The organism is Pseudomonas sp. GW821-FHT01E10 (assembly GCF_059422365.1).
Genome location: NZ_JBWKWT010000006.1, coordinates 173,015 through 287,085, shown reverse-complemented (window position 1 = coordinate 287,085; position 114,071 = coordinate 173,015). Strand labels below are relative to the sequence as shown.

The 114,071-nt window shown below is 60.5% G+C and carries 96 protein-coding genes (1 of these 96 cut by a window edge); 48 read left to right on the top strand and 48 right to left on the bottom strand.

Features of this window, described 5'->3' with window-relative positions; genetic code table 11:
- The first annotated feature begins 233 nt into the window (after nt 1-233).
- The 7 genes from exaC to AC07V0_RS14505 all read left to right on the top strand — a co-directional run bounded on the left by exaC (nt 234) and on the right by AC07V0_RS14505 (nt 8,032).
- Complete coding sequence (gene exaC / locus AC07V0_RS14535; protein WP_495019685.1) at nt 234-1,754, top strand: acetaldehyde dehydrogenase ExaC; 1,521 nt, start codon at nt 234-236, stop codon at nt 1,752-1,754.
- A gap of 316 nt (nt 1,755-2,070) precedes the next feature.
- Complete coding sequence (gene pqqA / locus AC07V0_RS14530; protein WP_081499480.1) at nt 2,071-2,142, top strand: pyrroloquinoline quinone precursor peptide PqqA; 72 nt, start codon at nt 2,071-2,073, stop codon at nt 2,140-2,142.
- Nucleotides 2,143-2,195: 53 nt separating this feature from the next.
- Nucleotides 2,196-3,110 carry a pyrroloquinoline quinone biosynthesis protein PqqB gene (gene pqqB / locus AC07V0_RS14525; RefSeq protein WP_495019684.1) on the top strand — a complete coding sequence of 305 codons (915 nt, stop codon included), beginning with the start codon at nt 2,196-2,198 and terminating at the stop codon, nt 3,108-3,110.
- 48 nt (nt 3,111-3,158) lie between these two features.
- The gene (pqqC, locus tag AC07V0_RS14520; RefSeq protein WP_018929700.1) at nt 3,159-3,911 is read left to right on the top strand and encodes a pyrroloquinoline-quinone synthase PqqC; all 753 of its coding nucleotides are present in this window, start codon (nt 3,159-3,161) and stop codon (nt 3,909-3,911) included.
- On the top strand, nt 3,908-5,041 hold the full coding sequence (gene pqqE / locus AC07V0_RS14515; RefSeq protein WP_495019683.1) for a pyrroloquinoline quinone biosynthesis protein PqqE: 1,134 nt from the start codon (nt 3,908-3,910) through the stop codon (nt 5,039-5,041). Before pqqC ends, pqqE begins: the two co-directional genes overlap by 4 nt.
- A gap of 116 nt (nt 5,042-5,157) precedes the next feature.
- Nucleotides 5,158-6,321, top strand: a complete 1,164-nt coding sequence (gene ercA, locus AC07V0_RS14510) for an alcohol dehydrogenase-like regulatory protein ErcA (protein ID WP_436275441.1) — start codon at nt 5,158-5,160, stop codon at nt 6,319-6,321.
- Nucleotides 6,305-8,032 carry a hybrid sensor histidine kinase/response regulator gene (locus tag AC07V0_RS14505; RefSeq protein WP_495019682.1) on the top strand — a complete coding sequence of 576 codons (1,728 nt, stop codon included), beginning with the start codon at nt 6,305-6,307 and terminating at the stop codon, nt 8,030-8,032. Before ercA ends, AC07V0_RS14505 begins: the two co-directional genes overlap by 17 nt.
- 61 nt (nt 8,033-8,093) lie before the next feature.
- Here the strand turns inward: AC07V0_RS14505 and AC07V0_RS14500 are convergent, their stop codons facing one another.
- Complete coding sequence (locus tag AC07V0_RS14500) at nt 8,094-9,044, bottom strand: polysaccharide deacetylase family protein (protein ID WP_018929691.1); 951 nt, start codon at nt 9,042-9,044, stop codon at nt 8,094-8,096.
- 332 nt (nt 9,045-9,376) lie between these two features.
- On the opposite strand from AC07V0_RS14500, the gene AC07V0_RS14495 reads away from it, so the two are divergent.
- Both AC07V0_RS14495 and AC07V0_RS14490 read left to right on the top strand, forming a co-directional pair.
- Nucleotides 9,377-11,041, top strand: a complete 1,665-nt coding sequence (locus AC07V0_RS14495) for an MFS transporter (RefSeq protein WP_495019681.1) — start codon at nt 9,377-9,379, stop codon at nt 11,039-11,041.
- The gene (locus AC07V0_RS14490) at nt 11,038-12,177 is read left to right on the top strand and encodes an HlyD family secretion protein (protein ID WP_495019680.1); all 1,140 of its coding nucleotides are present in this window, start codon (nt 11,038-11,040) and stop codon (nt 12,175-12,177) included. Before AC07V0_RS14495 ends, AC07V0_RS14490 begins: the two co-directional genes overlap by 4 nt.
- Nucleotides 12,178-12,291: 114 nt before the next feature.
- On the opposite strand, the gene copD is transcribed toward AC07V0_RS14490, so the two are convergent.
- Nucleotides 12,292-13,152, bottom strand: a complete 861-nt coding sequence (gene copD / locus AC07V0_RS14485) for a copper homeostasis membrane protein CopD (protein WP_495019679.1) — start codon at nt 13,150-13,152, stop codon at nt 12,292-12,294.
- Nucleotides 13,153-13,155: 3 nt separating this feature from the next.
- Entirely contained in the window at nt 13,156-13,521 is a 366-nt protein-coding gene (gene copC / locus AC07V0_RS14480; RefSeq protein ID WP_495019678.1) for a copper homeostasis periplasmic binding protein CopC, read from the bottom strand.
- A gap of 139 nt (nt 13,522-13,660) precedes the next feature.
- Here copC and AC07V0_RS14475 point away from each other — a divergent pair, with 139 nt between their 5' ends.
- On the top strand, nt 13,661-14,281 hold the full coding sequence (locus AC07V0_RS14475; RefSeq protein WP_138867748.1) for a TetR/AcrR family transcriptional regulator: 621 nt from the start codon (nt 13,661-13,663) through the stop codon (nt 14,279-14,281).
- A 139-nt stretch (nt 14,282-14,420) separates the two neighbouring features.
- Here AC07V0_RS14475 and preA read toward each other — a convergent pair whose 3' ends face one another.
- The 3 genes from preA to hydA all read right to left on the bottom strand — a co-directional run bounded on the left by preA (nt 14,421) and on the right by hydA (nt 18,709).
- Nucleotides 14,421-15,695, bottom strand: a complete 1,275-nt coding sequence (gene preA, locus AC07V0_RS14470) for an NAD-dependent dihydropyrimidine dehydrogenase subunit PreA (RefSeq protein WP_018929686.1) — start codon at nt 15,693-15,695, stop codon at nt 14,421-14,423.
- Complete coding sequence (locus AC07V0_RS14465) at nt 15,696-17,063, bottom strand: NAD(P)-dependent oxidoreductase (RefSeq protein ID WP_495019677.1); 1,368 nt, start codon at nt 17,061-17,063, stop codon at nt 15,696-15,698.
- A gap of 206 nt (nt 17,064-17,269) precedes the next feature.
- Nucleotides 17,270-18,709: a dihydropyrimidinase gene (gene hydA, locus AC07V0_RS14460; RefSeq protein ID WP_018929684.1), complete on the bottom strand. Its 1,440-nt coding sequence runs from the start codon at nt 18,707-18,709 to the stop codon at nt 17,270-17,272.
- A gap of 621 nt (nt 18,710-19,330) precedes the next feature.
- Here hydA and AC07V0_RS14455 point away from each other — a divergent pair.
- Nucleotides 19,331-20,815: an NCS1 family nucleobase:cation symporter-1 gene (locus AC07V0_RS14455; protein ID WP_018929683.1), complete on the top strand. Its 1,485-nt coding sequence runs from the start codon at nt 19,331-19,333 to the stop codon at nt 20,813-20,815.
- Nucleotides 20,816-20,962: 147 nt separating this feature from the next.
- Nucleotides 20,963-22,246, top strand: coding sequence for a Zn-dependent hydrolase (locus tag AC07V0_RS14450; RefSeq protein WP_111453504.1), 1,284 nt, complete (start codon nt 20,963-20,965; stop codon nt 22,244-22,246).
- Between the two features lie 21 nt (nt 22,247-22,267).
- Here the strand turns inward: AC07V0_RS14450 and AC07V0_RS14445 are convergent, their stop codons facing one another.
- Both AC07V0_RS14445 and AC07V0_RS14440 read right to left on the bottom strand, forming a co-directional pair.
- Nucleotides 22,268-22,681 carry a DUF6691 family protein gene (locus AC07V0_RS14445; RefSeq protein ID WP_495019676.1) on the bottom strand — a complete coding sequence of 138 codons (414 nt, stop codon included), beginning with the start codon at nt 22,679-22,681 and terminating at the stop codon, nt 22,268-22,270.
- A 2-nt stretch (nt 22,682-22,683) separates the two neighbouring features.
- The gene (locus AC07V0_RS14440) at nt 22,684-23,118 is read right to left on the bottom strand and encodes a YeeE/YedE family protein (RefSeq protein ID WP_064618280.1); all 435 of its coding nucleotides are present in this window, start codon (nt 23,116-23,118) and stop codon (nt 22,684-22,686) included.
- Nucleotides 23,119-23,289: 171 nt separating this feature from the next.
- Here AC07V0_RS14440 and AC07V0_RS14435 point away from each other — a divergent pair, with 171 nt between their 5' ends.
- Both AC07V0_RS14435 and AC07V0_RS14430 read left to right on the top strand, forming a co-directional pair.
- Nucleotides 23,290-24,786, top strand: a complete 1,497-nt coding sequence (locus AC07V0_RS14435) for a helix-turn-helix transcriptional regulator (RefSeq protein ID WP_111453506.1) — start codon at nt 23,290-23,292, stop codon at nt 24,784-24,786.
- Between the two features lie 193 nt (nt 24,787-24,979).
- Nucleotides 24,980-25,228, top strand: a complete 249-nt coding sequence (locus AC07V0_RS14430) for a DUF1652 domain-containing protein (RefSeq protein ID WP_064618276.1) — start codon at nt 24,980-24,982, stop codon at nt 25,226-25,228.
- Between the two features lie 454 nt (nt 25,229-25,682).
- Here the strand turns inward: AC07V0_RS14430 and AC07V0_RS14425 are convergent, their stop codons facing one another.
- Nucleotides 25,683-26,798, bottom strand: a complete 1,116-nt coding sequence (locus AC07V0_RS14425; protein WP_495019675.1) for a Gfo/Idh/MocA family protein — start codon at nt 26,796-26,798, stop codon at nt 25,683-25,685.
- Between the two features lie 297 nt (nt 26,799-27,095).
- On the opposite strand from AC07V0_RS14425, the gene AC07V0_RS14420 reads away from it, so the two are divergent.
- Nucleotides 27,096-27,293, top strand: a complete 198-nt coding sequence (locus tag AC07V0_RS14420; RefSeq protein WP_495019674.1) for a hypothetical protein — start codon at nt 27,096-27,098, stop codon at nt 27,291-27,293.
- 259 nt (nt 27,294-27,552) lie between these two features.
- Here AC07V0_RS14420 and AC07V0_RS14415 read toward each other — a convergent pair whose 3' ends face one another.
- Both AC07V0_RS14415 and AC07V0_RS14410 read right to left on the bottom strand, forming a co-directional pair.
- Nucleotides 27,553-28,320, bottom strand: coding sequence for an SDR family oxidoreductase (locus AC07V0_RS14415; protein ID WP_018929676.1), 768 nt, complete (start codon nt 28,318-28,320; stop codon nt 27,553-27,555).
- 25 nt (nt 28,321-28,345) lie between these two features.
- Nucleotides 28,346-29,413 carry a phosphotransferase family protein gene (locus tag AC07V0_RS14410; protein WP_258612232.1) on the bottom strand — a complete coding sequence of 356 codons (1,068 nt, stop codon included), beginning with the start codon at nt 29,411-29,413 and terminating at the stop codon, nt 28,346-28,348.
- Nucleotides 29,414-29,601: 188 nt separating this feature from the next.
- Between AC07V0_RS14410 and AC07V0_RS14405 the strand changes: the two genes are divergently transcribed.
- On the top strand, nt 29,602-29,997 hold the full coding sequence (locus AC07V0_RS14405) for a DUF4280 domain-containing protein (protein WP_018929674.1): 396 nt from the start codon (nt 29,602-29,604) through the stop codon (nt 29,995-29,997).
- A 158-nt stretch (nt 29,998-30,155) separates the two neighbouring features.
- On the opposite strand, the gene AC07V0_RS14400 is transcribed toward AC07V0_RS14405, so the two are convergent.
- From AC07V0_RS14400 to tssB, 10 genes are all read right to left on the bottom strand, one after another.
- Nucleotides 30,156-30,698 carry a toxin-antitoxin system YwqK family antitoxin gene (locus tag AC07V0_RS14400; protein ID WP_495019673.1) on the bottom strand — a complete coding sequence of 181 codons (543 nt, stop codon included), beginning with the start codon at nt 30,696-30,698 and terminating at the stop codon, nt 30,156-30,158.
- A 12-nt stretch (nt 30,699-30,710) separates the two neighbouring features.
- Entirely contained in the window at nt 30,711-32,720 is a 2,010-nt protein-coding gene (locus AC07V0_RS14395) for a type VI secretion system Vgr family protein (RefSeq protein WP_495019672.1), read from the bottom strand.
- Nucleotides 32,721-32,781: 61 nt separating this feature from the next.
- Nucleotides 32,782-34,233, bottom strand: a complete 1,452-nt coding sequence (locus AC07V0_RS14390) for a hypothetical protein (protein WP_495019671.1) — start codon at nt 34,231-34,233, stop codon at nt 32,782-32,784.
- Nucleotides 34,234-34,373: 140 nt separating this feature from the next.
- Entirely contained in the window at nt 34,374-36,917 is a 2,544-nt protein-coding gene (gene tssH / locus AC07V0_RS14385) for a type VI secretion system ATPase TssH (protein ID WP_495019670.1), read from the bottom strand.
- Nucleotides 36,918-36,919: 2 nt separating this feature from the next.
- Nucleotides 36,920-37,945, bottom strand: coding sequence for a type VI secretion system baseplate subunit TssG (gene tssG / locus AC07V0_RS14380; RefSeq protein WP_495019669.1), 1,026 nt, complete (start codon nt 37,943-37,945; stop codon nt 36,920-36,922).
- Nucleotides 37,909-39,702, bottom strand: a complete 1,794-nt coding sequence (gene tssF / locus AC07V0_RS14375) for a type VI secretion system baseplate subunit TssF (RefSeq protein ID WP_495019668.1) — start codon at nt 39,700-39,702, stop codon at nt 37,909-37,911. Before tssF ends, tssG begins: the two co-directional genes overlap by 37 nt.
- The gene (gene tssE / locus AC07V0_RS14370) at nt 39,686-40,129 is read right to left on the bottom strand and encodes a type VI secretion system baseplate subunit TssE (RefSeq protein ID WP_111453518.1); all 444 of its coding nucleotides are present in this window, start codon (nt 40,127-40,129) and stop codon (nt 39,686-39,688) included. Before tssE ends, tssF begins: the two co-directional genes overlap by 17 nt.
- Before the next feature lie 15 nt (nt 40,130-40,144).
- Nucleotides 40,145-40,642, bottom strand: coding sequence for an Hcp family type VI secretion system effector (locus AC07V0_RS14365; protein ID WP_007937704.1), 498 nt, complete (start codon nt 40,640-40,642; stop codon nt 40,145-40,147).
- 75 nt (nt 40,643-40,717) lie between these two features.
- Nucleotides 40,718-42,205 (bottom strand): type VI secretion system contractile sheath large subunit, encoded by a 1,488-nt coding sequence (gene tssC / locus AC07V0_RS14360; RefSeq protein ID WP_019648924.1) that lies wholly within the window; start codon nt 42,203-42,205, stop codon nt 40,718-40,720.
- Between the two features lie 29 nt (nt 42,206-42,234).
- Entirely contained in the window at nt 42,235-42,783 is a 549-nt protein-coding gene (gene tssB / locus AC07V0_RS14355; RefSeq protein WP_026331704.1) for a type VI secretion system contractile sheath small subunit, read from the bottom strand.
- Between the two features lie 228 nt (nt 42,784-43,011).
- On the opposite strand from tssB, the gene AC07V0_RS14350 reads away from it, so the two are divergent.
- The 5 genes from AC07V0_RS14350 to tssA all read left to right on the top strand — a co-directional run bounded on the left by AC07V0_RS14350 (nt 43,012) and on the right by tssA (nt 50,573).
- Entirely contained in the window at nt 43,012-43,461 is a 450-nt protein-coding gene (locus AC07V0_RS14350) for a hypothetical protein (protein ID WP_007937709.1), read from the top strand.
- A gap of 85 nt (nt 43,462-43,546) precedes the next feature.
- Nucleotides 43,547-44,878 (top strand): type VI secretion system baseplate subunit TssK, encoded by a 1,332-nt coding sequence (tssK, locus tag AC07V0_RS14345; protein ID WP_026286685.1) that lies wholly within the window; start codon nt 43,547-43,549, stop codon nt 44,876-44,878.
- A gap of 18 nt (nt 44,879-44,896) precedes the next feature.
- Nucleotides 44,897-45,664 carry a DotU family type IV/VI secretion system protein gene (locus AC07V0_RS14340; protein ID WP_258612227.1) on the top strand — a complete coding sequence of 256 codons (768 nt, stop codon included), beginning with the start codon at nt 44,897-44,899 and terminating at the stop codon, nt 45,662-45,664.
- Nucleotides 45,661-49,479, top strand: a complete 3,819-nt coding sequence (locus AC07V0_RS14335; protein WP_495019667.1) for a type VI secretion system protein — start codon at nt 45,661-45,663, stop codon at nt 49,477-49,479. The genes AC07V0_RS14340 and AC07V0_RS14335 overlap by 4 nt, the downstream gene beginning before the upstream one ends.
- A complete protein-coding gene (gene tssA, locus AC07V0_RS14330; protein ID WP_064618248.1) occupies nt 49,476-50,573 on the top strand; it encodes a type VI secretion system protein TssA in 1,098 nt (365 codons plus the stop codon). The genes AC07V0_RS14335 and tssA overlap by 4 nt, the downstream gene beginning before the upstream one ends.
- Here the strand turns inward: tssA and AC07V0_RS14325 are convergent.
- Complete coding sequence (locus AC07V0_RS14325) at nt 50,570-51,541, bottom strand: 2-hydroxyacid dehydrogenase (RefSeq protein WP_018929656.1); 972 nt, start codon at nt 51,539-51,541, stop codon at nt 50,570-50,572. The two genes, tssA and AC07V0_RS14325, sit on opposite strands and share 4 nt — an antisense overlap.
- A 520-nt stretch (nt 51,542-52,061) precedes the next feature.
- On the opposite strand from AC07V0_RS14325, the gene AC07V0_RS14320 reads away from it, so the two are divergent.
- Complete coding sequence (locus tag AC07V0_RS14320; RefSeq protein ID WP_064618247.1) at nt 52,062-53,342, top strand: serine/threonine transporter; 1,281 nt, start codon at nt 52,062-52,064, stop codon at nt 53,340-53,342.
- Between the two features lie 12 nt (nt 53,343-53,354).
- On the opposite strand, the gene AC07V0_RS14315 is transcribed toward AC07V0_RS14320, so the two are convergent.
- Together AC07V0_RS14315 and acnB are read right to left on the bottom strand one after the other, a co-directional pair.
- Nucleotides 53,355-54,035 carry a glycosyltransferase gene (locus AC07V0_RS14315; protein WP_258612225.1) on the bottom strand — a complete coding sequence of 227 codons (681 nt, stop codon included), beginning with the start codon at nt 54,033-54,035 and terminating at the stop codon, nt 53,355-53,357.
- Between the two features lie 146 nt (nt 54,036-54,181).
- Nucleotides 54,182-56,791, bottom strand: coding sequence for a bifunctional aconitate hydratase 2/2-methylisocitrate dehydratase (gene acnB / locus AC07V0_RS14310; RefSeq protein ID WP_495019689.1), 2,610 nt, complete (start codon nt 56,789-56,791; stop codon nt 54,182-54,184).
- Between the two features lie 409 nt (nt 56,792-57,200).
- On the opposite strand from acnB, the gene AC07V0_RS14305 reads away from it, so the two are divergent.
- A complete protein-coding gene (locus AC07V0_RS14305) occupies nt 57,201-57,671 on the top strand; it encodes a DUF1289 domain-containing protein (RefSeq protein ID WP_007937731.1) in 471 nt (156 codons plus the stop codon).
- 169 nt (nt 57,672-57,840) lie between these two features.
- Here AC07V0_RS14305 and AC07V0_RS14300 read toward each other — a convergent pair whose 3' ends face one another.
- Nucleotides 57,841-58,704, bottom strand: coding sequence for a universal stress protein (locus tag AC07V0_RS14300; RefSeq protein ID WP_018929653.1), 864 nt, complete (start codon nt 58,702-58,704; stop codon nt 57,841-57,843).
- 159 nt (nt 58,705-58,863) lie between these two features.
- Here AC07V0_RS14300 and AC07V0_RS14295 point away from each other — a divergent pair, with 159 nt between their 5' ends.
- The 3 genes from AC07V0_RS14295 (at nt 58,864) to AC07V0_RS14285 (ending at nt 61,627) form a co-directional block, all read left to right on the top strand.
- Nucleotides 58,864-59,472 carry a MiaE family protein gene (locus AC07V0_RS14295; protein WP_018929651.1) on the top strand — a complete coding sequence of 203 codons (609 nt, stop codon included), beginning with the start codon at nt 58,864-58,866 and terminating at the stop codon, nt 59,470-59,472.
- Nucleotides 59,473-59,632: 160 nt separating this feature from the next.
- Nucleotides 59,633-60,340 (top strand): winged helix-turn-helix domain-containing protein, encoded by a 708-nt coding sequence (locus AC07V0_RS14290; protein WP_495019688.1) that lies wholly within the window; start codon nt 59,633-59,635, stop codon nt 60,338-60,340.
- A complete protein-coding gene (locus tag AC07V0_RS14285) occupies nt 60,341-61,627 on the top strand; it encodes an ATP-binding protein (protein WP_495019666.1) in 1,287 nt (428 codons plus the stop codon).
- On the opposite strand, the gene AC07V0_RS14280 is transcribed toward AC07V0_RS14285, so the two are convergent.
- The 4 genes from AC07V0_RS14280 to AC07V0_RS14265 form a co-directional block, all read right to left on the bottom strand.
- A complete protein-coding gene (locus tag AC07V0_RS14280) occupies nt 61,624-62,112 on the bottom strand; it encodes a GFA family protein (RefSeq protein WP_019648936.1) in 489 nt (162 codons plus the stop codon). The two genes, AC07V0_RS14285 and AC07V0_RS14280, sit on opposite strands and share 4 nt — an antisense overlap.
- 87 nt (nt 62,113-62,199) lie before the next feature.
- Nucleotides 62,200-62,817 (bottom strand): DNA-3-methyladenine glycosylase family protein, encoded by a 618-nt coding sequence (locus AC07V0_RS14275; RefSeq protein WP_028940442.1) that lies wholly within the window; start codon nt 62,815-62,817, stop codon nt 62,200-62,202.
- Nucleotides 62,818-62,890: 73 nt separating this feature from the next.
- Complete coding sequence (locus AC07V0_RS14270) at nt 62,891-63,703, bottom strand: isocitrate lyase/PEP mutase family protein (RefSeq protein WP_018929642.1); 813 nt, start codon at nt 63,701-63,703, stop codon at nt 62,891-62,893.
- A 45-nt stretch (nt 63,704-63,748) separates the two neighbouring features.
- Entirely contained in the window at nt 63,749-64,831 is a 1,083-nt protein-coding gene (locus AC07V0_RS14265; RefSeq protein ID WP_138867728.1) for a bifunctional transcriptional activator/DNA repair enzyme AdaA, read from the bottom strand.
- A gap of 126 nt (nt 64,832-64,957) precedes the next feature.
- Here AC07V0_RS14265 and AC07V0_RS14260 point away from each other — a divergent pair, with 126 nt between their 5' ends.
- Nucleotides 64,958-65,371 (top strand): VOC family protein, encoded by a 414-nt coding sequence (locus AC07V0_RS14260; RefSeq protein ID WP_018929640.1) that lies wholly within the window; start codon nt 64,958-64,960, stop codon nt 65,369-65,371.
- A 3-nt stretch (nt 65,372-65,374) separates the two neighbouring features.
- Here AC07V0_RS14260 and AC07V0_RS14255 read toward each other — a convergent pair whose 3' ends face one another.
- Entirely contained in the window at nt 65,375-65,995 is a 621-nt protein-coding gene (locus AC07V0_RS14255) for a LysE family translocator (protein WP_495019665.1), read from the bottom strand.
- 159 nt (nt 65,996-66,154) lie between these two features.
- On the bottom strand, nt 66,155-66,367 hold the full coding sequence (locus tag AC07V0_RS14250; RefSeq protein ID WP_007937743.1) for a DUF1059 domain-containing protein: 213 nt from the start codon (nt 66,365-66,367) through the stop codon (nt 66,155-66,157).
- A 241-nt stretch (nt 66,368-66,608) separates the two neighbouring features.
- Here AC07V0_RS14250 and AC07V0_RS14245 point away from each other — a divergent pair, with 241 nt between their 5' ends.
- Entirely contained in the window at nt 66,609-67,196 is a 588-nt protein-coding gene (locus tag AC07V0_RS14245; RefSeq protein WP_018929638.1) for a LysE family translocator, read from the top strand.
- Between the two features lie 24 nt (nt 67,197-67,220).
- Here AC07V0_RS14245 and AC07V0_RS14240 read toward each other — a convergent pair whose 3' ends face one another.
- The 3 genes from AC07V0_RS14240 to AC07V0_RS14230 all read right to left on the bottom strand — a co-directional run bounded on the left by AC07V0_RS14240 (nt 67,221) and on the right by AC07V0_RS14230 (nt 72,448).
- Complete coding sequence (locus tag AC07V0_RS14240) at nt 67,221-70,904, bottom strand: hypothetical protein (RefSeq protein WP_495019664.1); 3,684 nt, start codon at nt 70,902-70,904, stop codon at nt 67,221-67,223.
- Between the two features lie 172 nt (nt 70,905-71,076).
- A complete protein-coding gene (locus AC07V0_RS14235) occupies nt 71,077-71,910 on the bottom strand; it encodes an AraC family transcriptional regulator (protein WP_018929636.1) in 834 nt (277 codons plus the stop codon).
- A gap of 34 nt (nt 71,911-71,944) precedes the next feature.
- The gene (locus AC07V0_RS14230) at nt 71,945-72,448 is read right to left on the bottom strand and encodes a VOC family protein (protein ID WP_018929635.1); all 504 of its coding nucleotides are present in this window, start codon (nt 72,446-72,448) and stop codon (nt 71,945-71,947) included.
- A 265-nt stretch (nt 72,449-72,713) separates the two neighbouring features.
- On the opposite strand from AC07V0_RS14230, the gene AC07V0_RS14225 reads away from it, so the two are divergent.
- The 4 genes from AC07V0_RS14225 (at nt 72,714) to AC07V0_RS14210 (ending at nt 76,637) form a co-directional block, all read left to right on the top strand.
- A complete protein-coding gene (locus AC07V0_RS14225) occupies nt 72,714-73,169 on the top strand; it encodes a (2Fe-2S)-binding protein (RefSeq protein WP_007937751.1) in 456 nt (151 codons plus the stop codon).
- A 36-nt stretch (nt 73,170-73,205) separates the two neighbouring features.
- Nucleotides 73,206-75,374 carry a xanthine dehydrogenase family protein molybdopterin-binding subunit gene (locus tag AC07V0_RS14220; RefSeq protein ID WP_495019663.1) on the top strand — a complete coding sequence of 723 codons (2,169 nt, stop codon included), beginning with the start codon at nt 73,206-73,208 and terminating at the stop codon, nt 75,372-75,374.
- 1 nt (nt 75,375) lies between these two features.
- Complete coding sequence (locus AC07V0_RS14215) at nt 75,376-75,954, top strand: hypothetical protein (RefSeq protein ID WP_495019662.1); 579 nt, start codon at nt 75,376-75,378, stop codon at nt 75,952-75,954.
- 74 nt (nt 75,955-76,028) lie between these two features.
- A complete protein-coding gene (locus AC07V0_RS14210) occupies nt 76,029-76,637 on the top strand; it encodes a GGDEF domain-containing protein (protein WP_064618228.1) in 609 nt (202 codons plus the stop codon).
- On the opposite strand, the gene AC07V0_RS14205 is transcribed toward AC07V0_RS14210, so the two are convergent.
- Nucleotides 76,628-77,905, bottom strand: coding sequence for an amidase (locus tag AC07V0_RS14205; protein ID WP_495019661.1), 1,278 nt, complete (start codon nt 77,903-77,905; stop codon nt 76,628-76,630). The genes AC07V0_RS14210 and AC07V0_RS14205 overlap by 10 nt on opposite strands.
- The gene (locus AC07V0_RS14200; protein WP_019579332.1) at nt 77,902-78,327 is read right to left on the bottom strand and encodes a VOC family protein; all 426 of its coding nucleotides are present in this window, start codon (nt 78,325-78,327) and stop codon (nt 77,902-77,904) included. Before AC07V0_RS14200 ends, AC07V0_RS14205 begins: the two co-directional genes overlap by 4 nt.
- 113 nt (nt 78,328-78,440) lie before the next feature.
- Between AC07V0_RS14200 and AC07V0_RS14195 the strand changes: the two genes are divergently transcribed.
- The gene (locus tag AC07V0_RS14195; RefSeq protein WP_018929628.1) at nt 78,441-79,295 is read left to right on the top strand and encodes a LysR family transcriptional regulator; all 855 of its coding nucleotides are present in this window, start codon (nt 78,441-78,443) and stop codon (nt 79,293-79,295) included.
- A 69-nt stretch (nt 79,296-79,364) separates the two neighbouring features.
- On the opposite strand, the gene fabI is transcribed toward AC07V0_RS14195, so the two are convergent.
- The 8 genes from fabI to gloB all read right to left on the bottom strand — a co-directional run bounded on the left by fabI (nt 79,365) and on the right by gloB (nt 90,170).
- Nucleotides 79,365-80,159, bottom strand: coding sequence for an enoyl-ACP reductase FabI (fabI, locus tag AC07V0_RS14190; RefSeq protein ID WP_007937760.1), 795 nt, complete (start codon nt 80,157-80,159; stop codon nt 79,365-79,367).
- A 22-nt stretch (nt 80,160-80,181) separates the two neighbouring features.
- A complete protein-coding gene (locus AC07V0_RS14185; RefSeq protein ID WP_018929627.1) occupies nt 80,182-81,792 on the bottom strand; it encodes an ABC transporter ATP-binding protein in 1,611 nt (536 codons plus the stop codon).
- Nucleotide 81,793: 1 nt separating this feature from the next.
- Complete coding sequence (locus tag AC07V0_RS14180; RefSeq protein WP_007906755.1) at nt 81,794-82,813, bottom strand: ABC transporter permease; 1,020 nt, start codon at nt 82,811-82,813, stop codon at nt 81,794-81,796.
- Nucleotide 82,814: 1 nt separating this feature from the next.
- Nucleotides 82,815-83,888 (bottom strand): microcin C ABC transporter permease YejB, encoded by a 1,074-nt coding sequence (locus AC07V0_RS14175; protein WP_018929626.1) that lies wholly within the window; start codon nt 83,886-83,888, stop codon nt 82,815-82,817.
- A 4-nt stretch (nt 83,889-83,892) separates the two neighbouring features.
- Nucleotides 83,893-85,734 (bottom strand): extracellular solute-binding protein, encoded by a 1,842-nt coding sequence (locus AC07V0_RS14170; protein WP_495019660.1) that lies wholly within the window; start codon nt 85,732-85,734, stop codon nt 83,893-83,895.
- Nucleotides 85,731-87,563 carry an extracellular solute-binding protein gene (locus AC07V0_RS14165; protein ID WP_018929624.1) on the bottom strand — a complete coding sequence of 611 codons (1,833 nt, stop codon included), beginning with the start codon at nt 87,561-87,563 and terminating at the stop codon, nt 85,731-85,733. The genes AC07V0_RS14170 and AC07V0_RS14165 overlap by 4 nt, the downstream gene beginning before the upstream one ends.
- A gap of 285 nt (nt 87,564-87,848) precedes the next feature.
- Nucleotides 87,849-89,303, bottom strand: a complete 1,455-nt coding sequence (locus AC07V0_RS14160) for a transglycosylase SLT domain-containing protein (protein WP_018929623.1) — start codon at nt 89,301-89,303, stop codon at nt 87,849-87,851.
- Between the two features lie 99 nt (nt 89,304-89,402).
- Nucleotides 89,403-90,170 carry a hydroxyacylglutathione hydrolase gene (gene gloB / locus AC07V0_RS14155; protein WP_018929622.1) on the bottom strand — a complete coding sequence of 256 codons (768 nt, stop codon included), beginning with the start codon at nt 90,168-90,170 and terminating at the stop codon, nt 89,403-89,405.
- A gap of 65 nt (nt 90,171-90,235) precedes the next feature.
- On the opposite strand from gloB, the gene AC07V0_RS14150 reads away from it, so the two are divergent.
- From AC07V0_RS14150 to AC07V0_RS14130, 5 genes are all read left to right on the top strand, one after another.
- Nucleotides 90,236-90,994 (top strand): methyltransferase domain-containing protein, encoded by a 759-nt coding sequence (locus AC07V0_RS14150; RefSeq protein ID WP_018929621.1) that lies wholly within the window; start codon nt 90,236-90,238, stop codon nt 90,992-90,994.
- A gap of 93 nt (nt 90,995-91,087) precedes the next feature.
- Nucleotides 91,088-91,540 (top strand): ribonuclease HI, encoded by a 453-nt coding sequence (gene rnhA, locus AC07V0_RS14145; RefSeq protein WP_003180633.1) that lies wholly within the window; start codon nt 91,088-91,090, stop codon nt 91,538-91,540.
- 91 nt (nt 91,541-91,631) lie between these two features.
- Entirely contained in the window at nt 91,632-92,390 is a 759-nt protein-coding gene (gene dnaQ, locus AC07V0_RS14140) for a DNA polymerase III subunit epsilon (protein ID WP_007937771.1), read from the top strand.
- A 292-nt stretch (nt 92,391-92,682) separates the two neighbouring features.
- Nucleotides 92,683-94,938, top strand: coding sequence for an Orn/Lys/Arg family decarboxylase (locus AC07V0_RS14135; protein ID WP_064618221.1), 2,256 nt, complete (start codon nt 92,683-92,685; stop codon nt 94,936-94,938).
- 14 nt (nt 94,939-94,952) lie between these two features.
- Nucleotides 94,953-95,567 carry a GNAT family N-acetyltransferase gene (locus AC07V0_RS14130; RefSeq protein ID WP_007937773.1) on the top strand — a complete coding sequence of 205 codons (615 nt, stop codon included), beginning with the start codon at nt 94,953-94,955 and terminating at the stop codon, nt 95,565-95,567.
- On the opposite strand, the gene AC07V0_RS14125 is transcribed toward AC07V0_RS14130, so the two are convergent.
- Nucleotides 95,533-96,426: a LysR substrate-binding domain-containing protein gene (locus tag AC07V0_RS14125; RefSeq protein ID WP_019579322.1), complete on the bottom strand. Its 894-nt coding sequence runs from the start codon at nt 96,424-96,426 to the stop codon at nt 95,533-95,535. The genes AC07V0_RS14130 and AC07V0_RS14125 overlap by 35 nt on opposite strands.
- A gap of 88 nt (nt 96,427-96,514) precedes the next feature.
- Nucleotides 96,515-96,751 (bottom strand): hypothetical protein, encoded by a 237-nt coding sequence (locus tag AC07V0_RS14120; RefSeq protein WP_018929617.1) that lies wholly within the window; start codon nt 96,749-96,751, stop codon nt 96,515-96,517.
- Between the two features lie 184 nt (nt 96,752-96,935).
- Between AC07V0_RS14120 and AC07V0_RS14115 the strand changes: the two genes are divergently transcribed.
- Together AC07V0_RS14115 and AC07V0_RS14110 are read left to right on the top strand one after the other, a co-directional pair.
- Complete coding sequence (locus AC07V0_RS14115) at nt 96,936-97,496, top strand: NADPH-dependent FMN reductase (RefSeq protein ID WP_018929616.1); 561 nt, start codon at nt 96,936-96,938, stop codon at nt 97,494-97,496.
- A gap of 144 nt (nt 97,497-97,640) precedes the next feature.
- Nucleotides 97,641-98,924, top strand: a complete 1,284-nt coding sequence (locus AC07V0_RS14110; protein ID WP_258612141.1) for an arsenic transporter — start codon at nt 97,641-97,643, stop codon at nt 98,922-98,924.
- Between the two features lie 22 nt (nt 98,925-98,946).
- Here the strand turns inward: AC07V0_RS14110 and AC07V0_RS14105 are convergent, their stop codons facing one another.
- On the bottom strand, nt 98,947-99,897 hold the full coding sequence (locus AC07V0_RS14105) for a DUF1853 family protein (protein WP_495019659.1): 951 nt from the start codon (nt 99,895-99,897) through the stop codon (nt 98,947-98,949).
- A gap of 123 nt (nt 99,898-100,020) precedes the next feature.
- Here AC07V0_RS14105 and AC07V0_RS14100 point away from each other — a divergent pair, with 123 nt between their 5' ends.
- From AC07V0_RS14100 to AC07V0_RS14065, 8 genes are all read left to right on the top strand, one after another.
- Complete coding sequence (locus tag AC07V0_RS14100; protein ID WP_007906781.1) at nt 100,021-100,911, top strand: NAD(+) kinase; 891 nt, start codon at nt 100,021-100,023, stop codon at nt 100,909-100,911.
- A complete protein-coding gene (locus AC07V0_RS14095; RefSeq protein WP_495019687.1) occupies nt 100,908-101,882 on the top strand; it encodes a metallophosphoesterase in 975 nt (324 codons plus the stop codon). Before AC07V0_RS14100 ends, AC07V0_RS14095 begins: the two co-directional genes overlap by 4 nt.
- Nucleotides 101,879-102,748, top strand: coding sequence for a rhomboid family intramembrane serine protease (locus AC07V0_RS14090; protein ID WP_018929612.1), 870 nt, complete (start codon nt 101,879-101,881; stop codon nt 102,746-102,748). The genes AC07V0_RS14095 and AC07V0_RS14090 overlap by 4 nt, the downstream gene beginning before the upstream one ends.
- 31 nt (nt 102,749-102,779) lie before the next feature.
- The gene (locus AC07V0_RS14085; protein WP_007937782.1) at nt 102,780-103,040 is read left to right on the top strand and encodes a YeaC family protein; all 261 of its coding nucleotides are present in this window, start codon (nt 102,780-102,782) and stop codon (nt 103,038-103,040) included.
- The gene (locus AC07V0_RS14080; RefSeq protein ID WP_018929611.1) at nt 103,037-103,867 is read left to right on the top strand and encodes a DUF2797 domain-containing protein; all 831 of its coding nucleotides are present in this window, start codon (nt 103,037-103,039) and stop codon (nt 103,865-103,867) included. The genes AC07V0_RS14085 and AC07V0_RS14080 overlap by 4 nt, the downstream gene beginning before the upstream one ends.
- A gap of 10 nt (nt 103,868-103,877) precedes the next feature.
- Nucleotides 103,878-106,535: an aminopeptidase N gene (gene pepN, locus AC07V0_RS14075; protein WP_495019658.1), complete on the top strand. Its 2,658-nt coding sequence runs from the start codon at nt 103,878-103,880 to the stop codon at nt 106,533-106,535.
- Nucleotides 106,536-107,581: 1,046 nt separating this feature from the next.
- Nucleotides 107,582-108,649, top strand: coding sequence for a WD40/YVTN/BNR-like repeat-containing protein (locus AC07V0_RS14070; RefSeq protein ID WP_495019657.1), 1,068 nt, complete (start codon nt 107,582-107,584; stop codon nt 108,647-108,649).
- A 28-nt stretch (nt 108,650-108,677) separates the two neighbouring features.
- Nucleotides 108,678-111,062: an efflux RND transporter permease subunit gene (locus tag AC07V0_RS14065; RefSeq protein WP_018929607.1), complete on the top strand. Its 2,385-nt coding sequence runs from the start codon at nt 108,678-108,680 to the stop codon at nt 111,060-111,062.
- A gap of 64 nt (nt 111,063-111,126) precedes the next feature.
- Here the strand turns inward: AC07V0_RS14065 and AC07V0_RS14060 are convergent, their stop codons facing one another.
- Nucleotides 111,127-114,071: the 3' portion of a dermonecrotic toxin domain-containing protein gene (locus tag AC07V0_RS14060; RefSeq protein WP_495019656.1), read on the bottom strand. It continues 1,771 nt past the right edge of the window; 2,945 of the gene's 4,716 nt are visible here — the last part of the coding sequence; the start codon falls outside the window, past its right edge; its stop codon occupies nt 111,127-111,129.

Sequence of the window (114,071 nt, the reverse complement as noted above, 5' to 3'; positions counted from 1 at the left end):
GCTGCGCCTTTTTCCCGTATCCATTGGTTCCTCCTGAAGATAAGTCAGAAGGTGTAAACCTTATTCAGGACGAGACACCCTCGCCACAAAAGCCCGCTGACACAGCGGCGCCTTCTACTACCAAATAACGAGAGTCCCCCTGCCAACGGCGCATTCGTCTGACAGGCGGGGCTCTCTACTATCGGTTCATCGCCTGTTGGCCTGACAGGCATCGACCCAGACAGAGGCCCATCATGATCTACGCACAACCCGGAACACCTGGCGCCATCGTTTCCTTCAAACCGCGCTACGGCAATTTCATCGGCGGCGAGTTCGTCGCCCCGGTCAATGGCGAGTACTTCACCAATACCTCACCGGTCACCGGTGAAGTGATCGCCGAATTCCCGCGCTCCAGCGCCGCCGACATCGAAAAGGCTCTCGACGCCGCCCATGCCGCCGCTGATGCCTGGGGCAAAACCTCGGCGCAGGACCGCTCGCTGGTGCTGCTGAAAATCGCTGACCGCATCGAACAGAACCTGGAAATCCTCGCCGTCACCGAAACCTGGGACAACGGCAAGGCCGTGCGCGAAACCCTCAACGCTGACGTGCCGCTGGCCGCCGACCACTTCCGTTACTTCGCCGGTTGCATCCGCGCTCAAGAGGGCGGTGCCGCTGAAATCAACGAACTGACTACCGCCTATCATTTCCACGAACCACTGGGCGTGGTCGGGCAGATCATTCCGTGGAACTTCCCGCTGCTGATGGCCGCGTGGAAACTCGCCCCGGCCCTGGCTGCCGGCAACTGCGTCGTGCTCAAACCCGCCGAGCAAACACCGCTGTCGATCATGGTGTTCGCCGAGCTGATCGCCGATTTGCTGCCGGCCGGCGTGCTGAACATCGTCCAGGGCTTCGGTCGCGAAGCCGGTGAAGCGCTGGCCACCAGCAAGCGCATCGCCAAGATCGCCTTCACCGGTTCCACCCCGGTGGGCGCGCACATCATGCATTGCGCAGCCGAGAACATCATTCCAAGCACCGTTGAGCTGGGCGGCAAGTCGCCGAACATCTTCTTCGAAGACATCATGAACGCCGAACCGCAGTTCATCGAAAAAGCCGCCGAAGGCCTGGTGCTGGCGTTCTTCAACCAGGGCGAAGTCTGCACTTGTCCGTCGCGGGCACTGGTGCAGGAATCGATCTACGAGCCGTTCATGGCCGAGGTGATGAAGAAGATCGTCAAGATCAAGCGTGGCAACCCGCTGGACACCGAGACCATGGTCGGCGCCCAGGCGTCCGAGCAGCAATACGACAAGATCCTCTCGTACCTGAAAATCGCCCAGGAGGAGGGCGCCGAACTGCTCACTGGCGGCGCGGCCGAGCGGCTGGAAGGCGACTTGTCCAGCGGCTATTACATCCAGCCGACGCTGCTCAAGGGCCACAACAAAATGCGCGTGTTCCAGGAAGAAATCTTCGGCCCGGTGGTGGGTGTCACCACCTTCAAGGACGAAGCCGAAGCCCTGGCGATCGCCAACGACAGCGAGTTCGGCCTCGGTGCGGGCCTGTGGACCCGCGACATCAACCGCGCCTACCGCATGGGCCGGGCGATCAAGGCCGGGCGCGTCTGGACCAACTGCTACCACCTGTACCCGGCCCACGCCGCGTTCGGTGGCTACAAGAAGTCTGGTGTCGGCCGTGAGAACCACAAGATGATGCTCGACCATTACCAACAGACCAAAAACCTGCTGGTGAGCTACGACATCAATCCGCTGGGGTTCTTCTGATCCGACCTGAAACCGGGTGATGGCCTTCGCGGGTAAGCCTCGCTCCTACAGGTTATGTGTTGGCCGTGAGGTCCGCGCATCCCTGTAGGAGCGAGGCTTGCCCGCGAAGGCGTCGTCACATTCAACACATTCGTTGACTGACATTCCGCTATCGCGGGCAAACCCGCTCCCACAGGATTTTGTGTGGTGCTTAAGATCTGCGCGCCCCCCTACCAACGCACGCCGCCACCTCCTTCGAAAGTAGCATTCGGGCAGTCGGCGCCCCGTGCATTAATGGCTCCACCGGAATCGTCCGGCACAAGAAGAGGAATGACCCATGTGGCATAAACCCGCGTTTACCGATCTGCGCATTGGCTTCGAAGTGACGATGTATTTCGCCAACCGTTGATTGATCGCCCGGTCAGCCGTCGCGTTGGCCGGGCCTGCTTTCTGGAGCCTGCCATGCACATCCGCGTTCTCGGTTCCGCCGCCGGCGGCGGTTTTCCGCAATGGAACTGCAACTGCCGCCAGTGCGCGGCGATGCGCCACGGCACCCTGCGCGCGCAACGCCGCACGCAGTCGTCCATTGCCCTGAGCGACGACGGTGTGGAATGGATACTCTGCAATGCGTCACCAGACATCCGCGCCCAACTCGAAAGCTTCCCGACACTGCAACCGGCCAGGCGGCTGCGTGACACGGCGATTGCCGGCGTGGTCCTGCTGGACAGTCAGATCGACCATTGCACCGGCCTGTTGAGCCTGCGCGAAGGCTGCCCGCATTCGGTCTGGTGCACCGAGCGGGTGCATGAAGACCTGAGCAGCGGCTTCCCGTTGTTCACCATGCTCAAGCACTGGAACGGTGGTTTGCAGTGGCAACCGATCGAACTGGACCGTGAGCCGTTCAGCATCGCAGCCTGCCAACACCTGCAATTTCGCGCCATTCCATTGGTCAGCAACGCACCGCCGTATTCCCCCAACCGTGGCAACCCGCAGCCGGGGGACACCATCGGCCTGTTCATCGAAGACCTGCGCAACGGTGCATCGGTGTTCTATGCGCCGGGTCTGGGGCAGGTCGACGACGAGGTATTGAGCTGGATGCAGCGCGCCGATTGCCTGCTGCTGGATGGCACGCTGTGGCGCGACGATGAAATGCGCGTATGTGAAGTCGGCCAGAGCCTGGGCCGCGAAATGGGCCACCTGCCGCAAAGCGGTCCCGGCGGGATGCTCGAAGTGCTGGAGGGCTTCAATCGCCAGCGCAAGGTGCTGATCCACATCAACAACACCAACCCGATCCTCGACGAAGACTCGGCCGAGCGGGCGTTGCTGGAGCGGCGGGGGATTGAAGTGGCCTATGACGGCATGAGTATTGAGCTGTAGCGGACTGCCTCATCGCAGAACCCAACGGTTATTCCCCGGAGAACCGCAATGACTGACACCCCCATGACCCCCACCGAATTCGAAGCGGCCCTGCGCGCCAAAGGCGCCTATTACCACATCCATCATCCATTCCACCAAGCCATGTACGCCGGGCGCGCCACCCGCGAGCAGATCCAGGGCTGGGTCGCCAATCGCTTCTACTATCAGGTGAACATTCCACTGAAGGACGCGGCCATTCTCGCCAACTGCCCGGACCGCGACGTGCGGCGGGAATGGCTGCAACGGATTCTCGACCATGACGGTGTCCCCGGCAGCGAAGGCGGCATCGAAGCCTGGTTGCGTCTGGGCGAAGCGGTGGGGCTGGATCGCGAACAAATTCTCTCGCAAGAGTTGGTGCTGCCGGGTGTGCGATTTGCCGTGGACGCCTACGTCAATTTCGCCCGCCGTGCTTGTTGGCAGGAAGCGGCCAGCAGTTCGCTGACCGAACTGTTCGCGCCGCAGATCCATCAGTCTCGGCTCGACGCCTGGCCCAGCCATTACCCATGGATCGACCCGGCCGGTTACGACTATTTCCGTACGCGCCTGAGCCAGGCCCGGCGCGATGTCGAGCATGGCTTGCGCATCACCCTGGCGCATTACGTCACGGTCGAGGGCCAGCAGCGCATGCTGGAGATTCTGCAGTTCAAGCTTGATGTGCTGTGGAGCATGCTCGACGCGATGAGCATGGCCTATGAGCTGGACCGCCCGCCGTATCACACCGTCACCGCCGAGCGGGTCTGGCACCGGGGGATCGCCCTGTGAACGCGATCGAGCAGCTATCCGGCCCACCGTTGTGGCTGTTGGCGGAGCTGACCTATCGCTGCCCGCTGCAATGCCCGTATTGCTCCAATCCCTTGGATTTCGCCCAACAGGGTGAGGAGTTGAGCACGGAAGAGTGGATCCGGGTGTTCCGCGAGGCCCGGGAGATGGGCGCCGCGCAACTGGGGTTTTCCGGTGGCGAGCCGTTGGTGCGCCAGGACCTGGCCGAGCTGATCAAGGCCGCGCGGGACATGGGTTACTACACCAACCTGATCACCTCGGGTATCGGCCTGACCGAGCAGAAGGTCCGCGACTTCAAGGTCGCCGGGCTGGACCACATCCAGATCAGCTTTCAGGCCGCCGACGAAGCGGTCAACAACATGCTCGCCGGATCACGCAAGGCCTTCGCCCAGAAACTGGCCATGGCCCGGGCGGTGAAAGCCCAGGGCTACCCGATGGTGCTGAACTTCGTTACCCATCGGCACAACATCGACCAGATCGCGCAGATCATCGAGCTGTGCCTGGAGCTGGAGGCGGATTTCGTCGAGTTGGCGACCTGCCAGTTCTATGGCTGGGCCGAACTCAACCGCGTCGGCCTGTTGCCGACCCGCGAACAATTACAGCGCGCCGAGCGCATCACCAACGAGTATCGCCAGCGGCTTGAGGCCGAGGGCCACCCGTGCAAGCTGATTTTCGTCACCCCGGACTACTACGAAGAGCGCCCCAAGACCTGCATGAATGGCTGGGCCAACCTGTTTCTCGACATCACCCCGGACGGCACGGCGTTGCCTTGTCATAGCGCGCGTCAGCTGCCGGTGCAGTTCCCCAATGTGCGTGAGCACAGCGTCGAACATATCTGGAACGACTCCTTCGGTTTCAACCGGTTTCGTGGCGATGACTGGATGAAAGAGCCGTGCCGTTCCTGCGATGAAAAGCATAAGGACCTGGGCGGCTGCCGCTGCCAGGCGTTCATGCTCACGGGGGACGCGAGCAACGCCGACCCGGTGTGCAGCAAGTCGCCGCACCACAGCGTCATCCTCAAGGCCCGGGACGAAGCCGACGCGCCGGGGCAGGGCATGGAACACCTGACCTTGCGCAATGAAAAGGCTTCGCGGCTGATCTATCGCGGATAAATTGCGAACGCGAAGCCCCCACCCCCGGTAGTTGCTACCCATTGGTCTGATTGCATTCGCAGCCGGATGCTTTAGTGTTGGCTTTACCTTTCAAAACAATAAAAACAGGCTTTCCAATGAGCCAGAATCTCAGTCAACTGCGTAAATTCGTTTCACCTGAAATCATCTTCGGTGCCGGATGTCGGCATAACGTCGGCAATTACGCCAAGACCTTCGGCGCCCGCAAGGTGCTGGTGGTCAGCGACCCCGGTGTGATCGCCGCCGGTTGGGTCGCCGATGTCGAGGCCAGCCTGCAAGCCCAGGGCATCGATTACTTTGTGTACAGTGACGTTTCGCCCAACCCGCGGATCGAGGAAGTGATGCTCGGCGCCGAGCTGTACCGGGAGAATCACTGCGATGTGATCGTCGCGGTCGGCGGCGGCAGCCCGATGGATTGCGGCAAGGGCATCGGCATCGTCGTCGCCCACGGGCGCAACATTCTTGAATTCGAGGGTGTGGACACCCTGCGCATGCCCAGCCCGCCGCTGATCCTGATCCCGACCACCGCCGGCACGTCGGCCGATGTGTCGCAGTTCGTGATCATCTCCAATCAGCAAGAACGCATGAAATTCTCCATCGTCAGCAAGGCTGCGGTGCCGGACGTGTCGCTGATCGACCCGGAAACCACCCTGAGCATGGACCCGTTCCTGTCGGCCTGTACCGGCATCGACGCGTTGGTCCACGCCATCGAGGCCTTCGTTTCCACCGGCCACGGGCCGCTCACCGACCCGCATGCGCTGGAGGCGATGCGGCTGATCAACGGCAATCTGGTACAAATGATCGCCAACCCCGGCGATATCGCCCTGCGGGAAAAAATCATGCTCGGCAGCATGCAGGCCGGGCTGGCGTTCTCCAACGCGATCCTCGGCGCGGTGCACGCCATGTCCCACAGCCTCGGTGGATTCCTCGATCTGCCTCACGGCTTGTGCAACGCGGTGCTGGTGGAACACGTGGTGGCGTTCAACTACAGCTCGGCGCCGGAGCGCTTCAAGGTGATCGCCGAGACCTTCGGCATCGATTGTCGCGGCCTGAACCACCGGCAGATCTGCGGACGTTTGGTCGACCACTTGATCGCCCTCAAACACGCCATCGGTTTCCACGAAACCCTGGGCCTGCACGGGGTGAGTACGTCGGACATTCCGTTCCTGTCACAACATGCCATGGATGACCCGTGCATCCTTACCAACCCGCGCGAGTCCAGCCAGCGCGACGTCGAGGTCGTCTATGGCGAAGCCCTCTGACGAACAGCAACGGGCGCTGACCGGGTTACTCGGCCTGGGCAATCACTCGGCGCGCAAGAGTCATTACCCGGAACTGGCCGCGCGCCTGGATGAACTGGAAGCCGAGCGCAACCGCTACAAATGGCTGTTCGAAAACGCGGTGCACGGGATCTTCCAGGCCAGCCTGCAGGAAGGCATGCGCGCCGCCAACCCGGCGCTGGCGCGGATGCTTGGCTATCAGGACCCGCAGGAGGTGCTGTTTTCCCTGACGGACCTGGCGGGCACGCTGTTCGTCGGCGGCGCGCAAGAGCTGGAAGGCATCGGCGAAGTCCTCCAGCGTGAGCGCAGCCTGCTGGGCTATGAAACCCAGCTGCGGCGCAAGGACGGCACTGTCCTCGACGTGTTGATGAACCTGCTGCTCAAACCGGATCAGGAAGGCCTGGTGGAGGGGTTCGTCGCCGACATCACCGAACGAAAACAGGCCCAGGAGCGCTTGCAACAGCTCAATGATCAACTGGAGCAACGGGTCACCGCGCGCACCAATGAGTTGCTGGACGCCAACCGCAATCTGCAACAACAGATCACCGAGCGTAAACAGATCGCCGAAGCCTTGCGCGACGCCCGTGATGCCGCCGAAGCGGCCAATCGCAGCAAGGACAAATACCTCGCCGCCGCCAGTCACGACCTGCTGCAACCGCTCAACGCCGCGCGTTTGCTGATCTCGACCTTGCGCGAGCGCAAGCTGCCCGACGTCGAGCAGGTGTTGGTGGAACGCACGCATCAGGCGCTGGAAGGGGCCGAGGACTTGCTCACCGACCTGCTGGATATTTCCCGGCTCGATCAGGCCGCGGTAAAGCCGGACATCGCCCTGTACCGCCTCGATGAATTGTTCGCGCCACTGGTTTCGGAGTTTCAGTCGGTGGCCGCGGCGGCCGGGTTGAACCTGCGGGTGCACATGGGCGATTACGCCATTCATACCGACTTGCGCCTGATGACGCGGATTCTGCGCAACTTCCTCAGCAATGCCTGCCGCTACACCGACGACGGCAGCATCCTGCTGGGTGCCCGGCGCCGGGGCAACGCGCTGCGAATCGAAGTCTGGGACACCGGGCGCGGGATCCCGGCGGACCGTCTCGACTCGATCTTCCTCGAATTCAACCAACTGGACGTTGGCCGTGCCGCCGACCGCAAGGGCGTGGGCCTGGGACTGGCGATTGTCGAACGCATCGCCAAGATCCTCGATTACCGGATTCAGGTGCATTCGCGGCCAGGGCGCGGTTCGATGTTCAGCATCGAGGTGCCGATTTCCCGTGAGATTCCACTGCCGATCAGCCAGGCCGCGCCGCAGCCGAGCACCGGCAACCCGCTGCCGGGGCGGCGCCTGCTGGTGCTGGACAACGAAGTCAGCATCCTTGAAAGCATGAGCGCACTGCTCGGGCAGTGGGGCTGCGAGGTGGTCACCGCCACCGATGAGGCCACCGCGCTGGTGGCTTTGCAGGGGCAGGCGCCGGAACTGATTCTGGCGGATTACCACCTCGATCACGGGGTGGTGGGCTGTGAAGTGGTCCGGCATCTGCGCGAGCATTTCAGCCGGACGATACCGGCGGTGATCATCACCGCCGACCGCACCGATCAGTGTCGACGCTCGTTGCAGCGGCTCGACGCGCCATTGCTGAACAAACCGGTGAAACCCGGCAAGTTGCGTGCGGTGTTGAGTCAGTTGTTGGCGTAGCGAGCCGATGAAAAGATCGCAGTCTGCGATCTTTTCATTCCGGTTTTGGCAGTGATTTGGCTCAGTGGTTGTACGCCGCCTCGGTGTTATCGATCAGCGGGTTCTTTTCGGTCAGCACGATCTGGGCAATCTGATCCTTGCGCATGAAGCTGACCTTCGGATGGGACTTGGCGTAACGGATAAAACGCTCCACCGCCTCGACCATCGCCGGGGTGCCGCCGATGCGGTCATGCAGACTCACCGACATCATCCGCCGCTGGCTGGCACCTTCGGCGTACAGGCGGTCGAATTCCAACACCAATTGCCGGTAGAACTGTTGCGCCGAGAAGTGCCGGCCTTCGATCAGCACAATGTCGTTGTTGCGCAGGGTGTAAGGCACCACGGCGAATTTCCTGCCACGGACCAGTGTCACAAACGGCTCATCACGGCTGACGTCATCGATGTGATAGGTGAAGTTCAGATCCTGCAGCACTTTCAGGGTATTGGGGCTGCGCCGCAGCCAATTGGCGTTGTAGCCCACCGAGCGCTGGCCGGTGAGTTTCTGCACCGCCTCGACGCCGTCGCCGATGAAGGCCTTCTCTTGCTCGTAGCTCATGTTGTAGGAGTCGGCCCAGCGCATGCCATGGGCGGCGACTTCATGGCCGCGATCGGCGATCGCCCGCACCAGTTCAGGGTGTTTCAATGCCGCTTCGCCCACCACATGGGACGTGACCTTGATGCCGTTGCGGTCCCACAAGTCGAGCATCCGCCACAGGCCTTCCTTGTAGCCGTAGTCGAACCAGGTCTGTGCCGGCATGTCCGGGTAACCCTTGGGCAATGGAGTGCCGGAGAACGGACTTTCGGCACCGTCGGGCTGGCCGCCGGTTTCGAATTGCATGGAGAACGAAATCACCAGTTGCGAGCCATCCGGCCACGGGCGTTCCTGGGCGAACGCGAGGGACGGCAGCAGCAGGGCGGCGGCCAGCAGATTTTTCAGCCAGCGGGGGGAGCGTTGCCAATGGGCAGTGGTCATAAGGGGCACCTTTTGAGTTGAACAGTGCCGTGAGGGTGTCATTTGGATTGCCCCGGAAAAATCCGCTACGGGCGAGAAGACTTTTAAACAGAATTTACGAATCCCGCCGAACACACCGTCCAGTGCGGGAGAAGTCCTGTGGCGAGGGGGCTTGCCCCCGTTGGGGCGCGAAGCGGCCCCTATTTTTTCCTGCATGTCGAGTTGTCTGAATTGCGACTGCTTCGCAGCCGAACGGGGGCAAGCCCCCTCGCCACAGGCTCGTGTTTGCAAGGGTGTGTTCTCCCCGTGATTTTGCGGCAAACTGACAACACTCCTTGAACCAAGGCCACTGAATGAATCACTACACCCCGCGCGACTGGCAGCCCCACGAGCGGCCTAGCCTGCCCGGATCGCCCTCGACGCCGTTGCACTCCAACCCCAGGCGGCTGGCCTACGCGCTGGTGGGGGTGTTGGTGGCATTGACCGGTGGTCTCGGCAACTCGCTGGTGGTCGCCAACCTGCCGTATCTGCAAGGCGCGCTGGGCGCGACCACGGCCGAGATGGCCTGGCTGCCGGCGGCTTACGTCATGACCAACGTGTCGATGAACCTGCTGCTGGTGAAGTTTCGTCAGCAGTTCGGCCTGCGGGCTTTCACCGAAGTGTTCCTGATGCTTTATGCGCTGGTGACCTTCGGCCATTTGTTCGTCAACGACCTGAGTTCGGCGATCGCCGTGCGCGCGGCCCACGGCATGGTCGGCGCAGCGCTGAGTTCGTTGGGCCTGTATTACATGATCCAGGCCTTCCCGGCGAAATGGCGGATGAAGGCGCTGGTATTGGGCCTCGGCACCTCGCAACTGGCTTTGCCCATGGCGCGGTTGTTTTCCGAAGACCTGCTGCAGATCGCCGAATGGCGCGGGCTGTACCTGTTCGAACTGGGCATGGCGCTGTTGTCCCTGGGCTGCGTGTTTCTGCTGAAACTGCCGCCGGGTGACCGCTTCAAGACCTTCGAAAAACTCGACTTCCTGACCTTCGCCATCCTCGCCACCGGCGTGGCCTTGCTCTGCGCGGTGTTGTCTTTGGGGCGGATCGACTGGTGGCTGGAAGCGCAGTGGATCGGCGTGACGTCGGCGGCTTCGATCGTGTTGATCCTCACGGGCCTGGCCATCGAGCACAATCGCAGCAACCCGATGCTGATGACCCGCTGGCTCGGTAGCGGGGCGATGATTCGCCTGGCCCTGGCGGTGATCCTGATCCGCATGGTGACGTCGGAACAGTCCACCGGCGCGGTGGGGTTCATGCAGATGCTGAACATGAGCAGTCAACAGCTGCACAGCCTGTATGTGGTGATGTTGATCGGCAGTATCGCCGGCCTGGTCACCAGCGCCCTGACCATCGACCCCAAGCACCTGATCATGCCGCTGAACATTTCCCTGGCGCTGATGGCGGTCGGTTCGGTGATGGACAGTTATTCGAACAACCTGACCCGCCCGGAAAACCTGTATTTCAGCCAGTTTCTGCTGGCCTTCGGCGGGACGTTCTTCCTCGGGCCGACCATGGTCTTCGGCATGCGTAACGTGCTGTCCAGCCCGCGCAACCTGGTGAGTTTCTCGGTGCTGTTCGGTATCTGTCAGAACCTCGGCGGCTTGATCGGCGCGGCACTGCTGGGGACGTTCCAGATCGCGCGCGAGAAGTTTCATTCCAGTCACATCGTCGAGCAGCTGACATTGCTCGACCCGCGTGTGGCGGCGCGGGTCCAGAGCGGCGGCAACGCGGTCGGCTCGATAATTGCCGATCCGAGCCTGCGCAACCTGCAGGGCATCCGTAGCCTGGCCGCTGCCGCCACTCGCGAGGCTAATGTCCTGGCCTATAACGATGTGTTCATGCTGATTGCCGTGATCGCGGTGCTGACCATGATCTGGATTTCCATTCGCGCCCTGTGGCTGATGAGCACTACCCAAGCCGTTGCCCCGGCGCCTGCCACTCCAACCAAACAATCCAGCGGTGCCACTTCTTCATGACCGAACCGACCACCACGACCACCAACACTATTGCCGCCACTCCCGAAGGCGTGACGCCGCCATCCTCGCCGGGCTCTGAACCGCGCTCGCTGGGGGGGCGGATCATCTCGTCCCTGGGCTTTGCGGCGATTGCTCTCGTCGGTGTACTGATCGTGTTGTACGCCTGGCAACTGCCACCGTTCAGCAGCGCGGTCGAGACCACGGAAAATGCCCTGGTGCGCGGGCAGGTGACGATCATCGGCCCGCAACTCAGCGGTTACGTGTACGAAGTGCCGGTGCAGGATTTCCAGTTCGTGAAGGCCGGCGATTTACTGGTGCGCCTTGACGACCGCATCTACAAGCAGCGTCTCGATCAGTCCCTGGCGCAACTGGCGGTGCAGAAAGCCGCGCTGGCCAACGTGGTGCAGCAACGCAACAGCGCCGAAGCGACCATCAAGTTGCGTCAGGCCGCCGTCGCCGACGCCCAGGCACAGTTGCGCAAAAGTGAAGCGGATTTGCGCCGCAACAAAGAGCTGGTCGGTGATGGCTCGGTGTCGAAACGCGAGCTGGACGTGACCCTGGCCGCCAACGCCCAGACCGTTGCCGCCGAGGCGCAAGCCCAGGCCAATCTGGACATTGCCCGCCAGGATCTGCAAACGGTGATCGTCAATCGCGGCTCGCTGGAAGCGGCGGTGGCCAGTGCTGAGGCGGCGGTGCAACTGGCGCGGATCGACCTGTCGAACACCCGCGTGGTGGCGCCGCGCGACGGTCAACTCGGACAGATTGGCGTGCGCCTCGGCGCCTACGTCAACTCCGGGGCGCAGCTGATGGCGTTGGTGCCGAACCAGTTGTGGGTGATCGCCAACATGAAGGAAACCCAGATGGACAACGTGCGGGTCGGCCAGCCGGTGAGCTTCACCGTCGATGCGCTGAACCACCAGAAATTCCACGGGCGGGTGCAACGGATTTCACCGGCCACAGGCTCCGAGTTCAGCTTGTTGCAGGCTGACAATGCCACTGGCAACTTCGTCAAGATTGCCCAGCGAGTGCCGGTGCGGATCAGCGTCGATGCCGATCAGGAACAGAGCGAACGGCTGCGGCCGGGGATGTCGGTGGTGGTGAGTATTGATACCGCTGCGCCGATTACCCCTGACTGACACCGCCCTTGTAGGAGCGAGGCTTGCCCGCGAAAGCGGTCTGTCATTCAACATTGATGTCGGCTGACAGTCCCTCTTCGCGGGCAAGCCTCGCTCCTACAGGGGAGGTGTGTTTCAGTTGGCGATCATTGGGGGCAGGGTGCCCAGCAGTGAAACCGCCGCTACCGCGCCGATCCCCAGTATCCATTCCAGCATGACGCTGGTGCGCAACAGCCCCGGACGCTGCTGGCAATCCTTGACCCGCAGCCGATTGAACAGCGCCAACCCCAGCATCGCGATCACCAGCACAACCTTGATCAACAGAATCAGCGCAAACCCGGACAGCAACGGCGTCGGCCAGAACACGCCGGTCAGTACGCGCACGTTGATCAAACCGGTCATCACCAACCCCGCCACCAACGCGTAACCGATCCCGCTGAAGCGTTGCAGTATTGCGCTCAAGGGATGATCGTCCGGTTGGCGCAGGATCATCACCAGCAACATCAACCCACCGAGCCAGGCGCCGACGCACGTCAGGTGAACAATCTGGTTGAGGATTAACAGTTGGCCTTGCAGGCCATCGAGCATGGCGCCATGACCGACCGGGGCCAGGGTCGCCAGCAGCAGGCTGGAAAGGCCGATGCGCCAGGCCATGTTGGAACGCCAGGGCGTCAACAACAATGCCACGAGCAACAGATTGAGCAGCAGATGCCAGCGCCATACCTGACCGAAAAAGGTATTGCTCAGTACCAGGTTCAGCGTCGTCGGGTCGAATGCCGCCTCCGGGGAACTGGCCATGCTGGCGGTGATCAGCAGCAACCAGCCGACGCCGCTGAGCAACGCCACCACGCTGAGCCAGCGGGTCACTCGCGCCAGTGCCGGATCCAGCCATTTCGTTTCGCGGCCCAACAGCAAAGGCCTGAACACCCAGGCCCCAAACAGCATCAGCACCACGGTGAAATGCAGGAAGCGGCACAGCACCAGCGCCTCGGTCATGAATTACTGACCCACCTTGAAGCGGTAGGCGCCTTCACTTTTATGGGTGTCGACCGACACGGCATGCCATTCGACCTTGTAATCGCCAGCGGCCAACGGCGCTGCCGGGGTGACGACCAGGGTTTTCTTGTCGCTGCCTTCGGTGGCGAGGCTTTTTACCGGTACGTCGGCACCGTCCTTGCTGATGTTCACTTTGGTGAACGTTGCTTCAACCCCTTCGGAAAACACCAGGCGCAGTTCCATTGGCGCCTGCACGGTGCTGTCGGCCGCCGGGGTCTGGCTTTTCAGATGGGCGTGGGCAAACACCGATGAGGCGGCGAGCAGCGAGCCGAGCAGGGCAGCGGTGGTCAGGGCGTTCTTGAGCAGCATCGTGAAGACCTCAGCGGCAGGTTCAAAGTGGCGGGCAGTTTACCTGCCGCAGGGCCGCTGTACGAAGTTTCGTTTTCCCCTGTCGCCGCGACGTAGAGCGGATGCTAGTCTTGAGCAACGCTGTTGTCAGGGAGCCCTCATGGGCAATCACAAGATCGAGATTCGTCGCAGTAACGTCGAAAAAATCCTGTTGGCGGCCGAAAAGGTCTTCGCCGAAAAAGGTTTCGGCAGCACCGCCATGGCCGACATCGCCGCTGAAGTGCAACTGCCGCGCTCCAACCTGCATTACTACTTCAGCACCAAGAGCGATCTGTACAGCGCGGTGCTCCTGGGTTTGCTGGAGGTCTGGAAGCAGGACGCCCTGTGCTTCGAGATGTTCGACGACCCGCGCGTGGTGCTCAGTAGCTACATCCGCGCCAAGATGAACCATTCCCGCAGCCGGCCGTACGGTTCGAAAGTCTGGGCCAACGAAATCATCCACGGCGCTCCGACCCTCGGTGAGAAACTGGATGCGAGCCTGTACGACTGGGCCAAGATGAAGGAAGCGAAAATTCGCCAGTGGGTGGAAGACAAACGCATCCTGCCGGTGGAGCCTTCCAGCCTGTTGTACATGATCTGGGCCTCGACCCAGCACTACGCCGACTTCGATCATCAGGTGAACATCCTGAATGATCATCAGCCGTTGTCGGACATGCAGTTCGAACGGGCGGTGCAGACGGTCACCAGCGTGATCTTGCGCGGGATCGGGTTGGAGCCTTGAGGTTGGTGGTGCGGCTGCCGACCTCTTCGCGGGCAAGCCTCGCTCCTACAGATTTAGCGTCGATCATTTGATGTGGCTCGACATTAAACTGTAGGAGCGAGGCTTGCCCGCGAAGGCGTCAGTTCAGGCAACGCTGCGTTCAGACCGTGACATGGTAGGGATTGCGGGGATCATGGTTCCAATCCAGAAACGGCTTGCCCGTATCCACCGGGACCATCTCGATGCAATCCTGCACCGGGCAGGTGATCTGGCACAGGTTGCAGCCCACGCACTCCTCATCGATCACTTGATATTTATGCGTGCCATCGGCCTGTTTGAGGCTGGCAATCGCCTGGTGCGAGGTGTCTTCGCAAGCGATGTGGCAGCGACCGCAACCGATGCACGCCTCCTGATCGATTTTCGCAATCACCTGATAGTTGATGTCCAGGTACTTCCAGTCCGTGGTATTGCCCACTGCGCGCCCGGAAAAATCCGACACGCTGGCGTAGCCCTGACTGTCCATCCAGCGTGACAAACCGTCCTTCATCTCCTCGACAATCCGGAAGCCATGCAGCATCGCCGCCGTGCACACCTGCACCGAACCACTGCCCAGGGCAATGAATTCCGCCGCATCGCGCCAACTGCCGATGCCGCCAATGCCGCTGATCGGCAAGCCCTGGGTCTGCGGGTCGCGGGCGATCTCGGCGACCATGTTCAATGCAATCGGCTTCACCGCCGAGCCGCAATAACCGCCGTGGGTGCTTTGGCTGCCGACGGCGGGATTGGCGACCATGCGCTCCAGATTGACGCTGGTGATCGAATTGATGGTGTTGATCAACGACACCGCATCGGCGCCACCACGGTGGGCGGCGCGGGCGGCGACGCGGATGTCGGTGATGTTCGGCGTGAGCTTGACGATCACCGGCAACGAGCAATAGGTCTTGCACCAGCGAGTGACTTGTTCGACGTATTCCGGCACCTGACCGACCGCCGCGCCCATGCCCCGTTCCGGCATGCCGTGGGGGCAACCGAAATTCAGCTCGATGCCATCGGCGCCGGTGGCTTCCACCAGCGGCAGGATGTTTTTCCACGACTCTTCGACGCAGGGCACCATCAGCGACACGATCAGTGCGCGGTCCGGCCAGTCCTTTTTGACCTGGGTAATTTCCCGCAGGTTGATTTCCAGGGAGCGGTCGGTGATCAGCTCGATGTTGTTGAAGCCCATCACTTCACGGTTAGCCCCGAAGTGCGCCGAGTAGCGTGACGACACGTTGACCGCCGCCGGGTCTTCCCCCAGGGTTTTCCAGACCACGCCTCCCCAGCCGGCCTCGAACGCGCGGACCACGTTGTAGGCTTTGTCGGTCGGCGGCGCGGAAGCGAGCCAGAACGGGTTGGGGGCCTTGATGCCGGCGAAGACAATCGAGAGATCGGCCATTTACGCAGCCTCCACGTTGAGCATGAGTTGAGCGTTGATCGCCTCGGCGGCCAGCTTGCCGTGCTGCACGGCTTGCACGGTGAGGTCCTGATCGAGGCTGGTGCAGTCGCCACCGGCATACACGCCGGGAATGCTGGTGCGCAGCTGCTCGTCGACGAGGATGCGATCGCCCTGACGCTTGAGTTCACGGGCCAGCGGATCGGCGAGGGCGGAAGTGTCGAAGGCCTGGCCGATGGCTTTGAAGATCGCGTCGGCAGCCAGTTCAAAGGTTTCTCCGGTGGTTTGCAGGCGACCTTCCACCAATCGGGTACGGGCGAAGCGCATGCCGCGCACATTGCCCTGATCGTCGAGCAGCACCTCTTCGGGTTGCGCCCAGGTCAACAGCCGCACCTGATTGGCCTTGGCGATGTCCTGTTCGTGAGCGGTAGCGCCCATGTCCGCGACACCACGGCGGTACACCAGGTTCACGTCCCGGGCACCGAGGCGGGCCATTTGCACGGCCATGTCGATGGCGGTGTTGCCGGCACCGAGGACGATGCAGCGTTCGGCCAGCGGCAGTTGCGTCAGGTCATCGGCCTGGCGCAGTTCGCGGATGTAGTCGGTGGCGGGGAGCAGGCCGGGGGCATCCTCGTTGGGCAGGCCCAGTTGTTTGCTGGCGGCCAGGCCGAGGCCGAGGAACACCGCGTCGAATTGCTGATGCAGTTCGCTGAGGGTCAGGTTGTCGCCGAGTTTCTGTCCGTGGCGAATCTCGATCCCGCCAATCCCCATCAGGAATTCAAGTTCCTTCTGCGCGTAATCGTCCACCAGTTTGTACTTGGCAATCCCGTATTCGTTGAGGCCGCCAGCCTTTTCCCGGGCCTCGAAAATCACCACGTCATGGCCGTGCATGGCGCTGCGGTGCGCGCAGGACAAACCGGCCGGGCCTGCCCCCACCACGGCAATGCGCTTGCCGGTTGCGGCGGCGCGCTGGAACGGGTGTTCGCTGAAGTGTGCGTTGTCCACGGCATAGCGTTGCAACAGGCCGATCAGTACCGGCGCGCATTCCTGGGTGTTGTTGCGCACGCAGGCTTGCTCGCAGAGGATTTCCGTCGGACAGACCCGGGCACAACTGCCACCGAGGATGTTGGCCGAGAGGATTTTCTGCGCCGCACCCTGCACGTTTTCCTGATGGATATTGCGGATGAACGATGGAATGTCGATGTCGCTTGGGCACGCGTTCACGCACGGCGCGTCGTAGCAATACAGGCAGCGCGAGGCTTCCAGATGCGCCTGACGCTCGTTGAGCGGCGGCGCCAGGTCGGTGAAATGGCCGGCGAGGGCGGCCGCGTCCTCATGGGGATGCGGGAGGTGGTTCAAAGTCTTGATCACGGTGTTGGCCTCACGGTTAATTGAGGTACTGCCTCTGGTGGGCATTGGTTTTTTCGCATCATCCTGTGGCGAGGGAGCTTGCTCCCGTTGGGTGGCGAAGCCGCCCCACATCCTGCCAAATCGGTTGTCCTGCCCCCCCGAGTCGACTGGCTTTGGGCCTGCTACGCGGTCCAGCGGGAGCAAGCTCCCTCGCCACAGAGGGCAGATCAGCGTTTCACAGCGGTCGGCTTGTGCAACTCAGCCCGCTTGCTCAGCAAATCAAACACCGCCGGATACGCCGGCCGTTCGATATACCGGCCCGCGCCACGCTCGGCGCGCAAATCACCATCGGCCCACACCACACGGCCCTGGCTGACGGTGTGACTCGGTACGCCACGCACGGTCTTGCCTTCGAAGATGTTGAAGTCGACCTGCTGGTGGTGAGTCTTGGCTGAAATCGTCCGCGTGCCTTCCGGGTCCCACAGCACCAGATCGGCATCGGCACCGACACGGATCGCACCTTTGCGCGGGTAGAGGTTGAAGATCTTCGCGGTGTTGGTGGAGGTGAGCGCTACGAAGTGCTGCATCGACAAACGCCCGGTGTTCACCCCTTCATCCCAAAGCACTGCCATGCGGTCTTCGATACCGGCGGTGCCGTTGGGGATCTTGCTGAAGTCGTCACGGCCGGCGGCTTTTTGCTCGGCGCAGAAGCAGCAGTGGTCGGTGGCGGTGGTGTGCAGGTTGCCCGCTTGCAGGCCGTGCCAAAGGGCTTCTTGATGGCCTCGCGGGCGGAAGGGTGGGCTCATCACGTAACCGGCGGCGGTCTGCCAGTCCGGGTGTTGGTAAACGCTGTCGTCCAGCAGCAGATGCCCGGCCAGCACTTCGCCGTACACCGGTTGGCCCTTGGCGCGGGCGTAGGTGATTTCGTCGAGGGCTTCCTTGGTCGAGACGTGGACCAGGTACAGCGGCGTGCCCAACGTTTCGGCAATGCGGATCGCCCGGCTCGCGGCTTCACCTTCCACCTGCGAAGGTCGTGATAGCGGATGCGCTTCCGGCCCGGTGATGCCCTGGGCCATCAACTTGCGTTGCAGGTGATAGACCAGCTCGCCGTTTTCCGCGTGCACGGTCGGCACCGCGCCCAATTCCAGGCAGCGCTCGAAACTCGCCACCAGCGTATCGTCGGCGGCCATGATCGCGTTCTTGTAGGCCATGAAATGCTTGAAGCTGTTTACCCCGTGCTGGCTGACCAGCTCGGCCATTTCCTCGCGGACTTGCTCGCTCCACCAGGTGATGGCGACGTGAAAGCCGTAGTCAGACGCCGACTTCTCGGCCCAGCCACGCCATTGATGAAAGGCCTCCATCAATGATTGCTGTGGGTTGGGTATCACGAAGTCGATGATCGACGTGGTGCCACCGGCCAATCCCGCTGCGGTGCCGCTGAAAAAATCTTCGCTGGCCACCGTGCCCATGAAGGGCAGTTGCATGTGCGTGTGCGGATCGATGCCGCCTGGCATCAGGTATTGGCCGCTGCCGTCGAGCACTTGAGCATCGGCGGGAACATCGAGGTTTTCACCGATGGCTTTGATCACGCCGTCGGCGCAATACACGTCGGCGCGATAACTTTCATCATGGGTAATAACGGTGGCGCCACGGATCAACAGAGACATTCCGAGTTCCTCGCAGGCATGACCGACTATTGCCGGTTCTAGATGTTTTATATGAAGCAGACGCCAATCGGTGTATTCCTGTCAGCGCTGTCAAGAATAGACGCTAGCTGCAGTTTGTGGATTGAGCAAGAATATTTTTTATAAGCTTATTATTGTTTTAACTGTTTGATAAATAACGATAAAAAATGAAAATCACCAAAATGGTGAGACCGCTCACCATTTTGACGCACTTGACAGGTTGGAAATATGGTCAAGATTTTCTATGTGAAATCAGCCGGTTGAGGATGGTCTATGGTTGATGCGCAACCTTACAAAAAAGATCGACGCACCAGATTGAGTCCTGACTGTTCGGACAACTTGCCTGGCATTCGGCCTGAGTGACAGGGCAACTGACCGGGGACTCGCTAGTTGGATAAATAAAGCTGATTAACATCAGTTGGTTAGCAAAGTTTTATGGCACTGCCCGAGGCGCAAGCGGGGCACCCGGCACGTTTATTGATGCCGCCGCTGACACCGTGGCCGGTCCGTAAAAGTTGTCAGTTTCTCCGGCCATCGTCCGGCTCGCGCGCATTGCGCCAGCCTCTGATGAGCAAAAATAATCAAAAGAACAGTGGAGCGGCCATGCAACAGATCAGATCGCAAGTGACCGAGCGCGACGGCTTGTTTGAGCTCGAAGCCGGCAGCGATGTCCTCGACAGTCCCCGATACAACCACGACATGGCACCGACCAAGGTGCGCGAACGAACCTGGAACAAATGGCACATCACCGCGCTGTGGGTCGGCATGGCGATCTGCGTGCCGACTTACACCCTCGGCGGAGTGCTCACGGCCTACTTCGGCCTGACCGTGGGCGAAGCGCTGCTGGCGATTCTGTTCGCCAATATCATCGTGCTGATCCCGCTGACCCTGAATGCCTTCCCCGGCACCAAGTACGGCATTCCGTTTCCGGTATTGCTGCGCTCGTCCTTCGGCATTCTCGGTTCCAACATACCGTGCCTGATCCGCGCCCTGGTGGCGTGTGGCTGGTTCGGCATCCAGACCATGTTCGGTGGGCTGGCGATTCACCTGTTTCTCGGCTCGGTGTTCGATGGCTGGAAGGCCCTCGGCGGTACCGGCGAGGTGATCGGCTTCATGCTGTTCTGGGCCTTGAACCTGTGGGTGGTGATTCGCGGCGCGGACTCGATCAAATGGCTGGAAACCCTCTCGGCGCCGTTGTTGGTGCTGGTGGGCGTGGGCCTGCTGGTGTGGGCTATGCCAAACGTGTCGATGACCGAGTTGCTGGCGATCCCGGCCAAGCGTCCGGAAGGGGCCGGCGTGGCCAGTTATTTTGCCGCCGGGCTGACCGCCATGGTCGGCTTCTGGGCCACTTTGTCGCTGAATATTCCAGACTTCAGCCGCTACGCGAAAAGCCAGAAGGACCAGATCGTCGGGCAGATCATCGGTTTACCCCTGACCATGTTCCTGTTCGCCTCCCTCGGCGTGGTGATGACGGCCGCGTCGGTCAAACTGGTGGGTGTCACCGTCTCTGATCCGGTCACCCTGATCGGCCATATCCAGAGCCCGGTCTGGGTCGCACTGGCCATGGCGCTGATCATCATCGCCACCTTGTCCACCAACACTGCGGCCAACATCGTGTCGCCAACCAACGATTTCCAGAACGTCGCGCCCAAGTACATCAACCGCACCACGGCGGTGATGCTCACGGGGTTGGTCGGGTTGGCGCTGATGGCCCATGAACTGCTGAAAAAGCTCGGGCTGATTGTCTCGGATCTGAGCCTGGAGACGGTGTATTCCAACTGGTTGCTCGGCTATTCGAGCCTGCTGGGGCCGATCGCCGGGATCATGGTGGTGGACTATTTCCTGATCAAGAAACAGCAACTGGATCTGGCCGGCCTCTATCGTGATGACGTGTACCCGGCGTGGAACGGGTTTGGCTTCATCGCGTTCGGCGTGCCGGTGGTGTTGACGCTGCTGTCGCTGGGCAGCGATGCCTTCAGCTGGTTCTACAGCTACGGCTGGTTCACCGGCTCGGCCTTGGGAGGGCTGATTTATTACGGGTTGAGTTCGATGCGGCCGAGTCCGACTGTCGTGAAATCTCCGGTGTGATGAGTGATCGTTCCCACGCTCTGCGTGGGAACGCAGCCAGGGACGCTCCGCGTTCCAGGAGCGGACGCAGAGCGTCCAGGGATGAATTCCCATGCGGGGCGTGGGAACTAGCGAAGAAACCGATAACAACTGCCTGAGGAGATCACCATGAACGCTGCTGTAGACGTTCTGCAATCCACCCATCAGCACATCAATCGCGACCGTCTGTGGCAGTCGCTCATGGACCTGGCCAAGCTCGGCGCGACGGTCAAGGGCGGTGTCTGCCGGCTGGCCCTGACCGACCTCGACCGCCAGGCGCGCGATATCTTCGTGAAGTGGTGCGAGGAGGCCGGTTGCACGGTCAGCATCGACGCCGTCGGCAACATCTTCGCCCGTCGTCCGGGGCGCAATCCGAACCTGCCACCGGTAATGACCGGCAGCCACATCGACACTCAGCCCACCGGCGGCAAGTTCGACGGTTGCTTCGGCGTGCTGGCCGGGGTCGAAGTCTTACGTACCCTCAACGACCTCGGCGTGGAAACCGAAGCGCCGCTGGAAGTGGTGGTCTGGACCAACGAGGAAGGCTCACGCTTCGCCCCGTGCATGATGGGCTCCGGCGTGTTCGCGGAAAAATTCACCCTCGAGGAAACCCTGGCCAAGGTCGATGCCGAGGGCGTGACTGTCGGCGAAGCCTTGAACGCCATCGGTTACGCCGGGCCGCGCCAGGTCAGCGGTCATGCTGTGGGTGCGTACTTCGAGGCGCACATCGAGCAAGGGCCGATTCTTGAGGACGAACACAAAACCATCGGCGTGGTGATGGGCGCGCTGGGGCAGAAATGGTTCGACTTGAAACTGCGCGGCGTCGAAGCCCACGCCGGTCCGACGCCAATGCACCTGCGCAAGGACGCGCTGGTCGGCGCCGCGGTGATCGTCGGCGCGGTCAATCGCGCCGCGCTCGGTCATCAACCCCATGCCTGCGGCACCGTCGGCTGCCTGCAAGCCTATCCCGGCTCGCGCAACGTGATTCCCGGCGAAGTGCGCATGACCCTGGACTTCCGTCATCTGGAACCGGCGCGACTCGACTCAATGATCGCCGAAGTCCGCGAGGTCATCGAAACCACCTGCGAGCAACACGGCCTGACCTTCGAACTGACACCCACCGCCGACTTCCCGCCGCTGTATTTCGACAAGGGCTGCGTCGAAGCGGTACGCGGTGCGGCTCAAGGGCTCGGTTTGTCGCACATGGACATCGTCAGTGGAGCAGGGCACGACGCAATCTTCCTCGCCGAACTCGGCCCGGCCGGGATGATCTTCGTGCCTTGTGAAGGTGGCATCAGCCACAACGAAATCGAAAACGCCGCGCCGGATGATCTGGCCGCCGGGTGTGCCGTGTTGTTGCGGGCGATGCTGGCGGCGTCGCAGGCGATTGCCAGTGGTAAGCAGGCGGCTTGACCACTGGCTTGGCGGGGATGCTCAACGGCGGGTTTGCAGCGCTTTGAACATCAGCATCCCCGCCAGCATGGCGATGGCGAACACCCAGGCCTGCCAGTGCCCCGTCGGCAACAACACCAGTGCCGGGCCGGGGCAGATGCCGGCAATACCCCAACCGATGCCGAAGAGCAGGCTGCCACCGATCAGGCGTCGGTCCAGCTCACGGCTGACCGGCAATTGCACAGGCGCACCCAGCAAGGATGTCGGTTGTTTCATGGCCCAGTGAAACGGCCCCCAAGCCACGGCAATGGCGCCGATCATGACCAGCGCCAGTGACGGATCCCACAGGCCGGCAATGTCCAGAAAACCCAGCACTTTGGCCGGGTTCGCCATGCCGGCCAGCAACAGGCCGACGCCGAACAGCAGGCCGGCGAGGAAAGCGGTCAGTTTGCGCATGTTCAATACCCCAGCAGATGGCGCAGGACGAACACCGTCACGAAGCCTGTGAACATGAAGCTCAATGTCGCGGCAATGGAGCGCGGTGACAGGCGCGAGATACCGCACACGCCGTGACCACTGGTGCAGCCGGAGCCATAACGAGTGCCGATGCCGACGCACAATCCAGCGATGATCAGCCCCACCGTACCGGTTTTGAATTCGATGGTCGGCCACACATGAAACAGTGTCCAGACCAACGGTGCCGCCAACAGTCCGAGCAGGAACAGGGCTTTTTCACCTCGTCCTGAATCATTACGCTCAAGCAGGCTGCCCAACAGCCCGCTGATCCCGGCAACTCGCCCGTTGGCCACCACCATTACGCTCGCGGCGAGGCCAATCAGCGCTCCTCCCGTGAGGGCAGACCAGGGGGTGAAGTGAAGAGAATCAAACACCATGGCAACTCTCCGTATAGACAAAAAGCGGCACTAAACCACTCTTTCCCTATTGAGCATAGGGCTACTTTGGGAGGGCCACGGGTGCCGGGCTTTTTGCACTATCACAAACGTCTGCGGTCGTAATCTTCAATGGGCAGCGCGCAAAAGTGCCGCCGCAATTGTGGAGTTCCAATGAGCCAGGACGTCCTGAGCACTGAAACCAATCGCCGCCAGTTGCAGCAGATCATCGCCGGCCTGTCTGATGGGGTGATTCTGCTGGAGCTCGACCAGACCATTCTCTGGGCCAATGACGCCGCGCTGGCCATGCACGGTGTCAGCGAGATTGGCGAGTTGGGGGCCAATGCCGGGGAGTACGCCAAGCGTTTTGCCTTGCGTTATCGCAACAATCATCCGGTAGCGATCGAGAACTATCCGATCAGCCGCGTGGCCCATGGCGAGACGTTCAGCGATGTGATGGTGGAGGTGACGCAGCTGGAAAATGAAGAGCGCACCTGGGTTCACAGCGTGCGCAGCATGGTGCTGGCGGACCGTGCCGGTGAGCCGGAATCGTTGGTGCTGATCATGAACGATGTCACCGACTGGGCCAGCGCCGAGCAGCGTTTCGAAAGGACCTTCAACGCCAACCCGGCCCCGGCAGTGATCTGCCGCCTCAGCGATTTGCGCTACATCAAGGTCAACCAGGGCTTCGTGGACATGACCGGCTATGCCCGTGATCAGGTGATCGGCGCTTCGGCTTATGAGCTGGATGTGCTGGAGCGCGCCGAGAACAAGGACCTGGCCAAGCAGCGTCTGCGTGACGGCGCGACCATTCCGCAGATGCAGGCAGAACTGCAATTGGCCGACGGTGGCAGCAAGCAGGTGATCGTTGCCGGGCAACCGCTTGAGCTCAACGACGAAGCTTGCATGCTGTTTTCCTTCGTCGACATGGAGCTTCGGCACAAGGCCGAAATCGCCCTGCGCCAGAGCGAGGAACGGTTCGCCAAAGCCTTTCGCCTCACTCCGGTGCCGATCCTGGTGTGCCGCGCCGCCGACCAAGTGGTGATGGACGTCAACGAAGCCTTCCTCGAGTCCCTCGCATTTCCCAATGATGAAGTGCTCGGCAAGACCGTGGCGCAACTCGGCTTCATCGATGACGCGGGCGCTCGCACGCGACTGTTTGCAACCCTGGAGAAAAGCGGGCGGGTGGATCGTGTCGATGTCAGGGTGCGCCGGAAGGATGCCGGGCTGATTGATTGTGCGGTCTCGGCGGACACCGTGAACATTCAGGATGGCTCTTGTTACCTGCTGGTGTTGATGGACATCACCGAGCGCAAGCGCACCGAGTTGGAGTTGGTGTCGGCGATTGAAGAGGTGATGAAAGATGCGTCCTGGTTCAGCCGCACGCTGATCGAAAAACTGGCCAATGTGAAGAACGTCAATTCGCCACAGTTGCCCAGTGTGTCGTTCACCGACCTGACCACCCGGGAGCGCGATGTGCTCGGCCTGATCTGTGAAGGCCTGGCCGACAAGGAGATCGCCGCGCGCCTGAAACTCGCGCCCAATACAGTGCGCAATCATGTGTCGACGGTGTACTCCAAGCTCGATGTGCATAGCCGTAGCGAGGCGATTGTCTGGGCTCGAGAACGAGGTCTGTTCTCCGGCGTGAAGCGGACCAAGGGGCAACGTTAAGGTGCAAATGCACTAGTGCGGGTGGTGCAATTTCATGTATTGATCAGATGGGGCTTTTTCTAGGCTGTCGGGGTGCGAGACGTGGCTTGGGCCCGGTATCGCGTCCTCTTCGATGCAGCTGAAGGAACAACCTCATGGGTGCGAAAAGAACAGGCGGGCAGTCGACTTTACGCTGTCGCCAAGGTGAGTCGGGATGAGTTACCTGGTGCAATTGCGTATGCGGTTGGAGCGGAGCTTTTTGCCGTTGGCCTGTGAGTGTGCGCTTGCCGGGGATAATTCGTTGACGGTGAAGCTTTACCATCCGGCGACAGGGCAGGTGGATCTGGTGGTCAGCGGGTTGAACGTGGCGACGCTCCGGACGCCGGAGGCAGTGGCGGCGTTGATTGAAGAGCTGCGCTATGAGCTTGAAAGCAGTGGCTTGAATCGATCCTCCGCTCTTTAGGCGTCATATCCCGCAGGCCTGCGGTAATGGAATGGTCGCTGTCTTTCTGGCATTGGCGGGTAGCTAAGCTATAAGGAATGCGAGGGTATTTCTTTTCTGTGACAGGGCCGCGGGTTCGCGGGATGGTTTTCGAGTCGCGGAAAATGTCGATTACTTACCGCGGGTCAGCCTATGAACAATTTTGGGAAATGTGCTTTTTCACCACTGTCGCTCGCACTCTGCATGGCGATTCTGGGTGGTTGCGCCAGTCCGCCGCCTCCACCCCCGGCCGTACCGCCACCGACACCGGTTCGTACCTGTTCGACCACCGAAAGTACCGATGTACAGGGTGATATGAGGGCTGAAGGGCAGGTGACCCGAACCACGACCCTGACCCGTTGCGTCACTCAGTAAACCGGGTCCGGTGTACCGCCAGTAGCACGTGCAACTGGCGGTGTATGACCTGTGCGTCGGTTCAGACTTCCTCGATCCTGACCCACCGCGACTCCCGTGCCGCCAGACGAATCGCCGTCGCCAGGCGTTCGACTTCCCACGCCTGCTCGAAATCGGTCCCGTCCTGGCCGAGACCGGCCAGCGCCATCACCAACTCATGCACTTCAAGGGTCTTGAGTTCGTTATAACCCAGCTGGTGCCCCGGCGCCGGGCTGAAGGCGGCGTAACCCGGCAAATCCGGCCCCGCCAGCAGCCGTTGGAAACCGTCTTGCCCGGCACGATACAGCCGCAGTTCATTCAAGCGTTCCTGATCGAACGCCAGGGTGCCTTGGGTGCCGCTGATTTCAAAACTCAGGTGATTCTTGTAACCGTGTTTGAGCCAGCTGCTGCTGAACGTCCCTCGCGCGCCATTGGCGAACCGCAGCAACGCGTGGACCTGATCGTCGACCGCGACCTCGCGTCGTTCCTGACCACCCGCCATCACGGGGCGTTGCGCATGTACGGTCTGGGTATCCGCGCACACCGCCTCGACATCGCCCAGCAGATGACGGGCCATGGCCAGTAAATGACTGCCCAGGTCCGCCAGGGCGCCGCCGGCGTAATTGGCGTCGCAGCGCCAGGACCAGGGTGAAACGGGATCGGCCATGAAGTCTTCGCTGAACTCGCCCTGGAAACTGATGATCTGCCCCAGCGCGCCGTTTTGAATCAAATCCCGAGCCAGGCCGATGATCGGGTTGTGCTGATAGTTGTAACCCACCCGCGTCACCACGCCTGCGGCTTTGGCTGCAAGGCGCATGGTACTGGCCTGCTCGAGGCTCACCGCCAGCGGCTTTTCGCAGTACACCGGTTTACCGGCGGCGATGGCAGCCATGGCCATGGGGTAGTGCAGATGATTGGGGGTGGTGATGGCGATCAGGTTGACCTTGGGGTCATCGATCAGCTGTTGCCAGTCGTTGTGAGCAGCATCGAAGCCCCAGGCATCGGCGCAGTGGCGGGCGCGCTGCGGGTCGGCGTCGGCAAGGGCGGCGAGTTTGAGCTTCAGCGGCAATTCAAAAACAGCGCTGACATTGCGAAAGGCCAGGGCGTGGGCGCGGCCCATGAAACCTGTGCCGATGAGTCCGATACCGAGTTCGCGCATAGCCGGGGTCCTTTGGATTTTTATTTTCAGGAGGGCTATTTATGGAATAAAAATTCGTAACATGCAATAAAGTGGAATAAATATTCTTTTTCTTGGCGAGGTCAGGAAGCGCTGAGAATGGCTACACCGCCTTGCGTCATTGCCTGCAACAACGCCGGAATCTGCTGGCTTGTGCGTCTTGTTAGCGGCCTCTATCGTTTCCAGGTGTGCAGATCAGCCACAAATCGCGGGCTTTGATGACGGGAGAAGACATACGGACTTATCGCAGCAGCGGTTGCAAAGAGTGGATCAGGAGTAATGCTGGATATGGATAGCGAAGGACACAAAACATCGACTGAGACTGGCTGGGTCATGGTTGGTTCTAACGGTACCAGGCTATCAACCGCCACTTGTGCTTCGGTACGTATTGATGAATACGCTACTGAAATGCTCAAGGATCCGAACAAGGTTCGGGAGTTTTTCAAACGTGTGAATGGCGAATCCAAGGCTCGCTGATGTATTGCATTTCTCCTTTGTTTGTTCTTGGTTTCCATGGGGGCGAGGAGAAATTGGCGAGCACGTACTGGCTGGCGAAGCAACGCTCTTTGATAGCACTAATGACTATGATTGGCTTGGTCGCGGCGCCTGTTTTTGGGGAAACAACCCGCAGCTTGCGTTAAGTTTTTCGACCAATGCACGAGAGTCTTCCACGAGCCCTCCGATCAAACACCAAAGGCAGCCCTGAGGCTGCCTTCGGTTTATTCGCAAAACCGAATCAGGACAGGAACCCGCCATCCACATTCAGCGAAACCCCGGTCGTATAGCTGGAAGCATCACTCGCCAGGTACAACACCGCACCGGCCATTTCACTCGGATCCGCCACGCGCTTGAGTGGAATCTGCTGCAATGCGGTGTTCAAAATTGCCTCGTTCTTCACCAGCGCCGATGCAAACTTGGTGTCGGTCAAACCGGGCAGCAAGGCGTTGCAGCGAATGCCGAACTGCGCGCATTCCTTGGCGAATACTTTGGTCATGTTGATCACCGCTGCCTTGGTCACCGAGTAGATGCCCTGGAAGATCCCCGGCGAGATGCCGTTGATCGAGGCGACGTTGATGATGCTGCCGCCACCGTGTTCGCGCATCAGCTTGCCGGCTTCCACCGACATGAAGAAGTAGCCGCGAATGTTCACGTCGACGGTTTTCTGGAAGGCGCTGAGGTCGGTGTCCAGCACGTTGCAGAACTGCGGGTTGGTCGCGGCGTTGTTGACCAGGATGTCCAGACGCCCGAATTGTTCGCGGATGGCGGCGAAGACCTGGGTGATCTGTTCCATCTCACCGATGTGGCAGGCAATGGCGGTGGCCTTGCCGCCGGCGGCGATGATCGCGTCGGCGACGTGCTGGCAGCCGTCGAGCTTGCGGCTCGAAACGATCACGTGGGCACCTTGCTGCGCCAGCAGTTTGGCGATGGCTTCACCGATGCCGCGACTGGCACCTGAGACGAAAGCGATCTTGCCGTCGAGGTCGAACAACTGAGTCTTGGACATGATTTTTCCTTGTTATGGGGCCCGATCAGAGGCTGGATTTCTGAATGACCTGCAAGCTCATCTGCTCCAGCAGTTTGTTCATGTGAATGAACTGTGCGAAGCGTTTGTCCTGGGTCTGACCATGGAAGAAGCGGTAGTAGATCTGCTGCACGATGCCGGCCAGACGGAACAGGCCATAGGTGTAGTAGAAGTCGAAATTGTCGATCTGGATGCCGGCGCGCTCGGCGTAGTAATCGACGAATTCGCGGCGGGTTAGCATGCCGGGGGCGTGGCTTGGCTGGCGGCGCATCAGTTGCACCGGTGCCGGGTCGTCGGCTTCGATCCAGTAGGCGAGGGTGTTGCCCAGGTCCATCAGCGGGTCACCGAGGGTGGTCAGCTCCCAATCCAGCACACCGATGATCTGCATCGGGTTGTTCGGATCGAGGATCACGTTGTCGAAGCGGTAATCGTTGTGGACGATGCTCGACGTCGGGTGATCGGCTGGCATTTTGTCGTTGAGCCAGGCCTTTACTGCTTCCCACTTCGGCGCGTCCGGGGTCAGGGCTTTTTCGTAGCGCTCGCTCCAGCCTTTGATTTGCCGCGCGACATAACCTTCGGGTTTACCGAGGTCACCCAGGCCATAAGCCTTGTAGTCGACCCGGTGCAGTTCGACGAACTTGTCGATGAAGTTCTTGCACAGGGTTTCGGTCTTCGCCGAATCCAGGCCCAGTTCCGGTGGCAGTTCGGCGCGCAGGATGATCCCCTTGACCCGTTCCATCACATAGAACTCGGCGCCGATCACCGATTCGTCGGTGCAGTGCACATAGGCTTTGGGGCAATAGGGAAAACCGTCCCGCAGCTGATTGAGGATGCGAAATTCACGGCCCATGTCGTGGGCGGACTTGGCTTTGTGGCCGAACGGCGGCCGACGCAGGACGAATTCCTGTTCGGGGTATTCCAGCAGGTAAGTCAGGTTCGACGCACCGCCCGGAAACTGGCTGATCACAGGCAAACCACTCAGACCCGGAATGTGCGCCTTGAGGTATGGATCGATCAGGCTGGCATCGAGTTCTTCGCCAGAGCGGATACGGGTGGACTGGTCAGTAAGCGCCATGCTTATCCCTTCTGCTTATTTTGGAGGCCAGACATCATTGGCTAATCTAATGGCGCGCCGGGGTGGCCACAAGCGCGGCACGGTCTTATAGGTTAGCGTGTTGCCGGATAATCAGCGTTCCTGATGTGCGCGAACAGGCGCGGCGGACTATGGTTCAGGGAGCGTCGCTTCCAGGAAGGAGATTCAACATGGGCTGTCCGCAAGTTTGCGCCACCGCGACCCTGCAATGCAGTTTCGGCGCGGCGCCGGCGGTACTCAACGTGCTGCCAGTGAACCGCACAATGACCGGGGGCATGCCGGCGGCGAACATCATGGACCACATTCCGTTGGTGAACGTCATGCCGTTCGGCACGTGCATGAGCATGGCCAACCCGATGGTCGCGGCCGCCACCGCCGCGGCGCTTGGCGTGCTGACGCCGATGCCGTGCATCCCGGCCACCGCCACCCCATGGATCCCCGGCGGCGCGCCGACCCTGCTGCTGGGCGGCATGCCGGCCATCGATGCCAACAGCACCTTGATGTGCAACTGGGCCGGAGTGATCAAAATCGTGATGCCGGGGCAAATGCAGATGCTGATTCCCTGATCGCCACAACCTCTGTAGCAGCTGGCGAAGCCTGCGTTCGGCTGCAAAGCAGTCGTAAAACCTGAGACTGCGGTACATCAGGCAGACCGCATCAGCCGGACTTGCGACTGCTTCGCAGCCGAACGCAGCCTCGCGCTGCTCGGCAGCTGCTACAGAACTTAGGCTTGAGCAGGATCGCTCCAGCGTCTGAACCACCAGCGCACCCGTGAGATCGGCTTGCCGTCGGCGTCCAATGGTCGTCCGTCGCTGGCGAAGCCCTGTTCCGGTTCCAGCAATTGACCGTTGAGATATCGAGCCTCGACGGCCGGCTTGCCGTTCGGATGAAAGCGTTGATAGCGCCCGTCGCGCACGCCGTCGCGGTAAAACTCGACCTCCGCCAGTTGCCCATCGGGAAAGTAATTGAACGCCTCGCCATGCAACAGCCCTCGGCGATAAGTTGCCTTGCGCTGCAGACTGCCTTCGGGGGCATAGAAACTGGCAACCCCCTGCAGCTTGTCGCGCACAAACGGCAACTGCGCCGAGACCTTGCCATTGGGGTGGTAGAGCAGGGTGGTACCTTGCAGCTCGCCCCGGTTGTAGTGCAAATCAGCCTGCGAGCGCCCGTCATCCTCGATGTGCAGCGCACCGTCGAGCTGGCCATCGAGCAAGCGCCCTTTGAGCTGTTTATCGTTCTGTTGCAAATCCAGCGGCGTGATGGCCATGGGTTCTCCTTGTCAGTTGACCTGCACCAGACCCCCCTTGATGGTCAGCATGCCGCCGCCATCCACGGTCTGCGAAGCGGCGCCCTTATTGGTCAGGCTGATCCCGGCATCGTTGGTCATGGTCGTGCCGGCCTTGTTTTCCAGTGAGGTACCAGCCTGATTGCTCAGAGAGGTCCCGGCCTTCTGACTGATCGAAGTACTGGCCTCGGCCGCCAGATCGGCGCCGCTCTTGATCGAAAAACTGCCACCGCTTTGCAGGGTCAGGGTGCCAGTCACTTTAATGGTCAGGTTGCCGTCCACCGTCAGGCTGTAATCGCCGGTGACCTTGTGCGTGTAATTGCCACCGGTACTGTGGGTCTGGTCGGCGCCCACGGTCACCGTGCGGCTGTCCTTCACATCGAGCGTGTCGCTGCCAGTCTGGATGGTCACGCTGCGTTTGCCTTTCTCCAGGGTCACGGTCTCGTCGCCGTCCTTCACCGTGCGCGTGCGAGCGTTCTTCACGGTCAGGGTTTCATCGTGGCCGACCGTGGCGGTGGTGTCGTTGAGCACGTTGATCTTCAGGTCTTTCTGCGCCTGCAAAAACACCTCTTCGGCGTCTTTCTTGTCCTCGAAGCGCAACTCGTTGAAACCGCCGCCGCCCTTGGACGATTGGGTCTTGATTCCCGACTGGGTCTGATTCGCCGGCAGCGCATAGGGCAGCGCGTTGTCACCGTTGTAGACGCAGCCGGTTACCAGCGGTCGATCCGGATCGCCATCGATAAAGGTCACGATCACTTCCTGGCCGATGCGCGGCACGAACTGCATGCCGAAGCCCTTGCCGCTCCAGGGCAATACAACTCGCACCCAACAGGAACTGGTTTCGTCGTTCTTGCCGTCGCGGTCCCAAGGGAACTGCAACTTGATCCGGCCGTATTCGTCGGTCCAGATTTCTTCGCCCGACTTGCCGACGACAATTGCCGTTTGCGGGTGCATGCGCGGTTTGGGGGTGATGCGTTCCGGGCGGTACGGCGTGGCCTTGGGGATTGCCTCGAAGCGATTGCGATAGCTGTCGTGACTGGCGTCATGTGTCACCGCCGTCACCACCCAATCGATGTTCAATGTTGAATCATCGTGCCCGGCGAGGGTGAACCAGTGCCCCGGCACCAGCCAGCGGCAGTCGCTTTCACCGACAAAGCGTTTCTCCTGACTGCGCAAGCCGTCGACCCGCTGCTTGGTCAATGCATCGCCGCGCGCCTTGGCGTTGTAGCCGCCCGGATGCTCATACATCGAACGCGGCCCGGCCACCGCTTCGGCTTGGCCGTACAGCGATGTGGTCGGGGTGGTGAATTCATAATCCGTCGACCGATACACACCAGCCACGGCCTGAACGCAGACCTGCCCGGAGCGAATGCCGTGCAGTTCACGTTCGCCCAGTTGCTGGCCGAGATAGCTGACCTTGGGTCCATTGGGAATCGGCACAAACGCATCGTTACTGTCACCCAGCACCAGCGTGTGCTTGCCGTCCTCATGGGTGAAAAACCAGAAAATCCCTTCTTCCTCCAGCAACCGCGAGACGAACGCGAAATCGGTTTCGCCGTACTGCACGCAGTATTCGCGCGGGGTGTAGCTGCCGCTGAGTGAGAGCTTGAAGTCGGTGAAGGCGTGGGCCTTGAAAATCGTGGTGACGATGTCTGAAGTGCTGAGGTTCTGGAACACGCGGTTGTTGCTGGCAAGGGTCAGCCACCAGAGCCATGGCCGTAGTACAAGCTGATAGCGCTCGGCGGTGGCGTCGGCGGGGAGTTGTCGGATTTCGGCGACCAGCGCGTCCAGCGGGCGGGTGAGGGCGTCGTTGTGCAGGGTGGCGGTGACGTGGGTGGCGACGGCGGTGGTCAGGGTGAGCGAGGAGCCGTCGTTGAGGCCGTTGAGAATTTGCGAGCCGAGCTGGTTGAGGGCCTCTTCGCCGGAAAGGGATTCAGGGTAAAGCGCCGACAGCGAGGCGGCGGTGAGGGAAAGGCTGGTGGTGGCATCGACGGAGCGGGGCATCAAGTAGCCTCAGGTGGTCAATGAATCAGCTTCGCAGCGAACCATTCTTGGCGCGGCGGCATCAACTAAGCTTAAGTCCGGCCAATGAGCAGCGTTCATCTATTGAAGTGTCTGATATGAAACTAATTCTCGACTTGATAAGGTTGTAGAAGTCGCGTTTGCTGAGGCCGAATACCTCAGTGCTACCCTTGGTTTTTCTGCTGCGGGCCATGATGGTCCGAATCACAAGATCGTTGATCTGATTGGCCGATAACTCGTCAAACATTAAGGTGAACAATACGGCTAATTGGTTGGCGTCTGCCAGATTTATGTTGGTGTTGTTTTCAGTAATGGCATATTCCTGATAGGTGTTCTGATAGTTGAGTGTCAGACGCTGTTTGATGGGAATATAGTGGTTCAGGGCAGAAATACTGGCCACCACCACGGCGATACCATCGGGAACTTGAGCATTCCAGGGTAAATGGGCCACGGGTGCCGGTTTCTTTTTAGTGGGAACCGGTTTTCCTGAGGTAGGATTGACTGTCATGGCGGTGAAGTTGTAAGTGGCAGCACCGACAATCATCACTCCGTTGTCACTGGTGCCCAGTGCCAATACACTTTTGTATTGCGTGCCTAATGCACCACTGGCGTCGAGGATAGGAGAAAGGTCATCCCTGATGTCTGGGTCCATTACCTGATAGATATGATCCGTAACAGTAGGGTTGTCGTCCCCGCCTAATGAATAAATGAACTGATCGGCGATATAACAGAAATCTTCGTCTTTGACGTGTATATGCAACCGTTCACCAACATATTCGACCTCGGTAACCTCTTTTAATAACTGCAGGTTGTGAGTTTCGCAAAGCTTGATGATCTTTGCATTCCTGGCCCCAGGCAGTACTGCTCCCGTGAATTCGGAGCCGCCGGGGCGGGCAAGCCAGTTCATCTTTGGCGAGTGTTTGCTGGCAATATCGACCACCCAGGCGGCGGTGGCGCTACCGCCGTAGATAGCGCGGTCAATATTGGGAACTTGTTGCTCCTCGTCTTCAAGAAATTCGATACCTTCGATAACTTGTGAGTATTCAACACCGGGCGCAGGTGTTCCTGTTATTTTGGGCGGTTTACGTTGGGCGCCAATGCCGGTGGCAATCACTATTTTTTCAACGATTAAGGCATGCGAGGTATCAAACCAGGCGACGTAATTTCCTGGTTGGGTGAGTGACTTGGATATCCGCCGTACCTTGCGTGAAGGATTGTGACCGTAGCGACTACCTTTGACGATTTCACTGACGCCTTGCTGAAAAACACCTGAGGAGAGGAAGTTGTCCAGGCTCATTTCACCATTGGCAACCGTGAACGACGGTGGTGGAGAACCCGGTAAGTGCAGGAGGTGGGCGGGCTGGCCCATGGGGTGTTCTACGAGTTTTGCCCATAGTCCATCCTCACCGACAACTACAGTTTTATAGCCATCGGATGAGGTGTTCAGGAACACTGCAGCGGAAACGCCTGCGCCTATTATCAGTCGGGTCGGCATGATGACTTACCTCATATTGGCTGCACTACCTTCATCGAAAAATAACCAGCACAGCACATGGCAACTGCTTCCTCTGCTATGCGACATCTTCGGGTTTACACTTTGCTCCTGTTTACACAAGAGAGTCAGTCGTCCGGGACTTACTCCAACACCCACTCCGCCAACTTCCCCGTCACCTGCGTCATCAACACATTCTCGACATCCCTCGCACCCGCCGCACTGCACTTGGCCAACACCGCCTGCACAATCCCGGCATCGAACTCAAACTGCTTCCCGGTCGCGGCCTTGTAGCGCCCGCGCAATTTCTCCAGCTTCGCCAGCACAATCCCTTCCAGCGTCGCTTCATCCAGTGGCCGATACGCCACCACCGTCATGCGCGCCAGAAACGCCGGGCGAAAGGCTTTCAGCAGCACGTGATGCAGCGCTTCGTTGAAGGCATCGGTGCCCAGTTGCGCGGTCGGTGTGTCGAGCAGCAACTCAGCCCCGACGTTGCTGGTGGCGAGCATTACGGTGTTTTTGAAGTCCACCACCAGCCCGGTGCCGTCTTCCATCACGCCTTTGTCGAAGACGTTGTAGAAAGCTTCGAGCACGTCCGGGTGGGCCTTTTCGATTTCGTCGAGCAGCACCACCGAATAGGGTTTGCGCCGCACCGCTTCGGTGAGTACACCGCCGCTGCCGTAGCCGACGTAGCCGGGCGGAGCGCCTTTGAGTTGGCTGACGGTGTGGGCTTCCTGGTATTCGGAAAGGTTGATGCTGATCAGGTTGCGTTCGCCGCCGTACAGCGCGTCGGCCAGGGCGTAAGCGGTTTCGGTTTTGCCGACGCCGGTGGGGCCGACCAGCAGGAACACGCCGACCGGTTTTTGCGGGTCGGTGAGGCCGGCGCGGTAGGCTTGCAGGCGTTGGGCGATGGTGTTCAGCGCGGTGCTCTGGCCCATCACCCGCAGGCCCATGCGCTGGCCGAGGGTGCGCACGGCGTGGGCTTCGTCGGCGAGCATCTTGCCCACCGGGATGCCGGTCCAGCCGGCGATCACCGCAGCCACGGTTTTGCCGTCGACCTGCTCCGGCACCAGCGGATCGTCCTGGCGAATGGCGTCCAGACCGGCCTCCAGGCGCACCAGTTCGGCGGCCAGATGATCGATGCGGCTATCAGTCGCTTCGTCCGGTTTATCGTTGTCGGCGCGTTCGCTCAAGGTGAGTAATTCGCGACGGGTTTCCAGCAGTTCGCGCACGGCGATCCGTTCTTCGTTCCAGCGGGTTTCCAGTTCGCGAATGGCCTGCACGTTACCCACGGATTCGGTTTCCAGCAGGGTGATGCGTTCACGGTGATCAAGCCCGGTGGCCTGTTCGCGGCGCAGGCGTTCGACTTCCTCCTTGAGACTTTGCTGGCGGTGACGCAGGCTTTCCAGCGGTGGCGGCACGTCATGCTGGCCGAGGGCGACCCGGGCACACGCGGTGTCGAGCACGCTGATGGCCTTGTCCGGTAACTGGCGCCCGGAAATGTAGCGGTGGGACAGTTTCACCGCTTCGTGGATCGCCGCGTCGAGCACCTGCACACCGTGATGCTGTTCCAGTTTCGCAGCCACGCCACGGAGCATTTCCACAGCGGTGATTTCGTCCGGCTCCTCGACTTGCACCAACTGAAATCGCCGGGCGAGGGCGGGGTCTTTCTCGAAGTATTTTTTGTACTCAAGCCAGGTGGTCGCGGCGAGGGTGCGCAGCTCGCCACGGGCCAGCGCCGGTTTGAGCAGATTGGCCGCGTCGCTGCCGCCTTCCGCGCCGCCAGCGCCAATCAGGGTGTGGGCTTCGTCGATGAACAGAATGATCGGTTTGTCGGCGCTGCGCACCGCGTCGATCACGCCTTTGAGGCGCTGCTCGAACTCGCCCTTGACCCCGGCGCCAGCTTGCAACAGACCGAGGTCGAGTACCCGCAGGCTGACTTCCTGCAACGACGGCGGCACATCCCCGGCGGCAATGCGCAACGCCAGGCCTTCGACCACCGCCGTTTTGCCCACCCCCGGTGCGCCGACCAGGATCGGGTTGTTCTGCCGACGGCGCAGCAGGATGTCGATGCACTGACGAATCTCGCCGTCGCGGCCGACGATGGGGTCGATGCGCCCGGCGTGGGCATCGGCGGTCAGGTCCTGGGTGAACTGGTCGAGCACCGAATCCTGTTTCGGTTGCGGATGGCCGGCACTGACCGGCCGCGTGCCGCCAACGTGTTCGCGCGAGTTTTCGGTCCACTCCAGCAAATTACTGCGCAAGGCTTCCCGTGGAATTTTCAACAGCGACGAGGCGCTATTGAGCAGCAGGCTGCGACGTTCATCACGGTCGAGCAGGGCCAGTAGCAGCAAACCGGAGCGGATGCTCTCCAGGCCAAGCACACTGGCCTGAACCACCGCGTCTTCAAGCAGGCCGATGGTGTGCGCCGAGAGCGCCGGGGTGCGGGTGCTGCCGGATTTGAACAGTTCCAGGGCCTTGTTGATTTCCGCCGTCAGAGCATCGCGCTCCAGCCCGAAGCGCGGCAGCAGCCAGGCGAAGTCGCCGCCCTCGATGTCCAGCAACTCCAGCAGCAAGTGTTCGATTTCGACGTAATGATGACCCCGTTGCAGGCAGCGCTGCGCGGCCCGTTCGAGGGCGCGGCGGTTGTCTGGGTTGAGGCGTCCGATCAGGCTGGCCAGTTCCATGTTCAGGTGATCTCCAGCTGACGAAGGCGGGTTTCGATCCGTTGCACGGCAAGGCTGGTCTGGCGTTGCAGGCCGCCGTTCCAACTGAGCAGGGGCGGGGCCTGGCGACCGAGTTTCATCGGACTGGCACCGCGCACCAACAGCACCAGTGTGCAATCCAGGTCGGGGCCGAAATACAGCGCGCTGAGACTGGCCAGCGCCGGATGGGCTTCACCGTCCGGCAGAAACCGCGCCGCCTGCGCCGAGGTCAGCGGGCCGAGGGTCAGGCGGATGCCGGCGTGTTCATCCCAGACCCGAGTGCCGGCCACCGCGCTACGACCCAGTTGCAGGTTGCGCCCACCCGGTTGCAGGCGACTGCGACTGGCCGGCGGAATCTCCCGCCAGGCACCTTCATAGGCGCTGAGTTCTACCGGCAGTTCGAAGTGCTCGCGCACGATCGCGGCGAAACCGGCCAGGGAACGACGACCGTCGGCAAATAGCGCGCTGCACGCCAGTACCGCAGAGTCGGGTACGGCCTGGCGTTCCTGCAAGGCTTTGGGCAACAGCCCGGTCAGCGCCCGCAGTTGCGCCTGCACCGGCGATGCGCCGGGGGCTGTGAAGCCGACGGCGATCCGGTGTTTGCGCATCACCTTGTACAGCAGGCTGAGCAAGCGATGCTGGAACAGGTCGAGGAATTCGGCCGGGGCATAGTCCTTGGCCCGGGCCTGTTGTTGCAGCCATTCCTGATAGGCGTAGGGCAGGGGGCCGTCCGGCCCGCCGAGGCCAAACACTGGTGTCGTGAGCGTCGGTGGCTGGTCAGCTTCCTGAGTCAGACTTTCAATTTCACTGGCGGAAAACAGCGGCGTCAACGGCCCGCGCAGGCGCAAGGCTTCTGCTTGAGGGGCGGTGCCGCTGCCCAGGGACTCGGCTTGCGGGTGTTCGCGTTCCAGCAGCAACAACGCCTGCAACAACTCGAACGCCTGCGGATCGCGCCGCAGCTTATGACTCAGACTCAGAGGGACAGCGGCATGCCGGCTTGGGGTTGCCATGTCTTGACCTCCTTGTCTGACTGGACCAGAACCGTGCGCACGAAGCGATTGGCCGTGGCATAGAGTGAAAAGAACTGCGCCAGCACCGCTGAGAACAGCACGGCGCTGCTGCCGACGAAATGCTGTGGGTCGAGTTGCAGCCGGACCTCCAGCCCATTGCGCCAGCCGCGCCACGCGTCTTCACCAACATGGGCGATCACCCGTTCGCAGCCGAGGCTTAACAAACCGTCGATTTGCCGCAAGGCGCTGGCCTCGTCACGCAGGTTGTGCAACTGGAGGATTTCCTTGAGGGCATCCAGCGCTTGCGGCCCCTCGACCAGTGACAAATGATTGAGGGTCAGTTGTGACACCAGCCGCCAACGGGATTCGCCATCCAGTCGCGGCAAACTCTGCGGGCTCGGCGGGTTACGCAAACGGGCCCAGGCCACCGGCCCCGGTCGTTCGAAACCCAGGGGCGTGCCGGCCGGCAGGCTCTGGGCCAGATGCCGGTTGGTGCACAGCAGTTCCCCGGTGAGGCTGTATTCGCTGGCCTCGGTCAGCGGATCGAGCCGGGTGTCCACCAGACTCACCATCAGGTCGGTGCCCAGCCGATTCGGGGTCATGCCGCTGACCCGTCGCGCATGCCAATAGCATTGTTTGTCGCCGCCGATATGCTGGCTGCCGTAATACGCCGGTACCCGTTGCACGCCCTGGCTTGAGCTGGCGCGCATGGCGCGGATGCTGTGGATCTCGACGCTGTTTTCCCGGTGACTGTCGGCGACCAGGCGATACTCGCTGCGGGTGCCGTCCGGGCGCAGGGGCTCCGAGGTTCGTGGAAACAGGTTGATCACCGGTGCGCAGCCCAGGGCGAAGTCGCTGGCCTGAAGGTGCAGGCGGTTGGCCGGGGCACGGTCAAACACGATGTACAGGTACAGCGTCTGGCTGTCGCTGGCGGCGCCGGCCAATGGAATGTCGAAGAAGTTGAATTTGTCCGGGAATGCAAAGTACTCGGCGAGCAGGCGCATGCCCGGATGCACACCATCCTCGTCCGGCAACAGCACTTCGTCGCTGGCAAAACCGACGATTTGCGGTAACCCCGCCAGCATGACCGGCACGCTGCCGACCGGTCCGGCCAGCACCTTCACCGCGTGGGCGCCGAGCAGGTCATACAGGCAGGCGTTGATCACCGGTGAGGCGGCCAGGTGCACGCGCAATTGTTTGATGGCCAGCGTCGACCACTGGCTCTCACCCAGGCAACGCAGGCTCAGGCGCAAGGCCGAACGCGCCTGCGCCACACCGGTCAGGGCCTGTGCTTCATCGCTGCCCAGCAGCAGCGCTTCGTTGATTTCCACCGGCCACAATCGAACCGCAGCGCTGGTGCGAAAGTGGATGCTCTCGCCTTTGCTGGTGGTGACGAATAGCGGTGTGTCGCGGGGCAATGGATAACCATCGTTCAGGTTGCCCTTGCTCGGGTCCGGCTCGAACTGCACGATCGCGCAGGACGGCAGCGGCCGCATGGCCAACGGGTAAAGCTGTTCGAGCAAGGCGTCGCTGAACTCGGCGTAATCGTCATCGAGCCGCCGTTGCAAGCGTGCGGCGAGCAGGGCGAAACCTTCGAGCAGTCGTTCGACATGTGGGTCGGGGCATTCACCGGGGGACAGTTCCAGGCGTCTGGCGACCTTGGGATAACGCTCGGCAAAAATGCTCCCGGCGTGGCGCAGCCAGGTCAGTTCGCGTTGGTAGTAATCGAGCAGTTGCGGGTCAATCGAGTCGCTCATGACGCACCTCAAGACCATGGCTGGCCTTCTCGATGACAAAGGCCACGGGCCAGTGCTGCTGGCCGCTGCGTAACTCGCCCACCAGCCGAATGCTCAATTGCTGCGGATGGCCGGGGACCGGATTGACCTGGACCTCGCCCAGTTGCAGGCGCGGTTCGAAATGGGTGATCGCCTCGCGGACTTCCCGCGCCAACTGACGACGGTCATCGCTGCGCTGCTGTTGCAAGGCCGTCCAGTCAGCGATGCCGTAGTCGAGAATGCTCGGCGGGGAGGTCAGCGGACGTGAGCCGCGTCGGGTGTTGAACAGGCGCAGCAACTCCGTGTGCACCGAGTCGAGCAGCCCCTGGCGATCGAACACCTGCACGGTGTCGACCTCGCTGGCGGCGAGGCGCTCGAACAACGGTGGGAGCATGCCGGTGCCTGCCATGGCCGACGCGTCCGCTTACTTGACGAGCTTGTTGGCGGCCATGTCCCAGGTCGAGGCGGCCGTGCCTTCCTTGGTGCCGTCGTCTTTCTGGGCGGTGAGCTCCCACTTGATCTTGGTGAAGTTCAGGGAAATGGTTTCCACCGGTTTGCCACCCGTGCCGCCGCTGACGCTGACGTTGGACAGCACCACGTTGGTCAGCGTGTAGATGATGAACGGCATCAACTGACCGCTGCCTTCGGCGGCGTTACGGCCGATGGTGATCTTGGCTTCGGGGATCGGTTTGCCGGCGCAGCAATATTCGTTGAGGGAGGGCGTCGAGCTGTCGACGAATTTGGTCAGGGTGAATTCGCCGATGTGCGGCTTGCCGGAGGTGCGCTCCGAGTTGCTGACGTCGTTGGTCACCTGCATGGCCACGTTGTGGCTGTAGGACATGACTTCGATCTTGTCCTTGTAACCCTCGAGCAAGCTATCGCCTTTGATGTCGCCGCCGAGGTCGAGAATGATTGCATCCATCGCATGAAACTCCTGAAAGTAATCGTGCTAGATAAGCAGGGGAATCCCGCCGGGTTGACCCCGGCGGGAGGCAGGTCAGGCGGCTACCGGTGGCGGCAGGGTCGCGACCAGGCGGATCGACGCGGTCAGTTCCTCAAGCTGGAAGTGCGGCCGCAGGAACACCGTGGCCTTGTAGGCTCCCGGCTTGCCGGCGACCTCGGTCACATCCACCCGGGCTTCACGCAACGGGTACTGCGCCTTGATCTCTTGCGGCGCGTTGTCGTTGATCAGCACGTAGTCGGCGATCCAGTTGTTGAGGTAGGTCTGCACATTGTCGCGGGTCATGAAACTGCCGACTTTGTCGCGCATGATCACCTTCAGGTAGTGCGCGAAACGCGAGGCCGCGAGCACGTACGGCAGCATCGCCGAAATCCGCGCGTTGGCATTCGCCTCGTTGGTGTTGTAGACCTTGGATTTGTTGGTGGTCTGGCCGCCGAAGAACACCGCCACGTCGCTGTTTTTCTTGTGGCACAGGGCGATGAAGCCGAGGTCGTTGAGCTCTTTCTCGCGACGGTCGGTGATCGCCACTTCGGTCGGGCATTTGAGCGACAGGTCACCGGAGGTTGTACGGAAGGTATGGGCCGGCAAGCCTTCCACCGCACCACCGCCTTCGGCTCCGCGAATCGCCGCGCACCAGCCGTATTTGGCGAAGGCTTCGGTGATCCGTTGTGACAAGGCCCACGCGGCATTGCCCCACAGGTATTTGCCGTGGTCGCTGCCGTTGACGTCTTCGACGTAGTTGATGCCTTCCACCGGCGACGTGTCGGGACCGTAAGGCAGGCGCAGCAGGAAGTGCGGCAGCACCAGCGACACGTAGCGCGAATCTTCGCTTTCACGGAACGAGCGCCACTTGATCAGCTCCTGGCTCTCGAACACTTTCGACAGATCCCGTGGCACGGCCAGTTCGGTGAAGCTGTTCATGTCGAACAACCGAGGGCTGGCGGCGGCAATGAATGGCGCATGGGCGGCCGCCGCGACGTTCGACAGTTTCTCCAGCAGGCCGATGTCCTGCGGGTGCCGGCCGAAGGTGTAGTCACCCACCAACAGGCTGAACGGGTGGCCGCCGAAGGTGCCGTATTCCTCTTCGTAGATCTTCTTGAACAGCGCGCTCTGGTCGAACTCGACGGCTTTTTCCAGGTCGTTCTGCAGCTCTTTCTGGGTCACGTTGAGCAGGCGCAATTTCAGCCGGGAACTGGTCTCGGTGTTCTTAACCAACAAGTGCAGGCCGCGCCAGGAGGCTTCAAGTTTCTGCAGGTCCGGGTGGTGCAGCACTTCGTTCAGTTGAGCGCTGATCAGCTCGTCGATTTGGCTGATGCGGTCGTTGATCATCGCCACGGTGTCCTTGTCGACGGCCATGCCTTCATCGAGGACCTGGGTGGCGAATTCCGCGAGCATGTCGCGGGCGTAATCCTGTTGGCTGTCGTCATGGGCCATGCGGCCTTTGGCGATTATTTCATCGAGCAAGGACAAGGTCTCGCTTGCACTGTCACTGGCTTGGGTCTGGGCGGCGGATGAGGCGGGCATGGCAAAATTCTCCCTGGGTGGATGAGCGATCAGGCTTGCGGTTCAGCCGGTGCTTCGCTGTCGCCAGCAGGAGCGGGAGCGGCGGTGTCCGGACGAGCCGACTTGATCTCTTGCAGTCCCTCGGTGTTGGCAATGACGTCACGCAACAGCTTGTCCAGATCATCGTTGCCGTCGAGTTTGGTCAGCAGGTCGCGCAGACGTTGACGCGCTTCGAACAGGCGCCGCAGCGGAGTGACTTGCTCGACCACCTTGACCGGATCGAAGTCATCGATGTGTTTGAAGTTGAGCTCGATGTTGAGCTTGCTGTCGTCGCCGCTGAGGGTGTTGTTGACCTGCAAGGTGGCGCGCGGGCCGATCGAGGCGAGGACTTCATTGAAGTTGTCGCGGTCGATTTCGGTGAAACGCCGTTCATTCAATTTCGGGAGTGGTTCGAGAGGCTTGCCGGAGAGGTCGGCAAGAATACCGACAACCAATGGCAATTCTTTCTTCTCGATCGCGTTGCCGATTTCGACGTCGTAGGTGATTTGCACCCGGGGTGGGCGAACCCTGTCTAGCTTGTGCTGAGTACTTTCTGCCATGGTGGCTGACTCCGATGCATGAGGCGGGAGCAATGCATCGGGAGGCCCGTTTCATCGCATTCCCTTACTGGACCGTAGGTTAGAAAGGGAGGGCAGAGGACCTGTCATTCCTTTGACGAACCTTCCGAATTCGTCGTGCCGACCGAACTACCCAAGACGCTAGAACAGGTCTATAAAAAAGCAAACGAAAAACGTTTTTGGACCGTGTCGAGAAAAGGAAAATTCATTTTGTACGCACGTCTCTTTTCTTTGGTTCTGCTCCTCTCACTCGCCGGGTGTTCGTTGTTCGGGCCTCGCGTCGATCTCGATAACCTGACGCTGGACGTCGCGCCCCGCGCCAACGACGACACCCCGATTGCGGTGGACTTCATTGCGGTGAACGACGCAGATCTGCTCAAGCAATTGTCGGGTATCACCGCCCGCCAGTGGTTCGCCGAGCGTGAGCAGTATCAGCGCGACTACCGACAGCTGATGACAGTCTGGGGACTGGAGCTGGTGCCGGGTCAATTCATCGACAAACAACCCTTCCCGCTGGGGGGCAAGCGGGCGGCTGGACTTTTAGTCTTCGCCAGCTATACCACTCCCGGAGCACACCGGTTGCGGCTGGACGATCAAAGCAACGCCTGGCTCAAGTTCGACAGTCGCGAGATGACACTGGTCAGCGACCACCCGAACTGAACATCGGGGGATTAAGGCGCGTAAACAGACATGTAGGAGCCAGGCCGCCATTGGTGCGGCGTCACGAGAGGTCGAAGGGAATCGTATGAGTCTGCTTCCTGACGCGGTTTGCTGGCATGAGGGCATGCAGTTGCTGCCCCAGCATTTTCAGTTGCAAGGGCTGCGGGCCGAGGCGTTGGTAGCGCATTTCGCCCAAGCATGTAATCCGTGGTTCTGGGGCGTGACCCGCGTTGAATTCGATCCCTCGGCACTGAGCGCCGGGCTGGTGCGCCTGCTCAATTTGCAGGCGACGTTGCCGGACGGTTTGCCGGTCAATTTGCAGGCCGGTGTCGGGCCGATGCTGGAGCTCGACGTCAGTGAAGCGATCGACGCCACGGACAACGCCACTGTCACCGTTTACCTGGCGGTCAGTCCGCTGTGGCGTGCCGGTCAGTTACTGCCGCTCAAGGGGCGATTGCAGTCTGTCGTCGGCGATGCGCTGCCGGATCTCACCAGCGGCGAGTACCCCGAGTCGATCACGGTGTGGCGCCCGAATCCGCGTTTGTGCACGCAACTGAACAAGGCCGATTCGGTCTGCCTGCCGCTGCTGAGAATTCGCAAGGAAGGCGGCGGTTTTCTTGCGTTGCCTTACACACCGCCGACGCCGTGCCTGTTACCCGAATCGGTGGTGGGCCGGCGCGTGGCGGGACTGTGTGCCAGGGCGCGGGAGAAATGCATGTTCCTCGCCGGTCGCTTGCGCCAGGCGCAGCAGGCCGGCAATCAGGATGATTCGATGGAAATCCGGCGTCAGTTGACCGCGCTGTGGGCGCGGTTGCCGGAAGTCGAAGGTCTGCTGAACAGTCGCGTGGCCACGCCGCAGGCGCTGTATGGCTCGCTGCTCGGGCTGACCGGCGCCTGGTCGGCGCTCGATCCATTGGCGGGTGTTCCGGCGTTCGCCCCGCTGGATTTTCTGGAGTTGCAGCGCGGCTATGAAACGGTGCTCGACTGGCTGGAAAAGACCCTCGAACTGATCCGCGCCGGCTATCGCAGCCTGGCGTTCGAGCGCAACGAACAATCCTTCTCGATTCAATTGCCCGACGACCAACCGAACCAACGGCTGGTCATCGGTTTGCGCATGCCCAATGGCGCCAGCGAGCAGGCCGCCAGCGAATGGCTGAGCGGAGCGATCATCGCCTCGCAGCCGCACATCCCGTTGCTCAGCCGTCAGCGCATGAGCGGTTTGTCCCATCAGGCCATGAGTCGCAATGAGCAAGTGGCCTACGGCGTCGGCGACGATACGCGGTTGTTCGTGGTGACGGCCGAAGGCCAATGGTTCGACGGGCAGTTGCCGTTGCTGATTGCCGCACCGGCTTCCAGGCTGGCCAGCAGTCCATGGCAAGTGGTGTTGTTTGTGGCCCAGGCGAGTGAAAGTGCTTGATCGAGGAAGGAACGTCATATGTCTGAGGGGAATGCCGGGACAGGTACACGAGGCCTCAACGAAGCGCCGCTGAGCAGTGCTTTTCGCCAGGCCTGGCAGCAATGGTCCCAGGACTGGAGCCAGTTGCCCAAGGACAGCGAAGACGAAGCGCTGGTGGAAGCGGTGGTCGAACTCTCCACGCAAATCTCCCAGCGACTCTGGCGAACGGCTTTTGCCAAAGTCGGTGATGCCGCCACCGAACAAGTCAAAGCGCTGGTTTATGCCTTTGTCGCGCTGGTCGATGAAACCTTGCTGTTCACGCCGTGGCCGGGCCAGTCGGCCTGGCAGGATAAACCCCTGGAATCGCGGATGTACTCCAGTCGTCAGGCCGGCGAGCGGATACCGTTGGCGATCAAGGAACTGCTGGATGAGCAAATCCCTACCACTCGCGATCTGGCCAATGTCTATTTGCAGTGCCTGGTACTGGGCTTTCAGGGGCGTCTGCGGGGTGAACAGAATCAGGCCCAGCATGAAAAATGGCGCCTGGCGCTGTTCACCTTTGCCTGGCAGCACGAGGCGGATTATGCCGATGTCAGCGCCCGGCTCGAACAACCTTCGGCGGTGACGCCGCTGCAATTGCCGGTGCGTCTTTCGTTGCCCGATGGCTTTCGCCTGGGGTTGGGAATTCTTGCCGTGGTCCTGCTGCTGACCGGGTTGGGGCAGTTGTTCTGGCGTGACATTCGCCAGGAGCTCGAACCGGTCTTGCAACTGACCGATTCGGTGGCCACCTCGGAGCAAGACTCATGAGCACGCTGGGGATTATCGGCCTGATCATCGTCGTGCTGTTGGTGCTGGCGATTGTCGCCGTGGCAGTCTGGTGGTTGCGCACGCAAAGCGGCGCGGCGATCCGCAGTTTTTACCTGGCGGTGCGGCAGATGGAGCAGGAGCAGGGCACCCAGGATCGCTACCAGATTCCCTGGCTGCTGATGCTCGGCAACGAGACTCAGGGCACGCAGTTGTGCACCCAGTGGCGCTTGCAGCCCACCGACAAACCGGGCTGGTTCGGTCGCTGGTGGTCGGACCCCGAAGGTGCCGTATTGGTGGTGCCCCAGGCGCTGTTTTTGCCGGATGAAGGCATGCACCTGCAACGGGGTGGCTGGTGGCGCTTGCTGGGTTTGATCCTGCGCTTGCGCAGTCAGCGTCCGCTGGACGGCGTGATCTGGACGGTGCCGATCAGTCGGCTGGGCAATGCCGAGCAGGCGGCGGCCCTCGGCCTGGCGGCGCGTCGACGTTTTATCGATCTATTGCAGCGCTTCGGTTTGAGTCTGCCGGTGTGCGTGGTCGTTACCGGCATGGAAGAGTTGCCGGGTTTTCAGGAGTTGATTAGCGCGCTGCCGGTCGAGGCTCGCGAACGTACGCTCGGCTGGTCCTCGCCCCACGGGGCCGATGCGGTGTGGCAGGCGCAATGGAGCGATCAGGCGCTGGATCAGGTCAACCGGGCCCTGGCGGAATCGATCATCGAAATCGGCGCCTTGTCCGGGCAATTGAGCGTCGATCTGTACGGCTTGCCGGAACGCTTCGAAGCCTTGCGGCGCAATCTGCAATCCTTGCTGGAACCGGTTTTCCAGGGTAATGCGCAAGGCGAAGCACCGCGTTTTCGCGGGGTTTATTTCACCGCCAACCAGCCCTCGGATGACAGCGCCGACGGGTTTTCGGCCTACGACACCGGCTTGCAGCAGAGCGCTTTCGCCCGGCAACTGTGGCAGCGGCGGGTGGTCGCCGAGCGCGGTCTGGCTCAGGTGGTGCCGCGTCTGTTACGCCTGCGTCAGCGCTGGCAGCGCGTGACCGGTGGGGTGGCGCTGGTGGTCGCGCTGCTCTGGGGCGCTGGCATGCTGTGGGTGTGGCAGGACTCGGAAAAGGATGCCCATGAGTTGTCGCGCCTGATGCAAGGGGCGCAGAAAAATTACGTGGCGGTCACGGATGAATCTCATCGGCTGGAGGCGACCCGGCGCAACGTCCAGGGTTTCTGGCGGGTGCTGGAGAAGGCGCAGCGCTGGCGCTTCACCTCGGTGGTGTTTCCGACCTCCTGGTTCTCCTCGCTGGATGCGCAGTTGGAGAACGAATTGCGCCTGACCGCACAAAGTCACTTGTTGTTGCCGCTGCGCGATCTGTTGAGCGCGGATCTGGCGCAACTCAAGACCATTCGCAACACCGAACGACGGGGCAACGTCGAAAGCGAAGACCCGGCCCAATGGCAAAACTACGTCAAGGCCACGGAGCTGGTCGAGCGTGCGGTGAGTCTGGAGCAGCAGAACCAGTGGTTCAGTCAGGCGCTGAACAACACCAAGGCGCCGCTCGAAGACCTGGTGTTGCTGAGCAACAACGCCCTGTCGCTGAACCTCAACGCTGGCACGTTGCACCGCGCCGGTTTTTACAACCGGGTGCTGCTGGATGTCGACAACAGTGAGTTGAAACCACTTGACCTGAGCGTCGAGCGCGCGCAGATCGAGGAAAACTTCCTCGGGCTCATGGAGCGCTGGCTGGACCAGTATTTTCTCGCTGACAACTTTGTCCGTCAGGCCGGTTATCTACGTTTGCACCTGGAGCGGCTGGAGGTCGGCAGCGGCAATTCCCTCACCGAGCTGGAAGATCTGCGGGCGTTGATCGACGACCTGCAAGCGCTGGTCGGCTTGACCAACTCGGCGTGGAGCCGGGGCAAGGGACAGGATCTGGTGCCCGGTTACCGGGCGATGATGGACAAGGTGCGCCAAAGCACATTGCTTGGTCCGCAGGTCGAACAGCAACTGGATCAACAGGCGTCGAAGTTGCAGCAGAGCTTTCGTGACCAGTGGATCACCCAGACCGGGGCCAGGGACAATTTGCTGATTCAGCAAGGCAGCGGGCAACTGGTCTTGCAGGAGCATGTGGTGCAGTTGAACAACGCGGTGCAGGCACTGTTCAAGCGTGATTTCGTCGCCATCGCCTTGCAGGCGGATCAGTCCGACGTCCCGGATGGACAGGGGCGCGGTGTTGATGGCGACGACCTCGACAGTGCGCTGAACTACTTCGCCAGTTACAAGAGTTATGCCGCCGAAGAGCTGCCGCGCATCCCCCCGGCGTATCGCGGCGCGTTGCTGCAAGCGGCCGAAGGCGCGGTGGTCAAGGCCATGTTGTCGAGCCTGCGCGAGCACAATGCGCAGGTCCAAAGTGGTGTCTTCAATGTGCAGGCCTCTCAGGCGATTGCCTTGCAAAAGGCTTTTGTCGAAGTGCGCCGCAGCGATCTGGCCACGCGTTTGCAAACCGCTTTGAACCGCCGCGCCCTGGCCGACATCGTCAGTGGCCTCGATGAAATCGTCGCCCAGCCGCTGTTCAGCGGGCGCACCGAAATCAGCCAGTGGGACGGCTCGAAAAACTTCGGCCTGCAACTGTACGGCGCCAATGATGTTCAGGATCTGAAACTGAGCCTCAAGCAGCAGTTCAATACCATGCTCGGCATCACCGAGCGCCGCACTTCGGCGCTGGAATGGCTGAAAGTCCAGCAACAGAACCTCTCGGCGCTGGATTACGAACGGGTGACGCAGTTCAGTGCGCTCAACGATGAACTGCTCAAATACAAAGAACAGAACCCCGCCAGTTCGCCAGCGCAGATCGAGCAGTTGGTGAGCCGCGACTTCATCGAAATGGACGTCGCGTCCTGTGGCCAGATCCTGCAAACCGCCAACCTGTCCGGCGGGCGCGGAACGTTGGCATTGCGCGCCGTGGATCTGCAACAAACCGCCATGCAACGCTGCCAGTTCCTGCAACAGCAGCAGGCTGCGGCGGCCTGGAATGAGCTGGCCAATTATTTCAACCAGTACCTGGCAGAGCGCTTTCCGTTTGCCAATGGCTTGCAGGCCAGCGACGCCGACCCGGCCCGGGTCCAGCATTTGCTGGAGCTGATCGACAAGCGTTTGCCGGTGGCGCAGGCCGGATTGGCTCTGAGCCAGACCCCGGAACGCCTGGCCGCCGAGGACTTTCTCAATCGTCTGAAGCAAGCCAGCACCTGGCTGGGGCCGATGTTCGTGCGCGACAAGAGCGGCGTGCTGGGGGTGGAGATGGATGTGCGCTGGCGCACCGATCGGGAGGAAGAGCGCGGTGCCGACCAGGTGATTGCCTGGGGCTTGAATGCCGGGAATCAACAGATCAACTACCCCGGCGAGGCTCAGCAGAACCTGCGCTGGATGGTCGGCCAACCAGTCCGGCTGACCTTGCGTTGGGCCAGAAATGGCTATCAGCGTCCGGCCAACGATCCGTTACAGCCGAGCCTGGTGGTGCGTGATCTGGAAGCGGGTTGGGAGTACAGCGGTCCATGGTCGCTGTTGCGCTTGATGCGTTCGCACGTGTCGGTGCAGCGCCAGCCGAACCTGGACTACACGGATTTTCCGTTGACCTTGCGCCTGCCCGTGACCACGCAGGCCAGCGCAGCGGAGCAAACCCTGATGTTTGTGCGCCTGTCGTTGATGACCCAGGGCTCGAAATTGCCGTTGTCCATTCAGCCCTTGCCGACCCGGGCTCCGCGTTCACCGTTCCTGGTGACGCGCTCGACCGCGGCGATTGAATCCCATGAGGAGGAGGGCCTGTGAATCAACCATCAACACCGTTGCCGGAACTGATTACGCAACTGCTCGAACCGATCAGCAAGGAGGCGCCTTGTGGTCAGGATTTGCGTTATGAACCCGAGTTCGACCGGTTGCGCGAATTGCGCCGCGAGGATGACACCAGTTTGCCGACGGGGGTGTGGCAGTCGTCGATCAAGCGCGCCCAGTGGCCGGAACTGGAAAAACTGGCCACGAGCCTGCTGCTCGAGCGCAGCAAGGATTTGATGCTCAGCGCTTGGCTGGGGGAGGCCTGGCTGCATCAGGACGGGCTCGATGGGTTGCCGGGCAGCCTGGCGCTGGTGGCCGGGTTGTGCGAACGCTATCCCGAACACCTGCACCCACAGGCTGAGGATGGCGACCTGTCGTGGCGAGTGATACCGCTGGAATGGTTGGCTCGACGCTACGCTGAAGTGTTGCTGACCCGAGTGCCGTTGTTCGAACCGCACAACCACGAATTCGACGGCTTCTGTCTGGACGCCTGGCGCCGGTTGCAGTTGCAACAGGTGCAGGGCAGCGACAGTAAAGCGGCCAAGACCTCGGCCGAGAACGCGCGCAACGAACAGAAAAAAATCACCGAACAGATTCGTGCCACACCGTTGTCATTCTGGTTGCGCAGCCAGGGCAGTCTGCTGCTCAGTCAGCAGCACTTGCAGCGCCTGGAGGTGTGGAGCGACGCTTTTCTCGGGAATCAGGCCCCAGGCTTCAAGGCGCTGCAGGACGTGATCGACGCGTTGTTGACCCTGGTTCAGGAGTTTATCGCCATGCATCCACGAAAACCGACCCCGGCGCCTCCGGTCGAAACGCCAGTGGTGGCTGCATCGAGCCCCAGCCCGACCGCCGCGCCTGAAGTCCTTGCAGTGCCCCAGGTGTTCAGCGAACCGGCGAATCGTGAAGAGGCGTACCGGCAATTGCTGCTGATCGCCGAGTACCTGGCGCGCACCGAACCCCACAGCCCGGTGCCCTATCTGATCAAGCGGGGTGTGGAGTGGGGCAACAAGCCCCTGAGCGAGCTGCTGGGCGAGCTGATCAGCGCCGATGCCGAATCCCGACGACTCTGGACACTGTTGGGCGTTCTTTAGTGATTGAGCCGGGTGGTTGTCGACGGTGGCGGTAACGCAATGGGCGTCAGTACCGGTTGACCGGAAAAAAACGCCGTCAGGTTTTTGCCGGCCAGCTCGACGGTGCCTTGGGTGGCCTCCGGGGACAATCCGGCGACATGCGGAGTCAGAATCACGTTGGCCAACCCCTTGAGGGCGTCCGGTACCTGGGGTTCGTGGTCGAAGACATCCAGCGCGGCACCGGCGATCCGCCGCTGTTCGAGCGCGGTGATCAGGTCTGCCGTGACGACCACGCTGGCTCGGGCGATGTTGACGAGGAAACCGTTAGGCCCCAGGGCGTCGAGCACTTGCCGGTTGATCAGGTGTTGGGTGCCGATCCCGCCCGGGGTGGCAACTATCAGAAAGTCTGATTGGCGTGCCAGCTCGGTAGGCGTCGAGCAATAGCTGTACGGCACATCGCTGCGATGCTGGCGGTTGTGGTAACTCACTCTCATATCGAAGCCGTTGGCGGCACGTTTGGCGATAGCGAGGCCAACGGCACCGAGGCCGAGGATGCCTATGTGTTTGCCGGCCAGCGAAGGACGCATGATCTTCGGCCACTCGCCCCGACGGACGGCAGCATCTGCCCGAGGGATGTCACGAACCAGTGCCAGCAGCAACGCCATGGCGTGATCGGCAACGGAGGAGGCATTGACGCCGGCGCCGTTGGTGACAGTGATGCCCCGGTTGACGGCGGCCTGCAGGTCGACGTGTTCGTAACCGGCGCCGATCACGCAGATGATCTTGAGGTTGGGCAGGGCGGCGATTTCATTGGCATACAGGCCCAACGGGCCACGCGTCAGCACCGCATCGATCTGGCTGCCCTGCCGGGCAATGGCGGCAGCGCGCTCGGCCGGGGTTGGGGCCAGGATCAAATGAAACCCCTGATGTTCGAGAATCGGCAGGTATTCATTGATGGTTTCAACCAGTACCAGAACGGTTGCGGTCATGCTGGGCTCCTGTGGGCAGCGGAGTGTGGGGCTCGAACGTCGCGTCAGATTGCTGACTCCAGAGCAGATTGGCAATGGTCCGAGATCATAGGCTATTGGTTGGCAAGCACCTGTGCAGGCGTTGGCGATACCGGCGAGCGTCTTAGATACAACACTAGATCAGTGCGCGGCAGGTGGAGAGGATTTGTCCGCGATGAAATTGCCGCAGCAGTTGTCGAGCCTGCGTTCGGCTGCGCAGCAGTCGTAAAGTCAGGCGCTGCGGTTCGTCAGGCACACCGTACATTAGGGTTTACTAAAGCGTGTCAGAAAACGACACATCGCATACCCGCTGCCGACAATTATTTTTCTAAAAGCGACAGGCCTTTGATCTGCTCCGCACAACCATTGCTCAGCTAAGCCTTTGCTTCTGCTCGTTTATCGCGGAGAATCCCGCCCCTGTTTCGGCCGGAGCATGTCTGTCGGTTTTTTCCGACGCGTCCTGACCGAGTGGCAAGTGACCGGAAAGCGGAGATCCGACCGGATGAATGATCAGGCCAATAGCGTCGACGAACGCTATGTAGCGGCGACACCAGCGAGCCTCGAAAGCTGGAATCGCCATGACACCACCTGGATGCTGGGCCTGTTTGGCACGGCAATCGGGGCCGGTACCCTATTTTTACCCATCAACGCGGGGCTGGGCGGCTTTTGGCCGTTGCTGATCCTGGCATTGCTGGCGTTCCCCATGACGTTTTACGCGCACCGTGGCCTGACCCGCTTTGTGCTGTCCGGTCGTGAAGGTGCAGACATCACCGAAGTGGTGGAAGAACATTTCGGCATTAAGGCCGGTGCGCTGATCACCTTGTTGTATTTCTTCGCGATCTTCCCGATCCTGCTGATCTACAGCGTGGCCCTGACCAACACCGTGGGCAGTTTCCTCGAACATCAGCTGCACATCATGCCGCCACCGCGCGCCGTGCTGTCGTTCGTGCTGATTCTCGGCCTGCTGGCGGTGGTGCGTTGCGGTGAGCAGGTGATCGTCAAGGCCATGAGCCTGATGGTGTATCCGTTCATCGTCGCGCTGCTGTTCCTGGCGGTGTTCCTGATTCCTCACTGGAATGGCGGCATCCTCAGCACCGCGTCCACGCTGCCTGAGTCGTCGGCGCTGCTGCACACCCTGTGGCTGGCGATTCCGGTGATGGTGTTCTCGTTCAACCATTCGCCGATCATTTCGGCGTTCGCGGTGGACCAGAAACGTCGCTACGGCACGCATGCCCAAGAGCGCAGTTCGCAGATCCTGTCCCGCGCCCACCTCTTGATGGTGGTGATGGTGCTGTTCTTCGTCTTCAGCTGCGTGTTGACCCTGTCGCCGGCGCAACTGGCGGAAGCCAAGGCACAGAACCTGTCGATCCTGTCGTACCTGGCCAACCACTTCAGCAACCCGACCATCGCCTTCGCGGCGCCGTTGATTGCCTTCGTGGCCATTTCCAAGTCATTCCTGGGCCACTACATCGGCGCAAGCGAAGGCTTGAAGGGCTTGATCGTCAAGAGCGGCAAACGCCCGGCGCCGAAGACCCTGGACCGCATGACCGCAGCGTTCATGCTGGTGGTCTGCTGGGTCGTCGCGACCCTGAACCCGAGCATTCTCGGCATGATCGAAACCCTCGGTGGCCCGGTCATCGCGGCGATTCTGTTCCTGATGCCGATGTACGCGATCCGCAAAGTACCGGCGATGGCGCGTTACCGTGGCCAAGCCTCCAACGTCTTCGTGACGCTGGTGGGCCTGGTGGCCATTTCGGCGTTGATCTACTCGCTCAGCGCCTGAAACAGCGGGCGATCAATCGGAGCTGCCCCGGTTGATCGCCCCCTTCGAATGCCCGGCCAGACGACCTTTGGTTCGCTGGCGGCAATGCTCGATAGCCGCAACGGCTTTTTCGCAGGCCTTGCACAGCGTGGCCGGCGCAGAAGCTTGCTGCGGTGCGAACCACTCGGGGCAGAAGCTGATCACGCCGTCCGGCGAATGCATCCATTGGCTCATAACGTGTTGAACCGTCCCGCTCAGGCCCTTTCTGGCGCGCAAGGCGTTAAGTGATGGCGCACAGAGCTGGTCCAGCGCCAGCCGATGGACCTCGCGCAAGAACGGTGAAATCTGTACCGAAAGGTAGGCAATGCCGAACGTCTCCTGGGCCACACGTGCGCCCAACGCCCAAAACGAGCCCACCACCACGATATCCTCATGGCGCCGCGCTGCGATGTAGTCATAGGTCGGTTCGAGCAGGTGCGAGACTGCGTTCCACTGCTCTGCCAAAGCGCTTTTCGAGTCTCGCGGGCGGGGCGCGTCGTCGCAGGTTTGCTGGCCTAACGGCTCGAATTCCAGCCCGTACTGTTCGACGGTGGCTTTGAACGCCGGCAGGCTGCACAAGGTCGCGCGATGACCGCGCAGGTTCAGCGCATTGGCCAGGCCAATGAAGGGGAAAACGTCACCGGGCGAACCGATGGCGATCAGGATGACCCGCATGACTCCTCCTTGAGATAAGGCCCGTGGGGCCTCGTGGCACGCCGTCCTGGTGCCGACATCAGGCAAAGATAGCTGGGTAATCGGCGTCAGGCATAAAAAACGCCGCTCATCTCACGATGGGCGGCGTTTTTTATGGCTTTGTAGCGTTAGGCTTGAACGACCGGGATGTTGGCGTTCGCAGCAGCTTCACGGAACTCGGCGATCTGGTCGAAGGACAGGTAGCGGTAAACGTCGGCCGCCATGCTGTCGATCTTGCCTGCGTATTCCATGTACTCCTCGACGGTCGGCAGGCGACCCAGGATGGACGCAACGGACGCCAGCTCGGCCGAAGCCAGGTAGACGTTCGCGCCGTCACCCAGACGGTTCGGGAAGTTACGGGTCGACGTCGACACCACGGTGGAGTTCGGCTCTACACGTGCCTGGTTACCCATGCACAGCGAGCAGCCCGGCATTTCCATGCGTGCGCCGGCCTTGCCGTAGATGCCGTAGTAGCCTTCTTCGGTCAGCTGGTGAGCGTCCATTTTGGTCGGCGGCGACAGCCACAGACGGGTTGGCAGCTGACCTTTGACCTGTTCCAGCAACTTGCCGGCAGCGCGGAAGTGACCGATGTTGGTCATGCACGAACCGATGAACACTTCGTCGATCTTCTCGCCAGCAACGCTGGAGAGCAGACGGGCGTCGTCCGGATCGTTCGGTGCGCAGAGCACAGGCTCATTGATGTCCGCCAGATCGATTTCGATGACTTCGGCGTATTCGGCGTCGGCATCGGCTTCCATCAGTTGCGGGTTGGCGATCCAGGCTTCCATCGCTTGAGCGCGACGCTCCAGGGTACGTGCATCGCCGTAGCCTTCGCCGATCATCCAGCGCAGCAGGGTGATGTTGGATTGCAGGTACTCGGTGATCGACTCTTTCGACAGCTTGATGGTGCAACCGGCAGCCGAACGTTCGGCCGACGCGTCGGACAGCTCGAAAGCCTGTTCCAGCGTCAGGCCTTCCAGGCCTTCGATTTCCAGGATGCGGCCGGAGAAGGCGTTTTTCTTGCCTTTCTTCTCGACGGTCAGCAGACCGTTCTGGATGGCGAAGTAAGGAATGGCATGAACCAGGTCACGCAGGGTGATGCCAGGTTTCATTTTGCCTTTGAAGCGCACCAGGATCGATTCCGGCATGTCCAGCGGCATGACGCCGGTGGCTGCGGCGAACGCGACCAGACCGGAACCGGCCGGGAACGAGATGCCCATCGGGAAACGGGTGTGCGAGTCGCCACCGGTACCCACGGTGTCTGGCAGCAGCATGCGGTTCAGCCACGAGTGGATGATGCCGTCGCCCGGACGCAGGGAAACGCCGCCGCGGGTCATGATGAAGTCAGGCAGGGTGTGGTGGGTGGTCACGTCGATCGGCTTTGGATAAGCCGCGGTGTGGCAGAAGGACTGCATCACCAGATCAGCGGAGAAGCCCAGGCACGCCAGGTCCTTCAGTTCGTCACGGGTCATTGGACCGGTGGTGTCCTGGGAACCCACGGTGGTCATCTTCGGTTCGCAGTAGGTGCCAGGACGAACGCCTTTGCCTTCTGCCAGGCCGCAAGCCTTGCCGACCATTTTCTGCGCCAGGGTGAAGCCCTTGGTGCTTTCGGCCGGTGCTTCAGGCTTCTTGAACAGGTCGAACGGTGGCAGACCCAGTTCGGCGCGAGCCTTCTCGGTCAGGCCACGGCCGATGATCAGCGGAATACGGCCGCCGGCGCGGACTTCGTCCAGCAGAACCGGGGTCTTCATTTCGAAGGTGGTCAGGACTTCGTCGCTGTTGTGCTTGGTGACTTTGCCAGCATGCGGGTACAGGTCGATCACATCGCCCATGTTCATGTTGGAAACGTCGAACTCGATTGGCAGTGCGCCGGCATCTTCCATGGTGTTGTAGAAGATCGGAGCGATTTTGCTGCCGAAGCAGAAACCGCCAGCGCGCTTGTTCGGCACGTAAGGAATGTCGTCGCCGAAGAACCACAGTACCGAGTTGGTAGCGGATTTACGCGAGGAACCGGTACCGACCACGTCACCGACGTAGGCGATAGGGAAGCCCTGGCCGCGCATTTCTTCGATCTGCTTCATCGGGCCGGTCTTGCCTTGTTCGTCCGGAACGATGCCGTCACGGGCCATTTTCAGCATGGCCAGGGCGTGCAGCGGGATGTCTGGACGCGACCAGGCGTCTGGAGCAGGGGACAGGTCGTCGGTGTTGGTTTCGCCGGTCACCTTGAAGACGCGCAGGCTGATCTTGTCGGCCAGCACAGGGCGCTTCTTGAACCACTCGCCGTCAGCCCAGGACTGCAGCACGGCCTTGGCGTGAACGTTGCCGTTCTTGGCTTTTTCAGCCACGTCGTGGAAGGCATCGAACATCAGCAGGGTGTGCTTGAGTTCTTCGGCAGCCACTGGCGCCAGTTCGGCGTCGTCCAGCAGGTTTACCAGGGTCACGATGTTGTAGCCGCCCTGCATGGTGCCGAGCAGTTCAACAGCGCGCTTCTTGTCGATCAGAGGGGATTTGGCTTCGCCCTTGGCGAGGGCAGACAGGAAACCGGCCTTTACATAGGCGGCTTCGTCCACTCCTGGCGGAACGCGATTGGTGATCAGGTCAACGAGGAAAGCTTCTTCGCCAACCGGGGGATTCTTCAGCAGCTCGACCAGGCCTGCAGTTTGTTCGGCGTTAAGCGGCTGGGGAACGATACCCAGTGCTGCGCGCTCTTCGATATGTTTGCGGTAGGCTTCAAGCACAGTTATTACCCTCATCAGTGGTCCCAAATGGGTGTCCGGGACGCTCATCCCGAAATTACCGTACTCATGCGCTGCGTGGCGTTGTGGGCCGCTTAGCCAGAATTACCGGCAATTCCTTACAGAAGCTGCTTTCAAAGTTTTACGCCTGCAGAACGGGGAGCTGATGAGGGTTGGCGTTGGGCTTTTCCCCGCTGGAAAAACCCTTCGCCAACACCGCTCTGAAGGAACGACTGTGCTCGTGACGCTTTGAAAACAGCTTCTTAACGGACATTGGCGCCTTAAAAGGCTGGCTGATTCTACGGCAAAAAAATTTGAAAGGTAAGTTAGGTCCAAAACTTTGAGGGGTGATGAATGTTAGACAAAGGGCTAACATGCCGACCTGTTCTGCTTTCCCGTGTTTTGTCTACCTATGCCCAATCAGACCATCAAGACCCCCTGCGTCGGCCTCTGCTCCACTGTTTACGGTGATTTGGTGTGCCGTGGCTGCAAGCGTTTCCATCACGAAGTGATCCACTGGAACGGTTACAACGAGGAAGAAAAACGCGCGGTGTGGTTGCGGCTTGAGCAGCTGTTGTCGCAGGTGATGGCTGCCAAGGTAGAAATTTTCGATCCCGCGCTGCTGAGAATGCAGCTGGAACAGCGCAAGATCCGCTTTGTGCCGCATCAGTCGGAGTATTGCTGGGCTTATCAGTTGATCGCCCGGGGCGCGCGGGTCATCAATAATCTGGAAGCCTACGGAATGGTGCTGCTGCCGGAGTTCCGCGACTGGAACCTGCCGGAATTGCGCGATGCCATTGATCGGGAATTTTTCCTGCTCTCGGAAGCGCATTACCAGCGCTACATTGCGCCGGGGTTCCTAAAAGACGCCTTTGGCGGCTGATTGCTTAACCTGTGGCGAGGGAGCTTGTCGGAACGCCGCACCGTCCCGTTCGGCTGCGCAGCAGTCGTCAATCGGCCAATGATTTTTGTCTGACACACTGCGCTGACCGAATTGGGGTCGCTTCGCAACCCAACGGGAGCAAGCTCCCTCGCCACAAGTCTTCGTAGCCTCAATGCCGGGTCACGATCTCTTCCAGGTGATCCATGATGTCGTCCGGCTTGAGCACCAGCACATCGCTTTCCAGCGCATCGAGCACCACTTCCGCCGTATTGCCGATCAACGCCCCGGACAACCCGGTCCGCGCCACCGTGCCGATCACCGTCACGGAGGCCCCCAGCTTATGGGCCATGAATGGAATCAATACATCCGCCGGGCCTTCCTCGATGTGCAGGTGGTCGTCGTCGATGTCGAACTCGGCCTGAAACGCCTGGCACTGCTCGCGGTAACGGGCCTCGATGGTTTCCTTGAGCTGCATCGTCGGGTCGGCCGCCGACAGCATCGGCGACGGATGGGCGCTGATTACGTGCAGATGGGCTTTGGCCAAGCTGGCAATGTCGTAGCCATGATCGATGATGCTGGCATGCAGGGTGCGGTGTTCGCCGTCCATGTTGCCGACATCGATGGCTGCCAGGATCACGCCACCGGTCCAGGGTTTGGCGGTTTTCACCAGCAGCACCGGAGTCGGGCAGTAGCGCAGCAGTTTCCAGTCCGCCGGGGTCAGCAGGGCCTTTTTCAGTGGGCTGTCGGGATAATGCTGCTTGACCACCAGCCCGCAACCTTCAGCCTGCTGCACATCGATAATGGTGTCGTGCAGGCTTTCGTTCCAGGCTTGCTCGGTGGTGACGTTGTACCCGTCCGCCAGCAGGGCCGCCTTGAGCACGCCGAGCATCGCGCTGTGATCATGCTTTTTATCGCAGACCAGCAGGTGCAGATGAGCCTGGGTCACGCCAGCGATCAATTTGGCCCGTTTGAGCGCCAGGCTTTCCGAGTGTTCGGGTTCGATGACCACCAGAATGCTGCGAATGGCTTGCATGATCGGGATCTCCAGGAAGGTAAAAACACTGCGTTGGACAACTATAGTTGCTGGTCGGGCATTCGCGACTTGATGCATATCAACGGTGGCGACTGGTGGTCTGTCGGCAGGCCGGTATAATCGGCGCCCTTCGTTTTGAACCTTTTATCCGTGAGCCCCATGATCCTTCCCGAAATTCACGAGTTCCTCGGCTGCCGCACGCCCGACGGTTGGGTCCAGGCCGCGCTGGCCGATCAGGAAACGCTGCTGATCGACCACAAAAACTGCGAATTCAAGGCGGCCAGCACGGCGTTGAGCCTGATTGCCAAGTATCACTCCCACGTCGATCTGATCAACCTGATGTCGCGTCTGGCCCGGGAAGAGCTGGTGCACCACGAGCAGGTCATGCGCCTGATGAAAAGGCGCAAGATTGAACTGCGCCAGCTGTCCGCCGGGCGTTACGCCTCGGGGCTGCGCAAAGTGGTGCGCAGCCACGAGCCGGTGAAGCTGGTGGATACGCTGGTGGTCGGCGCGTTCATCGAAGCCCGCAGTTGCGAGCGTTTCGAGGCGTTGGTGCCGCATCTGGATGAGGAGCTGGGCAAGTTCTATTTCGGCCTGCTGAAAAGCGAGGCCCGGCATTTCCAGGGGTATCTGAAACTGGCCTATCAATACGGTGACGCCAAGGACATCGCCCAGGTGATCGACAAGGTGCGCGACGCCGAACAGGCGTTGATCGAGTCGCCGGATGTGGAGTTCAGGTTTCACAGTGGTGTGCCGGTCGCGGCGTGACAACGTGTCATCTTCAATAATTGTAAAAAACTCTTAAAAGAATGAAACATCGCCAAAAACCGGCTTCCATGGCCGGTTTTTGCTGTCTGCGATAACCGTCCCTTCACCGATTGGCGCCATAATGCCGGCCATTTCATTCAAGGGTTGGCAGACGGTCATCATGGAGAGTCTGGGTTTTGGCAAAGTATTGCTGGTGGAAGACGACGAGAAGCTCGCCGGGCTGATTGCGCATTTCCTGTCCCAACACGGTTTTGAAGTCCGCGAGGTACACCGCGGAGATCTCGCGGTAGCCGCTTTCCTTGAAATCAAGCCGAAAATCGTCGTACTCGACCTGATGTTGCCGGGCCAGAGCGGCCTGCACGTGTGCCGCGAAATCCGCAGCGTATCCGACACCCCCATCGTCATTCTCACCGCCAAGGAAGACGACCTCGATCACATACTCGGCCTGGAATCCGGTGCCGACGACTACGTGATCAAACCCATCAAGCCCCCCGTGCTGCTCGCTCGTCTGCGTGCCTTGCAACGCCGTCAGATGCCGGACAGCAGTGTGTGCAGCTCACTGGAATTCGGCCATCTGAGCATCGATCGCAATTGCCGCGAAGTGCGCCTGGCGGGCGAGGGCATCGAGCTCACCACCATGGAATTCGAACTGCTGTGGTTGCTGGCCAGCGCTGCCGGCAAGACGCTGTCCCGCGACGACATCCTCAACCGCATGCGCGGTATCGCCTTCGACGGCCTCAACCGCAGCGTCGACGTGTACATCAGCAAACTGCGCGGCAAGCTCAAGGACAACCCGCGCGAACCGGTGTGCATCAAGACCGTGTGGGGCAAGGGCTATCTGTTCAATCCGTTTGCGTGGGAGCTGTAGATGCTGCGGTTATTTTTGGGACTGTTTCTGGTGATGACGGTTGGCCTGGTACTGGGGCTGCAAACCGTCGAGCGCACGTTCGATGCGCTGCTCGATGGTCAGATGCGCAGCTACAACCAAGAGGCGGTGCGTGGTCAGGCCTGGTCGCTGGTCGAGCAATTGCGCGGCCTGGACAGTCCGGCCCGGGAGCGACAGTTGGAAGCCATACGCCCTCACTACGGTTTGGGCCTGGCTCTGGTCGAGACCGATCAATTGTCTCTGACCGATCAGGAACAAGCCGAGTTGGCCCAGGGCCTGCTGGTGATGCGCGACAAGTACACGCAGTTCATCTCGCGCATTGACGACGGTTCGCAGTTGCTCAGCATCAAGCTGCCGGCCGAGCCGAGTCTGATGCCGTTCTACATTGCCGCGGCCTATCTGATGATCGCGGTGATGATCGGTTTTGTGTTGTTTTTCTGGGTGCGCCCGCACTGGCGCGATCTGGAGACACTGCGCCTGGCCGCCGAACGCTTTGGCGATAACGACCTGTCGGCGCGTATCCAGCTGTCCAAGCGCTCGAATATTCGTGACCTGGCCGAACACTTCAACCTGATGGCCGCGCGCATCGAGGGGCTGATCGCCAACCAGCGCGAGCTGACCAACGCGGTGTCCCATGAGCTGCGCACACCCATCGCGCGGTTGTCGTTCGAACTCGACCAACTCAAGCAACAGCCCGACCCAACCCAGAGCCGCGAGTTGATCGCCGACATGTACGCCGACCTTGGCGAGCTGGAAGAAATGGTTTCCGAGTTGCTGACGTACGCCAGCCTTGAACGCGGCGCCACGGTGATTACCCGGGAGAACATTCAGGCCAGCCATTGGTTAGACAGCGTGGTGGGCAGCGTGACGCTGGAGGCTGAAGCCGCCGGGGTGCAACTGCTGATTGTCGAATGTCAGGTTGACGAAATTCGTATCGAACCGCGCTTCATGGCCCGGGCAGTGATCAATTTGCTGCGCAACGCCATTCGTTATGCCGACCAGCGGGTGGAAGTGTCGTTGGTGCGCACCGGTGATCACTACGAGGTGCAGGTCAACGATGATGGGCCGGGCGTGCCGCTGGACGGGCGGGAGAAAATCTTCGAACCGTTCTCGCGCCTCGATGCCAGCCGCGACCGCCGCACCGGTGGTTTCGGCCTGGGCCTGGCGCTGGTGCGGCGGGTGTCTCAATCCCATGGCGGGCAAGTGGAAGTGGCGGATTCGCCGTGGGGCGGGGCGTCGTTTCGCATGACCTGGGCGCATTTGGATTAGCGGCTCAAGCCCAGGCGTTCATGCCACTGGGCAATGGATTCTACCGGGTAGACCTCGAATTGCTGGTCCCCCGGATACACCTCGACTTCCACCCACGGCGCCTTGGAGCCGAGCATCAGGTGCGTGTGCTCGGGCGGCACCGGCAACGGGGTGTCGATGGCCGAGGCAAACGGGTGAATCAGCTCCGGCCATTCAGGGCTGAACAGCCATAATCCCGAGCCGCACAGGGAACAGAAATGCCGCTCGGCGGTGCTGCGCCGGGCGCGCTTATCGCCTTCGTCCTTGAGCCGCGCATGGTAAATCGAGATGTGCTTGCGACCACGCACCTTGAGGCTCTGGGCGTCGCCCGCCAGGTTGATCGCATAACCGCCACCGCCCTGGGTCTTGCGACAGATGGAGCAGTAGCAACGCTGATAAGGGTAGGGGTGGGCGCTGGTCAGGCTGAACGACACCGCGCCGCAATGGCAGGAGCCTTCGAGCTGCATGGGAGCCTCCGATGGGGTTGGGATGACTCAAGACAGACTAGACCGTAAGCGTTTCTGCACTTGAATTTATGCCTGCGTTGTCGCGGTCTACCGGTTAGGCACCCGCCACAAATACCACGACGCCACCGTCCTATAAGGGCTCCATGCCAACCCGATATCAATCATCTGCTTGCGACTCGGCTGTTGTTCCAGCCCCTTCAACCGGCGATAACCCTCTCGCACTCCAAAGTCATCGGCCGGCAAAACGTCCGGGCGCTCCAGGCTGTAGATCAGCAGCATCTCCACGGTCCAGCGGCCCACTCCGCGCAAGGTGATCAAACGCTCGATCAATGCTTCATCGTCCATCGCCAGCGCCGTGGCGTAGTCCGGCACCACGCCGTCCAGAGCCGCCTGGGCGATGCCCTGAATGGTTGCGATCTTGCTGGCGGAAAAGCCGCAACCGCGCATCTGCTCGAAGTCGGTCGCCAGGATCTGCTCGGGTCTGGGGAAGGTGCTCGCGGGAAACAACGCCAGCAGCCGGCCGACAATCGCATCGCCAGCCTTTGCATGCAGTTGCTGATAGGCAATCGCCCGCACCAGCGATTCATAAGGATCGCGCGCCGCATGGGGCTGATGCAGGCAGGGGCCGATGGCGCTGATGTGGCGCTGCCAGTCGGCATCGAGGGCCGAGAGGAATTGGCTGGCCAGTTGATAGTTGTCGGGCATGGAGCATCCTGGGGGCGGGTGGCAGCGGGAAGACTAGTCGTCTCCCCGCAGCGCCGCACTCCATTGCTTGCGGTCAAACTTTCCCGGTCGGGGCCAGCAGGGCGTTCACTTGGCTGTAGGTGAAGGCCTTGAGGTGACTGCTGTCGAGCGTGCCGGTTTGCAGAAAGCTTTTGGCCAGGCCGGCCATGGCGCCGTAGAGGAATTCGGCGATGCCCGAGCCGGCGCTCAAACGGCGCACGCCAAGGGCTTGCAGTTCTTCAGGCGAAGGCAGGCCCGGGAAGCCGAGCACGTTCAGCGGCAGCGTCGTGCCGTGGCACAGGGCGTCGATCTCGTACGCCGCCGTGACGCCAGCGGCGAACAGTCCGTCGGCACCGGCCGCCTGATACAACGCGGCGCGTTTGAGCGTCTCGGCGACGCGATCTTCGGCCGGCACCAGGCCCCTGAGGTACACGTCAGTGCGGGCATTGATGAACAGCTTCACATCCCGGCGATTGGCAACCTGGCGCGCGATTTCGATCTTGCGGGCCAGCAGGTCGGGCGAGGCAGCACCGTCCTCGATATTGATCCCCACGGCACCGGCGGCGATCACCGCGTCGACCACTTGCGCAACTCGCTCCAGGTCATCGGAATAACCCGCCTCAATGTCCACGCTCAACGGCACGCTTATGACCCGGGCGATGGATTCGACGGTGGAAACCAGCCGCTCAAGCGGCAAGGTGTTGCCATCCGGATAACCATGCACCCAGGCCACCGCTGCGCTGCTGGTGGCCACGGCTTTGCTGCCCAGCTGTTCCACCAGTCGCGCCCCGGTGGCGTCGGCGACGTTGGTCAGAATCAACAGCCCGCTCTGGTGCAGTTGATGGAATTGAGTGTCGAGTGTGTCCATTGAATGTCCCTCCTTATGACTTTTTATTGAAAAACAATGGAGTGATCAGAATGCCAGTTGTTGGGTGATTTGCACCGCGGCGCTTTCCAGCCTGAGCAGAAACGCTTTACGCGGTTGTCCACCACCATAGCCGGTCAACGAACCGTCTGCGCCGATCACCCGATGACAGGGCAGCACGATCGCCAGACGGTTTTGTCCGTTGGCCATGCCCACGGCGCGACTGGCGCCGGGCTTGCCCAGTTGCGCGGCAATCGCGCCATAGGTGCTGGTCTGGCCGTAGGGGATCTTCATCAATTCGCTCCACACCTGCTTGGCGAACGCGCTGCCGGGCAGGTGCAGGGGCACGTTGAATTCGCTCCGTTTGCCGGCGAAGTATTGCGCCAGTTCCTCTTCGATCTGCTGTAAATGCCCGTTGTGTCCGGGGGCCACGGCGTAGCCATAATGGTTCTGCAGTTCTTCGATTTCCTTGGTCAATGCCGGTCGGTCGAGAAACTCCAATAGCACCAGCCCACGCCGTTCGGCCATGGCGATCATCGGTCCCAGTGGCGTGGTCAATCGGGTGAACAGCAACGGCTCGCTGTGGGCGGCGCGACCGGGGGTGATGTGGAATGACTTTTGAAACGCATCGCGAAAACCGCTCAAGGATTCGTAGCCGGAATCGAACGCCGCGTTGTCGATGGATTCGCCCTGTTTGATGCCACCGAGGGCGATGCCCAGGCGTCGGCTGCGCAACCAGGCGTGAAAGGTCATGCCGAAATGCTGCTTGAACCAGCGCCGCAGTTTCAGCGGCTCGATGCCCTCGGCGAGCAATTGGGCATCGGTCCAGCGCTGGTCGGGGTCGGCGTCGACGGATTTCAGCAGTCGTTGCACCCAGTCCGGCGCAATGGCCGCGGCGTCCAGCGGCTTGCACCGCAGGCAGGCTCGATAACCCGCCGACATCGCCTCATCGGCATGGGCGAAGAACTCGACGTTTTCCGGCTTCGGTTTGCGCGCCGTGCAACTGGGGCGGCAGAAGATGCCGGTGGTTTTGACCGCGGTAAAGAACACCCCCTCGTAGGCGGTGTCGCGTTCGAGCATGGCGCGAACCATCTCGGCGTGGGGCGGAAGCACAGCGTTTTGTAGGTTCATGGGCTGAGCATAAGCCGCGTTGCCTGGCGCCTCCACCGGAAAATCGACAGAGAATTTCTGTACCCTGAGCTACAGTCATCGGGTCACCGGCAATGCTGTAAACGATATTTTCAGGAATCCATCCCAATGCAAGCATTCACGATTAAACACATCGATCACATCGTCCTGCGCGTCGAGGACCTCGAACGCAGCATCGCGTTTTACGGCGAGGTACTCGGCGCCGAACTGGTCAAGCGCCGCGACGATCTGGGCCTGGTGCATTTGCGTGCGGGCACCTCGATGATCGACCTCGTCGATATCCAGGGCGAACTCGGCCGCACGGGCGGGGCTGCCGCTGGTCGCGAACGGCGCAACGTCGACCACTTCTGCCTGCGCATCGAACCGTTTGACGAGGATGCGCTGGTCAGTCACTTGCAGTCCTTCGGCCTGAAACCCGAGAAAGCCGCCGTGCGTTTTGGTGCCGAAGGCAACGGGCTGTCGATCTATTGCTTCGATCCGGACGGCAACCAGGTCGAACTGAAAGGACCGTCCCAAGCGTAAAGGTCAGGCCCGTTTCGCCATCAACAGCACCGAAGCTGCCGCCGACAGCAACCCCGCGCAGCAACGGTTGAACAGCCGCTTGCCCCGTGGTTCTGCAAACCAGCGGCGCATGTGCAGGCCCATGTAGGCGTAGGCGCTGATGGCAATCCATTCCAGCAGCAGGAACAACGCGCCGAGCACCGCGAATTGTGGCGCCACCGCCTGGGTCGGGTCGACGAAATGCGGCAGGAAGGCGGTGAACAGCAAAATGGCCTTGGGATTACCCGCTGCCACCAGAAACTCCTGCCGCGCCAGGGCCAGGATCCCCACCGGCGTGCCGGTGATGTGCTGCTCGGCCTCGGGATTGGCACGCCACAGTTGCCACGCCAGGTACAACAGGTAAGCGGCACCGATGATCTTGATCGCGTAGAACAGCCATTCCGAGGTTTTCAGCACCACCGACAATCCGGCGGCGGCCAGGCCAATCATCCCGGCAAACGCCAGCAAACGCCCGACGCCGGCCACACAGGCGCGACGATAGCCATAACGGGTGGCGTTGCTGACCGACAACAGATTGTTTGGGCCGGGGGCCATGTTCAGGGCGAAGCAGGCCGGCAAAAACAGGAGGAGGGTGGCGAGGTCCATGAACGGGGCTCCAGGAACGAGAGCGGTATTTTTATCACGGGTGGTTGGTGATTTGGCCCATACAGCGGTGGATGCAAATAGCCGTACAGAGAAAAACACGGGACAGACCACGATTGTTCGGCATTTGCCTTGAATCGTGGTCTGTCCCTTTTTGCGTTCCTACGCCGGACGCGGTGCTTCTACGGGCGGGGTGCCGTCGTGGAACATTGTCTTCAGTTGAGCACGCAGTTCTGGTGAATCGGTGTGCTTGTGAACACTGACCGCATGCTGTGCCGCGGCCTCCAGCAGTTCGTTTTCAGAGTCTGCGGACAGGGCGACCGAGCATTTGGACGCGCTTGGGAACTCGCGGCAGTCGATGTATTTACGCGCCATGATCTTCTCCTCCCTACGATGAAGGCAGGCTGTGGCCTGCGTGAACGATCACTCGACGCGCCCCGCATCGAGTGTGCCGACTCTTGAAGTATAGGCCCGCCATAAGGTCCCTCGTGACAGTCTTGCAACCTACAGGAAGTGACATGCGTCGCGGGACAGGCAAGGGTTGTTTTCTTCAATACAGCATTCCCCTGGCTCTTTACCTTGAGCCCTGGTTCAACTGAATTGAAGAAGGTATGCAATGAGTCTGATTCTTTCCATGGCGGCGTTTGCCTTGGTCGCTTCCATTACACCGGGGCCGGTGAACATTGTGGCGTTGAGTTCGGGGGCGCAGTTCGGTTTTCGCGCCAGTCAGCGACATGTCGCCGGAGCAACGCTGGGTTTCGTTTTATTGCTGGTATTGATGGGATTGGGGTTGCATGAGGTATTGCGGTTGTGGCCGGCGCTGACGCAAGTGGTGCAACTGGCGGGTGTTGCGTTTCTGTTGTTCATGGCCTGGAAACTGGCGGCGGACGATGGTCGCATCGATGCGGATAAATCGCGCCGGGCGCCGTCGATGTTATATGGCGCGATGATGCAATGGCTCAATCCGAAAGCCTGGCTGGCCTGTGTAGCGGGCATGGGCGCGTTCGTCGCGGACGGTGAGGCGCGGCTGGTCTGGCAGTTTGCGGCGGTGTATCTGGTGATCTGCTATGTGTCAGTCGGCTGTTGGGCGTATGCCGGGACATGCCTGCAGGGTTATCTGAATAATCCTGTAGGCATGCGATGGTTCAACCGGCTCATGGCATTGTTGCTAGGGCTGAGTGCGGTGTATTTGTTGCTTTCCTAAGCAACATACCCTCAGTCATTCACCTTAATCGAGTCCGTGCAGCAAACTGAACTCTTGTTTTGTCAGCGGTGTGAACCGGTTGTTTCGAAGCTGGCTGATGGCATACAGGGCACGACCCGTACGGCCATTACCGTCGCCTAGACCGTGGAAACCTACGACGGTCGCCAGCAACTGTTTGTCGAAATGCTCATGACTGGAGTTCAGTGTTTTCAGATGTTGTTCCATCGCGGCGAATCCACTGATGTTGCTAGCGTATTTCTTGTCATTGACGCCCACGCGCACGACGTCCGAGGTGGCTGGCGCGATACGGGCATGCAGCTGTTTGATCACGGTCGGATCAGTCAGTGTTTTTTGATTGCCGGCGTACTCGCGCAGTACCGCAACGATGCTGTCGAGGTCGTTGCCAGGGGAGGTAGAACCATTGACGATCCAGGCGCCGGCCCTTTGCGAGTTATCGGTAAAGCCCATTGGATTGAAGGCTGATTCTGGCATGACCTGATTAAACGGTGCCTTGCCCAGGTCTTGCTGTAATACGTTTTGTTGGTAATTCTGCATGTAGGTGACGTTTTTCGCTTCGATCTGGGCAAAGGTTGCCAGTGTATCGGCGTAACCTTGAGCACCGGATGCGGAGCGGGCGCTGGTGTAGCTGTATTGAGCTTTTTCCAGGACTGCCTTGAAAAGATCTTCAACAGGCGTTCGACCGATCAATCCCTGCAGATCTTGCGCTTGCTTGAGTCCGAGCGCCGATTCAACAAGCGCATTGTTGAACAGATGCTCCAGTTCGGACGGCAGAGCGCCATCTGGCAGTCGACTGTTCTTGTTGCCCAGGCGGGTCACAATCTGTTCAACGGTTTGAATGCTGTCGTCCTTGAACAGCGCTCGACCATGGGCAAGCGTGTCCAGCGACATTCGAATCCGGGGGCCTGCGCCGGTATGGTTGATGGCCCGGAGCAGATCATAGCTGTTCGCGCCCGTCAGATAGCGCAACTGCCGCCGAGCCAGATACGGGGTGGAGAGCGCATGAGCGCCTAGTTTCTTCACGCCCCGAGCCAATAGTTTTCCGCCGCCCTTGAGCAGTTGAGGCACTCCGTCAATGGGGTTGAAAAGGCTGATGACAGTACTGCCAACAACTTTGGACGTGGAAAGGAGTTTGGAGACCAGGGTCGTGGCCTTGGCGCTGATAGCGGTAACTTTAATGCCGACGATGGCAAAGGAAACAGCGAGGGCCGCCGCGTCCATGACACAGCCGTGAATAGCGCGGTTTTGTCGGGCAGGAACCCCCGAGGAAAGCTCCTCGACGCACTCCTTGAACGGAATGATCAGGTTCAGAATGAATGTGAAGATGGCGTCGGTCTTTTCAATCGCTTTTTCCCGTCGTGTCTGATCGAGGCCCAGTTGCATCAGTTCATCTACAGTGAAATAGGGGTTCTCTTTTGCAATAAGGTCGCTGATTGCTTCTTTTCGCGTGGAACGAAAGTAACGGTTCGGCGAGGGGGGGCCTGCACTGGCCGACGATGGGTTGAATTCTCCGATCTTGCGGATAAAAAAGGCGGACCGGGAATAGCTGCGGGGGGCCGTGTTCGCTCGATAAGCCTGTATATCCAGACGGCCTTCCAAATGGTGTTTGTGGTTCACAAACGTCGCTACAGCGGACCCACTGGCCATGAAGAGAGGGCGAAACACTTCGCCAAGTTCCTCGCTGTATACGCATTCCGTCCTCATTGGAAACAGTTGATAACAACGAAGCTCTGAATCAAGTACCGCACAAATGAGAACGCCATAACGGCCCGTCTTCCCTGGAACGGGCGTCGCTGGTCTTGCTACGCCCGTCGGGTTGGGAATATTGGTAAATCGGGTGGTTGTGTATTCCTGAACACTATAGATACCCAGGTGGCCGTCCTCGATGAACGACCTGTCCGTCGGGCTTAGTTGCGAAAAGGTGACGTTGATAATGGCCGACAATGCTTCGGTCATTGAGTTGTGATGATTGTGGACCGCTTGCTGAAATAAATCCGCAACGGGGTACATGTCAGCCAGATCAGGGAAAGCCTCGTAAATGCTGGTGCCTTTGGCTCGATCCCAATCCTGGGCGTGAAGCTCGTCGCCCAGGTAAAGATCGACAACCGATACCCGCCTTCCTGCGCCGCCGCCCGTTCCGCGATGTTTGACCAACAGTTCCTCGGGGTCACAATCAGGCACCTGGGATTTCAGTTCTTTAAGCGCGAGCGCCTTGCGATGGGGCAGCGGTTTGCCCAGATCAATCAAGGCGCTCGTCATCATGTCCGCATGTTGCTTGTACTCATCCATCGCCACCGTAACGGCTTGCTGATTGAGGTTGCCCTCTGAATCCCGGGAGATCAGGTCGTTCATCAGCGCCCAAGTGATCACCGGGTCAGCCGAGTGTGCGGCAAACACTGCTTTGAGCTCGGGTGTCAATTGCGATGCGCGGGCGAACCCCAGCAGGTGTTGGTAGGCCATGCTCCGGGAAACACCGGGGGTGATCGCTTCGGCAAAGTGTACGGCCTGGGTGAAGACGACCCACGCCGGTGTGCCAACACGCAGATTGGACGGCAGTTCATCGGCAAGATATTCCGGCGCCATGCCACCCAGGACCAGTTCCGCGACGAGCGGGGCAATCATGGCGTCGAGCTTGAGTTGGCTGACCAGATGCTGTTCAAGTTGCGTGCGGACCGCTGAAGGGGAAAGCAGCAAATGACGTTTCGAGTAGAGGTCAAAACCTGCAAACGAGGTATTGGCGCTGTCCAGTTCCGGATCAAGGTCAAGCAGCATCACCGCAATCATCAGCTGTTCGATGAACTGCTCGGTGGGCTTGGGGCCGTTTTCATCAGCGAACCAGCCTAATGCCGTCATGAACGCATGCCCATTATTCGCGCTCGACACTGCAATATCGATCAGCCGTGTCAGACGGTAACCTTGGCTGGTGGGCAGTTTGTCGGCGGAAAAGCTTTCAAGTTTCAGCGCATGGCCATAAAGCGAAACCAAAGGAAGTTCGCCTCCGGTTTCTTCCTCGATCACATCGCGAATGAGGGCGCGATTTTTCTCCGTGAGTTCGAACGGTGAGTCTTTGGGAGGGCTCAGCAACTCCCAGTAGTTCCCATAGGGCGACGGTGCTGGAAGGGGGGTGACATTCAGTAAATCAATTAACTCTTTTGCACTTTCCACGCTGGCCGGAAGTGGCAAGCTGTGAAAACGCAACCACTGACTTATTGTGATTTTTTCGGTGGACGTCACCCATCCGCCAGTCAGCTTGGCACTGCCTGAAAGGAGGCGTAGTTGTTCATCGATATCGGCAACGCCAGTGAAGTGATGGGCGATATCGTTACGCTCGGAGAAGAAACTGACAGTGATCAGCTCACCGTTGGCTTCACGGGTACTGATGTTGTCATAGGAATAAAAGAGTTGGCCGTGTTCATTGACATGAAAGATGTTTGTTCGGGAGATGCCTTGTTCGACCGCGATTTTTTTGAAGTCGGGTTGCCGGCTGAGCCTCGCCAGGCAGGTAGTAGCTGGACGATGTAGTTGGGAGAAGTCGGAATTCGGGTCACAGGTAACTGATACACGATCCCACGACCATCCAACGGTTGCCATGACGTCTTCATCGCTGAGGAAGTTGGCGATGGCTTCAATGACTAATTGTTTTTCGCGTTGGTTGCTGGAATGAAATACGTTGTTGTTCGGCGTGTTCAAGTAAGAAGCTCCATCTTCTGATATTGGGTTGTAGCGTGGGAAGGGAGCTTAAATAAGAGTTTGGAGTGTTGTCATATTAGTTATATGACTTTGTATGAATTTTACCGGCATGGCTCGTGGGTTTATATTAACTAACCTGTTTTTGACAGGGGGCGCATGTCGACATATTAACTTACCCGCGATATTGCCCTGGTGTCGCCGCCAGATGTTGCTTGAACGCCCGCTGAAAATGCGCCTGATCAGCAAATCCGGCCTCCAATGCGACATCGGCGATCAGCCTGCCGCTACGCAGTCGATCCCGGGCGAACTGGATGCGCCGGTTGACCAGAAATGCATGGGGCGTCATGCCGTAATGCTGTTTGAAGGCGCGGATAAGGTAGGACGGCGACAGTTGCGCCGCTTCGCAAATGTCTTCGAGCTTGAGCTGATGCGTGCAGTTATCGCGGATGTAGTCGGCGGCCCGTTCGAGCTTGAAATTGGGTTCGCGCAGCGGTTGATCGACCGGGTTGAGCCGCTGTTGCACCTCGGTGAAAAACTCCACCGCCGCGCTGTGTTTGCGCAGCACGTCTTGCTGCTGATCGATCAACACCTCGTATACGCTCCTCAGGCCGGCGAACAGCTCGAGATCGCGATTGTGGGTGATGGAAAACCGGCGAAACGCCGAATCCTGGCTGAAGCCGAGCTGATGCTGCAAGTCAGTCAGCCAAGGCGTCTCGACGTACAGCATCAGGTACGACCAAGGCTGGTCATCGATCGGATTGCAGGCATGCACATCGCCGGGGTTCATCAACACCACGGTGCCGGCGCTGACCTGAAACTCCGATTGCTCATGGATGTAGGTGCTGCGCCCAGCGGTGATAGCACCGATGGAAAAGTGTTCGTGGGAATGCCGGGCGTAGCAGACCTCGCGGCCGTCGGCGATGGAGCGGGCTTCGATGAAGGGCAGGGCGTCGTCGCGCCAGAAACGCGGGGCTTTGTCTGCATCTTTGGCGACGGTGTGCTTCATCTCGATGTCCTTGGCGGGCCAGTGCCTGAGTGTATTAGCTCTGGCCGGCAAAGGCTCGTTCCAGTTCGGCGATGTCGAGCTTTTTCATTTGCAGCATCGCTTGCATCGCGCGCTGGGACTTGTGCGTATCGGGGTCTTGCATCATGTGCATCAGCGCGATCGGCACGATCTGCCATGACACGCCGAATTTATCCTTGAGCCAGCCACATTGCTGCGCCTGCACAGGCCCACCGGCGGACAGGTTGCCCCAGAAGTGGTCGACTTCCTCCTGATTCTGACAATTGACCTGGAACGACACCGCTTCGTTGAAGGTGAACACTGGCCCGCCATTGAGACCGGTGAAGGTCTGGCCATCAAGCTCGAAGCTGACCGTCATCACCGAACCTTCCGGGCGGCCGTGGATTTCCTGACCGGCCTTGCCGTAATGGGTGATGGCGGTGATTTTCGAGTGATCGAAGATCGAGCAATAGAATTTCGCCGCCGTTTCGGCCTGATCGTCAAACCACAGGCAGGGCGTGATTTTTGGAAAGCGTTGCATGGCGGTTGTCCTCGGCAGGTTGAACACACTGGATTATCAGATTAGCCAGTCCGCAGTAGACGGGTGGCGCCGTAGATCGACAAGTCCGTAGCAGCTGCCGAGCTGTGCGAGGCTGCTGCTACGGGACGGGAGCGACCGGTGGTCGATGAACATGGCTTGTGGGTCAAATTGCGCTTAGCTGTAGGGATGACCCAAGGCGCCGCGTAGGTATTTCGCTGCCACAACGGCGCCCCTTCAGAACACCGTGAGTCTGAGGAAATCAGCCATGCTGACCCTGAATATCAATGGCAAGGACCAGGAACTGGATGTCCCCGCGGACATGCCGTTGCTCTGGGTTCTGCGCGATGTCGCGCACCTGACGGGCACCAAATTCGGTTGCGGCATGGCCCAGTGTGGCGCCTGCACCGTCCACGTCGACGGTGCGCCGCTGCGCTCTTGCATCACGCCCGCCACGGCGGTGGCCCATGGGCAGAAAATTCTCACCATCGAAGGCCTGTCCAGTGACGGCTCGCACCCGGTGCAACAGGCCTGGGCCGAACTCGATGTGGTTCAGTGCGGTTATTGCCAGTCCGGGCAGATCATGTCGGCGGCCGCGTTGCTGGCGAAGATCCCCAAGCCTACCGACAGCGACATCGACCAGGCGCTGTCCGGCAACATTTGCCGCTGCGGCACCTACCCAAGAATCCGCGCCGCGGTCAAACGCGCCGCCGAGATCGGGTGAGGCGACGTTGAAGCCACGTTGAAGGGAGTCTGAGCAATGAACAGCATCAACCCTGTTTCGCGTCGCGGTTTTCTCAAGGGCAGTGCCGTGTTGGGAGGCGGTCTGGTGGTGGCGTTTGTCATTCCTGGCGGCCATCGCTTCGCCTTCGGTGCCGAGAATCAAGGAGAGGAATTCGCGCCCAATGCCTTTTTACGTATCGGCAACGACAACAGCGTCACTGTGCTGCTCGGCCATTCGGAAATGGGCCAGGGCATCTGGACCGGCCTGACCATGTTGATCGCCGAAGAACTGGACGCCGATTGGTCGAAAATACGCGTCGAACACGCGCCAGCCTCGGCCGCCGAGTATGGCCTGCCGGCGTTTGGCGGGATGCAAATCACCGGCGGTTCGACCTCGACCTGGATGGAGTTCGATCGCTATCGTCAGGCCGGCGCAGCGGCGCGCTTGATGCTGATCGACGCGGCGGCCAAGCGCTTCGACATGGCGCCTTCGCAGATCCACACCGAATCGGGCGTGGTCATTGCCGGCGACAAACGCGCCACTTACGGCGAACTGGCGGATGACGCCGGCAAGTTGCCGGTGCCGGATCCAGCCTCGATCAAGTTCAAGGAAGCCAAGGACTGGAAGGTCATCGGCAAACCCACCAAGCGCCTCGATACCCCGGAGAAAATCACCGGGCAGGCGAAGTTCGGCATGGACGTGCAATTCGACGGGCTCATGACTGCGGTGGTCGCTCGGCCGCCAGTGTTCGGTGGCAGCGTCAAATCCTTCGAAGGCGCCGAGGCGCTGGCGGTGCCTGGCGTGCACAAAGTGGTGCAGGTGCCCACGGGAGTCGCGGTGATTGCCGATCATTATTGGGCGGCGAAGCTGGGGCGCGATGCGCTGAAGGTTGTATGGGAACCGGGGCCGAACGCCGGGCTCGACAGCCAGCAACTGCTGGAAAGCTTCCGTAAACTCGCCGCCACCCCCGGGACCTCGGTCAGCCAGGCCGGGGACGCGACGGTCATGTTGGGCAGGGCGGCGAAGACTATCGAGGCCGAATACAGCGTGCCGTACCTGGCCCACGCGCCGATGGAGCCGCTCAATTGCACGGTGAAAATCACCAAGGACAAATGCGAAATCTGGACCGGCACGCAGTTCCAGACCCTGGATCAGATGATCGCGGGGAAGATCACCGGGCTCAAACCCGAACAGGTCGAGATCCACACCCAATTCCTCGGTGGCGGCTTCGGGCGTCGGGCCAACCCGACCTCGGATTTTGTCAGCGAGGCGGTGTACGTCGCCAAAGCGGCGGGCGAACCGGTGAAAACCGTCTGGTCCCGAGAGGATGACATTCGCGGCGGTTACTATCGCTCGGCATTCCTGCAACAGGCACGCATCGGGTTGGACGCCGACGGTATGCCGATCGCCTGGAAGCATATGCTGGTCGGGCAGTCGATCATGGCCGGCACGTCGTTCGAGGCGACCATGGTCAAGGACGGTGTCGACAAAACCTCCGTCGAAGGTGTGGCCGACAGTCCTTATTTTGAGGGGCTGGCCAATCACCTGATCGACCTGCATTCCCCGCAAACCGGCATCAGCGTGCTGTGGTTGCGGTCGGTGGGGCATACCCATACGGCATTCGTCATGGAGTCGTTGATCGATGAGTTGGCCGAGGCGGCCGGCAAGGATCCGGTGGAATACCGACGAACCTTGCTCAAGGCGCATCCACGGCATCTGGGGGTGCTGAATCTGGCAGTGGAGAAAGCCGACTGGAAAGCGCCGTTGCCGGACGGCCACGCATTGGGCGTGGCGGTGCATGAGTCTTTCGGCAGCTACGTCGCCCATGTGGCGGAGGTGTCGCAGGACAACCTGGCGATTCGCGTACACCGGGTGGTGTGTGCGGTGGATTGCGGCATTGCGGTCAACCCGCAGAGCATCGCCGCGCAGATGGAGTCAGGCATCACCTTCGGTCTCGGATTTACCTTGCACAGCAAACTGACGTTCAAGAACGGCCAGGTGCAGCAATCCAATTTTCACGACTATCAGGTGTTGCGCCTGAACGAAATGCCCGTGGTCGAAGTGCATATCGTCCCCAGCACCGACAAACCCGGCGGCATCGGCGAGGTTGGTGTACCGCCCGTGGCGCCGGCCGTGGCGAACGCGGTGTTTGCCCTGACCGGGCAGCGTCTGCGGGAACTGCCGCTGCAATTGTCGGGGGTGTGACATGAAACGACATCTGTTGCTGGGCGCGGTGGTGCTGATCGGGCTGACTGGCTATGCCTCGGACCTGTTCGCTGATGATAAAGAGGCGCTGAAGGCGTTTGACACAGTACAGAAGGTGTTCCAGAGCCCGCGCTGTCAGAACTGCCATATCCCCGGCGATTCGCCTTTACAGTTCGACGCCGGCAATCCTCACGCGATGAGGGTGGTTCGCGGGATGGATGGCAAAGGGGCGGCCGGTCTGCCGTGTGCCAGTTGCCATGCCGACAGCAATCCGCCCGCCAGTTATGGGACTCACACACCGCCCGGAGCGCCGCATTGGAGCCTGCCGCCAGCCGCGCACAAAATGGCCTGGATCGGCCTGCCGCCCGACAGGTTGTGCGCAATGATCAAGGATCGTTCCAGTAATGGCGATCGTGATTTTGCGGCACTGATCAAACATGTCAGCGAGGACAAACTGGTGCTCTGGGGCTGGCATCCAGGTGAGGGACGGACGCCGGTGCCGGTGCCCCACGACATTTTCGTCACCCAGTTCAAACTCTGGGCGGACGCTGGAGGGCCGTGTCCGGTGGCGGGTAGCTGACCAGCGGCGCGTTTATAGGGAGTCAAACCGGGTGTGAACGACTCTAACGTTTATATCCATCAAGGGAGTGAGTAATGCTAACCCCAGAAAAACCGCTCAAACCCGGCGTGGGCACGCCGAACGTCCTCGACGGCGCCGTGCAGGACCGCGATGTACTGCGCGACCTGGCGCGCAAGGCCGAGCAAGAACTGATGGGCGTGCAGATGGCGAGCATGGATGAGTTGACGCTGCTGTCCAATCGTCATGGCTTCGAGGCTCTGGCCCAATTGGCGCTGGAGGCCTGTCGGCAGTTGGGCCAACCTGCGACCCTGTTGTTTTTCGACCTTGACGACTTCAAGCGCATCAACCGGTTGTATGGGCGTGCCGAGGGCGACAACGCCCTGAAAACCTTTGCCGACGTGCTGCGCATCGCTTTTCGTGAAAGCGATGTGATCGGTCGGCTGGGCAGCGATGAGTTTGCTGCCTTGTTGACCGGCGCCAACACGGTGGAGATTGCCGCGATCAGGGCGCGCCTCGAAGAAATACTCGATGAGCGTAACGCCACGGTGCATCGTGGCTATGACATTCGCTTCAGTGTCGGGCAGATCGAGTTTGATGCTCAGCTAACCCAAACGGCGCAAGATCTGCTGGCTCTGGTCGATAAGGCGTTGCGTGCCCGACAGTTCGAAGCTCGTCATTCTTGAATGGCGCCTTGCAAAACCGCTGCAACGTGCTCGGCCGTTCGTAACAGCCGACCATCCTCTCTGAACCTTCCGATCATCTGTAGCCCGACAGGCAACATGGCTTGGCCGGGCCTCAGCGGTATGTTCAGTTGCGGCCAGCCAAACGCCCCCCAGAACTTGATGAAATCCGACGGTCCGGTGCTTTCCAGGCCGACCGGCGCGACCATCCCGCAAGAGGCGCCGAGCATGGCGTCGAAGGGGCGGCAAAGCTCGCTCAAGCGTGGGGCAAGATCAGCCAGGCGCGCCTTGGCAGCGGATTCCTGTTGCCAGGTTGTGGTCGCCGCCCGCTCGAACATGGCCAGGGTCGAAGGGCTCAATTGTGTTCGGTGTTGTTGAAACTCCTTTGCCAGCGAGCGGGCACCTTCGCAATCGTTAATCAACTGATGATCGTCGAACACGCCGGCAAACTCATCCGGCAGCCGTACGTCGCTCACGTGATGCCCGGCGCTGCGCAACTGATCCACCGCCTGTTCCAGGGCAAGGACCACGTCGGGGTCCACTTGATCCCAGCGTGATGTGCGGCAGAACCCCAAGTGCAGTGGACGCCGCTCGATGTCAGGCATCACAAACCCGGGAATCAACACGCGCGCTACCAGGTGCAGGTCGCGCACTGACTGGCCATACCAACCCACGGTGTCGAAGCTCGGCGCCAACGGTTTTACCCCTTCCAGCGACACCAGCCCCAGCGACGGTTTGAAAGCGAAGAGGCCGCAGTAGGATGCCGGCTTGAGCAACGAGCCAGCGGTCTGGGTGCCCAGCGCCAGGGCAAAGAACCCTGCAGCCATCCCGGCCGCCGAGCCAGCGCTGGAGCTGCCCGGCGTTCGCGTAAGGTCGTGGGGATTGCGGGTTGGACCGGTGTGCATGTACGCAAACTCGGTGGTATGGGTCTTGCCCATGATCAGCGCCCCGGCCTGGCGCAGCAGCGTCACGACGTGGGCGTCCCGGGAGGGTTGATGGTCGGTATAGATGGGTGAATAGAACTGCGTGGGGTGGGTCGCAGTGTCGAAAATGTCCTTGATACCCACGGGGACGCCGGCCAGCAGACCCTGGCCGTTGTGCTGCGCCGCATCGGCGCGGACCTGCCGGGCGTCGAACGAGACAAAAGCCCGGATATCCGGCTCTTGCGCCTGAATGCGTTGAAGAAAGGTTTCGACGACGATGGCAGCGGTGGTCTCGCCATTGACCACCGCTTCACTGAGGGTGGTGGCGTCAAGGGGCAGGCGGATCATTTGGCGAACAACTGATTGATATTTTTGAACGCCTTGAACTCCAGAGCATTGCCGCAGGGATCGAAAAGAAACATCGTGGCTTGTTCGCCCACCAATCCCTGAAACCGGATGCCCGGCTCGATCACGAAGTGTGTACCCAGGGCTTTCAGGCGTTCGGCCAGCGCCTCCCATTCTTCCATCGGCAATACCACACCGAAATGCGGCACCGGTACGTCGTGGCCGTCCACGGCGTTGGTATGGGCGGCTTCCTGAGAAGCGTTTTTCGGGGCCAGATGAATCACCAGTTGATGGCCGAAAAAGTTGAAATCGACCCAGTGATCGCTGGAGCGACCTTCTTCCAGGCCGAACACCTCACCATAGAAACGCCGGGTAGCGTCCAGATCGTAAACCGGGATGGCCAAATGAAAAGGGGACAGTTGCATCGGATGTGCCTCGACGGGTTGAGCGTTGAGGCTGAGTTTAGTCCTGTGCTTTTTGATTAAAAGACGATAATTTTTGCAGCGAGCTCAAATTATTTCGATCAATTGGGGGCAGTATGCTGCGGGAACTGAAAACCTTCATTGCTGTGACGCGCCATGGCACGTTCGCAGCGGCAGGCATGCACATTGGCCTGACTCAGTCGGCGGTCAGCGCGCAGATCCGCAATCTGGAGCAGGCGTTGGGCATCCGTCTGTTCGATCGCACCGGGCGTCAGGCACTCCTCAATGCCGCAGGGCAGCGAGCGTTGCCGATGGCTCAGGAAATGCTCGAGATCTTCAGTCGCATGGCCGTCAGTGATGACATCAGCGAGTTTCGTGGCGAATTGAAGATCGGCGCGGTGGCCACCGTCCAGACCGGTTTGTTGCCACGGGCGCTGTTGCGACTCAGGCAACAGGCGCCGTTGCTGGAGGCGAAACTGGTGCCGGGGGTATCCCTGAACCTGCTGAGCCAGGTGGACACTGGCGAAGTGGACCTGGCGATTCTGATCAAGCCGCCGTTTGAATTACCCAAGGAATTATCGGTGCAAGTCATTCGCCGGGAGCCGTTTGTGCTGATCGTGCCGGCCGACCTTGAGGGGGATGACCCGCTGCAGTTACTCGCCAGCCATCCCCACGTACGCTACGACCGCAATTCATTCGGTGGGCGATTGGTGACGCGTTTTTTGCGCGAGCAGCAGATTGATGTACAGGTGGCTCTGGAGCTGGATGAGCTGGAAGCCATTGTCAAGATGGTGGAATGCGGGCTGGGTGTTTCGCTATTGCCCGAGGCGGGGCTGTGGCTTGAGCATGGGGCGAAGGTCAGGATCATCCCGCTGGGAGAGCTGACGTTCTACCGGGAGATCGTGCTGTTGCAGCGTTATAGCCAGCGTACACAGCCGATCCAGCAGTTGTTTGCTCAGTGTTTGTTGTGAAGATCTTTTGAATTTGAGGGCACAAAAAACCCGCCTGAAGAGGCGGGTTTTTTAACGGCTAACCGAAGATCACTCTTCGATGTTGCCCATGGCGGTGGTGTTGAAGCCGCCGTCTACGTACATGATTTCGCCGCTGATGCCGGACGCCAGGTCCGAGCACAGGAAGGCGCCGGCATTGCCGACTTCTTCGATGGTGACGTTACGACGCAGCGGGGTTTGCGCTTCGTTGGCGGCCAGCATTTTGCGGAAGTTCTTGATGCCGGAAGCGGCGAGGGTGCGGATCGGGCCAGCCGATACGCAGTTGACGCGGGTGCCGTCCGGGCCCAGGGAGCCGGCCAGGTAACGTACGCCAGCTTCCAGGGAAGCCTTGGCCATGCCCATTACGTTGTAGTTCGGCATGGTGCGCTCGGCGCCCAGGTACGACAGGGTCAGCAGGCTGCCATTGCGGCCTTTCATCATTTCGCGACCAGCCTTGGCCAGGGCCACGAAGCTGTAGGCGCTGATGTCGTGAGCGATGCGGAAACCTTCACGGGTGGTGGCTTCGGTGAAGTCGCCGTCCAGTTGGTCGCCCGGGGCGAAGCCGACGGAGTGCACGATGCAGTCCAGGCCGTCCCACTTCTTGCTCAACTCTTCGAAGACCTTGGCGATTTCGGCATCGCTGGCCACGTCGCACGGGAAGCACAGCTCAGGGCTCGAACCCCAGCCCTGTGCGAATTCTTCGACACGACCCTTGAGTTTGTCGTTCTGATAAGTGAAGGCAAGCTCAGCGCCCTCGCGATGCATGGCGGCAGCGATGCCGGATGCGATGGACAGCTTGCTGGCGACACCGACGATCAGTACGCGCTTACCGGCGAGAAAACCCATGTGTTGCTCCTCTCTTTCAGGTTTATTGCGCAGTGGCTGGTGCCAGAAAAGCGGCTTCCAGCAACTGCTGTGTATACGGATGTTGGGGGGCGGCAAAGATACTTTGCGCGTCTCCCTGTTCGACCACTTGGCCATGCTTGACCACCATCAGCTGGTGGCTCAGCGCTTTGACGACAGCCAGGTCATGGCTGATAAACAAATACGTCAGGTTGTACTTGGTTTGCAGTGAACGTAGCAGCTCCACCACTTGGCGTTGCACGGTGCGGTCGAGGGCCGAAGTCGGCTCGTCCAGCAGAATCAACGCCGGTTTTAGCACTAAAGCCCGGGCAATGGCGATTCTCTGCCGCTGCCCACCGGAAAATTCATGGGGGTAGCGGTGCCGGGTTTCCGGGTCCAGGCCTACCTCCTTGAGTGCCGCAATAATCGCTTGTTCCTGCTCGGCCTCGGTGCCCATCTTGTGGATCCGCAGGCCTTCGCCGACGATCTGGCTCACGCACATCCGTGGGCTCAGGCTGCCGAAAGGGTCCTGGAACACCACCTGCATTTCCCGCCGCAGCGGCCGAACCTGTTGCTGCGTCAGGCAGTCTAGCTGCTTGCCTTCAAAACGGATTGCCCCTTTGCTGCCGATCAGCCGCAAAATCGCCAAACCGAGCGTCGACTTGCCGGAACCGCTTTCTCCCACAATCCCCAGAGTCTGTCCCTGGGGCAGGCTGAAATTGATGCCGTCCACCGCCTTGATGTGGTCGACGGTCTTTTTCAGAAAGCCTTTCTTGATCGGGAACCAGACTTTCAGGTCCTCGACCTGCAGCAATGGCGGGCCAATTACATTGGTCGCAGGCTTGCCGCTGGGCTCCGCTGCCAGCAGTTCCCGGGTGTACGGATGCTGCGGCGCGCGGAACAATTCTTCGCACGATGCCTGTTCGACGATGCAACCGCGCTGCATGACACATACGCGATGCGCAATTCTTCGTACAAGGTTCAAATCGTGACTGATCAGTAACAGCGCCATGCCCAGGCGGGCCTGCAATTCCTTGAGCAATTCGAGGATTTTCAGCTGAACAGTCACGTCCAGAGCGGTGGTCGGTTCGTCGGCGATCAGCAGTTCCGGCTCGTTGGCCAGGGCCATGGCGATCATGACCCGCTGGCGCTGGCCACCGGACAATTCGTGGGGCAGGGCCTTGAGACGCTTCTCGGGTTCCGGGATGCCGACCATCTCCAGCAGCTCCAGCGTGCGCCTGGTCGCGACTTTGCCGGTCAGGCCCTTGTGGATGCCCAATACCTCGTTGATCTGCTTCTCGATCGAGTGCAGTGGGTTGAGCGAGGTCATCGGCTCTTGAAAGATCATCGCGATCCGGTTGCCGCGGATGTGGCGGATGGTTTTCTCTTTCAGCTCCAACAAGTTCCGGTCGGAATAGGTGATGGTGCCGGACGGATGCCGGGCCAGCGGATAGGGCAGCAGCCGCAGGATCGAGTGGGCAGTCACCGATTTGCCGGAGCCGCTTTCACCCACCAGCGCCAGGGTTTCACCGCGCTTGATGTCGAAGCTGACGCCTTCGACCACCCGCTGAACGTGCTCGCCAACGACAAATTCGACGGCCAGGTCGCGCACTTCGATCAGATTGTCCTGATTCATTTCACTTCCTCGGGTCGAAGGCATCGCGAGCGGACTCGCCGATGAATACCAGCAGACTCAACATCAACGCCAGCACCGCAAACGCACTCATACCGAGCCACGGCGCTTGCAGGTTGGATTTGCCCTGGGCCACCAACTCACCCAGCGACGGGGCGCCCGGCGGCAAACCGAAGCCAAGGAAGTCGAGGGCGGTCAGCGTACCGATGGCGCCGGTCAGGATGAACGGCATGAACGTCATGGTCGAGACCATGGCGTTGGGCAAAATGTGGCGGAACATGATCGCACCATTCTGCATGCCCAGCGCCCGGGCCGCGCGCACGTATTCCAGATTCCGCCCGCGCAGGAACTCCGCGCGCACCACATCCACCAGGCTCATCCACGAAAACAGCAACATGATCCCCAGCAGCCACCAGAAGTTCGGCTGCACGAAACTGGCGAGGATGATCAGCAGGTACAGCACCGGCAGCCCGGACCAGATCTCCAGGAAACGCTGCCCGGCCAGGTCGACCCAGCCGCCATAAAAGCCCTGCAAGGCGCCGGCGATCACGCCAATGATCGAGCTGAGGATGGTCAGCGTCAAAGCGAACAGCACCGAAATCCGGAAACCGTAAATCACCCGGGCCAACACGTCGCGGCCCTGGTCATCGGTGCCCAGCAGGTTGTCGGCGGACGGCGGCGCGGGGGCCGGGACTTTCAGGTCGTAGTTGATGCTCTGGTAGCTGTAGGGGATCGGCGCCCACACCACCCAGGCGTCCTTGGCCTTGAGCAGTTCGCGGATGTACGGGCTCTTATAGTTGGCTTCCAGCGGGAATTCGCCGCCGAACGCGGTTTCCGGATAGCGCTTGAGCGCCGGGAAGTACCAGGCGTTGTCGTAATGCACCACCAGCGGTTTGTCGTTGGCGATCAGCTCGGCGCCGAGGCTTGCGCCGAACAGAATCAGAAACAGCCACAACGACCACCAGCCTCGCTTGTTGGCCTTGAACAGCTCGAAACGTCGGCGATTGAGAGGGGACAGGTTCATCTCAATGCTCCCGGCTTTCGAAGTCGATGCGCGGATCGACAAGGGTGTACGTGAGGTCGCCGATCAGCTTGAGCACCAGCCCCAGCAGCGTGAAGATGAACAGCGTGCCGAAGACGATCGGGTAGTCGCGGTTGATCGCTGCTTCGAAACTCATCAGGCCGAGGCCGTCGAGGGAGAAGATCACTTCCACCAGCAACGAGCCGGTGAAGAAGATCCCGATGAGCGCTGAAGGGAAACCAGCGATCACCAACAGCATCGCGTTGCGAAACACATGGCCGTAGAGCACGCGGTGACGGGTCAGGCCCTTGGCTTTGGCGGTGACCACGTATTGCTTGTTGATTTCGTCGAGGAAGCTGTTTTTGGTCAGCAGCGTCATGGTCGCGAAGTGGCCGATCACCAGTGCAGTGACCGGCAGAGCCAGGTGCCAGAAATAATCGAGGATCTTGCCGCCGGTGCTGAGCTCATCAAAGTTGTTCGAGGTCAGGCCCCGTAGCGGGAACCAGTCGAAATAGCTGCCGCCGGCGAACACCACAATCAGCAGGATGGCGAACAGGAACGCCGGGATCGCGTAACCGACGATGATCGCCGAACTGGTCCACACATCGAAGTGGCTGCCGTGTCGCGTCGCCTTGGCGATCCCCAGCGGGATCGACACCAGGTACATGATCAGCGTGCTCCACAGCCCGAGGGAGATCGACACCGGCATCTTTTCCTTGATCAGGTCGATGACCTTGGCGTCGCGGAAGAAGCTGTCGCCGAAATCCAGGGTGGCGTAGTTCTTGATCATGATCCACAAGCGTTCCGGCGCCGATTTGTCGAAGCCGTACATGTGCTCGATTTCCTTGACCAGCGCCGGGTCCAGGCCCTGGGCGCCGCGATAGGCGGAACCTGCCACCGACACTTCGGCTCCGCCGCCGGCAATGCGGCTGGTGGCGCCTTCGAAGCCTTCGAGTTTGGCGATCATCTGTTCCACCGGCCCACCGGGGGCGGCCTGGATGATCACGAAGTTGATCAGCAAAATGCCAAACAGGGTCGGGATGATCAGCAGCAGTCGCCGAAAAATATACGCCAGCATCTGATTACTCCGTGCCCGCAGGGTCGGCTTGCAGTTTTGTTTCGACTTCTATCGCAGGTGTCGCGTCGGGCGTGACCCACCAGGTATTGATGCCGATGTCATATTTGGGTGAAACCTTCGGGTGGCCGATGTGGTTCCAGTACGCCACACGCCAGGTCTTGATGTGCCAGTTGGGGATCACGTAATAGCCCCATTGCAGCACCCGGTCCAGCGCCCGGGCGTGGGCCACCAGGCTTTTGCGCGAATCGGCGTTGATCAGTTGCTCGACCAGTTGGTCCACTACTGGGTCTTTAAGGCCCATGGAGTTGCGGCTGCCGGGTTTGTCGGCGGCGGCAGTCATCCAGAACTCGCGCTGTTCGTTACCCGGTGAGTTGGATTGCGGGAAACTGCCGACGATCATGTCGAAGTCCCGGGAGCGTACGCGGTTGATGTATTGCGAGACGTCGACCCGACGGATCACCAGATCGATGCCCAAGTCGCTGAGGTTGCGCTTGAACGGCAGCAGCACCCGCTCGAACTCGGTCTGGGCCAGCAGGAACTCGATGGTCACCGGTTTGCCGGTGGCGTCGACCATCTTGTCGTCGACGATCCGCCAGCCGGCCTCTTGCAGCAGTTGATAGGCTTTGCGCTGCTGGGTGCGGATCATGCCGCTGGCGTCGGTCAGCGGGTTCTGGAACGCCTCGCTGAACACTTGCTCGGGAATCTTGCCGCGGAACGGGTCGAGAATCGCCAGTTGATCGGCGTCCGGCAGGCCAGTGGCGGCCATTTCCGAGTTTTCGAAGTAACTGCGGGTACGCACGTAGGCGCCGTTGAACAGTTGCTTGTTAGTCCACTCGAAGTCCAGCAACAGGGTCAGCGCCTGGCGCACGCGCACATCCTGGAACACCGGACGACGCAGGTTGAACACGAAGCCTTGCATGCCGGTGGGGTTGCCGTTGGGGATTTCTTCCTTGATCAGCCGCCCTTCGGTCACCGCCGGAATGTTGTAGGCCTTGGCCCAGTTTTTCGCGGATATTTCCAGCCAGTAGTCGAACTGACCGGCCTTGAGTGCTTCCAGTGCGACGGTGTTGTCGTGGTAATAGTCAGTGGTCATCACGTCGAAGTTGTAGAACCCGCGATTGACCGGCAGGTCCTTGCCCCAGTAATCCTTGACCCGTTCATATCGCACGGAGCGCCCGGCCTTCACTTCGGTGACTTTGTACGGGCCGCTGCCCAGCGGCAGTTCCAGGTTGCCCTTGTTGAAGTCGCGGGTGGCCCACCAATGCTTGGGCAATACCGGCAATTGGCCGAGGATCAGCGGCAGTTCGCGGTTGTTGGTGTGCTTGAACTTGAACAGCACGGTGAGCGGGTCTTCGGCGATCGCTTCTTCCACGTCGCTGTAATAGCCGCGGTAGAGCGGGGCGCCGTCCTTGATCAGGGTCTGGAAGCTGAACACCACGTCTTCGGCGCGCACCGGGTGGCCGTCGTGAAAACGAGCTTCGGGACGCAGGTAGAAGCGCACCCAGCTGTTGTCCGGGGCTTTTTCGATTTTGCCGGCGATCAGGCCGTATTCAGTGAAGGGTTCATCCAGACCCTGTTTGGCCAAGGTGTCGTAGATCATGCTGATGTCGTCGGCCGGCACGCCTTTGCTGATGAACGGATTGAGGCTGTCGAAGCCACCGAACCCGGCCTGACGGAAGATCCCGCCCTTCGGCGCGTCGGGGTTTACGTAATCGAAGTGCTTGAAGTCGGCCGGGTATTTCGGCGGCTCGTTGTACAGGGTCAAGGCGTGTTGCGGGGCGGCGCAGGCCAGCCCGGCGAACAACAGACCGCTGGCCTGCAAGAGCAGGGCGCGTAAGGGAGTCATTGATCTTTCTCCGAAGATTTCAGCCACCAAGCGCTCAGGCCCAGGGTGTAGGGCGGCGTGGTGACGAAGGCGAACCGGTTGCGGTAGGCCAAGCGGTGATAATTGAGGTACCAGTTGGGAATGATGTAGTGCTGCCATAGCAGCACCCGGTCGAGCGCCTTGCCGGCGGCGACTTGTTCATCCCGGGTCTGGGCGCCGAGCAGTTGTTCGAGCAAATGGTCGACCACCGGGTCGGCGATGCCTGCGTAGTTCTTGCTGCCCTTGATCCCGACCTGGCTGGAGTGGAAGTACTGCCATTGTTCCAGGCCCGGGCTGAGGGTCTGGTTGAGGGTCATCAGGATCATGTCGAAATCGAATTGATCGAGGCGCTGTTTGTACTGGGCGCGATCGACCGTGCGCAGCCGTGCGTCGATACCGATGCTGGCGAGGTTCTCGACGTAGGGCTGAAGGATCCGCTCCAGGTTCGGGTTGACCAGAAGGATCTCGAAGCGTAGCGGTTGGCCGATGCTGTTCTGCAGCCGCTGGCCATTGAGCTTCCAGCCGGCTTCGGCGAGCAGGCCCAAGGCCTTGCGCATGGTTTCGCGCGGAATGCCGCGGCCTTCGGTTTGCGGCAGGCTGAACGGCTCGGTGAGCAGCTTGGCGGGCAACTGATCGCGATAGGGCTTGAGCAACAGCCACTCGTGGCCGACCGGCAGTCCCGTGGCAGAGAACTCGCTGTTGGGGTAGTAACTCATGGCGCGTGTGTAGGCGCCGCTGAACAGCGTGCGGTTGGTCCACTCGAAATCGAACATCAGCCCCAGCGCTTCACGGACCTTGATCTGGGCGAAGGTCGACCGCCGAGTGTTCATGAACAGGCCCTGGCTCTGGGTCGGGATCTGGTGCGGGATCTGCGCCTTGATCACCTCGCCACGGCGCACGGCCGGGAAGTCGTAGCCGTTGTCCCAGTTTTTCGCCTGATGCTCGATGTAGATGTCGAACTCGCCGGCCTTGAACGCTTCGAAGGCCACGTCGCTGTCACGGTAGAACTCGACTTCCATGCGATCGACGTTGTATTTGCCGCGATTGACCGGCAGGTCCTTGCCCCAGTAATCCTTGACCCGTTCGAAGACGATCTGCCGCCCGGGGGTTACCGAAGTGATGCGATACGGCCCACTGCCCAATGGCGGCTCGAAGGTGGTGGCCTTGAAGTCGCGATCTTTCCAGTAATGCTGGGGCAACACCGGCAACTCGCCCAAGCGCAGGATCAGCAACGGATTACCGGAGCGCTTGAAGACGAAGCGAATGCGCTGCGGGTTGAGGATGTCGACCCGCGACACTTCCTGCAGGTTGGTGCGGTATTGCGGATGACCTTCCTTGAGCAGCAGACGGTAAGAAAACGCGACATCGTAAGCGGTGATCGGCGTGCCATCGTGGAAGCGCGCTTCGGGGCGCAGGTTGAACACCACCCAGCTGCGGTCTTCGCTGTATTCCACCGATTGGGCGATCAGGCCATAACTGGACGTCGGCTCATCGCCCGACGGCGCGTACTGGCCGGTGCCGACCATCAGCGGTTCGTTGAGTTCGTTGATGCCGTATTGCAGGAAGTTGGCCGTGGAAACCGGGCTCGAACCTTTGAAGGTGTAAGGGTTGAGCGTATCGAAGGTGCCAAACGCCATCACCCGCAACGTACCGCCCTTGGGCGCTTGCGGGTTGACCCAGTCGAAGTGGGTAAATCTGGCCGGGTACTTGAGCGTGCCGAACTGCGCATAACCGTGGCTTTCGCTGATCGTCGCGCTTGCGGGGGAGCTCAAGGCCAGGCTGATCAGGAGCAGGAGGAGGGGACGCTTCAAGTCAGAGATCCGATCCAGGCGGCTTGGGCTTTGTGGGCCGTACAGTAACAGCTTGTATCGACAGGAAAAAGACGGGGGCTTAATGCATTGTTAACCGCTGCCTCGATAGCCCTGCGGATCGCAGAACCTGTGGCGAGGGAGCTTGCTCCCGCTGGGTTGCGAAGCAGCCCCAAAACCTGAAATCCGGTAACTTCTGACACGCCGCGTACTTGGGTTTACGACTGCTTCGCAGCCGAGCGGGAGCAAGCTCCCTCGCCACAAAAGCCCCTAGGCAGGGCGTGCTGATTAATGCGGGGAAGAAACCGTCAGCATCTGACCCGGTTTCAGCGCCTGGCCTACCCGAGGGTTCCAGCGCTTGAGGTGTTGCATTTCGACATTGAAACGTTTGGCAACCATGTACAACGAGTCACCTTGCTGGACCTTGTACTGGGTCTGCGGCTTCTGTTTGTCTGACTTGCCGCTGGTTTTGCTGTTCGCCGCCACGACAGTGTTGATGCGACCGCCGCTGCGCTTGGTGGTGTCCTGCATCACAAGGGTCTGGCCGACCTTGAGGTTCTTGCCGTTCAGCTTGTTCCAGCGTTGCAGGTCCTTGACGTCAACCTTGTTGGCCCTGGCAATGGAGGCCAGATTTTCTCCGCGCTTGACCCGGTAGGCGCGCTTGATGCTGGCGATTTCGTTGTCGTCGGCACCTTCGAACACCGGCTTGAGCGGCCGCTGGCTGATCAGCTCTTCAGGACGCATGGTCGACAGGCTGGCAGTCAGCAGTTGCGCCTTGGACGTCGGCACCAGCAGATGCTGGGGACCGTCGATGGTAGTGCGTTGCTTGAAGGCCGGGTTGAGCTGGAACAGTTCGTCTTCGTCGATGTTGGCCACCGCGGCAACCTTGGACAGGTCCATGCGCTGGTTGATTTCGACGACCTGGAAGTACGGTTCGTTGGCGATCGACTTGAGGTTCACGCCATAGGCATCGGGCGCCAACACCACTTGCGACAGAGCCAGCAGCTTCGGCACATAGGCCTGGGTTTCCGCTGGCAGCGGCAGGTTCCAATAGTCGGTTGGAAGACCGAGTTTCTCGTTGCGCTCGATGGCCCGGCTGACCGTGCCTTCGCCGGCGTTGTAGGCCGCCAGGGCCAATAGCCAGTCACCGTTGAACATGTCGTGCAGGCGGGTCAGGTAATCCATGGCCGCGGTGGTCGAGGCGGTGATATCGCGACGGCCATCATAGAAACGGGTTTGACGCAGGTTGAAGTAACGCCCGGTGGAAGGAATGAATTGCCAAAGGCCCACCGCGTCGGCCCGGGAATAGGCCATCGGGTTGTAGGCGCTTTCAATCACTGGCAACAGCGCCAGTTCCAGCGGCATGTTGCGTTCTTCAAGGCGTTCGACGATGTAGTGAATGTAGAGGCTGCCGCGTTCGCCGGCGTTTTCGAGGAAGGACGGGTTGCTGGCGAACCACAGGCGCTGCTGCTCGATGCGCGGGTTGACGCCCAGGTTGTCCTGCAACTGGAAGCCCTGGCGCATGCGCTCCCAGACGTCCTGGGGAACTTGCGGTGTTGGTTTTTCGCTGAGCCAGATTGGTTTTTGCTTGGCTCGCGCTGCGATATTCGGTGTGTGTGTCGCTTCGGTCTGCGGCACATGGCTTGAACAGCCCGCCAAAGTGGCGGACACAGCCACCGCGATGGCTTGAGCCAAGCGGGTCAATGCGTCTGAATTGGTGGCTTTACGAATAGGTGACGACATTGGCTGGAAGTAAGTTCCGGGCGAAAATGTCGGGCGATTCTAGAAAGCACACCCCCTGCGGTCAACCATTCAGAATTTTTGTACCATTGCGCAGGCAGCTTAGAACGTATCTTTCCAAGCCCGCAATGCAGCAAAGACCGCACTCGGAGCCCGGTTTTCGGTTCCATTCCGTTCGTCCACTTTTTCTTTAACGGATGTTTCGCCGGTACGCAAAAACGGATTGGTGAGCTTTTCCAGCGCCAGGGTCGAAGGCAGCGTCATGATTCCGGCTTCCCGTTGGCGGGTGACTTTGGCCAGTCGTTCGAGGGTGTCGGGATTGCCCGGTTCGACCGCCACGGCAAACTTCAGATTGCTCAGGGTGTACTCGTGGGTGCAGTAGACCAGCGTGTCTTCGGGAAGCGCCGCGAGGCGGCTCAGCGAGTGATGCATTTGCTCGGGCGTGCCTTCGAACAAGCGTCCGCAACCGGCAGCGAACAGGGTGTCGCCGCAAAACAGATGACCACGGTGGTAATAGGCGATATGCCCGAGGGTATGGCCCGGTACTGTGATGACATCGAAATCCCAGCCCAGCACGTTGATCCGGTCGCTGTCCTTGAGGGCCACGTCCCGTGCCGGGATGGTCTCGCTGGCCGGGCCATGGACGGTTGCGTCTGTCGCTTTTTTCAGCCGCTCGACGCCGCCGACATGGTCATGATGGTGATGAGTGATCAGAATATCGCTTAGCACCCAACCCGGGTGCGCCGCGAGCCACGCCTCTACGGGCGCGGCATCGCCCGGATCGACTACGGCGCAGCGCTGGGTGCTGTGGTCTTGTAACAACCAGATGTAGTTGTCGGTGAAGGCGGGCAGGGCACTGATCTGTATCATCGTCGGATTCGCCAAGCGGAAAACATTGGCGCATCTTAGAGCTTCCTGGCGCGTTGGAGAATGCAATGACCGATAAAGCGTTCGCTCAGGCTGATCCTGACTGGCTGGCATTGATCAGCGCGGCCCGTGACTGGCTGTCCGGTCCCATCGGGCAATTTTTGCTGGACGAAGAACGACGCATGCTCGAAGACGAGTTGGGGCGCTTCTTCGGCGGCTATCTGGTGCATTACGGCCCCTCGGCACAGACGCCACCGGCGGCGCCGCAGGTGCAGCGCAATGTGCGACTTGGCGCGCCGTTGCCGGGGGTCGAGATCGTCTGCGAAGAGCAGGCCTGGCCCTTGAGCGAGCATGCCGCCGATGTGGTGGTGTTGCAGCATGGGCTGGATTTCTGCCTGTCGCCACACGGCTTGTTGCGCGAAGCGGCGAGCAGTGTGCGCCCTGGCGGGCATCTGCTGATTATCGGGATCAACCCCTGGAGCAGTTGGGGCCTGCGTCATGTGTTCGCCCATGACGCCTTGCGCAAGGCGCGCTGCATTTCGCCGTCGCGGGTCAGCGACTGGCTGAACCTGCTGGGCTTCGCGCTGGAGAAACGCCGCTTCGGGTGCTATCGTCCGCCGCTTGCGTCACCTGCCTGGCAAGCTCGTCTGGCCGGTTGGGAGCGCAAGGCCGGTGACTGGCAATTGTCGGGTGGCGGCTTCTATTTATTAGTCGCGCGCAAGATCGTGGTGGGGCTGCGGCCGGTGCGCCAGGTACGGCGCGAGCCGATGGGCAAGCTGATTCCGTTGCCGATGGCCAAGGTCAATCGTCGTCACATCGAACCGTAATACACTTTTTTATATTCCCGGCCGGGTATGCCCCGGCCTCGGGCATCGTCGGTCACCGATCGGCGAGCCAGCGCATTTTCTGGATAGATTGGCATGAGCGATAGCGTAGAACTCTTCACCGATGGCGCCTGCAAGGGCAACCCTGGCCCAGGCGGCTGGGGCGCGTTGCTGGTGTGCAAGGGCGTTGAAAAAGAACTCTGGGGCGGCGAAGCCAACACCACCAACAACCGCATGGAGCTGATGGGGGCGATCCGTGGCCTGGAAGAGCTCAAGCGTTCTTGCGACGTGCTGCTGGTGACCGACTCCCAGTACGTGATGAAAGGCATCAACGAGTGGATGGCCAACTGGAAGAAACGCGGCTGGAAAACCGCCGCGAAGGAACCAGTGAAAAACGCCGACCTGTGGAAACTGCTCGACGAGCAGGTCAACCGCCACAACGTCACCTGGAAATGGGTGCGCGGGCACATCGGCCATCATGGCAACGAACGGGCCGACCAACTGGCCAACCGTGGCGTGGATGAAGTGCGCGGGTACAAACAGGCTTGATTCCGGCGTAACACGGTCTATCTGAAAGACCCCCGCGAGCGTGTTAACATCGCCGCTTTTGCACGATTGACCCGTTGAGAGCTGAGCACTGATGGCCACCAGATCCGTTGTACTCGATACCGAAACCACCGGCATGCCGGTGACCGACGGCCACCGGATTATCGAAATCGGTTGTGTCGAGTTGATCGGTCGGCGCCTGACCGGCCGGCATTTCCACGTTTACCTGCAACCGGATCGCGAGAGTGACGAAGGCGCCATCGGCGTCCACGGCATCACTAACGAATTTCTGGTGGGCAAGCCGCGTTTCACTGAAGTGGCCGATGAATTTTTCGAGTTCATCAAGGGCGCACAGCTGATCATCCATAACGCGGCGTTCGACGTTGGCTTCATCAACAACGAATTTGCCCTGATGGGCCAGCACGATCGCGCGGACATCACACAACACTGCACGATCCTCGACACCCTGATAATGGCCCGGGAACGTCACCCGGGGCAGCGCAACAGCCTCGACGCCTTGTGCAAACGCTATGGCGTCGACAACTCCGGCCGTGAACTGCACGGCGCCTTGCTCGACTCCGAGATTCTCGCCGACGTTTACCTGACCATGACCGGCGGCCAGACCAGCCTGTCGCTGGCCGGTAACGCGTCCGATGGCAACGGTTCGGGCGAAGGCGCCGATAATTCCGCCACGGAAATCCGTCGTCTGCCGGCCGATCGTCAGCCGACCCGGATCATCCGCGCCAGTGAAGAGGATCTGGCCCAACACGTTGCGCGCCTGGAAGCCATCGCCAAATCCGCCGGCGCGCCGTCGCTGTGGCAGCAATTGGCCGAGGCCAAGGCTCAGGCCTGAGTCCCTTCGAGCGGAAGGTTTTTTGTGGCGAGGGAGCTTGCTCCCGCTCGACTGCGCAGCAGTCGCAAATCCTGCCAATATGGTTCCGAGCGAATGCAGGGGGGGGCGCTTCGCAGCCCAACGGGAGCAAGCTCCCTCGCCACAGGTATCTTTCTCGACACCGAGTTTGCTGGCCACATGATGGTGCGCCGGCCGGCCCACTTCAGGGCATCCCCCTCGCCACATGCGCTCCAACCCTCTACCCTGAGGTGATTGGCAGGCCACGGTCTGCCGCCTCAGGACGCCGAGCCTCATGTATAAAGATTTGAAATTCCCGGTCCTGATCGTCCACCGCGACATCAAGGCCGACACCGTTGCCGGTGATCGTGTGCGTGGCATTGCCCGGGAGCTGGAGCAGGAAGGTTTCAGTATCGTTTCGGCGGTCGATTACACCGAGGGGCGTCTGGTCGCCTCGACCCATCACGGCCTTGCCTGCATGTTGATTGCCGCCGAAGACGCCAGCACCCACGCGCATCTTCTGCACAACATGGCCGAACTGATTCGCCTGGCGCGGGTTCGGGCGCCGGAGCTGCCGATTTTCGCCCTGGGCGAGCAAGTCACCCTGGAAAACGCCCCGGCCGACGCCATGGCCGAGCTCAATCAGCTGCGCGGCATTCTCTATTTGTTCGAAGACACCGTGCCATTCCTTGCCCGTCAGGTTGCCCGCGCGGCGCGCAAGTACCTGGACGGCCTGTTGCCGCCGTTCTTCAAGGCGCTGGTGCAGCACACCGCAGACTCCAATTATTCCTGGCACACGCCGGGGCATGGCGGCGGCGTGGCGTATCACAAGAGCCCGGTAGGGCAGGCGTTTCACCAGTTTTTCGGGGAAAACACCCTGCGTTCGGATTTGTCGGTGTCGGTGCCGGAACTCGGTTCGCTGCTCGATCACACTGGCCCGCTGGCTGAGGCGGAAGCGCGAGCGGCTCGCAACTTCGGCGCCGATCACACCTTTTTCGTGATCAATGGCACCTCGACCGCCAACAAGATCGTCTGGCATTCCATGGTGGCACGCGATGATCTGGTGCTGGTGGATCGCAACTGCCACAAGTCAGTGTTGCACGCGATCATCATGACCGGCGCGATTCCGCTGTACCTGTGCCCGGAGCGCAATGAGCTGGGGATCATTGGCCCGATTCCGTTGAGTGAGTTCAGCCGCGAATCAATCCAGGCCAAGATCGACGCGAGCCCACTGACCCAGGGCCGCGAGCCCAAGGTCAAGTTGGCGGTGGTGACCAACTCGACTTATGACGGCCTCTGTTACAACGCCGAACTGATCAAACAGAGCCTGGGCAACAGCGTCGAGGTGCTGCATTTCGACGAGGCCTGGTTCGCCTACGCGGCATTCCACGAGTTCTTCGCCGGCCGTTATGGCATGGGCACGTCCCGCAGCGAAGACAGCCCCTTGGTGTTCACCACTCACTCCACACACAAACTGCTGGCGGCGTTCAGCCAGGCGTCGATGATTCACGTGCAGGACGGCGGTGCACGGCAGCTGGATCGCGACCGTTTCAACGAAGCGTTCATGATGCACATCTCGACCTCGCCGCAGTACAGCATCATCGCCTCGCTGGACGTGGCCTCGGCGATGATGGAAGGACCGGCCGGTCGTTCGTTGCTACAGGAAATGTTCGACGAAGCGCTGAGTTTTCGCCGGGCGCTGGCCAATCTGCGCCAGCATATCGCCGCCGATGACTGGTGGTTTTCCATCTGGCAGCCGCCCTCGGTCGAAGCCATCGAGCAGGTGGCCGCCGAAGACTGGCTGCTGCAACCCGACGCCGATTGGCACGGCTTTGGCGGCGTGACTGACGACTATGTGCTGCTCGATCCGATCAAGGTCACGCTGGTGATGCCGGGGCTGACGGCGGGCGGCGCGTTGAGTGCGCGCGGGATTCCGGCGGCGGTAGTCAGCAAGTTCCTCTGGGAGCGCGGGCTGGTCGTGGAAAAGACCGGGCTGTATTCATTCCTGGTGCTGTTCTCGATGGGCATTACCAAGGGCAAATGGAGCACGCTGCTGACCGAGTTACTGGAGTTCAAGCGCAGCTACGACGCCAACGTCAGCCTGGCCACCTGCCTGCCGTGCGTGGCGCAACAGAACATGGCCCGTTATCAAGGCATGGGGTTGCGCGATCTGTGCGATCAATTGCACGCCTGTTATCGCAGCAACGCCACGGCCAAACACCTCAAACGCATGTACACGGTGTTGCCGGAAGTCGCGATGAAGCCAGCGGACGCCTATGATCAATTGGTACGCGGGGAAGTGGAGGCCGTTTCGATCGATGCCCTGGACGGGCGGATCGCGGCAGTGATGCTGGTGCCATACCCGCCGGGGATCCCGTTGATCATGCCCGGCGAGCGTTTCACCGAGTCGACCCGCTCGATCATCGATTACCTGAAGTTTGCCCGGGCGTTCGACAGCAGCTTCCCCGGGTTTGTCGCCGATGTGCATGGCTTGCAACATGAAGACGAGGGCAATGGACGGCACTACACCGTCGATTGCATCAAGGAATGAGGACCTTTGCGAGTATGCAGCCCGTCATGAATCCCAAATACCCGGGCCTCTCGGTGCGTGTCGCCGATGAGGGTTTTGCGGCTTATATCTGGGGCAGTGATTTCAGTTTTGAAGTCGCCGCCTATGGCGCAGCAGAAATCGGCAAGCCGGTGGCGCAGTGGCCGGTGACGCCAATCACCCCGTATCGCAAGTGCTACGGCATCGATCCCGAAGAGTTCAGCAGCTTTCGCGACGCCGCCGACAGTGCGATTTTCATGGCCTATCTGGATGATGAGCCGGTGGGCCACCTGGTGGTCAGCACCAACTGGAACGGTTTCGCCCATATCGATGAATTGGCGGTGCATGCACCGGCGCGTCGCCATGGCGTGGCCAAGGCGTTGCTGGACGTAGCGCAGTTCTGGAGCCGCAAGAAAAAGCTGCCGGGCATCATGCTGGAAACCCAGAACAATAATCTTGGGGCCTGCCGGCTGTATGAACGCTGTGGCTACGTGGTTGGCGGGATCGATCATCTGCGTTATCGCGGGATCGACCCGAATACCGCCGAAGTCGCATTGTTCTGGTATCGATTGTTCGATAACCCGCTGGAAAAACCGATCAGCTCGCCAGCATCGCCACGGCTTGTTCCGTGATGATGTCCAGCAGCGTCTGAACCGCCGGAGAGGGCTCGGCGTTTTTCAGGCGCAGAGCGTAGACGCTGACCGGTACCGCAGGCGCCAGCGGGCAGGCATCGAGCCCGGCCGATTTGGCGCCGAGGGCGGTAAATGGATCGACAATCGCCAGGCCTTCACCGGCCTCGACCATGCTGCGCATCATTTGATGCGTCTGCACCCGGGTCTGGATGACCGGGGCAGGGCGCAGCGCATGCAGCTTGTTGTCCAGCGCCGGACTGAGCGGGTCGTGACCTTCCAGGCCGACCATTGACTGGCCGGCCAAGTCTTGCAGGGAAATGTACTTTTGTTTCGGTTGCAGCCAGCCATGGGGTGCCAATAGCTGGAGCTTGCCCTGGGCGATGACCTGGCAATCGATATCGGCATGGTCCGGGTCGTGCAGGCTCAGGCCCAGATCGCTTTCGCGCAGCAGCAGGCTTCTGACAATCTCGCGGGTCGGTTGGCTCAGGAGGGTGCAAGGTGCATCGGGGAGGCGTCGGCGCAGCGCCGCGATGCTCTGCGGCAACAGTTGTTGCGCCAGCGGCGGGGTGCAGATGATTCGCAGGGGCGGGGCCAGATATTGCTTGAGGCTGCTGGCCAGTCGCTGGACCGGCTCAAGGGCCTCGTAGACGCGGGCAATCTCGACCTGCAACTCCCGCGCCTCGCGCGTGGCTTGCAGACGGCCACGCACGCTGGCAAACAGCATGAAACCCAACTGATCCTCGGCATCGCGCAACGTGCGTTCAACCTCGGTCACGGGCAACTGCAACCATTCGGCGGCGGTGCCCAGGTGACCGGTCTGCAGGAGCGCCTGGATCACTTCGATATGACGTAAACGCATGCGTGAAGTCCATGTTCAGCAGGTGAGGGAGTCAGTGACTGAATCCTAACTCAAGTGCGCGCATATGACTTCTGCTCATAACAGCGGGTTATGAAGCGACGTTCGTTTCAGGTTCGCGAATGAGGGTGACACCGGTTTGCACCAGCACAAACGCGTTGTCGTCGAGTTTGTTGACCCGATCGCCAATGGCCAGTTTATAGGTGGTGACAGGCGCAGAGCCGGCGAGGCCGTCGTGCGACAGGGTGGATTCCTGGAACTCATGCACGGAATAAACACGGCCTTCCGCGTCTCTTGCATGGAACTGACCGACGAGTACTGCTGCCATCTGCTTAGAACCTCTGGAGATAAATCACTCAATTTGCGGTTCTGTAGACCGTGGTTGGGCGAGGTAAGTTTTCCTACAGGAAAAAAATAGTCAGGGGCGGCGATTTTCCGTCGCCCGCTGGTTGAATCGTCATTTGATCATCTATAACTAGAAGCTCTTTCCATCGAACAGTCGAGTATCTTCCATGAGCAACGTCTACGAGATCGCCGTTCTGGTCGGCAGCCTGAGAAAAGCATCGATCAACCGCAAGGTCGCGCTGGCGCTGGCCGAGCTGGCGCCTGCCAATCTGAAGCTGACGATCGTCGAAATCGGCGATTTGCCGCTGTACAACGAAGACATCGATGGCGATTCACCGCCGGCAGCCTACAGCACTTTCCGACAACAGGTGCGTTCATCCGACGCGGTGCTGTTCGTGACCCCGGAATACAACCGTTCGGTGCCGGCGCCGTTGAAGAATGCGATTGACGTCGGTTCGCGTCCCTATGGCCAGAGTGTCTGGGACGGCAAGCCGGGTGCGGTGATCAGCGCTTCACCGGGCGCCGTCGGCGGATTTGGCGCCAACCACAATGTGCGCCAGTCGATGGTGTTTCTCAATGTACCGTGCATGCAGCAGCCGGAAGCTTATCTGGGCGGCGCGGGTTCAGCGTTCGACGAGGCGGGCAAGTTGTCGGAGTCGCTCAAGCCGTTCCTGCAGAAATTCATCAATGCGTATGCGCAGTGGGTCGAGCAGCATAAAAAGCCATGACCGCTTCCTTTTAGCTCGTAGCGGCTGTCTCGCAGGCTCGGCAGCTGCTGCATCGGGCATTTCATCCCACCTTCACTTTACGGCCTATTCAAACCTCCCTATATTCCGCGCTTCGTTTTTCCGTCGGGCTGGAACCGGGTTTATATGCTCATCGCATCGTTGATTTTTTTGCTGACCATCACCCTGGTGATCTGGCAACCCAAAGGCCTGGGTGTCGGCTGGAGTGCGGTATTCGGCGCGGTGCTGGCACTGCTGTCCGGGGTGGTGCACCTGAGCGATATTCCGCTGGTATGGCAGATCATCTGGAATGCCACCGGCACCTTCGTTGCGCTGATTATCATCAGCCTGCTGCTGGATGAGGCGGGGTTCTTTGCCTGGGCCGCGTTGCATGTGGCCCGTTGGGGGCGGGGCAGCGGGCGCAAGCTCTTTGCTTATATGGTGCTGCTCGGCGCACTGGTCTCGGCGTTGTTCGCCAATGACGGCGCGGCGCTGATTCTTACGCCGATCGTGATTTCCATGCTGCTGGCGTTGCGTTTTTCCCCGGCGGCGACCCTGGCGTTCGTGATGGGGGCCGGTTTCATCGCCGACACCGCGAGCTTGCCGCTGGTGGTGTCGAACCTGGTGAACATTGTTTCGGCTGACTTCTTCAAGATCAGTTTCAACCGCTACGCCGCGGTGATGATTCCGGTCAATCTGGTAAGCGTGGCGGCGACCCTGGCAATGTTGATGGTGTTTTTCCGTCGCGACATCCCCCGTGATTACCATCCCGAGCAGTTGGCAGACCCGGCCACCGCGATTCACGACACTGCAACGTTTTATGCCGGTTGGGTGGTGTTGGTGATTCTGCTGCTCGGCTGCTTTGCCCTTGAGCCGTTGGGCATTCCGATCAGCGCGATCTCCGCGGTGTGCGCTGCATTGCTGCTGGCCATTGCCGCCCGTGGCCACAAGATTTCCACGCGTAAGGTGATGAAAGAAGCGCCGTGGCAGATCGTGATTTTTTCCTTAGGGATGTACCTCGTGGTATATGGCCTGCGCAACGCCGGGCTAACCGGGTATCTGGCCGGTTGGCTGGATGGCTTCGCCGGTTACGGCGTGTGGGGCGCGGCCATGGGCACCGGGGTGCTGACGGCGTTGCTGTCGTCAGTGATGAACAATCTGCCGACCGTGCTGATCGGCTTGCTCTCGATCGATGCCAGTCAGGCGACCGGCGTGGCGAAAGAGGCGATGATCTACGCCAACGTCATCGGCAGCGACCTGGGGCCGAAAATCACCCCGATCGGCAGTCTGGCGACCTTGCTGTGGCTGCATGTGCTGCAGCGCAAGAATATCCGGATTGGCTGGGGCTACTACTTCAAGGTCGGGATTGTGCTGACGGTGCCGGTGTTGTTGGTGACGTTGGCGGCCTTGGCGTTGCGGTTATCCATCTAGACCGGGCGGGCACTGCAAGCGCTCAACCACTGCCCGGCACATTCGGCCAAAGATCGGACACCAGAAACAGCCGCTCGGCCTCTTCCCAATCCCCTTTGGCATTCTCTGTCAGCCGCACCATCAATTGCGCCGGTGCCAGCGGGTCCAGATCGCTCAGCCACGTGTCCAGCTGTTCAGCGCTCCAGGTCTGGTCCTTGGGATAGTGCGCCGGCGCCAGCCAGGCATGGCGGGGCAGAGGTTGCCAGCGACCGAACGGACGCTGGACGACAAACTCCGCCCAGTCCTTCTGGTGCAGCCAGCTACCGCGTAAATGCTGAGGGTGTGCGCCACTCGGTGGTTCGGCCTGCCCCGGCCACGGATAGAGCAGATAACCGCCCAGCCATAGATGCGCGCTGAACTGCTGGATATCCAGCGACGCCAGCACCTCACGGCTTTCCGCCCGTGCGGAAATCGGCAGTTGATGCCGGCTCAGGTGTTCCAGTTTGCGGTCCAGCCGATCATGGCAACCCGGTCCAAGCCATTGCGCGGTGTCATGGCCGTCGCCGTTCTGCGGGCCGAGATAGAGCTTGATCGCCAGTTCCAGGTGATGCACACCATCGCGATCGCGCAGCAGCATGTCCAACTCGCCGAGGGTATGGCCTTCGCGACGGATCGGCATGTTGGCGGCGATCAGCTCGATCCCCGGCGCGTGCCGCACGGCGTACTGCCACAGCCGTTCGTAGTACAAACCCAGGCGCCGGGTCCTGGCCTGGGCCAGCCAGTGCAGCAAATCGTAACTGTCACGATCCAGATGCCTGAGCCAGTGTTCCAGGCGCTCCGGCGCCTGCACCCAATCGCTGCCGGCCAGGGGATGACGCTGCGGCCACGGGGTGGCGTCGAGCATCGGCGGCGCGAGGATGACCCAAGCCAGGTCGCGCACTTCAGGGTGGCGCAACTGGTGAGGTAACTGGAGCAAGTCTGGAAATAGGATCATCTTGCGAGCATAGCCCGAAACTAGAGCACACCGTTGTGGCTGAAAGGGTTTTGTCTACGCCGCGCTTTCGCCCATAATCGTGTTTTTCGCCGTCGCAGGCCGCCGCGTCCCAATAGGAGCCCCATGGAGCAATTTCGTAATATCGGCATCATCGGTCGCCTGGGCAGTTCTCAGGTGCTGGATACCGTCCGCCGACTGAAACGGTTTCTGCTCGATCGTCACCTGCACGTGATCCTCGAAGACACTATCGCCGAAGTCCTGCCGGGCCATGGCCTGCAAACTTCGTCGCGCAAGATGCTCGGTGAAGTCTGTGACATGGTGATTGTGGTCGGTGGTGACGGCAGCCTGCTGGGCGCTGCCCGGGCGCTGGCCCGGCACAACATCCCGGTGCTCGGTATCAACCGTGGCAGCCTGGGATTCCTCACCGATATTCGCCCCGATGAGCTGGAAGTCAAAGTCGCCGAAGTGCTCGACGGCCATTACCTGGTGGAAAACCGCTTCCTGTTGCAAGCCGAAGTCCGGCGCCACGCCGAGGCCATCGGCCAGGGCGATGCGCTGAACGATGTAGTGCTGCACCCCGGCAAGTCGACGCGAATGATCGAGTTCGAGCTGTACATCGACGGCCAGTTCGTCTGCAGCCAGAAGGCCGACGGCCTGATCGTTGCCACGCCGACCGGTTCGACCGCTTACGCGCTGTCTGCGGGCGGCCCGATCATGCATCCCAAGCTCGACGCTATTGTGATTGTGCCGATGTACCCCCATACCTTGTCGGGTAGGCCGATTGTGGTCGATGGCAACAGTGAGCTGAAAATCGTCGTGTCCAAAGATATGCAGATTTACCCGCAAGTCTCCTGTGATGGGCAGAACCACTTCACCTGCGCGCCCGGTGACACCATCACCATCAGCAAGAAAGCGCAGAAGCTGCGGCTGATTCACCCACTCGACCACAACTACTACGAAGTCTGCCGGACCAAGCTCGGCTGGGGCAGCAAGTTGGGTGGTGGAGGCGACTGATGCTCGATCCCGCGCGTAGCTACGACCTGATCGGTGACGTGCACGGTTGCGCTCTGACCCTTGAGCACTTGCTCGACCGGCTCGGTTACCACAAACAGGCAGGTGTCTGGCGGCATCCGTCGCGCATGGCGGTGTTCCTCGGCGACATCATCGACCGCGGCCCGCGGATTCGCGAGGCGCTGCACATCGTCCACGACATGGTCGAGGCCGGCCAGGCGCTGTGCATCATGGGCAACCATGAGTTCAACGCCCTCGGCTGGAGCACGCCGGCGCTGCCGGGCAGCGGCAAACAGTTCGTGCGCGAGCACACCCCGCGCCACGCCCGCCTGCTTCAGGAAACCCTGACCCAGTTCGAAGATCATCCCCAGGATTGGCACGACTTCCTGCAATGGTTCTACAAGCTGCCATTGTTCGTCGATGCCGAGCGTTTCCGCGTGGTGCATGCCTGTTGGGATGCCAGCCTGATCGAGCCGTTGCGCGGGTTGTTCCCCGACGGTTGCATCGACGAGCATTTCCTCCAGGCCTCCGCAGTGCCCGGCAGTTTCGCCTGCACCGTGTTCGATCGCCTGCTGCGCGGCACCGACATGCGCTTGCCCCACGGTTTGACCATGACCAGCGGCGACGGCCTGACGCGCTCGTTTTTCCGCACTAAATTCTGGGAAGACGACCCGCAAACCTACGGAGACATCGTGTTCCAGCCCGACGCCTTGCCCGAGCCGGTGGCCCGCACGCCGCTGTCGTCCAGTGAAAAAGACAACTTGCTGCGCTACGGCATCGATGAGCCGATGCTGTTCGTCGGCCACTACTGGCGCAGCGGCAAACCGGCGCCGATCCGCCCGAACCTGGCGTGCCTGGATTACAGCGCGGTGCTCTACGGCAAACTGGTCGCTTATCGTCTGGATCAGGAAACCCGTCTCGACTCGCATAAATTTGTCTGGGTCGATGTCGAGCGGCCGGAGGTGTTGCAATGACGGCGGTGGCGGTATTGCGTCTACCACTGGCGGTAGATTTGAGCGGGTTCGTCAAACTGCTGCAGCGCATGCAAGTGCCCCATCGGGTCAGCGAAGAGGCGGGCGAGCAGGTACTGTGGGTACCGGCCAGCATCAGCGAAGACGTGCGCTCGTTGTACGAACGCTTTCCGGCCGGCGACCCCGATCAGCAACTGGATATCCCGGTGGCGCCGACCCTGCAACGTCCGGGTTTTGTCGAGCAATTGCGCCACAGCAAGGCCACGGCGTTCGTGCTGTTGCTGAGCCTGATCGTCGGCGTGGTGACGCTGCTGGGCGAAAACCTCGAGACGATGCGCTGGCTGACCTTCCTCGATTTCCGCGTGGTCGGCGACTACATCCATTTCACGCCACTGGCCGACAGCCTGGCGGCAGGGCAGTGGTGGCGTCTGGTGACGCCGATGCTGATCCACTTCGGCATCCTGCACCTGGCCATGAACGGCATGTGGTATTGGGAGCTGGGGCGGCGCATCGAGTCGCGTCAGGGCAGCATCAACCTGATCGGCCTGACGTTGCTGTTCAGCCTGGTATCCAACTATGCCCAGTTTTTTTTCAGCGGCCCGACCCTGTTTGGCGGGTTGTCCGGGGTGCTGTACGGCCTGCTCGGGCATTGCTGGATCTTCCAGTTGTTGTCGCCGAACCCTGCTTATCGCCTGCCTCGTGGGGTGTTGGTGATGATGCTGGTGTGGCTGTTGTTGTGCCTGTCGGGGCTGGTCTCGATGATCGGTTTCGGCGAAATTGCCAACGCGGCCCACGTCGGCGGGTTACTCATCGGATGCTTCACCGGTTTGTTGGGCGGTTTGTACAACCGCCGTAAACTGGCCGTCTAATCAGTTATGAATGAAGAGCGCGGAGCCCTTGATGTCCTCTTTTAACGAAATGATCAAAAACATTACCCCGGATATCTACCAGAGCCTGAAACTGGCGGTGGAAATCGGCAAATGGTCCGACGGTGGCAAACTCACCGCCGAGCAGCGCGAACTGTCCCTGCAAGCGATGATCGCCTGGGAAATCCAGAACCTGCCCGAGGAACAGCGCACCGGCTACATGGGCCCGCAGGAGTGCGCGTCGAAGTCGATCGAAGTGCCGAATATTCTGTTCAAGTCGGATGCCATCCATTGATCGAGATTGGCCGCGGTGCAATCAGCAAAATGTCGGCGCGCCTTGACGGGCCGAACGTGCAGTACGCTTTTCGTCTGGGCGACGCCGAGGTACCGGTCAATCCGTTGATCGGCACCACGGTGCGCCTGGAGTACCTGGGGGCGATCCACTGCACCCATTGCGGACGCAAGACCAAAACCAGTTTCAGCCAGGGTTACTGCTACCCGTGCATGACCAAACTGGCGCAGTGCGACATCTGCATCATGAGCCCGGAGCGTTGCCACTACGATGCCGGTACTTGCCGGGAGCCTGAGTGGGGCGAGAAGTTCTGCATGACCGACCATGTGGTTTACCTGGCCAATTCGTCGGGGATCAAGGTCGGCATTACCCGCGCCACCCAACTGCCGACCCGTTGGCTCGATCAGGGTGCCAGCCAGGCCTTGCCGATCGTGCGCGTCTCGACCCGCCAGCAGTCGGGCTTCGTCGAAGACCTGTTCCGCAGTCAAGTCGCTGACAAGACCAACTGGCGTGCTTTGCTCAAGGGCGATGCGGTGTCGGTGGACCTGGCGCAGGTTCGCGATCAGCTGTTTGAAAGCTGTGCCGAAGGTTTGCACAGTTTGCAGGAACGATTCGGCCTACAAGCAATCCAGACAATTACCGACGTCGAACCGCTCGAAATCCGCTATCCGGTCGAGCAGTACCCGGCCAAAATCGTCAGCTTCAACCTGGACAAGAACCCGATTGCCGAAGGCACGCTGTTGGGGATCAAGGGTCAATACCTGATTTTCGACACCGGCGTGATCAATATTCGTAAATACACGGCCTACCAGCTCGCCGTGCATCAGTAAGGACTCAAGCATGCGCACCGAACAACCGAAGATGATTTACCTGAAGGACTATCAGGCGCCCGAGTACCTGATCGACGAGACGCACCTGACCTTCGAGTTGTTCGAGGACCACAGCCTGGTCCATGCGCAACTGGTGATGCGCCGCAACCCTGAGCGTGGCCCGGGCCTGCCGCCATTGGTGCTCGACGGCCAGCAACTCGAGCTGCTGTCGGTGACCCTGGCCGACCAGGAGCTGAGCGCCACCGACTACCAACTGACCGAGAACCATCTGACCCTGCACCCGACCGCAACAAGCTTCACGGTCGACACCAGCGTCCGGATCCACCCGGAAACCAACACCGCCCTGGAAGGCCTGTACAAATCCGGCACGATGTTCTGCACCCAGTGCGAGGCCGAAGGTTTCCGCAAGATCACCTATTACCTCGACCGCCCGGACGTGATGAGCACGTTCACCACCACGGTGGTCGCCGAGCAGCACAGCTATCCGGTGCTGCTGTCCAACGGCAACCCGATTGCCTCCGGTCCCGGCGAAGACGGCCGCCACTGGGCGACCTGGGAAGACCCATTCAAGAAGCCTGCCTACCTGTTCGCGTTGGTGGCCGGTGACTTGTGGTGTGTCGAAGACACCTTCACCACCATGACCGAGCGCTCCGTGGCGCTGCGCATTTATGTCGAGCCAGAAAACATCGACAAGTGCCAGCACGCCATGAACAGCCTGAAGAAGTCCATGCGTTGGGACGAAGAAGTCTACGGTCGCGAGTACGACCTGGACATCTTCATGATCGTCGCGGTCAACGACTTCAACATGGGCGCCATGGAGAACAAGGGCCTCAACATCTTCAACTCCAGCGCCGTGCTGGCCCGTGCCGAAACCGCTACCGACGCCGCGCACCAGCGGGTCGAAGCGATCGTCGCCCACGAATACTTCCACAACTGGTCGGGCAACCGCGTGACCTGCCGCGACTGGTTCCAGCTGTCGCTCAAGGAAGGCTTCACAGTGTTCCGCGATTCGGAGTTCTCGGCCGACATGAACTCGGCCACGGTCAAGCGTATCCAGGACGTGGCGTACCTGCGCACCCACCAGTTCGCCGAAGACGCCGGCCCCATGGCTCACGCCGTACGCCCGGACAGCTTCATCGAGATTTCCAACTTCTACACCCTGACCGTGTACGAAAAGGGTTCGGAAGTGGTCGGCATGATCCACACCTTGCTCGGGGCCGATGGCTTCCGCAAAGGCAGCGACCTGTACTTCGAACGCCATGACGGCCAGGCCGTGACCTGCGACGACTTCATCAAGGCCATGGAAGATGCCAATGGCGTCGACCTGACCCAGTTCAAGCGCTGGTACAGCCAGGCCGGCACACCGCGTCTGGCGGTGAGCGAGTCCTACGACGCCACGGCGAAAACCTACAGCCTGACCTTCCGCCAGAGCTGCCCGGAAACCCCGGACAAGGTTGAGAAGCTGCCGTTCGTGATTCCGGTGGAGCTGGGTCTGCTTGATTCGAAAGGCGCGGCAATTGCATTGCGTCTGTCCGGTGAAGCCAGTGCTCAAGGCACTTCGCGGGTGATCTCGGTGACTGAAGCCGAGCAGACCTTCACCTTCGTCGACATTGCTGAAAAACCACTGCCGTCGTTGCTGCGCGGCTTCTCGGCGCCGGTGAAACTGAGCTTCCCGTACGACCGCGATCAACTGATGTTCCTGATGCAGCATGACAGCGACGGTTTCAACCGTTGGGATGCCGGCCAGCAGTTGTCGGTGCAGGTGCTGCAAGAGTTGATCGCCCAGCAGCAGAAGGGTGAAGCGCTGGTGCTGGATCAGCGTCTGGTTGCAGCCCTGCGTACCGTGCTGTCCGACGAGACGCTGGATCAGGCGATGGTCGCTGAAATGCTCTCGCTGCCAAGCGAGGCATACCTGACCGAAATCAGCGAAGTGGCTGATGTGGAAGCGATCCACACCGCTCGCGAATTTGCGCGCAAGCAACTGGCGGACACGCTGTTCGAAGCGCTGTGGCTGCGTTATCAGGCCAATCGCGATCTGTCGAAGAAGACTCCGTATGTGGCCGAGGCCGAGCACTTCGCCCGCCGCGCACTGCAGAACATTGCGTTGTCCTACCTGATGCTCAGCGACAAGCCAGAAGTATTGGCGGCAACCCTTGAGCAGTTCGACAGCTGCGACAACATGACCGAGCGCCTGACCGCGTTGGCCGTGTTGGTGAATTCGCCGTTCGAAACGCAGAAAGCCAAGGCACTGGCGAGCTTCGCCGAGCACTTCAAGGACAATCCGCTGGTCATGGATCAGTGGTTCAGCGTTCAGGCCGGCAGTGTATTGCAAGGCGGTCTGGCGCGGGTCAAAGCCTTGATGCAACACCCGGCGTTCAACATCAAGAATCCGAACAAGGTGCGGGCACTGGTCGGCGCGTTTGCCGGGCAGAACCTGATCAACTTCCACGCGGCGGATGGTTCCGGGTATCGGTTCCTGGCGGATCTGGTGATTGAGCTCAACGGCTTCAATCCGCAGATTGCTTCTCGCCAACTGGCGCCGCTGACCCGCTGGCGTAAGTACGACAGCGCCCGTCAGGCGTTGATGAAAGGCGAACTGGAGCGGATTCTCGCTTCGGGGCAGCTGTCCAGCGACGTGTACGAAGTGGTCAGCAAAAGCCTGGCCTGATCTGGTTGCCTGCTCTCTCAAGTGTTCACTCGGACCTTGTGGGGGCGGGCTTGCTCGCGATGGCGGCCTGATAGCCGACCGGGATTTTTGATGGAGTACATATCCATTTCTGCGGTAACGGCTACTTAGGGTTTCGCCCTTACGGCGAGGCACTTTTGGCAAACGCCCCAAAAGTACCCAAAAGGTCTCGCCCCAAGCGTCCGGCCCCTCGCTGAGGCTCGGCGTTCCTTCGCTCCGGTATCCATCTGGGGGCATCGCCCTACGGTCTGCTTCGCTACGACCTACATGCGATGGGTTCGACTGCGTCGAACGGCGCTGCGCGCCAATCCCCAGATGAACACCTGCGCTCAGCCTCCCGAAGGGGCGGGTAGATCAAGATCAAGATCAAAAGCCAAAGCAAAGCAAAGCAAATGCAAGATCAAAAGATCGCAGCCTCGCTTCGCTCGACAGCTCCTACAGGGAAATGCGTCCGCTTGAGATCAGGCCGGCCGGGAGGCCGCCTTGCTTTTGATTTTGACGCACCGCCCCCTCGAGAGGCCGAGTGGAGGTTCTGCGTAGTGGGCAACCCGGCATGGATGCCGGGTTAGCCGCCCCCGGCCATGGATGGCCGATGGCGGCGGGCCCACGGAGCAGGACCGGAGCGAGGGCATGCCGAGCCTGGGCGAGGCACCGAACGAAAGGGGCAAAAGCGCTTTGGTTACTTTGGCGCTTTTCCAAAGTGACCCGCTGTAAGAGCGGAACCAATAGCCGCCGTTACCGCAGAAACGGATATGTACCCCAGACCCCAGACCCCAGACCCCAGACTCCAATCACCGCTCCGAATGCCTCCCCATTCACCCACACCCCATATCCCCCCGGTTAACAAAACATAACGTGGCGTCGATTGTCAGACCTTTCCAAACCCCGATAGGATAAGCCCAGCTTCCGAAGGGGCTCTGGATTGCGGGTTTCAGGACTATGCTCTGGAATAGGGCAGTCCCGGTGAGCACCCCCTTACGGCGCCCTGAAAGGTTGAATGACCTAACAATAATAATGGGGGAAGGTCTATGAGTGAGCCTGTCATGGGTGTGAGTATTTGCCGCCCGCCGGCGTTACGCAGGTTCGCGTTGCTGGCTACAGCGCTCTCGCTGTTGGGTTGTGCCGTGTTGTCGGCCCCTGTGCTGGCCGCTGCCGCGCCGACCGCCGACGTGGTCTATTCCATTGAATCCGCCAAGGCCAGCAAAGGCCTGATGCTCGATGTCGTGCATGCCGGCAAACGCCTGGTGGCGGTCGGCGATCGCGGGCACATTCTTTATTCCGATGACCAGGGCGCGACCTGGACCCAAGCCAAGGTGCCGACCCGGCAACTGCTGACAGCGGTATTTTTTGTCGATGATAAGCACGGTTGGGGCGTCGGCCATGACGCGCAGATCCTCGCCAGTGAAGACGGCGGTGTCACCTGGACCAAGCAATTCGAAGACCTGCGCCGCGAATCGCCGCTGCTCGACGTCTGGTTCAAGGACGTCAACAGCGGCTATGCCGTGGGCGCCTACGGTGCCTTGCTGGAAACCACCGACGGTGGCAAGAACTGGGAAGACGTCAGCGATCGCCTGGCCAACGAAGACCAGTACCACCTCAACGCCATAGCTGCAGTCAAGGATTCCGGCATTTTCATCGTCGGCGAGCAGGGCAGCATGTTCCGTTCCGCCGATGAAGGGCAGACCTGGGAAAAGCTTGAAGGCCCCTACGAGGGCTCGCTGTTCGGCGTCATCGGCACCGCGCAACCGGCCACGCTGCTGGTCTACGGCTTGAGGGGCAATCTCTACCGCTCCACGGATTTCGGCACCACGTGGGAGCAGGTCGAACTCAAGGCTGCACGGGGTGCGCTGGAATTCGGCCTGTCCGGCGCCACATTGCTCGACGACGGTTCCATCGTGATCGTCGGCAATGGTGGCAGTGTCATTCGCAGCAGCGACGACGGCGAAACCTTCAGCGTGTTCAACCGTCCCGATCGCATTTCCGTCTCGTCGGTCACGGCGGCGGGTAACGGTAATCTGATACTGGCAGGCCAGGGCGGCGTGCGCGTCACCTCGCCAACGGGCGCAGAGAATGGCACAAACGGGTCGTCCAAATGAGCCGGGCAAATAATAAGAAGGCGGGTCTATGACATCCTTAAGCACTCCTCATCAGGACAAGGCGACGTTTCTTGAGCGCCTGATCTTCAACAACCGCCCGGCGGTGATCGTCATCTGCCTGCTGGTCAGTATTTTCCTGTTCTGGCAGGCGACGCTGATCCGGCCGTCCACCAGTTTCGAAAAAATGATCCCGCTCGAGCATCCGTTCATTGAAAAGATGATGGAGCACCGCAACGATCTGGCGAACCTGGGCAACACCGTACGGATTTCCGTTGAAGCCACCGATGGCGATATCTTCTCCAAGGAGTACATGGAGACCCTGCGCCAGATCAACGACGAGGTGTTCTACATCTCCGGTGTCGACCGTTCCGGCCTCAAGTCGCTGTGGAGCCCGAGCGTGCGCTGGACCGAGGTGACGGAGGAGGGCTTCGCCGGTGGTGAAGTGATTCCCCAGAGCTATAACGGCTCCCAGCAGAGCCTCGACCTGCTGCGCAACAACGTGCTCAAGTCCGGGCAAGTCGGGCGGCTGGTGGCCAACGACTTCAAGTCGAGCATCGTCGACATCCCGCTGCTGGAGTCCTACCCGGACCCGCAAGACCAGGGCAAGTTGCTGGCACTGGACTACCGCAAGTTCTCGCATGAACTTGAAGACAAGATCCGCAACAAGTTCGAAACCCAGAACCCTAACGTGAAGATCCACATTGTCGGGTTCGCCAAGAAAGTCGGCGACCTGATCGATGGGCTGGTCATGGTGGTGATGTTCTTCGGCGTCGCCTTCGTCATCACCCTGATCCTGCTGTACTGGTTCACCAACTGCATGCGCAGCACCGTGGCAGTACTGAGTACGACGCTGGTGGCGGTGGTCTGGCAGCTCGGCTTGATGCACTTTTTCGGCTTTGGGCTGGATCCGTACTCGATGCTGGTGCCGTTCCTGATCTTCGCCATCGGGATTTCCCACGGCGTGCAGAAAATCAACGGTATTGCCTTGCAGTCCAGCGAGGCGGACAACGCGCTGACTGCGGCACGGCGCACATTCCGTCAGTTGTTCCTGCCGGGGATGATCGCGATCCTCGCGGATGCGGTGGGCTTTATCACGCTGCTGATCATCGACATCGGCGTGATTCGCGAACTGGCCATCGGCGCGTCCATCGGCGTGGCGGTGATCGTGTTCACCAACCTGATCCTGCTGCCGGTAGCGATTTCCTACGTGGGTATCAGCAAACGCGCCGTCGACCGCAGCAAGAAAGACGCGCACCGCGAGCATCCCTTCTGGCGCCTGCTGGCGAACTTTGCCAGCCCGAAAGTCGCACCGGTCTCCATTCTCCTGGCGCTGATCGCCTTTGGCGGTGGCCTTTGGTACAGCCAGAACCTGAAAATCGGCGACCTCGACCAGGGTGCGCCGGAACTGCGTCCGGACTCGCGTTACAACAAGGACAACAGCTTCATCATCAACAACTATTCCACCAGTTCCGACGTGCTGGTGGTAATGGTCAAGACCAAGCCTGAAGGGTGCTCGCGCTATGAAGCCATGGCACCGATCGACGAGCTGATGTGGAAGATGCAGAACACCGAGGGCGTGCAGTCGGCGATCTCGCTGGTGACCGTGTCCAAGCAAATGATCAAGGGCATGAACGAGGGCAACCTGAAATGGGAAACCCTGTCGCGCAATCCGGACGTGTTGAACAACTCCATCGCCCGTGCCGATGGTCTGTACAACAACAATTGCTCTTTGGCGCCGGTGCTGGTGTTCCTCAACGATCACAAGGCCGAAACCCTGGATCGCGCGGTTCATGCGGTGCAGGACTTCGCCAAGGACAACAACAAGGAAGGCCTGGAATTCCTCCTCGCCGCCGGTAATGCCGGGATCGAGGCCGCCACCAACGAAGTGATCAAGCGTTCCGAACTGACGATTCTGGTGCTGGTGTATATCTGCGTCGCGACCATGTGCATGATCACCTTCCGTTCCTGGGCGGCGACCTTGTGCATCGTGCTGCCGCTGGTGCTGACCTCGGTGCTCGGCAACGCACTGATGGCGTTCATGGGCATCGGTGTGAAAGTGGCGACCTTGCCAGTGGTGGCACTCGGGGTGGGGATCGGCGTGGATTACGGGATCTACATCTACAGTCGCCTGGAAAGCTTCCTGCGTGCCGGTCTGTCGCTGCAAGAGGCGTACTACCAGACGCTGAAGTCCACCGGTAAAGCTGTGTTGTTCACCGGTCTGTGCCTGGCAATCGGCGTGTGCACCTGGATCTTCTCGGCGATCAAGTTCCAGGCCGACATGGGCCTGATGCTGACCTTCATGCTGCTCTGGAACATGTTTGGCGCGTTGTGGCTGCTGCCGGCGCTGGCGCGGTTCCTGATCAAGCCAGAGAAACTGGCGGGGCAGAAGGGCAACTCGCTGTTTGCTCACTAGGCGTCAGCCTGACCCAAAAAGCCGCAACTCAGGTTGCGGCTTTTTTTATGGGGGACCGAATCACTCAGCGTGGTTGTAGCGTCAGGAATGCACTGTTGGCCAGTTCCTTGCTGATGATCCCGCGGTGGATATCGATTTTCTGTTTCGGATCTGTAGCCTTGGCCATCGCCGATTCGTAGGTTTCGAAGCGTTGTTCCCTGGTTTTCAGATGGGCCTGGGTATATTGCGTCTTGGCATCATCGAAGCGCTCATAGTGGAAATGCGCGTACCCCCAGGGTTGATCGTCTTTGTTCAACAGGACGTACTCCTGCATGAAGTCTTTACGTCCGGTTTTCAGTTGTACGCGATTACCGATCATGCGTGGGTAAACCTCCTTGCACCGTAACAGAAACTCCACACCCTCACTGCTGGGGGGCTGGGCCAGTGTCATGCGGATGCGCAGTTCCGATGCCTTACTGTCGAGGGCTCGCGCGTGATCGCGTAAATCGCGGATTAACGAGGCATCTTGTTCCCGGTTTGGCGAGGGTGCCTCATGGTGTTCCAGGCCCTCGGCATACCCGGTCAGCTTTTGTGCTTCGCGTTGCAATTGTTCTTCAATTTCCTTGGGTGAGCTTGCGCGTTGCGCGTAACCCTCGATTTTCCTTACCTGCTTGTCGACATTGGCGATGGCCTTGCGGGCATCCCCTTTGAGCTGTGCGTAGGAGTGCGCGGAGGCCTTGGGTGCGGGCTGCCTGACCTCGATCATTTCTACCCAGACATTCGGTTCATGTTCATGGAACGAAGCCAGTGGTGCATCTTCGAGGGGACCGTTGATATCAACAATGTCTCCGCCCTGGTTAGCCACGCGGGGGCGAATATCACCGATCAGAGTGCCCTTGGCGGTTTTGATGACCCGCTTGCGACTGGCCCATGAAGAGGGGCGCTGGATCGGGGGCTTGCTGGCTCCGGGTGAAGACGGACCGGGCTCGGAGACCGAAGGTTGCGGGAGATTTTGAAGGTCGTCGGCCAGACGTCGCTCGGCATCGAGGCGCAGTTCACCGATGATCTCTCGCAGGCGATTGAAGGCCGCCGGCTGTAATTCTTCGGCATTGAAGATGCCGATACTTTCAAGCCCGTCCAGTGCTTTGCGGTAGTGATCGACCAGGTTGTCCAGAACGGCGATCCGATCGCTATTGTTATAAGTGCGAGAAGTTTGCAGTTCGGAATGGGAGCGAGACAGCAACATCAGGGGATCGAGCGCGCGTTCGAGTGGGGCCATGGTGGCGCTACCCAGTTCCTTCAGGCTGAGAATCCGCAAGATGCTCAGTTGGTAGGACTTGACTCGCAAGGCGGTCAATTCATTCTCGGAGCGATTGTCGGTCAACCGTTTCCAGTCCTCCAAGCCCAAGCGAGACAGGTGTTTAAGCTCCGCAAGTCGGCTCTCTGTTTCTTCGTAGAACCTGATCATGGTTTCGTTGACTTCGGAGGTCCTGCGCATGAATTCGAAGTATCGATCCAGTACGACGTTGCCCTTGTCCTTGATTGCTTCGCGCAAGTGTTCGATACCGCGGGTCAAGTCCGCGTAAGTTCGATTGGTGGCTTCCCGTTCCCGGTCAGCGATGACAACACGTTTGCGCGCGTTGTTGATGAGATTCTCCAGCAGGCTGCGCTGCAGGTTTGGATCGGGATCAGATTTGCTCAGAGCGCTTTTTTCGCGGATTTCGGCAAGCGCCGTGACATAGGTTTCGCTCTGTTTGTCCAGCTCGTCCGCGAACCGTTGGCGAAAAGTCGCGCGATCCTGCTCGCTGCTGGCGGGGTCGTTTGTTTTCAGCTCCATCAGCTTTTCCGCGATATCAACGCGTTTTTGCACCTGCGTCTGTTGCTGCAAAAATTCCTGGTGGTTCAGTTCAAGCAGGCTGATGCGTTGCTGTTTGCTCTCGCGCAGGGCATCCCGCCTGGCGTTACGTCCTCCGCCGAGCAGTTTCAGCCCTTGATCCAGCGTCCACCGGCCGTATCCATCGGTTTTGAGCTTGATTCCCGGATGGTCGGGATGCTCGGGATGCACCAGGTAGACCTCACCGAAACCGGGCACGACACTCACGCGAAACAGCAGGCCGGCGACCGTGACGTGCCATTTGTTGTCGATCCGGTACAGCCCCTTGAACGGACCGGTTGCAACAGGCTCTGGCAGAGACGCGGGCCATGCAACCTTGACCGCCTGCAGCTTGTTGAACAGCCGCGCCGAGGTCGAGTCCCGAGCGGTCGACAGGTTGAAATCCAGCAACGTATTACCACTGCCCGGCGGTTCGGAGGGCAGTCCGGGTGTTTCTTGAGTGATGGTTGTCTCGGGATGCAGCAAGTCCAGTGGCAACAGACGGCGCAGCGGATCGAGGGTCACCGGAGCGTCTTCGCCCATGCGCTCTGGCGCGAGTGCAGGCCGTTCACCTTGAGTTCGTGCGACATGCAAAAGGAGCAGGCCGATGTTCAAGAGCACATCGACCCAGGCCAGATTCCGGGTAGTTGGGTCATCACTGTCCAGTGCGGGCAGGTCGTTGATCAGGCTATGGGTGATTTGCAGCATCCAGCCCACCAGCATTGCCGGGCCGCGCAACAGTGGCAGTACCAGGTTGTTAAAGACCAGCCAGCCACCCTCAAGGATGATCGCCCAACGGCTTTCGGCATTGGACACCGATTGCCCGTCAGCCAGATCGGCCAGCGCCCGGGCGTTGCTGGCGAACAGGCTGGCCGGCAATCGACCTTCCTCCACTGCACTGAGCCACTGGGCCGCAGCTTCGTCGCCTGCCAGAATCGCCGGTTTCGGCTTGTCTGGCGGCGAGAACTCGTCGCCGATGTGAAAGTGGTTGATATGCGGTTCGTTGAAACCGTTGTTGTCGTAAACCGGACGTGCGCGGTCCGGGAGCCAGGTCAGCACGCTGGTTTGCAGCGCGCCCTGTTGCGCGACCGCTTTGAGCAAGTCGCTGCGTGCGGCGTATTGCTGCAGTGACGGGGTGTACAACGGGCGATAGAGGA

Bases quoted from the DNA above. Each gene is read 5' to 3' on its own strand.
- AC07V0_RS14390 (WP_495019671.1), bottom strand. From the start codon at position 34,233: ATGCCGACCCGACTGATAATAGGCGCAGGCGTTTCCGCTGCAGTGTTC.
- pepN (WP_495019658.1), top strand. From the start codon at position 103,878: ATGCGCACCGAACAACCGAAGATGATTTACCTGAAGGACTATCAGGCG.
- AC07V0_RS14305 (WP_007937731.1), top strand. From the start codon at position 57,201: ATGCCCAATCAGACCATCAAGACCCCCTGCGTCGGCCTCTGCTCCACT.
- AC07V0_RS14195 (WP_018929628.1), top strand. From the start codon at position 78,441: ATGCTGCGGGAACTGAAAACCTTCATTGCTGTGACGCGCCATGGCACG.
- gloB (WP_018929622.1), bottom strand. From the start codon at position 90,170: ATGATACAGATCAGTGCCCTGCCCGCCTTCACCGACAACTACATCTGG.
- tssG (WP_495019669.1), bottom strand. From the start codon at position 37,945: ATGGCAACCCCAAGCCGGCATGCCGCTGTCCCTCTGAGTCTGAGTCAT.
- AC07V0_RS14245 (WP_018929638.1), top strand. From the start codon at position 66,609: ATGAGTCTGATTCTTTCCATGGCGGCGTTTGCCTTGGTCGCTTCCATT.
- AC07V0_RS14180 (WP_007906755.1), bottom strand. From the start codon at position 82,813: ATGAACCTGTCCCCTCTCAATCGCCGACGTTTCGAGCTGTTCAAGGCC.
- AC07V0_RS14120 (WP_018929617.1), bottom strand. From the start codon at position 96,751: ATGGCAGCAGTACTCGTCGGTCAGTTCCATGCAAGAGACGCGGAAGGC.
- AC07V0_RS14300 (WP_018929653.1), bottom strand. From the start codon at position 58,704: ATGCAAGCCATTCGCAGCATTCTGGTGGTCATCGAACCCGAACACTCG.
- pqqB (WP_495019684.1), top strand. From the start codon at position 2,196: ATGCACATCCGCGTTCTCGGTTCCGCCGCCGGCGGCGGTTTTCCGCAA.
- AC07V0_RS14255 (WP_495019665.1), bottom strand. From the start codon at position 65,995: ATGGACCTCGCCACCCTCCTCCTGTTTTTGCCGGCCTGCTTCGCCCTG.
- AC07V0_RS14320 (WP_064618247.1), top strand. From the start codon at position 52,062: ATGAATGATCAGGCCAATAGCGTCGACGAACGCTATGTAGCGGCGACA.
- AC07V0_RS14455 (WP_018929683.1), top strand. From the start codon at position 19,331: ATGCAACAGATCAGATCGCAAGTGACCGAGCGCGACGGCTTGTTTGAG.
- AC07V0_RS14100 (WP_007906781.1), top strand. From the start codon at position 100,021: ATGGAGCAATTTCGTAATATCGGCATCATCGGTCGCCTGGGCAGTTCT.
- AC07V0_RS14500 (WP_018929691.1), bottom strand. From the start codon at position 9,044: ATGACCACTGCCCATTGGCAACGCTCCCCCCGCTGGCTGAAAAATCTG.
- AC07V0_RS14450 (WP_111453504.1), top strand. From the start codon at position 20,963: ATGAACGCTGCTGTAGACGTTCTGCAATCCACCCATCAGCACATCAAT.
- copD (WP_495019679.1), bottom strand. From the start codon at position 13,152: ATGACCGAGGCGCTGGTGCTGTGCCGCTTCCTGCATTTCACCGTGGTG.
- AC07V0_RS14340 (WP_258612227.1), top strand. From the start codon at position 44,897: ATGTCTGAGGGGAATGCCGGGACAGGTACACGAGGCCTCAACGAAGCG.
- hydA (WP_018929684.1), bottom strand. From the start codon at position 18,709: ATGTCTCTGTTGATCCGTGGCGCCACCGTTATTACCCATGATGAAAGT.
- tssH (WP_495019670.1), bottom strand. From the start codon at position 36,917: ATGGAACTGGCCAGCCTGATCGGACGCCTCAACCCAGACAACCGCCGC.
- preA (WP_018929686.1), bottom strand. From the start codon at position 15,695: ATGGCCGATCTCTCGATTGTCTTCGCCGGCATCAAGGCCCCCAACCCG.
- AC07V0_RS14445 (WP_495019676.1), bottom strand. From the start codon at position 22,681: ATGCGCAAACTGACCGCTTTCCTCGCCGGCCTGCTGTTCGGCGTCGGC.
- AC07V0_RS14425 (WP_495019675.1), bottom strand. From the start codon at position 26,798: ATGCGCGAACTCGGTATCGGACTCATCGGCACAGGTTTCATGGGCCGC.
- AC07V0_RS14315 (WP_258612225.1), bottom strand. From the start codon at position 54,035: ATGCGGGTCATCCTGATCGCCATCGGTTCGCCCGGTGACGTTTTCCCC.
- AC07V0_RS14325 (WP_018929656.1), bottom strand. From the start codon at position 51,541: ATGACCGCAACCGTTCTGGTACTGGTTGAAACCATCAATGAATACCTG.
- ercA (WP_436275441.1), top strand. From the start codon at position 5,158: ATGAGCCAGAATCTCAGTCAACTGCGTAAATTCGTTTCACCTGAAATC.
- AC07V0_RS14090 (WP_018929612.1), top strand. From the start codon at position 101,879: ATGACGGCGGTGGCGGTATTGCGTCTACCACTGGCGGTAGATTTGAGC.
- AC07V0_RS14150 (WP_018929621.1), top strand. From the start codon at position 90,236: ATGACCGATAAAGCGTTCGCTCAGGCTGATCCTGACTGGCTGGCATTG.
- AC07V0_RS14295 (WP_018929651.1), top strand. From the start codon at position 58,864: ATGATCCTTCCCGAAATTCACGAGTTCCTCGGCTGCCGCACGCCCGAC.
- AC07V0_RS14225 (WP_007937751.1), top strand. From the start codon at position 72,714: ATGCTGACCCTGAATATCAATGGCAAGGACCAGGAACTGGATGTCCCC.
- AC07V0_RS14420 (WP_495019674.1), top strand. From the start codon at position 27,096: ATGCTGGATATGGATAGCGAAGGACACAAAACATCGACTGAGACTGGC.
- AC07V0_RS14405 (WP_018929674.1), top strand. From the start codon at position 29,602: ATGGGCTGTCCGCAAGTTTGCGCCACCGCGACCCTGCAATGCAGTTTC.
- AC07V0_RS14135 (WP_064618221.1), top strand. From the start codon at position 92,683: ATGTATAAAGATTTGAAATTCCCGGTCCTGATCGTCCACCGCGACATC.
- AC07V0_RS14505 (WP_495019682.1), top strand. From the start codon at position 6,305: ATGGCGAAGCCCTCTGACGAACAGCAACGGGCGCTGACCGGGTTACTC.
- copC (WP_495019678.1), bottom strand. From the start codon at position 13,521: ATGCTGCTCAAGAACGCCCTGACCACCGCTGCCCTGCTCGGCTCGCTG.
- AC07V0_RS14290 (WP_495019688.1), top strand. From the start codon at position 59,633: ATGGAGAGTCTGGGTTTTGGCAAAGTATTGCTGGTGGAAGACGACGAG.
- AC07V0_RS14430 (WP_064618276.1), top strand. From the start codon at position 24,980: ATGAGTTACCTGGTGCAATTGCGTATGCGGTTGGAGCGGAGCTTTTTG.
- dnaQ (WP_007937771.1), top strand. From the start codon at position 91,632: ATGGCCACCAGATCCGTTGTACTCGATACCGAAACCACCGGCATGCCG.
- AC07V0_RS14335 (WP_495019667.1), top strand. From the start codon at position 45,661: ATGAGCACGCTGGGGATTATCGGCCTGATCATCGTCGTGCTGTTGGTG.
- AC07V0_RS14415 (WP_018929676.1), bottom strand. From the start codon at position 28,320: ATGTCCAAGACTCAGTTGTTCGACCTCGACGGCAAGATCGCTTTCGTC.
- tssE (WP_111453518.1), bottom strand. From the start codon at position 40,129: ATGGCAGGCACCGGCATGCTCCCACCGTTGTTCGAGCGCCTCGCCGCC.
- AC07V0_RS14205 (WP_495019661.1), bottom strand. From the start codon at position 77,905: ATGATCCGCCTGCCCCTTGACGCCACCACCCTCAGTGAAGCGGTGGTC.
- AC07V0_RS14185 (WP_018929627.1), bottom strand. From the start codon at position 81,792: ATGAATCAGGACAATCTGATCGAAGTGCGCGACCTGGCCGTCGAATTT.
- tssC (WP_019648924.1), bottom strand. From the start codon at position 42,205: ATGCCCGCCTCATCCGCCGCCCAGACCCAAGCCAGTGACAGTGCAAGC.
- AC07V0_RS14130 (WP_007937773.1), top strand. From the start codon at position 94,953: ATGCAGCCCGTCATGAATCCCAAATACCCGGGCCTCTCGGTGCGTGTC.
- AC07V0_RS14230 (WP_018929635.1), bottom strand. From the start codon at position 72,448: ATGCAACGCTTTCCAAAAATCACGCCCTGCCTGTGGTTTGACGATCAG.
- AC07V0_RS14275 (WP_028940442.1), bottom strand. From the start codon at position 62,817: ATGCCCGACAACTATCAACTGGCCAGCCAATTCCTCTCGGCCCTCGAT.
- tssF (WP_495019668.1), bottom strand. From the start codon at position 39,702: ATGAGCGACTCGATTGACCCGCAACTGCTCGATTACTACCAACGCGAA.
- AC07V0_RS14115 (WP_018929616.1), top strand. From the start codon at position 96,936: ATGAGCAACGTCTACGAGATCGCCGTTCTGGTCGGCAGCCTGAGAAAA.
- AC07V0_RS14070 (WP_495019657.1), top strand. From the start codon at position 107,582: ATGAGTGAGCCTGTCATGGGTGTGAGTATTTGCCGCCCGCCGGCGTTA.
- fabI (WP_007937760.1), bottom strand. From the start codon at position 80,159: ATGGGTTTTCTCGCCGGTAAGCGCGTACTGATCGTCGGTGTCGCCAGC.
- AC07V0_RS14435 (WP_111453506.1), top strand. From the start codon at position 23,290: ATGAGCCAGGACGTCCTGAGCACTGAAACCAATCGCCGCCAGTTGCAG.
- AC07V0_RS14125 (WP_019579322.1), bottom strand. From the start codon at position 96,426: ATGCGTTTACGTCATATCGAAGTGATCCAGGCGCTCCTGCAGACCGGT.
- AC07V0_RS14260 (WP_018929640.1), top strand. From the start codon at position 64,958: ATGCAAGCATTCACGATTAAACACATCGATCACATCGTCCTGCGCGTC.
- AC07V0_RS14210 (WP_064618228.1), top strand. From the start codon at position 76,029: ATGCTAACCCCAGAAAAACCGCTCAAACCCGGCGTGGGCACGCCGAAC.
- AC07V0_RS14085 (WP_007937782.1), top strand. From the start codon at position 102,780: ATGTCCTCTTTTAACGAAATGATCAAAAACATTACCCCGGATATCTAC.
- AC07V0_RS14250 (WP_007937743.1), bottom strand. From the start codon at position 66,367: ATGGCGCGTAAATACATCGACTGCCGCGAGTTCCCAAGCGCGTCCAAA.
- AC07V0_RS14490 (WP_495019680.1), top strand. From the start codon at position 11,038: ATGACCGAACCGACCACCACGACCACCAACACTATTGCCGCCACTCCC.
- AC07V0_RS14065 (WP_018929607.1), top strand. From the start codon at position 108,678: ATGACATCCTTAAGCACTCCTCATCAGGACAAGGCGACGTTTCTTGAG.
- exaC (WP_495019685.1), top strand. From the start codon at position 234: ATGATCTACGCACAACCCGGAACACCTGGCGCCATCGTTTCCTTCAAA.
- AC07V0_RS14265 (WP_138867728.1), bottom strand. From the start codon at position 64,831: ATGAACCTACAAAACGCTGTGCTTCCGCCCCACGCCGAGATGGTTCGC.
- AC07V0_RS14175 (WP_018929626.1), bottom strand. From the start codon at position 83,888: ATGCTGGCGTATATTTTTCGGCGACTGCTGCTGATCATCCCGACCCTG.
- AC07V0_RS14200 (WP_019579332.1), bottom strand. From the start codon at position 78,327: ATGCAACTGTCCCCTTTTCATTTGGCCATCCCGGTTTACGATCTGGAC.
- AC07V0_RS14160 (WP_018929623.1), bottom strand. From the start codon at position 89,303: ATGTCGTCACCTATTCGTAAAGCCACCAATTCAGACGCATTGACCCGC.
- tssK (WP_026286685.1), top strand. From the start codon at position 43,547: ATGAGTCTGCTTCCTGACGCGGTTTGCTGGCATGAGGGCATGCAGTTG.
- AC07V0_RS14285 (WP_495019666.1), top strand. From the start codon at position 60,341: ATGCTGCGGTTATTTTTGGGACTGTTTCTGGTGATGACGGTTGGCCTG.
- AC07V0_RS14395 (WP_495019672.1), bottom strand. From the start codon at position 32,720: ATGCCCCGCTCCGTCGATGCCACCACCAGCCTTTCCCTCACCGCCGCC.
- AC07V0_RS14495 (WP_495019681.1), top strand. From the start codon at position 9,377: ATGAATCACTACACCCCGCGCGACTGGCAGCCCCACGAGCGGCCTAGC.
- AC07V0_RS14400 (WP_495019673.1), bottom strand. From the start codon at position 30,698: ATGGCCATCACGCCGCTGGATTTGCAACAGAACGATAAACAGCTCAAA.
- AC07V0_RS14220 (WP_495019663.1), top strand. From the start codon at position 73,206: ATGAACAGCATCAACCCTGTTTCGCGTCGCGGTTTTCTCAAGGGCAGT.
- rnhA (WP_003180633.1), top strand. From the start codon at position 91,088: ATGAGCGATAGCGTAGAACTCTTCACCGATGGCGCCTGCAAGGGCAAC.
- AC07V0_RS14280 (WP_019648936.1), bottom strand. From the start codon at position 62,112: ATGCAGCTCGAAGGCTCCTGCCATTGCGGCGCGGTGTCGTTCAGCCTG.
- AC07V0_RS14170 (WP_495019660.1), bottom strand. From the start codon at position 85,734: ATGACTCCCTTACGCGCCCTGCTCTTGCAGGCCAGCGGTCTGTTGTTC.
- AC07V0_RS14365 (WP_007937704.1), bottom strand. From the start codon at position 40,642: ATGGATGCAATCATTCTCGACCTCGGCGGCGACATCAAAGGCGATAGC.
- AC07V0_RS14105 (WP_495019659.1), bottom strand. From the start codon at position 99,897: ATGATCCTATTTCCAGACTTGCTCCAGTTACCTCACCAGTTGCGCCAC.
- AC07V0_RS14110 (WP_258612141.1), top strand. From the start codon at position 97,641: ATGCTCATCGCATCGTTGATTTTTTTGCTGACCATCACCCTGGTGATC.
- AC07V0_RS14440 (WP_064618280.1), bottom strand. From the start codon at position 23,118: ATGGTGTTTGATTCTCTTCACTTCACCCCCTGGTCTGCCCTCACGGGA.
- AC07V0_RS14215 (WP_495019662.1), top strand. From the start codon at position 75,376: ATGAAACGACATCTGTTGCTGGGCGCGGTGGTGCTGATCGGGCTGACT.
- AC07V0_RS14410 (WP_258612232.1), bottom strand. From the start codon at position 29,413: ATGGCGCTTACTGACCAGTCCACCCGTATCCGCTCTGGCGAAGAACTC.
- tssB (WP_026331704.1), bottom strand. From the start codon at position 42,783: ATGGCAGAAAGTACTCAGCACAAGCTAGACAGGGTTCGCCCACCCCGG.
- AC07V0_RS14270 (WP_018929642.1), bottom strand. From the start codon at position 63,703: ATGGACACACTCGACACTCAATTCCATCAACTGCACCAGAGCGGGCTG.
- AC07V0_RS14235 (WP_018929636.1), bottom strand. From the start codon at position 71,910: ATGAAGCACACCGTCGCCAAAGATGCAGACAAAGCCCCGCGTTTCTGG.
- pqqC (WP_018929700.1), top strand. From the start codon at position 3,159: ATGACTGACACCCCCATGACCCCCACCGAATTCGAAGCGGCCCTGCGC.
- AC07V0_RS14475 (WP_138867748.1), top strand. From the start codon at position 13,661: ATGGGCAATCACAAGATCGAGATTCGTCGCAGTAACGTCGAAAAAATC.